The organism is Streptomyces sp. JL2001 (genome assembly GCF_050917515.1).
In the GTDB taxonomy this organism is placed as follows: domain Bacteria; phylum Actinomycetota; class Actinomycetes; order Streptomycetales; family Streptomycetaceae; genus Streptomyces.
Genome location: NZ_CP169421.1, coordinates 6,997,735 through 7,108,141 on the forward strand (window position 1 = coordinate 6,997,735; position 110,407 = coordinate 7,108,141).

The window sequence follows — 110,407 nt, forward strand, 5'->3', positions numbered from 1 at the left end:
ACCGCCACCGGCCAGCGCTGGGAGAACGCGGCGCTGGCGGGGCGGGTGACCGACGAGACGCTGGCCGCCGCCCACCAGACGAACCCGGCGCTCCGGTACGTCACCCTCTCCTCCCTCGCCGTCGCCCTGGTGGTGCTGACCCTGATCGGCGTCCTGCGCCGGCGCTACGCGCTCACCGCCGTCGCGCTCGCCACGGTCACCGGCTCCCTCCTGCTCGCCGAGCTGCTTCAGGAGTTCGTCCTGGGGCGCCCGGACCTCGTCGGGGCGCCGCCGCACCTCGTGGACAACACGTTCCCCAGCGGGCACACCACGATCGCCATGAGCGTGATGTTCGGCCTGCTCGTCGTCGTCCCCTTCCGCATGCGCGGCCTCGCCGCCGGACTCTGCGCGCTCTGGGCCACCGCGGTCGGCGCCTACACCCTGGCGGCCGGCTGGCACCGGCCCGGGGACGCGATCGGCGCCGACCTGCTGGTCCTGGCCGTCGGCTGCGGGCTGGTCGGGATGCTCGCCCGCCGCGGGCGCGTCGCCCCCGCGCCCCGTCGCCGCTTCCCGCTACGCGCCCTCTTCGTCACCGGCCCGCTGGCCGGGGTCGCCGTCCTCGGCCTCGGGGGCGGCCTCGTCCTTCTTCTCGACTACCTGTTCACGGCCACCGGCGACCCCTCCCTGCCCCGGCTCGCCTACCAGGCCGGACAGGCCCTCGCCGCCGGCACCGGCGCGGCCGCGACCCTGCTGGTCCTCGCCCTGCTGCGCCACGTCGACCTCGACGGACGCCCCGTCCCGTACCGATGGACGGGGCCCTTTACCGAGGAGCCCGAGGAGGAGATATCTTGATGTCGAGCAATCTCGCAGACGCAGACGTGGAGCGGAGCACACCCGGTGACTGACTCGACCATCATCTACACGCACACCGACGAGGCGCCCGCCCTGGCGACGTACTCGTTCCTGCCCGTGATCCAGGCCTATGCCTCGACCGCCGGGATCAATGTCGAGACCCGTGACATCTCCCTGGCCGGCCGCATCATCGCGAGCTTCCCCGAGCGTCTCGAAGAGGGTCAGCGCATCGACGACGCCCTCGCCGAGCTCGGCGAGCTGGCCAAGACGCCGGCCGCCAACATCATCAAGCTCCCGAACGTCTCGGCGTCCATCCCGCAGCTGAAGGCCGCGATCGCCGAGCTCCAGGAGCAGGGCTACGCCCTCCCGGACTACCCGGACGACCCGCGGACCGACGAGGACAAGGACGTCCGCGCCCGGTACGACAAGATCAAGGGCAGCGCCGTCAACCCGGTCCTCCGCGAGGGCAACTCGGACCGCCGCGCCCCGGGCTCGGTCAAGAACTACGCCAAGACGCACCCGCACCGCATGGGCGCCTGGTCCGCGGACTCGAAGACGAACGTCGCCACGATGGGCGAGAACGACTTCCGGTCCACCGAGAAGTCCACGGTCGTCACCGAGGCCGGCACCCTGCGCATCGAGCACGTGGCCGCCGACGGCACCGTCAGCGTCCTGCGCGAGTCCGTACCGGTCCTGGCCGGCGAGGTCGTCGACGCCTCCGTCATGCGCGTCGCCGCCCTGCGGACCTTCCTGAGCGAGCAGGTCGCCCGGGCGAAGTCCGAGGACGTCCTCTTCTCCGTGCACCTCAAGGCCACGATGATGAAGGTCTCCGACCCGATCGTCTTCGGCCACGTCGTGCGCGCCTTCTTCCCGCAGACCTTCGCGAAGTACGGCGAGGTCCTCGCCGCCGCCGGTCTGTCCCCCAACGACGGTCTCGGCACCGTTCTCAAGGGCCTCGACGCGCTTCCGGCCGGCGAGGAGATCAAGGCCTCCTTCACGGCCGAGCTCGCCGAGGGCCCGGCCCTGGCGATGGTCGACTCCGACAAGGGCATCACGAACCTGCACGTCCCGTCCGACGTCATCGTCGACGCCTCGATGCCGGCCATGATCCGCACCTCCGGCCACATGTGGGGCCCGGACGGCCAGGAGGCCGACACCCTCGCCGTCCTCCCGGACAGCAGCTACTCCGGTGTCTACCAGGCCGTCCTCGACGACTGCCGCGCCCACGGCGCCTTCGACCCGTCGACCATGGGCTCCGTCCCCAACGTCGGCCTGATGGCGCAGAAGGCCGAGGAGTACGGCTCCCACGACAAGACCTTCGAGATCGCCGCGGCCGGCACGGTCCGCCTCGTCGACGCCGCCGGTGACGTCGTCCTGGAGCAGGAGGTCGCCGAGGGCGACATCTTCCGCGCCTGCCAGACCAAGGACCTGCCGATCCAGGACTGGGTCAAGCTGGCCGTCACCCGCGCCCGCGCCACCGGCGACCCGGCCGTCTTCTGGCTGGACGAGACCCGTGCGCACGACGCGCAGCTGATCGCCAAGGTCAACGCGTACCTGCCGGAGCACGACACCGAGGGCCTGGAGATCAAGATCCTCGCCCCGGTCGACGCCACGGCGTTCTCCCTGGAGCGCATCCGCCGCGGCGAGAACACCATCTCGGTCACCGGCAACGTGCTGCGCGACTACCTCACCGACCTCTTCCCGATCCTGGAGCTGGGCACCAGCGCCAAGATGCTCTCGGTCGTCCCGCTGATGGCGGGCGGCGGCCTCTTCGAGACGGGCGCCGGCGGCTCCGCGCCGAAGCACGTCCAGCAGCTCGTCAAGGAGAACTACCTGCGCTGGGACAGCCTGGGCGAGTTCTTCGCCCTGGCCGCCAGCTTCGAGCACCTGGCGACCACCACCGGCAACGCCCGCGCCCAGGTCCTCGCCGACACCCTCGACCGCGCCACCGGCACCTTCCTCAACGAGGACAAGTCGCCGACCCGTCGCCTCGGTGGTATCGACAACCGCGGCAGCCACTTCTACCTGGCCATGTACTGGGCCCAGGAGCTGGCCGCCCAGACCGAGGACGCGCAGCTCGCGACGGCCTTCGCCGGCCTGGCGAAGACCCTCACCGAGCAGGAGGACACCATCGTCTCCGAGCTCGCCGCGGTGCAGGGCTCCCCGGCCGAGATCGGCGGCTACTACCAGCCCGACCCGGCCAAGGCCGCGGCCGTGATGCGCCCGTCCGCCACGTTCAACGAGGCCATCGCGTCCCTCGCCTGATCCGGCGCGACCGCCTCTCCGCCCCGGCCGGACACCTGTCCGACCGGGGCGGTCCCGTCGGTGGCGGATGTGGCATCCGGGTGTGAACCTGGATGGATGAGCTGGGCATCATGGACGACCGCCGGGGTCTATACCGGGCGTGGTGGGGTGCTCACCGACGAGGTCGGTGTGCTCACGGGCGACGTGACCGTGCACACGACCTGGGCGGATGACGAAGCACGTGTGGCCGTGCAGTACAGCGGCGCGTCCGACTGGTTCACCATGTCGGGCAGTCCGGTGCCGTGCGCCTCCGAGGTGGAGAGCCGCGACATCCACGAGGCGGTCATCGAGGCCGTCCGGGCGGGGAACGCGGCCGTCGTGCCGCGCCTGCACCATCCAACGGCATAACTGTTATCGCGCCCGCGCCCACGGGTCTCCTCAGTACGGGGACGGGAAGGCCCAGGGACGAGGGAGCACGACATGGACAGCGACGAGCACGGCGCGGCCGAGCTGGTGGAGGCGGCCGCGGCGGGAGACCCGGCTGCCCGGGAACGCCTGGTGCGAGCCTGCCTTCCCCTCGTCTACAACATCGTCGGCCGGGCGCTCGACGGTCACGCCGACGTCGACGACGTCGTCCAGGAGACGATGTTCCGTGCCCTCGACGGCCTGCCCGGGCTGCGCGACCCCGCGCGTTTCCGCTCCTGGCTGGTCGCGATAGCCATGAACCAGATCCGCCGGCGCTGGCGCGACCGGCAGCACGGCGCGCTCCCCGGCCTCGACCGGGCCGCCGAGCTCGCCGACCCGGGCGGCGACTTCGTCGACCTGACCATCCTGCGCCTCGGCCTGTCCGGACAGCGCCGCGAGGTCGCCGAGGCGACCCGCTGGCTCGACGAGACCGACCGTGAACTGCTCTCCCTGTGGTGGCTGGAGGCCACCGGCGAACTGAGCCGCGCCGAACTGGCCGAGGCGCTCGACCTCACCGCGCAGCACGCCGCCGTCCGCGTCCAGCGGATGAAGGGGCAGCTGGAGACGGGCCGGGCCGTCGTACGGGCGCTGGCCGCGACGCCGCCCTGCCCCGAACTGGCCGGGATCCTGGACGGCTGGGACGGCCACCCCTCCCCGCTGTGGCGCAAGCGGATCGCCCGCCACCTGCGGACCTGCTCCCCGTGCGCCCCCGCCCGCGCCGGACTCGCCCCCGCCGAGGGGCTGCTGGTGGGCCTCGGTCTGGTGGCGCCCCTGGTCGGCCTGCAGCCGGCTCCGGTGGCCCCCGACGACCTGGCCACCGCGGCCTGGCCGGAGTCGGCGGCGCCCTCCACCGCCGGGCCGCCGGCCCCCGATCCGGCGCCGCCCGCTCCCGTCGACCCGGCGGTCGGCGGCGCCGGCCTCCCGCCCGGTTCCGTCCCGGGCCCGCGCGAGGCCGGCGGCACCGTGGGCCGGGCCTGGATCGCCGGCGCCGCCGCGCTCGGTGTCCTCGGCGGCCTCATCCTTCTCGTCCCCTCGGCGCCCGAGGAGCGGGAGTTCGCCCCGGTCGCCCCCGCCGCGGCGCCCCCGGTGCGGGCCAGCGCGCCGGCGTCCCCCGCACCGCCGCCGCCCACCACGCCCCGTCCGAGCCGCACGGCCACTCCCGCGCCGACCCCGACGCCCACGGCGGCGGAACGGCTGACCCGACTGGTCAACCAGCGCCGCGCGAAGGAGGGGTGCGCGCCCCTGCGCACCGATGACCGGCTCACGCAGGCGGCCCGCGCGTACGCCCGGGACATGGTGCGCCGCGGCTACTACGGGCACAGCAGCCCCGAGGGCGAGTTCGCCGGCACTCGGATCTCGGACACCGGATACGCGTGGAGCCGTTGGGCCGAGAACCTCGCGCGCGGGATGCGCGACCCGGTGACCGTGTTCGACAGCTGGATGGACGGCGGGATGCACCAGGAGAACATGCTGGACTGCCGCTACCGCGACACCGGTGTCGCCGCCGTGCCCGGCCCGGACGGCACGGTCTGGGTGCAGAAGCTGGCCCGGCCCGCCGGCTGAGCCGGGACCGGCACCGGCGGGCGGGCAGCGCGCGCCCGGTCAGCGGCGGGCGCCGAAGTTCTGCACCCACCACGGGCCGTTGGCGGTGAGGGCCACGCCGACACCGATCTCCGTGAAGGAGCAGTTGAGGATGTTGTGCCGGTGGGCGTCGCTGTCCATCCAGTCCTCCATCACCCGGACGGCCGACTTCGGGCCCCGGTGGATGTTCTCGCCCCAGGCCGACCAGGCGTAGCCCGTGCGGCTGATCCGGTCGCCCGCGTTCCGGCCCTCGGGGGACTCGTGGTCGTAGTAGTCGCGGGCGGCCATGTCGTCCGCGTGCGCCTGGGCCGAGGACCGGAGCCGCCGCTCGGCCCGCAGTGGGCGGCAACCCGCCTTCTCCCGCTCCTCGTTGGCCAGGGCGACGACCTGCTCGACGTAGTCGGCGGGCCCCCTGCCGACCGGAGCGACGGTCGCCCGGCCGGTCTCCCGGCGGACCGGGGCGGGCGGGAGCGTGCCCGTACGGTCCGCGGTGGAACCCGCGTCGGGCGAGGGTGAGCGTCCCCGGACCGGTCCGGAGACGGTTCCCGCCGGGGAGACCCGGGCCGGCACGGTCGCGGCCGCGGGGCGGGCGGCGCCGTACCCGGCCGGCCGCGGTGCGGCCCCCACGGCGAGCGGTGCCGGGGCGGACCCCGCCGCGGCCCGCGCCCGGGGCTCCGTCCCTGGCGTGCGCTCCGTCGCCGCCACGTAGGCGCCCAGGGCCACGGTCAGGACGGCCGCCGCCACCCCCGTGAGGGTGACCGCCGTCCGGAAGGACGGCCCGCCCGCCACCCGCCGCCGGGCCCCTCCTCCTCTGCGGTGACGGCCGCCGCTCGCCTTCCGGCCGTGCGGGCTGGGTGCGTCGTGGTGGTGCATGGGGCTCCGCTCTCTGTCCGGGGCCGCCCGGGGTTCGGCGGGAGGAGCGCTGCCGGGGCGACGGACGTATCACTTTCCGGCTTCCGCCACCGCGACACACCTCGTCAACCCATGGCGTCAACCCTCGTTGACCACCCTCCCCGACCGGCCGGGAATGAGCGCGTCAGACGTGGGGAACGACTGCCACCGGGCAGGGCGCCAGGTGCAGGGCGGCGTGCGCCACGGACCCGATCCGGGACCCGAGAGCCCCGCGCCGGGCCCGGCGCCCGACGACCAGGAGCCCGGCGGCTCCCGACGAGGACAGCAGCACCTGTCCTGCGCTCCCGACCTCCACGTGCTCGGTCACGGGCACGTCCGGGAACCGTTCCCGCCACGGCGCCACGGCCTCGCGCAGGGCCTTCTCCTCGAACGGGACGAGCCCGCCCGCCTGGTCCGCCAGCGCCATCGACGCCGGGCTGTAGGCGTACAGGGCCGGCAGGCTCCAGGCCCGTACCGCCCGGACCGGCACGCCCCGGGCCGCGGCCGTCTCGAACGCGAAGCCGAGAGCGGGGGCGCTGTCCTCCGGCCCGCCCTGCTGACCGACGAGGATCTCCCCGCCGACGTGGCCCTCGCCGTCGGGGGCCGCGTCGCCGTCCCGTGAGCGCACCGCCACGACCGGACGGCTTGCCTCCGCGATGATCTGCTGTCCGTACGAGCCGAGCAGGAAGCCCGCCAGGGCCCCGTGCCCTCGCGAGCCGATGACGAGCATCTCCGCCTCCTTCTCGGTGCTGAGGAGTGCGGCGACCGGCGTGTCGTGCAGGACCTCGGCGGTCAGCGCGAGGCCGGGGCGGCGCGCCGCGATCCTCGCCTCCGCCTCGCGGATCACCTGCTCGGCGATCCGTTCCTGGGACCCCCGGTCCTGTTCGAGCGGGATGTCCAGCGGCTCCCAGCGCCAGGCGTGCACCAGCCGCAGGGGCAGCCCCCGGCGGTGCGCCTCGCGCGCGGCCCAGTCCGCCGCGGCGAGGCTCTCCGGGGATCCGTCCACACCCGCGACGATCTCACGACTCATCAGGTTGCCTCCGTGACTTCGATGGCCCGGCCGTCCGGCCCGGCCCGCTGCCTCCAGCTTGGGCCCGACGGCCGGTCGAGGGGAGGGCCGGACGTCCCGACATGCCGGTCCGCCCGTCCCGAACGGCCGCCGGGCGGCGTCTCGTCGAGGGTGCGCCCCCTCGGTCAGGCCAGCAGGGTGAGCCGCGCGTGGGTTCCGTTGAGGTAGTGGTCGCCGATGGCCCGCAGCCGGCCTGCCGAGGACGTGGGGGCCGTCAGGGCGCGCGCGTTCCGCCAGAAGCGGTCGAAGCCCGGTCCCGTGGGCGCCGTGTCGGCGGCCTCCGCGCCGGCGACCAGTTCCAGGATCCGGGTGGTGATCCGTACGGCGGACCTGCTGGTCACCGCCTCCGCCGCGGCGATCAGCACGGCGATGTCGGCGCGCTCGTCCACGCCGAGCGCGTGCTCCGCGGGGAGCCCGCGCGCCAGCGCGTCCGTGGCCCGCTCGACGACCGCGGCGGCCGCGTGGGCCTCCGTGGCCAACTCCCCGTAGGCCAGCAGGAGGTAGGGATCGTCGCCGCCGGTGACCGGGTAGTCGACTCCGTCGGGGGCGGGGTCGGCGTGCGGCGCGGCGGCCTGGGCGGCCCGGCTGACGTCCCGCGCCTCGGCCAGCGCCCCCTCGGCGATGCCGAGACCGACGTGGACCAGGACCAGCCGCAGGGCGAGCGGGGCCAGGGTGGCGAAGGGGGAGGCGGAGTGTTCGTCGCGGGGGAGCGAGCCGAGGAGGTCGTGGGGCGCGACCGGGACGCGGTCGAACGTGACGGTGCCGGCTCCCGCGAGACGCTGCCCGACGCGATCGGTGCCGGCGTCGGTGAAGACGGCGGGGTGGGCCGGGTCGACGAGGGCGACCAGTAAGTCTCCGGTCTCGGTACACCGCGCCCCGACCACCAGCCGGTCCGCGACGGCGATCCCGGAGGCGAAGGCGCGCCGGCCTTCGAGCACGTGGCCGCCGTCGACCGGTGTGAGGGTGAGGCCGGGCCCGCCGGCGCCGACGGGCTGGTCGACGCCTCCGGCGAGCAGCCACCGTTCCCGGGCCGCGCGGTCCTCCAGGGCCCGCGGTCCGGCGGCGGCGCCGAAGAAGCGGGCGCTCCAGGACAGGGCGTAGTGATGGGCGAGGAGCTCACCGACGGAGCTGTCCGCGGCCGAGATCTCCCGGATCACCGCGCACGCGGCACGCCAGTCGGCGCCCCGCCCGCCCGGGCCGGGCGGGGTGAGCAGGGCGGGCAGTCCGGCCTCCTGCAGCCGGGCGAGCTCGTCGAACGGAGCCTTGCCGGCCCGGTCTCTGGACAGCGCGTCCGCCGCGAGGTCGTCGGCGAGTTCCCGGGTGATGCGGCGCCAGATCTCGTCGTCCGCAGGCCGGTCGGCCCGTCCGGAGGTGGGGCGCATCGCTGGCTTCTTCGGCGTTCTCACGTCACCTCGCATGATCCCTAGTATTCCCACTGGAATAGTAGGGATAGTTGCAGAGGAGGGCGGAGCGCCCAAGAGGCGTTCACATCATGGACAATGACGTCTCGACGGCCGAGATGTCCTCATGGGGAGTGGCGCCGGGTCACCGGCGTCAGGGATTGGTCCAGGCCTCCGGGTCCTCCGCCAGGGCGGAGATCTCGGGCGGCAGCTTCGCGGCGGCCACGTCCGCCAGGGACACCCCGTCGAGCACCTGGCGCACGCCGGCGCGCAGGGCGATCCACAGCGGCAGCAGCGACTCGGCCGCTCCGGTGTACGAAAGCTCCGGCGGGCGGACCCCGCGCACGGAGACGAGCGGGCCGTCCACGCAGCGGATCACGTCCGCGACGGAGATCGACTCGGCCGGTTTGGCCAGCCAGTATCCGCCGTTGCCCCCGCGCTGGCTCAGCACCAGACCGCCGCGGCGCATGTCGCCGAGGATCCCTTCGAGGAACTTGTGCGAGATGCCCTGGCCCTCGGCGATCGCCTCGGCCTTCAACGGCGCCGTGTCCTGGGCGGCGGCGAGCTGAAGGGCGGCACGCACCGCGTAGTCGGCCCTGGCTGAGATGCGCATGCCCGCATTATCCCGCACCGCCGTGACCGGATTCGTACGCTCACGGGTGGAAACGCGGGTCGGCGGCGACCGGGCCCACCGGTCCGGGCCGCGCGAGCCCACCCGAGGCCGTCCTTCGGCGCGTCCGCCCTCTTGACGCCGGACCCGGGCGATCCCACACTCAGGACGGGAAACCGAGCGAACAGGTAGGGAATGGGAACCATGGTGCGCACGGACATGGTGGACAGGGCTCGTACCGTCCCGCTGCCGCGCTCGCTGCCCCTGACCTCCCGCCGCCACATCGATCTGCTGCGGGTGTGCAGCGCGGCGAGTCGCGCGCACCGCGCCGGCGCCGCCCGGTAGGTCCCGGTCCGGGACCCGGACGTCCCGCCTGACCGCCCCGCTCCGTCGGGCCCCCGCTCTCCTCCGTCCCGCAACTCCGCTGCCTCCGGGCGCGCGCCGAGCCGCCGCACGCCGTCGCGCCCCGGCACCGAGCACCTCCAGGGAGAAGCATGTCCGTCACCCCTTCCATCGTGGCGCCCCCCTTCCGGGGCCGGATCGGCTGCGACGTCCGCAGCGGCCACTACGCCGTCCCGCACCGCTATCGCCTCCATCTGACGCCGTCCTCGCCCGGCTGTCTGGGCATCGCCGTCACCCACAGCCTCCTCGGACTCGACGAGACCGTCCCCCTGACCCTCCTGCCCGCCACCCCCGACGCCGCCGACGGCGGCTACACCGCCCTGCGGCCGCTCTACGAGGCCAGCGCGCACCAGTACGCGGGACCCGCCGCCGCCCCCGTCCTGGGTGACGACTGGACCGGCCGGATCGTCAGCACCCACGTCCCCGACATCCTGCGCGACCTCGCCCTGCGGTTCCGCGGCGACGGCCCCGACCTGGTGCCCGAGGGGCGCGAGGCCGAGATCGAGGCGATCGGCGACCTCTGCGCCCGCCGCGTCAACCGGGCGGCCCAGCACGCCGGCGAACTGGGCCTCGACGAGCGGTCCGCCCACCGCGACCCGCTCACCGTGCTCTTCGCGGCGCTCGGCTCGCTGGAGCGCAGACTCGCCCGCCACCCCTACGTGCTCGGATCCGCGCCCACCGCCGCCGACGTCCAGGTGTGGGTGACGCTGGTCCAGCTCGACACGGTCCACCGCTGGCACCTCGACGCCGCGGCGATGGACCGGGTGGCGGACCATCCGGCCCTCTGGTCCTATGCCCAACGCCTCGCCGGCCAGGACGAGTTCGGCCGTCATCTCGACATCGACGCGCTGGCCGCCGGGCATCGCGCCCACTGCCGCGGCCGGGAGGCGGCGGGCGGCGCGATCCGCATCGTCGACTGGCCCTCCCACCGCCTGGACTGAACACCAGCGGCCCGCGGGCACGTCGAGGACCCCCTGGTCCGGACCAGGCGGCGCCTTGTCGGTCTTGCCGGTCTTGCCGGTCCTCGAAGAGCGCCCGGACAACAGTCAGCCGATGCGGCGCCCCGCGAGCGGCGCGGTGGCGTCGCCGGCGCCGGTGCGGACGCCCCGCAGGAAGGCGTCGAGCGCCTCCAACGAGCTGGTGGACGGCTCCCATTCGAGTTCCCGGCGCGCCCGCTCGGTGGACATCAGGGGGAGGTGGAGCAGCGCGTCGAAGAGGCCGGGGGAGGCGGGGGCCATGCGCAGCCGCCAGGCCGCGGCGAGTGCCCCGCGCACGGCACGGCTGGGGACCTTCACCGCCCGGGAGTCGAAGAGCCCGGCCAGCACCTGGCCGTCGATCACCGGGTCGGCGGCCAGGTTGAAGGCGCCCCGTACGTCGCGCAGCAGCGCCTGCCGATAAGCGTCGGCGGCGTCGTCGGTGTGCAGCACCTGGAAGCGCAGGCCAGCGAACTCCGGTACCAGGGGCAGCAGTTCCGGTCGCAGCAGCGCGCCGGGGAAGAACCGGCCCGCGAAGATCCGGCGCTGCTCGCTCGCCGACTCCGCCTTGAAGAGGAACCCGGGTCGCATGCGCACCACCCGGGTCTGCGGATGGTCGCGTTCGAAGGTGTCCAGGACCCGTTCCAGGTACGCCTTCTCGCGGGTGTACGCGGCGCCCGGCCAGCCGTGGGTCGGCCAGGACTCCGACACGCCCGCCCCGGTCTTCGGGCCGGGGGAGTACGCCCCCACGGACGAGGCGTGCACGAGCACCGGCACCCGCGCGTGCGCGACCGCTTCGAACAGCCGCAGTGATCCGAGGACGTTGGTCCGCCAGGTCGCCACGGGGTCGTGGGTGGGCCCGAAGGCCCACGCCAGGTGGACGACGGCGTCGGCATCCTCGACGTACTGCGTGAGCCGGGGCCCGTCGCGCTCCATCGACAGGTCCACCTCCGCCCACTCGGTCTTCGGGAGGATGAGCCCCGGCCGGCGTCGGGCGAGACCCAGCACGGAGGCGATCCGCGGCTCCCGCTCCAGTGCCCGGACCAGGCTCGTGCCGAGGTTTCCCGTCGCGCCGGTGACGGCCACCCTCAGTCGCTCGCTGGGGTTCATGTCTCGACCTTCCGCCATCCGGTACGGGCGCGCACCTCGGCCCCGCCGGCCCGTCACGGAACGTGTCCGTGCGACTCGCGAAGGTGCGCGAGTGCCCCGAACATGTAGCGAAAGAGGGGAGGGGGGCGTGCCAGGAGGACATGATGTTGCTGCCCGACAGAAACGCGATCGACCGGCTGCTGCGGCACTACCGGAACCAGGAGAAGGTGGTCCTGGCCCGGCCGTGCGACCTGTCGATCCGCCGGCGCCTCGAGGACACCGCCTACACGCTGTGCGTCCTCATGGGCGAGCGCGACGCCCGGGACGCGGTCCACGCGGCCGAGCGCTACGTCGGGCAGGGCGGCCCCGTGGCCCGGCCCGCGCTGGAGAGCCTGCCGGGCACCTGACCCGCGAGCGGGCCCGGTTCCGCGACCCCGCGGGCGGGCGCCGTCGGCGGCTCCCGCCCCCGGCGGCGGGAGCCCGTTGTCAGTGGTCACCGGCAGGATGGACCCCATGACAACGACTTCGGTTCTTGCCGATGCCGCCGCGTACGCGCAGGCGGTCGAGGACGCCAAGCAGGCTGCCGCCGCCTACTACGCGGGCGGCACGTCCCCGCTCGACGACGACGCCTACGACCGCCTCGGGCGGGCGATCGCGGCGTGGGAGGCCGACCACCCCGACCAGGTGCGGGCCGACTCCCCGACCGGCAAGGTGGCCGGCGGCGCCGCCACCGGCGACGTGCCGCACACCCGGCCGATGCTCTCCCTGGACAACGTCTTCTCCGCCGAGCAGTTCACGAGCTGGACCGCCTCCCTGGAGCGACGGATAGGCCGGGGCGTCGAGCGCTGGAGCGTGGAACCGAAGCTCGACGGACTGGCCGTCGCCGCCCGCTACGAGCACGGGCGGCTCGCCCGGCTCGTCACCCGGGGCGACGGCACCGCTGGCGAGGACGTGTCGCACGCCATCGGCACCATCGTCGGCCTGCCCGAACGACTCGCCGAAGAGGTCACGCTGGAGGTCCGCGGCGAAGTCCTCATGACCACCGAGCAGTTCGAGGCCGCCAACCCGGTCCGGGTCGCGCACGGGGCCGAGCCCTTCGCCAACCCGCGCAACGCCGCGGCCGGCACGCTGCGGGCCAAGGACCGCGCGTACCGCGTCGAGATGACGTTCTTCGCCTACGACATGCTGCCGCTGGTCCAGCCCGCGGACACCGGCACCCCGGGCGACCCGGGTACCGAGGACGCCGCGGGCGCGCCGGACGTGGGCGGCGACCCGGTGACGGGGCTCGACGACCGGGCGCACAGCGAACTCCTCGCGTACGCGGCGGCCCTCGGACTCCACACGTCCGCCGCCACCGCCGTCCCCGGCCGCATGGTCACCAGCGCCGAGGACGTGCTGGCCCGGGTGGCGGAGATCGCCGCGCTCCGCGCGGAACTCCCCTTCGGCATCGACGGCATCGTGATCAAGGCGGACCTCGCCGCCGACCGCCGGGAGGCCGGCTCCGGCTCCCGCGCACCGCGCTGGGCCATCGCCTACAAGCTGCCCGCCGTGGAGAAGGTCACCCGGCTGCTCGGCGTCGAGTGGAACGTCGGACGCACCGGCATCATCGCGCCCCGCGCGGTCCTGGGGCCGGTCGAGATCGACGGCAGCACCGTCACCTACGCCACACTCCACAACCCGTCGGACATCACCCGGCGCGACCTGCGGCTGGGCGACCACGTCATGGTCTACAAGGCCGGCGACATCATCCCGCGCGTCGAGGCGCCCGTCGCCCACCTGCGGACCGGCGAGGAGCAGCCGATCGGCTTCCCCGAGGCGTGCCCGCAGTGCGGCTCCGAGATCGACCGCAGCGAGCAGCGTTGGCGGTGCGCACGGGGCCGTGACTGCCATCTCGTCGCCTCCCTCTCGTACGCGGTCGGGCGCGACCAGCTCGACATCGAGGGGCTCGGTGCGAGCCGGATCGTCCAGCTCGTGGACGCCGGCCTCGTCGGCGACGTGGCCGACCTCTTCACGCTCACCCGGGAGCAGCTGCTCGGCCTCGACCGGATGGGCGAGACGAGCACCGACAACCTCCTGGCCGCGCTCACCGTCGCCCGGAGCCGGCCGCTCAGCCGGGTCCTGTGCGCCCTCGGCGTCCGCGGCACCGGCCGCTCGATGTCCCGCCGCATCGCCCGCCACTTCGCCACGATGGACCACGTCCGGGCGGCCGACGCGGCGGCGATGCAGCAGGTCGAGGGGATCGGGGCGGAGAAGGCGCCCGTCATCGTGGCCGAGCTCGCCGAACTGGCCCCGGTCGTGGACAAGCTGGTCGCCGCCGGGGTGAACATGACCGAACCGGGGGCGACCCCGCCGCCCCCGCCCGGCACCGAGGCCGAGACCCCGGCCGAGGACACCGCGGCGGGCCCACTGGCCGGCCTCTCGGTCGTCGTCACCGGCGCCATGACCGGCCCCCTCGAAACCCTGAGCCGCAACCAGATGAACGAGCTCATCGAACGCGCCGGTGGCAAGTCCTCCTCCAGCGTCTCCAAGCGGACCGGCCTGGTCGTCGCGAGCGAGAAGGCCGGCTCGAAACGGACCAAGGCCGAGGAGCTGGGCATACGTCTGGTGGATCCGGAGGAGTTCGCCGTGCTCCTCGGCGACTTCCTGCCGGCCTGACCGGAGGCGCGGCGACCGGCTGCTCCCGGCCGGCCGTCCCGCTGGTGCCGTCCCCCCGCCGCGGGGACGGCACCACCGGGCCGTCGCCGCTCACCCTCCGGCGTCCACCCGGTTCACAGCTCGGCGCCGCCGTCCTCACGCCGGGTCGTCCGCCTGCGCCAGATCCAGAGCGTCAGCGCCGCACCGAGCGCCGAACCCACCAGGGCGAGCGGCAGCCCCGACCACAGTCCCGCCGGAGCGGTCCCGGAACGCGCGACCTCGTGCGCCGCGCCCTGTCCCGGGCCGGAGAGGGCGGCCGCCCGGGCCGGGGGCGCGGACGCCTGCCCCGACGGCGACGCTCCGGCCGCCGCGGCGGGCGTCGCCTTGCGCGCGCCGCGCTCCGGACCGGCCTGCGGAGCGGTGCTGCCCCGCGTCTTGCTCTTCACCGCCTCCTGCGCCCCCTTGGCCTGTACCTTCGCCGGTGACTCGGCCCGTGCCTGCGGGGGCTGGAGCGAGCCCACGGGCCGTACGTGGCCCGCCGCCTCGAAGCCCCAGTCGAGCAGCGTCCGCGCCTCCTCGTAGACGGCGCGACCGCCGCCCCACTGCGGATTCATGACCGAGACGACCAGGGTCCGCCCGTCACGGCGGGCGGCGGCGATCAGGGTGTTCCCGGCACCGCTCGTGTAGCCGTTCTTGACCCCGATGAGGCCGGGGTACCGGTCCACGCCGTCCTCGCCGGTCAGCAGCCGGTTCGTGTTGCGGATCCCGTAGGACCACGAGCCGGCGGGGAAGTCGGCGTACCGCGTCGAGCAGTACCGGACGAACGCGGGGTCCCGCAGCCCGGCCCGGCCGAACACCGCGAGGTCGAACGCCGACGAGACCTGGCCCGGCGCGTCGTACCCGTCCGGGGACACCACCCGGGTGTCGTACGCGCCCAGCGCCTGTGCCTTCTCCTGCATCTGACGGGACATGGACTCCCAGCCGCCGTTCATCGCGGCCAGCACGTGGACGGCGTCGTTGCCCGAGCTGAGGAACACACCGTTCCACAGGTCGGAGACCTTGTACGTGTATCCGGACTGGACGCCGACGAGGCTGCTGCCCGCACCGATGCCCTCCAGCTCCCAGTCCTCGACGGTGTGCCGCTGCTCGTGATCGGAGTGAGGGAGCGCGGTGACGGCGAAGAGCGTCTTCAGGGTGCTCGCCGGCGGGAGCCGCCGATGCGCGTTGCGCGCCGCCAGCACCTCGCCCGAATCGGCGTCGGCCACCACCCAGGACAGGGCGGAGAGGCTCGGCACGTCGGGCGCCCCGGCCAGCGGTTGCGCCTGGGTGCCGGTGCGGTAGAGGCGGGCGGGATCGACCTGGCGTTCCGCGGGAGGCGCGGGTTCGGTGACGGACGAGGCCGAGGCCGCCGGTACGGGCAGGGCGAGCAGCAGCGCCACGGTGCCGACGACGGCGTGACGGACAGCAGACTTGACGATCATTCAGCCACCGTAGGAAGCGCTCGGGCAGCCCGCAGATCGAAGTGCGCCGACCGGCGTACAGGCGTCGGCCCACTTGGGGGACGGTGCCTCCGGACGGCCGACGCGGTGCGGGGGGACAGCCGCGCACGGACCTCCCCGACCGGGCGGCGGAGCTGTCGGCGCGGCAAGGCATGCTGGTGACGTGTCCTCACTCCCGAACCAGAGCAGGTCCGTTCAGCCCCGGTCCGGCGCGCGACCGGCCGGCGTGGCTCCGCAGGGCGCGCCGTCCGGCGCGCCGGTGGCCCGTCCCGACCGGCAGTCCCACGACGTCCCGGCAGGCCACATGATCGTCTGCGGCGACGACGTGCTCGCGCACCGGCTGGCCCGCGAGCTCCAGGATGTGTACGGGGAGCCCGTCACCCTGCTCGTCCCGGCGCCGCGGGAGCCCGCGCCGCGACCGTCCGTCCGGCCCGGCCCGGGCGCGGGGCTCGCCCAGGCGCTGTTCGGCCGGGTCACCGCCGCCGTGACCCGCACCGCGGCCGCGGATCCGCGGGGCACGACCGCGGACCGCGCCCTCCGGGTGGTCGAGACGGCCGAGGTGGACGACACCGCGCTGCTGGACGCGGGGGTGCAACAGGCGGCGGCACTCGCCCTGGTCCACGAGGACGACGAGACCAACATCCGTGACGCGCTCGCCGCACGCCGGCTCAACCCCCGCCTGCGGCTTGTCATCCGGCTCTACAACCGCCGGCTCGGTCAGCATCTGGAGACCCTGCTCGACCAGGCCGCGGCCGTCGCCGAGCCCGGCCTCGACCCCGGGCTGCTCGATGCCTCGACCACCGTCCTGTCCGACGCCGACACCGCGGCCCCCGCCCTCGCGGCCACCGCGATCGCCGGCACCAGCAAGGTCGTCCAGGCGGGCGGCCTGCTCCTGCACGCCGTGGAGCGGACCCCGGCCGCGGGCGGGGAGCGTGCCGACCCCGGGTTGTGCACGCTCGCCCTGCTCTCGGCGACCGCCAACGATCCGGCCGGCCTCGAAGGCTCGGAGCACAGCGGCGACCAGGGCCCGCAGCTGCTGCCCGACGAAGGGGCGGTGGCCGCGGCACCCGGCCGGGGCACCGTCGCCCTGGAGGCGATCAGCTACGCCGGGCCGACGCTGCCGTCCAAGCGGTTCGGTACCTCGGCGCTGCCCGTCGCTTCCCTCTTCTCCCGCCGGTTGCGCTGGTCCCTCGCCGGCGTGGCCGCCGCCGTCGCCGCGATCGCCCTCGCCTCCTCGATCGCCACCGGCGACCACCCGCTCCACGCCGCCTATCTGACGCTCCTGGACATCTTCGCCATCGGTGATCCGGCCGTCGGCGAGGCGACAAGCCGGCAGGTGCTGCAGATCCTGGCCGGCTTCGTCGGCCTGCTCCTGCTGCCCGTCCTGATCGCGGCCCTGCTCGAAGGGCTCGGCACCTTCCGCTCGGCGACCTCGTTGCGCCGTCCCCCGCGCACCCTGTCCGGACATGTGGTGCTGCTGGGGCTCGGCAAGGTCGGCACGCGCGTCCTGGCGCGACTGCGCCGGCTGAACATCCCCGTCGTCTGCGTGGAGTCGGACCCGGAAGCGCGCGGAGTGGCGCTGGCCCGCCGGCTGCGGGTACCCACGGTCATCGGGGACGTCACGGAGGAGGGCGTCCTGGAAGCGGCCCGCATCCACCGCGCCCACGCCCTCCTCGCCCTGACCAGCATCGACATCACCAACCTTGAGGCGGCGCTGTCCGCCCGGTCCCTCAAGGCCGACCTGCGGGTCGCGCTGCGGCTCTACGACGACGACTTCGCCACCGCCGTCTACCGCACGCTCCGCACGGCCCACCCCGACGCCCTGACCCGCAGCCGCAGCGTCTCGCACCTGGCGGCGCCCGCCTTCGCCGGGGCCATGATGGGCCGCCGGATCCTGGGCGCCATCCCGGTGGAGCGCCGGGTGCTGCTCTTCGCGGCCGTCGAGGTAGCCGGCAATCCGCTCCTGGACGAGCGCAAGGTGTCCGAGGCGTTCCACCCGGGATCCTGGCGGGTCATCGCGCTCACGACGGGCTCCGTCCCGCCGGACCGGCCCCGCGCCGGCTTCGTCTGGCAGCTGGACCCGGACCGGGTGCTGCGCCCGGGGGAGCACGTCGTGGTCGCCGCCACCCGCCGCGGCCTGGCCGAACTCCTGGGCCGGGGCCCGCGGCCCTAGGGCCTGTCCGACGGATCTTGCTGGCCGGGAGGTTCGGGTGCCGGGCATGATGCGTCGATGGATTGCTGGGTGGAGTTCTTCGTGGCACCGGACGACGAGGCAGCTGCGCAGGTGAAAGGCTTCGGAACGCGTGGTGCCTTCGAGTCAGTGCCGGGCGGTATCTACGATCCCTCGGAGGCGGTCGTCGAGTGGGAAGGCCTCTTCACCGGAGCCAGCCCTCGGGCGTTGATGCAAGCTGGTGAGCCACGGATCATCACGGAGATCACCAATGACGGTTGCCATGTCTTCGTGGCCTCCGACCGTCTGCTGACCACGTTGGCAACCGCCGACCAGACCGGACTGGCTGAGGTGGCTCACAGTTGGGCCCGACTGCGTCAGGGCGATGGCGAGGTCCTCGACGAGGACCAGGCTGTCGCGCATCTGGGTGCATTGGCCGTGCTGGCTCGCTCGGCCATGAGCCGAGGAGCCCGGCTCTACTGCTCGGTGACATAGCCGCCAGGCCGCAGCCATAGCCGGATTGCTGCGACGGTGACGGTGCCGTGGAAGACGTAGACGCGCTTGTCGAACCTGGTGGCCACGGCGCGGGAGTTCTTGAGTGCCAAGATGGTTCGTTCCACTTCGTTCCGGCGCTTGTAGATCGTCGTGTCGAAGCCGGCGGGCCGTCCGCCCTTGCTGCCGCGGCGTTGTCGGTTGGCCCGTTGGTTCTTCGGCTCGGGGATGGTGTGCTCGATCTGCCGTCTGCGCAGGTAGCGGCGGTTGCGGCGGGAGGAGTACGCCTTGTCGCCGCCGAGGTGGTCCGGGCGGTTGCGGGGGTGTCCGCCGCCGAGGCGGCGGACGCGGATGCGTTCCATGACGGGGATGAGCTGCGGGGCGTCGCCCCACTGGCCCGGAGTGATCAGCAGGGCCAGAAGACGGCGGCCGACCTCCCCGGCAAGGTGGATCTTGCTGGTAAAGCCGCCCCGGGAGCGCCCGAGCCCTTCGTCGGGGCGGTGCTGCCGGGGCGTGCGTCCTTTCCCGGTACCCGCGGGGGCCTCTTGCATGGGCCGGCTGCGTGCTGATGGGCCCGGCAGGTAGTGGAGTCCACGGACACCATCGACCAGTCAATGCGGCCCTCTGCGTCCGCGTCGGCCAGGACGGCCGCGAAGATCCAGTCCCACGTGCCGTCCGCCGACCAGCGTCTGTGCCTCTCATACACGGTCTTCCACTTCCCGAATCGCGCAGGCAGATCCCGCCACGGCACTCCAGTCCGGTTCCGGTACAGAATCCCGTTGATGATCCTGCGATGACTGGCCCACCGCCCTCCGCGCTGCCCCGACATGGGCAGATGCGGCTTCAGCCGCCCCCACTCCTCATCCGTGAGATCCCCTCGCTCCATGGACATGCCAACGGCTCGAAGTGCGAGAAGTCACTTGATCCGTTGGACAGGCCTTAGGCGGCCTCGACCGCGGGGCGGCCGCTGCGCGCCCCGTCCGGGGTGGCCTGGCCTCTCGAAAATAGTAGCCATGTACATAGTAGCCATGTACGGTATCTCAGGTGAGTTCAGTGAATGAGCACGCCACCGCGGGGTTCCTCGTCTGGCGGCTGTCGATGAAGTGGCGTGTGGCCGTCGACCGGGCGGTCGGCCCGTCGGGTCTGACCCATGCCCAGTACGTGGTGTTGGCGTCGCTGTACGGCATGGCTCGCTCCGGGCTGCGGCCGAGCCAGCGGCGGCTCGCCGACCACACGGGGCTCGAACCCCTCTACGTCTCCAAGCTCGCCCGCGCCCTGGAGACCGCCGGCCTCGTCGCCCGTACCCGGGATCCGGACGACCCGCGCGCCATGCAGCTGTCGCTCACGGAACAGGGGCGCGAGGTCACCGGCCGCGCGATCACGGTGGTCCAGGGGCTCCTGGACCAGTTGCTGGAACCGCTCGGAGGACAGGACGGCCCGCGCGCACGGCAGTTCACGCGTGAGATCGCGACCCTGCTCGACGCACCACTCGATCCGTACACGGAACACGAAGAGGAGCAGTCATGACCACCACGGCACCCGCCGTCAACGCCCGCGTCGTCGCCCTGGCGCACCACGCCGCGCGTGCCCTCCTGGAGGACGTGCTGGCACGGCACGGCGCCACCTTCCATCAGAACGTCACCCTCCGCGCCGTCGTGGTCGCGGGCGAATCCGTCGGCCGCGACGAGCTCGTCGGCGAGGTCACCGGCTCGCTGAAGATCGACGAGTCGGTCGTCCTCGGTGTGATCGAGGAGCTGACCGCCGCGGAACTCCTGGAAGCGGACCCTGCGGACGCGTCCGGGCTGCGGCTCACGGACGCCGGGCGGGAGCGGTACGAGAGCGCCGCCGCCGCGAGCGCCGAGATCTCCGCTCGGCTGTACGCCGGCATCCCGGTCGAGGATCTCCAGGCGGCGGGCCGCGTGCTGACGCTGGTCACGGAGCGCGCGAACGCCGCCCTGGCCGGGGTCTGAGGCCCTCCCGCCGGGCCGGGGCGGCCGACCCTCGCGACCCGACGGGGCCGGTCCGGCGCGTTCCGCCGGTGCCACGGTGCGGCACGGGCCCGGCAGGGCCTGCCGGGCCCGCCGCCCGGGCGGACCGAGGTGCCCAACCGGGTTCGCCTGACGGCCGGTTGACCGTAGGATCTGACCGCTCACGCGCCCAGTCCGGCCCGCTTCAGCAGTCAGGAGTGCCCGTTGAACGCCACGCCCCACCGCCTCGACCCGGCCGGCGGCTGCCCGCACGCGGCCAACGCCCGGCTGCTCGCGCAGGGAGCCGTGACCCCGGTGGTGCTGCCCGGCGAGGTCGAGGGCATGGCCGTCCTTGGCCACGACGCGCTGCGGGACTTCCTCTCCCATCCCGAAGTCGCCAAGGGGGCCCACCACTTCACCGCGCTCACCGAGGGGCGCATCCCGGACGGCTGGCCGCTGCGCACCTTCGCCACCGTCCAGGGCATGACCACCGCCGACGACGCCGACCACCGCCGGCTGCGTTCCCTGGTCAGCCGGGCCTTCACGGCCCGCCGGGTGGAGGAGCTCCGTCCGCGCATCGAGTCCGTCACCGCCTCCCTCCTCGACGGCCTCGCCGAGGCCGCCCGGGACGGAGGGGGCGTCGCCGACCTGCGCCGGCACTACGCCCTGCCGCTGCCGCTCGGCGTCATCTGCGAACTCCTCGGCGTCGACGCCGCCCACCAGGACCGCCTGCACCACTTGAGCAGCCAGGTCGTCGCCACCGACATCGGGCCCGAGCAGGCCATGGCCGCCAACCGCGAACTGGCCGAGGTCCTCGCCGCCATCGCCGCCGACCGGGCCCGGAACCCCGGCGACGACCTGACCAGCGCGCTCATCGCCGCCCGGGACGACGGCGGCGACCGGCTCAGCCAGGCCGAGCTGATCGGCACGCTCGTCCTGATGATCATCGCCGGGCACGAGACGACGCTCAACCTCATCACGAACGCCGTCCGCGCGCTGTGCGCCCACCGCGAGCAGCTCGCCCATCTCGCGGAAGGGCGCGCCGACTGGGCGGCGGTGGTGGAGGAGACCCTGCGCTGGGACAGCCCGGTCAGCTACTTCCCGTTCCGCTACCCCACCCGCGACCTCACCGTCGACGGCACCCTCATCCCCCGGGGCACCCCGGTCCTGGCCGGGTACTCGGCGGCGGGCCGGGACACGAAGGCGCACGGCCCGGACGCCGACCGCTTCGACATCACGCGGGTGCCCGCGGCCAAGCACCTGTCCCTCGGCCACGGGCCGCACTACTGCCTGGGTGCGCCGCTGGCCCGCATGGAGGCCACCATCGCCCTGGAGGCGCTCTTCACCCGCTTCCCGGACCTCGACCTCGCCGTCCCCGAGGAGGAGCTGACCCGCCACGCGAGCTTCGTGGGCAACAGCGTCCGCGCGCTCCCGGTGACGTGCGGCTGATGCCCGCCGCCCCCTCCCGGTGACGCCGGGCCGGCGCCCGGCCTCGCCCCTTCCCCGGAGGCGGCCCGTCCCTCACCCCGCCCTGCCGCGCTCCTCGGCGGGGGACGCGCGCAGGGCCGAGACGAGGTGCAGGAGATGGGCCTCGTTGCCGTCGAGGCCGGCGGCCCGCAGGGCCGCGTCCGCCTCGGCCATGGGGTTCGTCAACATCGCCCCGGCGTACGGGGCGAGGCGCGGGTCGGTCAGGACCGCCTGCGTGGACTCCAGCAGACGAAGGTACGCCTGGGCAGCGGCGCGCTCACGGGCGGTGATCGTGGTCATGTCGGGCTCCCTCTCGACAGATTGGCGCCTTCCACCCTCTCCTACGGGTCTGACAATGGAGGCTCGCCCCGCCCGGTCAGGTGCGCGACCAGGCGTTCGAGGAAGACCTGCTGACCGGCCACCAGAAGCGGAGCTGCCCGATCCGGGGTGAACCAGCCGACCCGGTCGATCTCGGGGAACTCCCGGCGGACGCCGGAGCCGCGGGGCCACTCCATGGTGAAGGTCCCCGGCACGATCCGGGCCGGGTCGAGATCGGCCTCGACGGCCCAGACCGTGACGGTCTTTCCGTTCGCCTGCCGCGTCTCGCCGAGCGCGATCCGCTCGCCCGGGGGCGCCGGCAGTCCGAGCTCCTCCTCGAACTCGCGGCGGGCGGCGGCCTCGGGGGTCTCCTCGGGGCCGTACTCGCCCTTCGGGACGGACCAGGCGGCGGTGTCCCTCGACGCCCAGAACGGTCCGCCCATGTGGCCGATGAGCACCTCGATGCCGCCGCCCGCCGCCTCGCGGAAGAGAAGGAGCCCGGCGCTGCGCTTGTCCTGCATGCGGTCAGTCTGGCCGACCGGGTCAGATCCCGCAGCTGCTCGCCGACCAGAAGCGGGAGGACCGGGTGTCGACGTGGGCGTGGTCGCCGTGGCCCGGGTAGCCGGGGCCCAGGATCCCGTTGAAGCCGTGGTTGCGGGCCTGCTTGGCCAGCGTGCACAGGGAGGGCGAGCCGGTCAGGTCGATGCCGTCGCCGTACAGGTGACGGCTGTCCGAGGCGCCGCCGACCGCCGAGTTGCAGGCGTACGAGCGGAAGCCGCTGCTCACCGAGATCGGCACGTCCCCGAGCGCGTGGCGCAGCGCCTCCAGCTTCCACATCGCACGCAGGGCGTTGGACTTCGCGGTGGCCGCGCCGACGGCGCCGCCGGAGAAGTCGCCGTTGCACTTGTTGAGCTCGGCATAGGTGAAGTGCAGGGGTGTGCAGTCGGCGTCCTGCAGCGCGTACAGCTTGGCGAAGGTCGCGGGTCCCGCGACACCGTCGGCGGCGAGGCCGTACGCCTGCTGGAAGCGGGTCACCGCGGCCTTGGTGGCCGGGCCGTACGCGCCGTCGACGCCCAGGACGGCGCCGTAGCCGGGGTAGCCCGCCACCCTGATCTGCAGCTGCGTGACGTCCGCCCCCGACATGCCGGAGGAGAGCGTGCGGCCCCAGGTGTAGCACTCGTCCGCGTGGGCGGTACCCGATGTGGCGACCGTGCCCGCGAGGGCGGTGACCACCAGCAGGACCAAGCCGAGCAGGGATCTGACCGTGCGTCGGACCATGACGCCTCCGTGGGGAAGAAGGGATGGGAGAGGTTTCTGTCATGAGCATGAGGCGTCGGATGAGGGGTGGTCAACGGGTCCGGACACATGCCACAGGACCAGGCCACTGAAGGGCCTGCGCCGATCCCGACCCGGCCGGGTCGGGGACTCCGGACGGCTCAGTCCTCGGCCCGGATCACCAGCGGCCCGCCCGCCGGATCGACCGCACGCGACCACGCGGTCCCCAGTCGCAGCGACCGCGACGGCCCTGCCGTGCCCTGGACGGGACGGCGGTCCAGTACACGGCCGTCCTGGGTCACCGTCACCACCGGCCGGAGCAGCGGCCGCGCCGCCCGGACGAGAAGCGGGCGGCCGGGGCCCGCGCCCGTGATCCGGTTCGGCGACGCCCAGCGCAGCGGCCGCTCGACCACCACCGGCACCCCCGGGGCCTCGGCGGCCCGCCCGGCGAGCAGGTCCAGCACGGCGTCGGCGGCGGCCCGCCCCTCGGCCGCGGCCCAGACCGCGGGTTCCACGCCCCGCAGCACGTTGCCGGTGGCGAAGACGCCCGCGGACGCCGTGCGGAACGCGCCGTCCACGGCGGGCCCCCGGGTCCCCGGGTCCAGCGGCACCCCGCCGGAGCGGGCCAGTTCATGCTCCGGGATCCAGTCGGCGGTGAAGACGACGGTGTCGCAGCGGATCACGCCCCGCCGCCCGTCACGGTGCAGCACCCCCACACCCGTGAGCCGCCCGCGGCCCAGCAGTTCGGTCACGGTCGCCCCGGTGACCAGCGGCGGCGGTGTGACGGCGCCGAACCGGCCGGGCCCCCACGGCAGGTCGGTCACGAGCGCGACCACGTCGAGCCCGGCCCGGCGCAGGGCACCGACCGCGTGACGGGCCACCGGCTCCCCGCCGACCACGACCGCACGGCGGCCGAGCCGTTCGCCGCGCAGCCCGAACAGGGCGACGGACTGCTGGAGTTCGCCGGTCGTCAGCACACCTGCCGGCCGCGACCCCGGCACCAGCCGTGCGCTGCGCGGCCGCTCCCGGGCGCCGGTCGCCAGGACCACCGCCCGCGCCGTGATCCGCTCCAGGCCGGTGGGAGCGGTGACGTCCAGCGTCAGCGGCCCGGACCAGCCGGTGGCCGTGACACCGGTACGGATCGTGGCGCCTGCCCGCAGTGCCGCACGGACCGCGCGCCGTGCGTAGCCCGGCCCGTCGAGCGGGCCGAAGCCGCCGTGCGCGCAGTGCCGCGGTGCGCCGCCGGCCCGCCGCTCGCGCTCCAGCACCTCCACCCGCCCGGCCCCCGCGGCGGCGAGCCGGGCGGCGGCGGCGAGCCCGGCGGGACCCGCCCCCACGACGAGGACGTCCACGGCCCGGTCCAGGTCCCCGATCACGCCCGCCCCGCCTCCTCCAGCATCGAGCGGAGCGTCGCACCGCAGTGGAATCCCTGGCATCGCCCGCCCCGCGCCCGGGTGCGACGGCGCAGGCCGTCCAGGGAGGCGGGAGGGATCGTCGAGGCGAACGCGTCCCGGACCTCGCCGCGGGTGACCCGCTCGCAGTGACACACGACGCTCCCGTACGCGCCGTCCCCGGCGATCAGTTCGGCGTCCCGGTAGGGCCGGGGGAACGCCTCGCCCAGGTTCGGCATGCGGATCGGGGTGCGCGGGCGCGGCGCGCCGGTCCTCAGCCCGGCGTCGCGGAGCAGCCCCACCACGTGCGCCGCGATCGCGAGCGAGGCCGTGAGCCCCGTGGACCGGATGCCGCCCACGGTGACGTAGCGCAGGCCGGGACGGGCCGACACCCGGTAGTCGTCCACCTCGGTCGCGGCCCGCAGCCCGGCGTAGACGGCCGTGACCTCCTCGTCCAGGAGGGCGGGCAGGATCCGACGGCCCTGCGCGCGCAGCGCCGCGAGCCCTTCGGCGGTCGACCCGGTGGCCGTCCTGTCGTCCAGGTCCTCCGCGGTCGGACCGAGCAGCACGTTCCCGTACACCGTCGGGGCGACCAGCACCCCCTTGCCGAGCGCGCCGGGGACGGGCAGCAGGATGTGCCGGACCAGGCCGCGCGCGAACTTGTCGAAGACGATCAGCTGTCCGCGGCGCGGGGTCACCCGGAAGTCGTGCCGGCCGAACAGCGCGTCGAACGTGTCGGCGTGCAGCCCGCAGGCGTTGACCACGAACCGGGCGCCCAGCGTGCCGCGAGGAGTGTGCAGCCGGTGCGGCCGGCCCGGGTCGGCCTTCCGCACGGGGCAGTTCAGGTGGAGGTCGACTCCGGAGCGGACCGCCTGGGTGGCGTACGCGAGCGTCGTGGTCCACGGGCAGACGATCGACTCGCCGGGGACCTCCAGCGCGCCCAGGGCGCCGGGCCCCAGGTGGGGTTCCCGCGCACGCAGCTCGTCGGGTCCCAGGAGCCGGGTGGCGCGGTACGCGTTGGCCGCGGCCTTGTCCGCGAGGCGGGGGAGCGCGGCCAGCTGCTCCTGGTCCCAGGCGACGAGGAGCGCGCCGACCGGCTCGACCGGGATCCCGGTCTCCGCCGCGTACGCGGCGAGCCGGCGCCGCCCCTCGCGGACGAGCCCGGACTCCAGTGAGCCGGGGACGGCGTCGAAACCGGTGTGCAGGATCGCGGTGTTGGCCTTCGACGTGCCGTCGCCGACGTCCCCGGACGCCTCGACGAGGGCGACACGCAGGGAGTGACCGGCGAGCTCCCGGGCCACGGCGCAGCCGACGACGCCGGCGCCGACGACCACGACGTCGTACTCCGCGCCGGGCGATCCGGAGTCGGGCAGCGCACCCCCGCGGGTGACGAGCCCGTCCCCGGTGGCCCGGTCCGTGCTCCCGCGCCCCGCTGCCGCGCGCCTCACGCGCCCATCCCCGGGGCGCCCTGCGACGCCGGCCCGCGCCCGTCCGGCCGTGTCCCGGCGCCCCTGTGTCCGTCCACGCCCACGCACCGTTCGCCGTCCGGGCGCCGGCCGCTGTCCCGGGACCGCTCCGCCGTCACTCCGCCGGACCCGTGTCGAGGAGTGCCGTGACGGAGTCGCGGAACCTCGCCCGGCGTTCGCCCGCCTCCGCCGCCGTGACCCGCGGCTCGTAGACGGCCGACGGCTTCCAGTCCGGTACGGCCTCGTGGACCGCGAGGCCGGGATCGAGACCGAGCCGGGCGACCGCGGCGGCGCCCAGCGCCGTCGCGTCGGGCAGGGCCGAGACCTCGACCGGCAGCTGGAGGAGGTCCGCCTGTGTCTGCATCAGCAGCGCGGACCTGGTCAGGCCGCCGTCCACCCGTAGCGCGGTGAGGGGCCCGCCGAGTTCGGACGCCGCCGCGTCGGCCAGTTCGGCCACCTGAGCGGCGATGCCCTCGCACAGGGCGCGGACCAGATGGGCTCCGGTGGTGTCCAGGCCGAGGCCGGTGAGCGACCCGCGGACGTCGCCGCGCCACCACGGCGCGGCGAGCCCCGCCAGGGCCGGCACGAAGGTGACGCCGCCCGTGTCCGGCACCGAGCCGCCGACGCCGTCGAGCTCCTCGGCCCCGGAGATCACCCCGAGGTCGGTGAGCCAGCGCACGGCGGAGGCCGCGGTGTACACCTGGCCGTCGAGGCAGTAGCTGGTGCGGCCCGCGAGCCGCCAGGCGACGCAGCTGACCAGGCCGGTGTCACCGCGACGGGGGCTCGGGCCGGTCTGGGCCAGCAGGAACGCGCCGGTGCCGTAAGTGCACTTGGCGGCGCCCGGTTCGGTGACGCTCTGCGCGAGCAGCGCGGCCTGCTGGTCCACGAGCAGCCCGGTGAGGGGCAGGGGCGGGCCGAACGCCGTCGTGGTGCCCACGCGGGTGTCCGCGTCGACGACCCCGGGCAGCCGTTCGCCGCCGAGACCGTAGACGTCGAGGGCGTCGGGGGACCACGACACGGTGTCCAGGTCGAGCAGTCCGGTACGGCCCGCGGTCGCGGCGTCCGTGACGAAACACCCCGTGAGCCGGTGGACGAGCCAGGCGTCGCTGGTGGTGACCACGCCCGCGCCGGTGCGGTGGCGGCGGATCCAGGCCATCTTCGGGGCGGCGAAGTACGGGTCCAGCGGAAGCCCGGTCCACTGCCTCAACGAATCGCCGTGTACGGCGAGTTCCGCGCACAGCTCGGCGGCGCGGCGGTCCTGCCAGACGAGGGCGTCGGTGAGGGGTTCGCCGGTCGCCGGATCCCAGGCCAGCACGGTCTCACCCTGGTTGGCCAGGCCCACGGCCACGACCGGGGTGGCCGCCTCGGCGAGCGCGGCGCGACCGGCGGCGATCACGGAGTCGAGCAGTTCGCGCGGATCGACCTCGACGAGGCCGCCGGGCAGGTAGCGGGGCCGTACCGGGGCCGAGCCGCTTCCGATGACACCCCGCTCGGGGCAGACGACGAGCGCCTTGGTCCCCGAAGTGCCCTGGTCCACGGCGAGTACCGGGCCCGTCATCCTCGTGCTCCCGTCCTCGGAGGCGGGCCGCCGTGATCGTGGGACGCCGCCTGCCGTGATCATCGAAGCGGAAATCCTGGTGCAGCCGGCCCCGCCCGTCAAGCCGACGACGGCGTTCATGTCAGCTGCGTTTCGCAGCTGACTGGAAGTCAAATTCGGTCCGTGGCTGGATAGTTACGATCAGATATGAAACTGGACCTCGATCGTCCAGAGCCCTCTATAGTGATCGCCGATCAACGGCCGGGACGCCCCACCGGGGGGACTGACCACCCCCTCCACCCCACCGAGGACACCCCATGTCGCCCACCGCACGACCCGCGCCCTGATGGCCGGGCACGGCTTCCGGCCGGTCTACCACCCGGCGGGCCACGACCATGCCCTGCGCAACGCCGTCCAGGACCTGCGGACCGGCCGCTGGGTGGCCATGGCCCGATTACTCGAGGAGACGGACGGCTGGGCCGGCTGGACCCAGCGCACCCAGGTGCTCGCCGCGGTCGCCGCAGGCACCGACGTCGTCCAGGCCTGGCGCGCCGAGGAGCCGGACAGCGTGGCCGCCACCGTCATGCACACCCGGGTCGTGGTGGAGCGGGCCGTGCGCGCGCACCGGGCCGGTCACGCCAGGACCCGCGAGCTGTGGCAGGAGGCGTGGACGGCCTGCCGCCACGCCACGGCGGCGGCCCCCGACGACCCGGTGCCCTGGATCTGCCTGCTCGCCCTGGCGGCCCTCGACGACCAGCAGCGGATGGAGGAGCACCGGCTGCGCCCGCCGGCGCCGATGCTCCCGCCGGGCCCCTGGGGACTCCTCGCCGAGGCCGAGAAGCGCGACCCGTACAACCGCGAGGCGTACCACCGGATGCTCCAGTTCCTCTACGCCCGGCGCTCCGGACCGCTCGCCGAGGCCGTGAACTACGTCCAGTGGGCCGCCGCTTCGGCCCCGCCGGGCTCCGCCCTGCACGCCCTCCCGCTCTATGTCCGGGTCGAGCGCTACCGGCGCGAGCGCGGCCACGAGCGCGCACTCGACCTGCACTGGGTGGCCGAGGACGCCGTACGCGACGCGCAGCGCGCGCTCGACACCTGGTTCCTCTTCTGCGCCACCGACGAGGCCTCGCTCCTCGACCTCAACCACCTGGCCCACGCCCTCTTCGGCGCCCTGCGCTTCGCCGACGCGGCCCGCGTCTTCGAGGCGCTCGGCCCGTACTACACGGTGCTGCCGTGGGCCTATCGGACGGCCCGCCCCGACGACCGGGTGCTGGCCGAGGAGGTCTTCCTGCGGGCCCGCGCCCGCTGCCTCGACGGCTGACCCGGCCCCGTCGCGCCGCTCCCCGGTTCCGTACAGCCCGCCCGCCCCTTCCCCCGGAGGTAATTGGCATGTCCCGCACAGTCCCCGTCGACACGGCACCCGGGCCCCCCACGGCCCAGGACGAGGAGGCCAGACTCAGGGAGCTCGGCTACCAGCCCGTCCTCGCCCGCCGCATGGGCGGCTTCGGCAACTTCGCCATCAGCTTCTCCGTCATCTCCATCCTCTCCGGCTGCATGACGCTCTACGGCTTCGGCCTGGGCACCGGCGGTCCCGCCGTCATGCTGTGGGGCTGGGCGGGCGTCGGCCTCTTCGTGCTCTGCGTCGGCATGGCGCTGGCGGAGGTCACCAGCGCGTACCCCACCTCCGGCGCGCTCTACTACATGGCCGACCGGCTGGGCGGTCGCCGCTGGGGCTGGTACACCGGCTGGCTCAACCTGCTCGGCCTGCTCGGCGCGATCGCGGGCATCGACTACGGCGCCGCCCTGTTCACCGGAGCCTTCCTCAACCTCCAGTGGGGCATCGTGCCCACGCCCGGCGGCACCTTCGTGATCTTCCTCGTGATCCTGCTGCTGCACGCCGTGCTCAACCTCTTCGGCGTCCGTCTGGTGAGCCTCCTCAACTCGGTCAGCGTCTGGTGGCACCTCGGCGGCGTGGCGCTCATCGTCGGCGCCCTCGCCATCGTCCCGGACCACCACCAGTCGACGGAGTTCGTCTTCACCGAGTTCGTGAACGACACGGGCTGGGCCAACCCGCTCTACGTCGCCGCGATCGGGCTCCTGCTCGCGCAGTACACCTTCTCCGGCTACGACGCCTCCGCCCACCTGTCCGAGGAGACCTCCAACGCCTCGGTCAGCGCGGCCAAGGGCATCGTCCGGGCCATCTGGGTCTCCTGGATAGCCGGCTTCGCACTGCTCGCCGGGCTGACCTTCGCGATCCAGGACTACGTGGGCACCCAGAACAGCGCCACCGGCGTCCCGCCCGCGCAGATCCTGCTCGACGCGCTCGGCAGCGGAGGCGCCACCGCCCTGCTGCTCGTGGTGATCGTGGCCCAGCTGTTCTGCGGCAACGCCGAGGTGGCCGCCGCCAGCCGGATGGTCTTCGCCTTCAGCCGCGACAACGCCCTTCCCGGGTCGGCCCTCTGGCGCAAGGTCAGCAGCCGTACGCAGACCCCGGTGCCGGCCGTGTGGCTCTCGGTCGCCGTCGCCGCCCTGCTGGCGGTGCCTTCGCTCTACTCCGCCACCGCCTACGGAGCCGTGACGGCCATCAACGTCATCGGCATCACCCCCGCCTACGCCATTCCGATCTACCTGCGGCTGCGGGCGGGCAAGCGGTTCACGCCGGGCCCGTGGAGCCTGGGCCGGTGGAGCCGGCCGATCGGCTGGACCGCCGTCATCTGGGTGGCTCTCGTCACCGTCCTCTTCTGCCTGCCGCAGAAGTCCCCGGTGACCATCGACTCGATGAACTACGCGGCCATCGCGCTCGCCGTGGTGCTCGTCCTCGCCACCCTGTGGTGGTACGTCGCCCGCCGCTCGTACGGCACGCCGTCGGCGTACGGCAGCGCGCGCGAGGAGGCCGAGATCGCCGAGGGGATCGTCTGACACCCCGCGAACGGGCCCGTCCGGGACCGGAGTCCACGGCTCAGGCCGAGAACTCGTAGGTCCAGGGCGCGGCATGGGCGGCGAAGTCGATGTCCGTGATCTCCAGCGCGTGCCCGTGCTGGTCGCTCACCACCCGGTGGACGACCAGCCGGGCGTCGTCCGCGCCGACGCCGGTGGCGGGCCCGTGCGGTACGGCGATCGACTCGCGCCGGGTCAGCCGCAGTCCCGCCTGGTGCATCCAGTGGTAGAGCAGCCGCAGGTCGGGCTGCTGCGCGGAGCCGGTGACCCGCCGGTACCGGCCGAGCTGCGGGATCTCCGCCAGGGCCGGCCGGGAGAACCACGAGACGGAGCGCTGCAACGGTGTTCCGCCCGGACTGAGCACCACATGCCGGTGGACGAGGGTGGGTTCGCCCGGCACCAGCGTCAGCCGGCCCGCCAGCGCGGTGGGCGGCACCTCCCACCCGAGAGCCGCGCGGACCAGCGCCCCGGCCGCCTCCGTGCCGCCGGGGAAGTGCTGCCGACGGACCGTCAGGGCCGGCGCGGGAACCGTGTGTCCGGCACCGGCCGCGAAGGTGCCCCGCCGGTCCGTGACCACGAGGCCCTCCTCGCGCAGCAGCTGGAGCGCGCTGCGCACCGTCTGCCGGTTCACGTGGTAGCGGTGGGCCAGGGACCGTTCGGACGGCAGCCGGCTTCCGGGGGAGATGTGCCGGTCGGCGAGGTCGTCCCGCAGGGCGCCGGCTACCCGGAGGTAGAGCGGAACCGCCGCCATCTGTTCGGGATCGGGCTCGGCCATGATCAGACCCTCTCTACTTGCTCAGCGTGACCGCGTGAGTCGCTTCGGTGATCAATTCCTATCATTGGTCTAAACCACTTTGGAAGAGGGGTCGGCGAGAGTGGCCGAAACGAGCGACTGAGCTTCTAATGAAGCCACTGGTGATGGCGGCGAACGAGGCGGTGATGCCGGATGACCACACCGTCGGAGCGGGCCGAGAGCGGCCGGGCGGCCCGCAAGCGGGTGCCGCGCTCCTCGCACGGCCGCTGGATACCCTCCTCGCAGCGGCCCGACCCGCTGACCGTCCTGGAGCGGCAGTCCGTCGACCGGCTGGCCGAACTCGTGCCGATCCGGTACGGCAGGATGGCCGTCTCGCCCTTCGCCTTCCTCCGCGGCGCCGCCGCCGTGATGGCGGCGGACCTCGCCGCCCAGCCCCACACCGGCCTCACCGTGCAGCTGTGCGGGGACGCCCACCTGCTCAACTTCGGCGTCTACGCCTCACCCGAACGGGCGCTCCTCTTCGACGTCAACGACTTCGACGAGACCCTGCCCGGGCCCTTCGAATGGGACGTGAAGCGGCTCGCCGCCAGCGTCGTCGCCGCCGCCCTCCAGAACGGCAACACCAAGGCCAAGGCCCACCTCGCCGCCCTGGCCGCCGCCACCTCGTACCGCACCGCCATGAGACGGCTGGCCGGACTGGGCGAGCTCGCCGTCTGGTACGAGCGGATCGACGCCGACGAGCTGGCCCCCCTCGTGCGGGGCGGACGGGCCCGCGTCAAGGGCCGCCTCGCCCGCGCCCGCCGCCGCACGAGCCTCCAGGCCCTCGCCAAGCTCACCGAGACGGACGAGTCCGGCGCCCGCCGGATCGTCGACGACCCCCCGCTCCTCGAACGGGCCGGGGACCTCGACCGGGTCGGCCTCGGCAAGATCTTCAGCGACTACCGCAGCTCGCTGTCCGAGGAGCGCCGTCTGCTGCTCGACCGGTTCCACTTCGTCGACGCCGCCCGCAAGGTCGTCGGAGTCGGCAGCGTCGGCACCCGCTGCTTCATCCTGCTCCTCCAGGGCCGGGACGACGGCGACCCGCTGATGCTCCAGGTCAAGGAGGCCGGCCGCTCGGTCCTGGAGCCGTACCTGCCGCCGAGCGTCCACGCCCACCAGGGCCATCGCGTCGTCGCGGGACAGCGGCTCACCCAGGCCGCCAGCGACATCTTCCTGGGCTGGATGACCGGACCCGAACAACGCCACTTCTACTGGCGCCAGTTGCGCGACATGAAGGGCTCGGCCGAGGTCGAGACGATGTCCCCGTCCATGCTGCGAGCCTACGCCCGCCTCTGCGGCGTCGCACTGGCCCGCGCCCACGCCCGCTCGGGCGACCGCATCGCCATCGCGGGCTACCTCGGCTCCTCGGACGTCTTCGACCGGGCGATCGCCGACTTCGCGATCCGCTACGCCGGCCAGAACGCCGACGACTACGCGCAGTTGAGCGCCGCTATCGCGGCCGGGGTGATCGCCGCCGCGCCGGGAGTGTGACGCCGCAGGCGGGTCAACGCCCCGGGCGCGGGTGGGTGCGACGAGGGGCCGGCCCGCCGGGCCCGGAGGGCCGCCGGAGTCGCCCCGAAGCGCGCTCCCGCGGCCCCTCCGTCCGCCTCACCGCCCCGCGGGCGCCTCGCGCCGCAGCGGCGGCTCCGCGGGCGTCCGCACGACCGGCCCGAAGAGCACCGCCCGGGCCACCGCCGGGGCGAACAGCGCCGACATCGGCGCCGTCAGGGTGAGCACCGACCGGAACGCGGCGCCGACCAGCGGGTCCCCGGCGTACCGCTCCTGGATGCGCCGCAGGTACCAGCCCGCCGGCCGGTCCACCGCGCGCGAGCCCGTCGCGTTGCCCGTGGCCCCCGGCAGCTTCCTGTCGGCGCCCGCCGAGATGTCCCACGCCTGCCGGGAGGCGTCCAGCAGCGCCTTCTGCACCGCCCGGGTGGTCGGCGTACGGCGCGTGTCGCCCAGCGCCCGGCGCAGCGCCACGGCGCCCAGTGCGGCCACCGCCATGCCCTGCCCGTAGATCGGGTTGAAGGCGCACAGCGCGTCGCCGGTCGCGAGGAAGCCGGCCGGCCGACGGCCGGGCAGGTCGTAGCGGCGCCGGATGTTCGCGGTCCTGCGGAAGCCGAAGACGGCGGACTCCGGCTCGGCCTTCGCCAGCCACTCGCTGACCAGCGGATGAGGGAGCCGCTTCGCGAACTCCTCGAAGCCCGCCTCGTCGGAAGGAGGCACGTCGTCGCGCAGCCCGGAGAGCGTCACCAGGTGACGGCCCTCCCCGACCGGCACGATCACGGCCCCGTACACCTGCCGGGGGTTGGGCACGATGTTGACGCCGAGCGCGTCCGAGGACGCGTCGTCCGCGCCCCGGTAGACCCGGGTCGCGTAGCCGAGGCCGGTGTCGATGGTCTCCTCGTGCGGCGGCTCGGCGCCGATCGCGGCGAGCCAGTCGGCGGCGTCCGAGCCCCGGCCCGACGCGTCCACCACCAGATCGGCCGCCAGGGACCGGGTCTCCCGGTCCGCGCCCGCGCCCCGCTCGCGCAGCAGCACCCCGCGCACGCGCGAGGAGTCGCCGACCAGCCCCACGGCCTCGGTGCCCTGCACGGTCTCGATGCGGGGATCGGCCAGCACCCGGCGCCGCACCAGCCATTCGAGCTGTGCCCGGGGCCCCGTGAAGAGCGAGGTCGAGGCGGCCGTGCGACGGAACCACCGGCCGTTCTGCAGCTGCAGCATGTCCGCCGGCATCCCGACCACGGGGCTGCCGAGCTCGCCCAGCTCCTTCGTGAATCCCGGAAGCAGTTCGTCCAGGGCCCGCTGCCCGCCTTCCACCAGCACGTGGATGTGCCGGCTCTGCGGGACGCCGGGCCGGGCGTCCGGGCCCTCGGGGAAGCGGTCGCGCTCGACGACCGTGACCTTCTCCGCGTGCTCGCTCAGCACCCGCGCGGCCAGCAGGCCCGCGAGACTTCCCCCGATGACCACCGCGTGACGTGTCGCGCGGTGCCCCAAGTCGTCGGCCATGCCCGCCCTTTCGTGTCGTGGATCTCCTCCCGCCCAGTATCCACATCCGGCCGGGCGGACCCGCCCGATCAGGCCGCGGGTCACCGACTCCCGCCGTGTCGCCGGGAGCGTCCGACCGTACGGACGGATCCCGGGACGGCCGTCAGCGCTCCGCGGGCTCCTCCGGCAGCTCGCCCAGCGCGTGCGTCAGCCACTCGACCCAGAAGCGCTCCAGATCGATCCCGCCCCGCAGGACGAGGTGCCGGAGGCGGTCCGGCTCGCTCTCCCGGCGGGCGGGCGGGAAGTCCCGCTCCTCGATGGCCCGGTACTCCTCCAACTGCGCACGGTGCAGGTCGAGATGGCGCTCCAGCTCGTCCCTCATGCCGGACGCCCCGACCACGGCCGCGGCCCGCATCCGCAGCAACAGCGCCGACCGGAGCGGCTTCGGGTCCTCCGTACGCGCCACCCACGCCGTCAGCTCCCCGACGCCGGCCGGCAGGACCTCGTACTCCTTCTTCTGTCCGCGCGCCGGCACGGGTGCCGGCAGGGCGCGGATGTGACCGGCCTGCTCCAGTCTGCCCAGTTCGCGGTAGATCTGCTGGTGCGTGGCCGACCAGAAGTAGCCGATCGACCGGTCGAAGCGGCGCGTCAGTTCGAGACCCGAGGACGGCTTCTCGAGCAGCGCGGTCAGGATCGCGTGCGGGAGGGACATGGACGCATCCTAGGAGGGTGTCTCGCCGGTCCCTCCGGGCTCCCGGCGGGATCCGGCCCGATCGGCGGCATGCCCGGGATCGCATCCCGGTGGCCGCGGGGCGGCCCGGCCGGCCGGTGGGCGGTCAGGCGGCGCGGACCGGGCCGCCCGGGGGCGTGCCGGGCCCGCGCCCGCGGTCAGACGGTCGCCGCCAGGCGGGTGCCCTGGTCGATGGCCCGCTTCGCGTCGAGCTCCGCGGCGACGTCGGCGCCGCCGATCAGGTGCACGGTGCGGCCCGCGGCGACCAGCTCCTCGTACAGGCCGCGGCGCGGCTCCTGGCCGGTGCAGAGCACCACGGTGTCGACCGGGACGACCTGCCGCTCGCCGTCCAGGGTGATGTGCAGGCCCTCGTCGTCGATCCGCTCGTACGTCACGCCCGCCACCATGGTGACGCCGCGGTGCTTCATCTCGGCGCGGTGGATCCAGCCGGTGGTCTTGCCGAGGCCGGCGCCGACCTTGGAGGTCTTGCGCTGGAGCAGGTGGACCTGGCGCGGGGGACGGGGCCGCTCCGGGGTCCGCAGACCGCCGCGGGTCTCGTACGAGGTGTCGACACCCCACTGCCGGAAGTACGTCTCCGGGTCCTGGCTCGCCCCCTCGCCGCCGTCCGTGAGGAACTCGGCGACGTCGAAGCCGATACCGCCGGCGCCCATGACGGCCACCCGCTCGCCGACCGGGGCGCCGTCGCGCAGCACGTCGAGGTAGCTGACGACGCTGGGGTGGTCGATCCCCTCGATCTCGGGGACGCGCGGGGTGACGCCGGTGGCGACGACCACCTCGTCGAAGTCGCCGAGATCGGCGGCCGCCACGGTGGTGTCCAGCCGGACGTCGACACCGAGGGCGTCGAGCTGCGTGCGGAAGTAGCGCAGGGTCTCGTTGAACTCCTCCTTGCCCGGCACGCGCTTGGCGACGTTCAGCTGTCCGCCGATCTCGCCGGCGGCGTCGAACAGCGTGACCCGGTGGCCGCGTTCGGCGGCGGACACGGAGAAGGCGAGGCCGGCCGGCCCCGCGCCGACCACGGCGATCCGCTTCGCGAGGCGGGTGGGGGAGAGGACGAGCTCGGTCTCGTGGCAGGCGCGCGGGTTGACCAGGCAGGAGGTGATCTTGAGGCTGAAGGTGTGGTCCAGGCACGCCTGGTTGCAGCCGATGCAGGTGTTGATGGTGTCGGCGCGGTCGGCGGCGGCCTTGCGGACGAAGTCCGGGTCGGCGAGGAACGGCCGGGCCATCGAGACGATGTCGGCGCGCCCCTCGGCGAGGATCTGCTCCGCCACCTCGGGGGTGTTGATGCGGTTGCTCGTCACCAGCGGGACGGAGACCGCGCCCATGAGCCGCTTCGTCACCCAGGTGTAGGCGCCGCGCGGGACCGAGGTGGCGATGGTGGGGATGCGGGCCTCGTGCCAGCCGATGCCGGTGTTGATGATGGTGGCGCCGGCGGCCTCGATCTCCTTGGCGAGCGCGACCACCTCGTCCAGCGTGGAGCCGCCCGGGACCAGGTCCAGCATGGAGAGCCGGTAGACGAGGATGAAGTCCTCGCCGACCCGCTCGCGGATGCGGCGGACGATCTCCAGCGGGAAGCGGACCCGGTTCTCGTAGCTGCCGCCCCAGCGGTCGGTGCGCCGGTTGGTGGCGGCCGCGATGAACTCGTTGATCAGGTAGCCCTCGGACCCCATCACCTCGACGCCGTCGTAGCCCGAGGCCCTGGCCAGCTCGGCGCAGCGCACGTAGTCCTCGACGGTCTGCTCGACCTCGGCGTCGGTCAGCTCGTTCGGGACGAAGGGGCTGATCGGCGCCTGGATCGCGCTGGGCGCGACGAGGCCGGGGTGGTAGGCGTACCGGCCGAAGTGCAGGATCTGCATCGCGATCCGGCCGCCGGCCTCGTGCACGGCGTCGGTGATCAGCCGGTGCTCGGCGACCTCCTCGTCGGTGGTGAGCTTGGCGCCGCCGTCCCAGGGCCGGCCGGCCTCGTTCGGTGCGATGCCGCCGGTCACGATGAGGCCGACTCCGCCCCGGGCGCGCTCGGCGTAGAAGGCGGCCATCCGCTCGAATCCGTGCTCGGCCTCCTCGAGGCCGACGTGCATGGAACCCATGAGCACCCGGTTGGGCAGGGTGGTGAACCCGAGGTCGAGCGGGCTCAGCAGGTGCGGGTACGGGGTGGTCGGGGCCATCGGGCGCCTCCTCGCGCAGGGTCGTCACCGTCTGTTGTAGACGACCCGAGGGCGCTTGTGCAACTAGTTGCATAACGACGGTCGCGTGATGTGCGCAACGCGCGCCCCGCCGTTCGCGCAACCTTTGGGTTGCGCCTCGATCCGCGACGTGCAACCCTGGAGTTGCATCTGATGGTGTCGAGGAACGGAGTCCGTCATGAGCGAGGACCGGATCGAACGCGAGACCCTGATCGAGGCGCCCCTGGAGCGCGTCTGGACCCTGGTGGCACAGCCCGGCTTCTGGGTCGCCGACAAGGCGAGCCTGCCGGGCACGGTGGCCGAGGAGGGCGTGACGATGGTGGCGAGGAACCCCGAGCACGGCGACTTCCCCGTGCGCGTGGAGAAGGTGCGGCCCCCGAGCTACCTGGCGTACCGCTGGACCAGCGCCTTCCCCGGGGAGGAGCTGCGCGAGGAGAACAGCACCCTGGTCGAGTTCACACTGACCGCGGAGGGCGGCAAGACCCGCCTGCGTGTCGTCGAGAGCGGGTTCACCGCGCTGGCCGGGTCGGAGGACCTGCGCAGCCGGAACCACAAGGACCACACCGAGGGCTGGCCGCTGGAGCTCGACGCGCTCCGCAAGCGCGCGGAGGAGCCCTCCCCGTGACCGAGGAGGTGCCCGGTGCCGCCGAGGTCGTCGACGTCGTCCTCGGCGCGCTGGCCGACCCGATGAGACGGCGGCTGCTCGACCTGCTGGCCGCGCGGGGGGAGGCGACCGCGACCACGCTCGCCGCGGAGCTGCCCGTCTCGCGGCAGGCCGTCGTCAAGCACCTCGCCGTGCTCGACGCCGCCGGACTGGTGTCCGGCGGCCGGGTCGGCCGGGAGGTGCGGTACGCGGTCAGGCCCGCGGCCCTGGACACGACGGCCCGCTGGATGGCCGGCCTCGCGGCCGACTGGGACCGGCGCCTGGCCCGCATCAAGCGCGTCGCCGAGGCGGCGGAGCGGGACGAGGGCGGGTCGCACGGAGTCTGAGCAGCGCGCCGGCTGACGGGAGCCCGCCGGCCGGGCGGGGGGCGCGCGCCGGGCCCGGCATCGGGACGGTGGCGCCGGCGATGCCGAACGCGGCCGCGCACCCGGCCGGGGCGGACACCGTCCGCCGCCGGACGGCGACGGTGCCCCTGAAGTCGACCGGCTCGCAGCTTCAGCCGGTGCGGCGGAACAGCCTCGGTCGCGGCAGCGGCGCCGGCACACCGAAGCCGACCCGTGCGGCTTTCCCGCTCTCCGAGCAGCAGGCGGTCGACGCACTCACCGGTCCCGTCCGGGTGCTGATCCCCGGCGCGCTCCCGGTCACGAGGAAGGGGAGAGCTGTTCGCGCACCCAGGCAGGATCGGGGTTGGTGTGCGGCCGGCCCGCCACGACGACGGTCGGCACGGTCTCGTCGCCGTCGTTGGCCGCCCTCACCACCGCCGCTCCGGCCGGGTCGCGCCAGATGTCGACCCAGTGCAACCGGCGGGCGCGACGGCCCAGCCGGATGCGCAGCCGCAGGCAGTACGCGCAGCCCGGCCGCCAGTAGACGACCGGCCGGCCGTCGACGGCGCTGCGGCGTTGCGCCTCCGTCGCACCGATCGACCTCGGGAAGACCAGCGGCGAGTTCACGCCTGCCAGCAGCACGAACGCCGCCAGGAGCGCCGCGGCTTCGCCGGGGCGCCCCCGGAGGAACAGCCCGGTCGCGACGGTTGAGCCGATGGACACGAGCAGCACCGGCAGGATCCACATGCGCGTCATGATGATCCAGGCTATCGGTGAGCCGAGTCTCCCGCCGGAGCGGGCCGCCGACCCGCGGGTACCCGCCGGCCTCCCGGGCGTCACGCACCACGTCGAGCGAGGCCTCGGCCACCAGGGGCAACTCCTCCTCGGGGAAGGTCATCGCGCCGTCGCCGAACGAGATCAGGTACCGCGTCCTCCACGGCTCCCTCGGCCGTCGGCCCCTTCGAACCCTCCTCGCCCTACGAGGAACGCCTCCCTTCGGAACCGAAGCTCCTCCCCGCTTCCGAGGCACCGTCAGGCCCGCCCCCGCACCTCCGCCCACGCGTCCAGCTCCTCCGCCGTCCGCGGACCCGGCGCGTCCGGTGCCAGCAGGCCGTGGCCGCGCAGCAGCCGGGTCACGGCCATGCCCCACGGGCGGCGCAGCCGGGCCGCGGCGAGCAGCGCGTCGTCGCCGAGCAGTTCGGCGATCGGCCCGGTCCGGAGCCCTTCGGGCGACAGCACCGCGGCGTCGTCCGCCCAGCGCAGCGCCAGATCCACGTCGTGTGTGGCCATCACCACGGTCGTACCGGTGTCCCGCAGCCGGCCCAGCACCTCCAGCAGTCGCTCCTGCCCGTGCGGATCGAGCCCGGCCGTCGGCTCGTCCAGGACCAGGACCCGCGGGCGCATCGCCACCGCCCCCGCGATCGCCGCCCGCTTGCGCTGCCCGTACGAGAGGAGGTGCGTCGGCCGGTCCTCCAGGGCCACGATGTCCAGCGCCTCCAGCGCCTCGCGGACCCGCAGCCGCACCTCCTCCTCCGGCAGGCCCAGGTTCATCGGCCCGAAGGACACGTCCTGGCCGACCGAGGCCGCGAAGAGCTGGTCGTCCGGGTCCTGCACCACGAGCTGCACCGTCGTCCGCAGCCGGGTCAGACCCTTGCGGTCGTGCGACACCTTCTCGCCGTCCAGCCGGAGCGTGCCGCGGCCGAGCCGGAGCCCGCCGCTGAGCAGTCGCATCAGGGTCGTCTTGCCACTGCCGTTGCGGCCGAGCAGAGCCGTCGCCCGCCCCTCGGGCACGGCGAAGTCGATCCCGTCCAGGACGGCGGGACCGTCCTCGTAGGCGAATCCCGCCTTGACCAGCTCCACGACCGCGGACCGAGAACTCAACGCAGGGACCTTTCGAGTACGAGAGTGAGCGCGACGAGCCCGGCGAGCAGGCCGGCCGACGCGGTGAGGAACCGGCGCGAGACCGCGGCCTCGGGCACCAGGACCCGCAGCGTGCCGTCGTACCCGCGCCCCGCGAGTCCGGTCTGCAGCCGCTGGGCGCGGTCGAAGGCACGGACGAACGCGGTCGCGCCGAGCCCGGCCAGGGAACGCCAGGTCGCCGCCCGTGTGGTGAGCCCGAGCCGGGCCGCCTGCGCCTGCCGGATCCTGGCCATGGCGTCCAGGAGCAGGAAGCCGATCCGGTACATCACCAGGGCGACGTCCACGACCGGGGCCGGCACGCCCGCGCGGACGAGCCGGGGCAGTACGTCCGAGACCGGCGTGGTGAAGGCGAACAGCAGGACCCCCAGTGAGGCGGCCGACGTCCGCAGCAGCAACTCGCCCGCGTGCACAGGTCCGTCCGGAGCGAGGGCGACGAGCCCGTGGGCCCCGCCGACCTCGAACAGCAGCGGGACCGCACCCGTCACGCAGAAGCCCAGGGGGATCCGGAACGCCCGCCACAGCTGACGTCGCGGCACGCCGGCGGGTCCGAGCAGCACGGTCAGCGTGGCCGCGGCGACCAGCACGGCGCCGGGCCACGGCGGCAGGCACACCGCGCACAGGGTGAGACCGAAGCCGAGAACGGCCTTCTCGGCAGGATGACGGCGACGCCAGCGACTGCTGTGCGCCGCCGCGTCGATCGGCAGCATCCGTGACTACTCGTCGCCGGGCGGCGCGGCCGCGGGCTTCACGGACATCGCCGCCGTCGCCGCCGACTTCGCGGACGATGCCGACGGAGTGACGGCGGGCGTCGTCGTGCCGTCCGGTGTCGCCCGGGCCGCCGCGCGGGCCTCGCCCTGCCTGCGCCCCTTGCGCAGGCCGAAGTAGTACGCGAGGACACCGGCGCCGAGCGCGGCCTGGAGCGCGAACAGCGCCGACTCGATCTCGCCGGACGGCGGCTCGTAGAGCGGGCTGAACCACGGCTCGTAGTCCGGACTGAGCTCGGTGATGGCGGTCTCCGCCTCGGCGTCGGCGCCGGTGAACGGCTCCTCCTTGTGGTCGCCCAGCCCCAGCAGCAGGGGCAGTACCGCCAGCGCGGCCACCACGAGCAGCAGCAGTGAGTTGATCTTCGCGTTCCTGCTCATCGGCCGACCGCCTCCGTGGTCCCGCTCTTCCGGCCCGCGGGAAGCAGCACGCCGAGCCGGGTCAGTTCCCCCTTGCTCGACTGCGCGAGCAGACGCATCACGAGCACCGTCAGCAGACCCTCGCTGACCGCGAGCGGGATCTGCGTGACGGCGAAGATGCCGCCGAACTTCGCCAGCGCCCCGACGAAGCCGCTGCCCGGGTCGGGGAACGCCAGCGCCAGCTGCACGCTGGTGACGCAGTAGGTGGAGAGGTCGGCGACGAAGGCGCCGAAGAAGACGCTCACCATCAGCGGGACGTCGAACCGCCGCAGCAGCCGGTACGTCCCGTACCCGGCCCACGGGCCGACGATCGCCATCGAGAAGGCGTTGGCGCCCAGGGTGGTCAGCCCGCCGTGCGCCAGGAGCAGTGCCTGGAACAGCAGGGTGATGGTGCCCAGTACCGCCATCACGGGCGGCCGGAAGAGGATCGCGCCCAGCCCCGTACCGGTCGGGTGCGAGCAACTGCCCGTCACCGAGGGAATCTTGAGGGCGGACAGGACGAACGTGAAGGCACCGGAGGCGCCGATCAGCAGCGTCGACTCGGGATTGGCCTTCACCTCACGGGTCAGCGCACGGACACCGTGGACGACGAAGGGGGCGGCTGCGACGCCCCAGGCGGCCGCGTGCACAGGGGGCAGGTACCCCTCGGCTATATGCATGGTTGGGAGACCCTCTCCAGCACCTCGTGGATGGACAACGCACCTTGGCCGGTCTCCTGGCTGACGGTCATGACGCCCGGACTCCGCCTTCCCACACCGCCCGCGGTCGCCCGCGGTGGTGCAGTGGCTTCCCTGGGGACCTCCCAGGGCGTGGAGCCGGACCTCCCGATCACAGTGGCGAGGGCCGCACCGGTACTGCACCGGTTTCCCGTACACCAAGGCCCTGCGACATTAGTGCGTTGACCAGGTACATCACAACACGGTGGTGTGCCGGCACGGCCCGTGACGGGCGGCCGGGCCGCCCGCCGGGCCTCATGCCTTCCGGTAGGTGTACGCCTCCGAGGCCGCCGCCTCCACGGCGTCCAGGTCCCCGCCGGCGCTCGCCGTCACCAGGGCGGCGACGGCTCCCTCGACGAACGGCGCGTCGATCAGCCGGGCCCCCGCGGGCAGTTCGCCGTCCTCGGCGAGGAGCGCCTTGACGGTGAGGACGGCGCTGCCCAGATCGACGAGCAGGGCCACACCCGCGCCGCGGTCCGCGGCCTCGGCCGCCTCGGCGATCAGCTCCGCGCTGGTGCCGAGACCGCCGTCCGGAGTGCCGCCCGCGGGCAGGATCGGCGCGCACGGGCCGCCTCCGGCCAGACCCCGGGCGAGTGCGGCGACGGCCGCCGCCACCGGGCCGCTGTGGGAGACGAGGACGATGCCGACCTGCCCGGTCATCCCGCCGCCTCGGCGAGCGCGGCCATCAGCAGCGCGGACGAGGTGGCTCCGGGGTCCTGGTGCCCGACGGAACGCTCGCCGAGATAGCTGGCCCTGCCCTTGCGGGCCCGGAGGGGCACGGTCGCGAGGGCGCCCCGCTCGGCCGCCTCCCGCGCGGCACCGAAGGACCGGCCCAGTGCCTCGGCCGCCGGCAGGAGGGCGTCGAGCATGGTCTTGTCGCCGGCCTGCGCCCCTCCGAGTCGCGACACCGCCGAGACCCCGGCATCCAGCGCCTCGGCCAACCGGGCCCGGCTCACGGCCGGTTCGTCGCCCAGTTCCTTGCCGGTCCGGCGCAGCAGCGTCCCGTACAGAGGCCCGGACGCGCCCCCCACCGTGGAGATGAGCCGGCGTCCCGCGGTCACGAGGACGGCCCCCGGCGTCGGGGGCGGCTCCTTCTCCAGTACGGCCGTGACGGCGGCGAAGCCCCGCTTCAGGTTGGCGCCGTGGTCGGCGTCGCCGATGGCGGAGTCCAGCTCGGTCAGACGGTCCGCCTCCCGGTCGACGGCGGCCGCGGCGATCGTCAGCCAACGGATGAAGAAGGCGGCGTCGAACGCCCCGGACGCGGCGTCGGAGAATGCGCCCGGCGTGCCGGGGGAGCCGGGTGGGTCGGAGGATGCGCCGGGTGTGTCGGGGGAGTCGGGGGCGGTCGGCTCGGGCACTGCGGTCACCTCGCTGGAGTCGGCTGCGGTGGGGGAGTTCGGGAGCGCGGGAGTTCAGCGCGTCGGGGGCCGCCCGAGGCGTCACCGGCCCCAGCGCAGCGCCGCCGTCTGCACGGGCGCGTCCCACAGCCGCAGCAGTTCCTCGTCCACCTCGCAGAGCGTCACCGAGCAGCCGGCCATGTCGAGCGAGGTCACGTAGTTCCCCACCAGCGTGCGGGCGACCGGGATGCGGCGTTCGGCCAGCACGCGCTGGACCTCTGCGTTGAATCCGTACAGTTCGAGCAGAGGGGTGGCGCCCATGCCGTTGACCAGGACCAGGACCGGACCCGACGGTCGCAGGTCCTCCACGACGGCGCTCACGGCGAAGTCGGCGATCTCCCGCGAGGTCATCATCGCGCGCCGCTCGCGTCCCGGCTCGCCATGGATCCCGATTCCCAACTCCAGCTCGCCATCGGGGAGTTCAAATGTGGGACTGCCCTTCGCCGGGGTACTGCAGGCGCTCAGGGCCACCCCGAAGGACCGCGACCGCTCGTTGACCCGGCGGGCGACGGCCTCGACCCGCTCCAGCGGCGCGCCCTCCTCGGCGGCTGCTCCGGCGATCTTCTCCACGAAGAGGGTGCCCCCCGTGCCGCGCCGCCCGGCCGTGTAGAGGCTGTCCGTCACGGCCACGTCGTCGTCGACCAGGACCCTGGCGACCTGGACGCCCTCGTCCTCGGCGAGCTCGGCGGCCATCTCGAAGTTGAGGACGTCGCCGGTGTAGTTCTTGACGACGAACAGCACCCCCGCCCCGCTGTCCACCGCGGCGGCGGCCCGCACCATCTGGTCGGGCACCGGGGAGGTGAAGACCTCGCCGGCGCACGCGGCCGCCAGCATCCCCGGCCCGACGAACCCCGCGTGCAGGGGCTCGTGCCCGGATCCGCCGCCGGAGACCAGCCCCACCTTGCCCGCCATGGGGGCGTCGCGCCGCAGGACCACGCGGTTCTCGACGTCGACGGTCAGTTCGGGGTGGGCCGCGGCCATGCCGCGCAGCGCGTCGGCGACGACGCTCTCGGGCACGTTGATCAGCATTCGCACGAGTACCTCCGGGGGAGTGGAGCGGGTGAGTCGTCCAGCGGGTCGGGGCAGGGCGTGACGCGGGGGCGGTACGGCAGGTGGCGCGGCGCGGGAGGGTGCCGGTCGCCGGGCCGGGGGACGGCCGTACGGCGCCGGCACGGCAGCGCGCGGGCGCCGACCACCTGAGCGGCAGTCAGCGCGGAGGGGGCGGGCCGTCCTTCGCGGGTGCGCGTCACGCACCGATTATCGACGGCGCCGGGCCTGCCCGCACGGGTACCGCGGGTTCGGGTGCGGACAGGCGATCGGGGGTGCGGCGACGAACGGCTCCACGCTCCGTCGCGGGCAGGAGGACCGGTGGCGCCCGGACGGCGGGTGCGGGGGGTTCGGCCGCGTGTGCGTGGCCCAGAGCGTGTCAGTGACCCAGAGCCCGCTTGAGCTCCGCCTTGTCCATCTTGGAGCGGCCCTCGATGTTGCGCTGCCGGGCCTCGTTGTAGAGCTGCTCCTTCGTCGGGCCCTGCGCGCCCCGGTGGGACCGCTGCCCGCCCCGACGCGACGATGACATGTCCTCGAGGGAGGTCCGGCTGGCGGTCTTCGACTCGCCTGCGCGGGCACGTTCCTTGTTCACCGTGCGCGCGGCGATCTCCTTGGCCCGCTCGGTGCTCTCGCCGCGATCCTCGGCGCTCTCCTTGATGTGCTCGTACTGCCGCTCGCGTTTGGGGCTCGAACCACGAGGCATGACGTCTCCTTGGTCGGGTCGGGTCGGGTCGGGTCGGGTTCCGGCCGGTTCCGCGATACCCGCCGGGGGCGAGCGCATGCGCGCCGTCGGCGTCACTTCCTGCCGGCGTCCTCGTACTCGTCCTCGTCTTCCTCCTCGTCCTCCTCTTCCTCCTCCGGCTCGTCCTCGTCGTACTCGTCCTCGTACGCCCCGTCCTCCTCCTCGTCTTCCTCGTCCTCCTCGTCCTGGTCGGCTTCGCCGTCCTCGTCGTCCGCGCCTTCCTCTCCTTCGTCCTCGTCCCGGTAGCCCTCCTGACCTTCCTCGTCCTCTTCGCCCTCTTCGCCCTCTTCGCCTTCCTCTGCTTCCTCCTCCTCCATGGCCTCCTCGTGCGTCTTGACGACCTCGCCGTCGCGTATCTCGCCCCGCCAGCCCTCGGGTTCCTCGCTGCCCAGGGTCACGTGGCGGTCGAAGTGCTTCAGGTCGAGGCGCAGACGGCGGCCGCCGGCGCGCCACACGTTTCCGGTCTTCTCGAAGAAACCGGAGGGGTAGTACTCCACGACGACCAGGATGCGCGTGAGGGACGGGCCGAGTTCGTGGAAGCTCACGCAGCCGCGGACGGTGCCCTTGGCGCCATCCGAGCTCCAGACGATCCGGTCGTCCGGCACCTGCTCCTGGATGGTTGCCTTCCAGCCGCGCGTGGAGGGGCCGACCTTCACCTTCCAGTCGCTGGTGGTGTCGTCGCCCTTGGAGACGCTGCGGACGCCCTTGGCGAAGTCGCTGAAGTCCTCGAACTCCGTCCACTGGTCGTACGCGGCCCGCAGGGGCACGCCCACGTCGATGAACTCGACGATGTTGGTCGCCTTGGTGCTGCCCTTCCTGCCCTTGCCCTTCCCCTTGCCGAACAGCCCGGACGCCGCGTCCGTGACCTTGTCCTTCAGGCCGGAGAGCTTGCTGCCGGCAAAGGCCTTCAGGGGGGAGTCCCCCTGGAGCATGCGCCCGCCGATGTCCCCCAGGCTCCCGCCGTTCTGCGCGACGTCGCCCAGTTTGTCCGTGACCTCGCCGATCTTGCCGGAGGCCTTGTCGGCCAGTCCCTCGGCCTGGGCCGTGAGGAACTTGCCGAGTTCGTCCTTGAGCATGTCGAATCCGGATCTGTCCTTCGTGTTGTTCTCTGTCTTGTTCTCTGTCGTTGTCATGACCTACTCCGCGAGGACCGGGAAGACGTCTTCTTGGCCGCCGTCTTGCGCGTCGAGCCCGTCGACTTCTTGGGTGCCGTCTTCTTCGCAGGGCTTCTGGAGGCGGTCTTCTTGGGGGCGGACTTCTTGGCGGCGGTCTTCTTCGCCGGACTCCTGGACGTGGTTTTCTTCGCCGCGGTCTTCTTGGCCCCGGAACCGGAGGCGGTCTTCTTGGCCGCCGTCCCGGACGTGGTCTTCTTCGCGGCCGTCTTCTTCGCCGGAGTCTTCGCGGCGGACTTCTTGGCCGGTGCCTTCTTCGCCCGGCTCGTGCCCTTGTCGGCCGTTCCGCCGCCGCGGGACGACGACGTGGTGGAGCGCGAGCGGCTGCGTGTGCCGCTGCTCGCGGCGCGCGACGTCGACGGGGCGGCCCGCTTCCGGCGTGGCTTCTCAGCCGGCTCCGGTTCCTCGTCAGCCTCCGGCTCCTCGTCGGCCTCTGCCTCCGGTTCCTCGTCGGCCTCTGCTTCCGGTTCCGGTTCCTCCTCCTCTTCTTCCTCTTCCTCTTCCTCTTCTTCCTCCTCCTCCGGCTCCTCCGCCTCGGCGGAGGCCTCGGGGCCCTCGTCGTACTCCTCGTCCTCGTCCTGTTCCTCGTCTCCCTCTTCGCCCTGCTCCTCGTCCTCGTAGGGCTCCTCCTCGTACTCGTCCTCGTACCCTTCTTCCTCCTCCTCCCCGTCCTCCTCGCCTGCGCCGCCGTCGCTGCTGGTGAGGCTGAGCGTCCGTTCGCGGAGAGATCCGGCGAGGTCTTCGAGCTTGCGGTTGGCGGCGGCGCCGAGCGCCTGGCGTCCGGCATCGAGGGCTTCGCCGCGCAGCTGCTCACCGAGCTCCGCCACCTGGGGCAGCTCACGCACCTTCGAGAGTCCCTGGGTGAGCAGTTGCCCGGGTTCCAGGCCGAAGCGCCGACCCGCGACGTAGGTGGCGATCGTGAACGCCAGGCGACCCTTCTTGGTCCGGCCGAGCACGTAGCCTCCGGCGAGCGCGGCTGCCAGCGCCATTTTCGTGGTGTCCTGCATCAGTTTCTCCGTCCCTCCACCGGGCTGCGCCCGCTCGGCGGCCAGGGGGGCGCGTGCGGTTGCCCGCGCTGTCTGTCCGGTGCCCGGTCGCCTCGTCATTCCAGGAGCGTTGCTCGGGATATACATGCCACCTGCTCAGTTGGGCAGGTGTTATGCGTGGATACTCACGAAATCTCCCGAGATGGGGTCCATGTGCCTTTTGGAGGGATCTATGGCCGCAGCGGAACCGGCTCGCGCCCGGCGCTCGACGTCGCGCGGCGCCGACGAGGAGAAGCCCAAGGAGCGACGCCGTCCCCCGCGCCGACGGACGGGCGTGCCGAACGCGGCCTCGGCCATGAAATCGGCCTCCGAGCAGCTTTCGCAGCTGCTCGGGCGGCCTCCCGAGAGCGTGTCCTCGCTCCGCCCGACCGACGACGGATGGGAGGCGCAGGTCGAGGTCGTCGAGCTGGAGCGCATCCCGGACACCACCAGTGTGCTGGCGAGTTACCGGGTGAGCCTGGACGAGAACGGCGAGCTCGTCTCGTACGAGCGGACGCGCCGCTACACGCGAGGAATGATCGATCGGCAGACCTGACACGGTCCTGCCGGAAGGAGGAGGCGTCATGACGGTGGTGCCGCAGAGCGGCGGCAGTGTCAGCAGAGGCGGAGGATCCTCGAGCAGCCTGTACGACGTTCTGGAACTGATTCTCGACCGAGGTCTGGTCATCGACATCTTCGTGCGGGTGTCGCTCGTGGGCATCGAGATCATCAAGATCGACGCACGCATCGTCGTGGCGAGTGTGGACACCTATCTGCGCTTCGCCGAGGCGTGCAACCGGCTGGATCTGGAATCGGGCCGCAAGGCCCCCGCCCAGTTGCCCGAGGTCATGGGCAAGATGGCCGAGGGCGGTGCGCACGGCAAGTCGAAGGGCGCGCTGAGCGGCGCCGTCGAAGCCGTCACCGAGTCCATCGGCGGCGGGTCGAAGCAGAGCGACGAGGACGACTCCGAGGAGGAGCCGGAAGAGCAGGAAGAGCCCGCACCGCGCCGTCGGCGCCCGGCCAAGCGCACGGCACGCCGCCGAGAGGAGTAGACCATGGCTCTGTACGTGTACTCGATCGTCGGCGCGGACCACCCCCGCGACCTCGACGGACTGTCCGGGGTCGGTTCTTCCGCCGAGTCCCTGCGCGGCGTGGCCGCCGGTGAACTCCACGCGATCGTCAGCGAGATCTCGGAGGAGATCCGCCCCAAGCAGCGCGATCTGGCCCGTCACCACGAGGTCCAGGAGCGTCTGATGGACGAAGGGACGGTCCTGCCGCTCCAGTTCGGCTACATCGCACCCGACGAATCCGCCGTCCGGCAGGTGCTCGAGGAGAACTCCGACCGCTACCTGGCGGCGCTCGACCGGCTGGCCGGCTGCTCGGAGTACCACCTGAAGGCGTCGCAGGCGGAGGACGTGCTGCTGCGCCGCATCCTCCAGGAGGTGCCCGAGGCATGGGATCTCGACCAGCGGATGCGGGCGGGATCGCCCGATCCGGGTCTGCCCCTGGCGCTGGGGGAGCTGGTGGCCCGGGAAGTGGACGCACGACAGGAAGCGCTGGCCGACTCCGTCGTCCGGGAGCTGGCGGGCTTCGCCCGCGAGCAGAACGTCCACCCACCGGCGGGTGAGGACTTCCTCAACCTCTCGCTCCTCGTCCCGCGGGAAGAGGAGGAGAATTTCCTCAAGCGGCAGGACGCGCTCTCGCAGCAGCATCTCGACGGCGGTGTCAGGTTCCGCGTCAGCGGGCCCCTGCCTCCCTACAGCTTCGTCCGGTAGACGCCGGTTCTCGGCGCCGCCGGACCCGCCGCCCGTTAAGGAGGGCGAACCGACATGGGCCTTTTCAGCACACTGGCCACGCTCCCGCTGGCCCCGGTGCGCATGGTCGCCTGGGCCGCCGAGCGGGTGGTGGAGCAGGCGGAGGACCAGTACTACGACCCGGCTCCGATCTGGCAGGAGCTGGCCGCGCTGGCCGAGGAGCGGGACCGCGGCGAGATCGACGAGGAGAGCTTCGATCGCCGCGAGGACGAGCTCCTGGACCGCCTGGCGGAGATCGAGGCGTTCCGGCGCGGCACCTGACCGAGAAGCGAGGCGAACACCGTGACTGACCCGCTCGCCCACCGATTCGAGGGCTATCCCTCGCGGGCGGCCCCACCCGAGTACGGCTCCTCGGCGAACCTCGCCGACATCCTGGAACGGGTCCTCGACAAGGGCATCGTCATCGCCGGCGACATCCGGATCGACCTGCTGGACATCGAGCTGCTGACGATCAAGCTCCGCCTGCTGGTGGCCTCGGTCGACAAGGCCAAGGAGATGGGCATCGACTGGTGGGAGCACGACCCGTCGCTCTCGTCCCGCCACAGCGGCGACCGTCTGGTGGAGGAGAACCGGCGCCTGCGCTCCGAGCTCGACTCGCTGCGGCGCGAGGTGCGCGGGCTGAGCGGGGCACGGCCGACCAGGCGCCGCCGCCTCCTGGACGAGGAGACCGCCGAGGAGGACGAGGAGCCGGTCGAGGTGGACGAGGAAGGGCCGTCGTCATGACGGGCGACCGGGCCGGCGCGCCGACGCTGACGTACGTGTACGCGGTCGTCCCCGCGGACGACGAGGTGACCGTGGTGGTCGAGCCGCTCCGGGGCGTCGCCGAGGCCCCGGTCCTGCTGGTGGCCGAGGACGCGGCGGCGGGACCGGCGCTCGCGTTCGCGGCCAGCCGGGTGCCTGCCGAGGACTTCGGGGAAAGCGCTCTCAAGCAGCATTTCGAGGACGTGGGATGGCTGGAGGACACCGCCCGCGCGCATCACGGCGTCGTGGAGGCGCTCGCCGCCCGCACGGCGGTCCTGCCGCTCCGGATGGCCACGGTGTACCAGGACGCCGAGCGCGCCCGGCAGGCGCTGTCCCGGCGCAGGGAGTACTTCGCCGAGCGGCTGGCGCTGCTGCGGGGCCACACGGAGTACGGGGTCAAGATCTATCTGTCGCCGTCCTCGCCCGAGGGGGAGCCGGAGGACGGGCCGCGGGGACCGGGCCCCGGTGCGTCGCCGGACACCGTCACGCCCGGACGCTCGTACCTGCGGCAGCGCCGTGCCCAGCACGCTGCCCGGGAGGCGCGGGACGTCCAGGCCGGCGAGGCCGCCGCGCACGTCGAGGCCGCCGGCGCGCGCCACGCCACGGGCGTGGTCCGGCATCCGGTCCAGCGCAGCGCGCTCAGCGGTCCGCTGGAGAACATCCTCAACAACGCCTACCTGGTGCCGGACCGGGAGACCGAACGGTTCCGCGCCGCCGTCCTGGAGGCCGCCGCGCCGTACACCGCCCTCCGGATCGAGCTGACGGGGCCCTGGGCGCCCTACTCGTTCGCCATGCCTCCGGAACCCGAGCAGGGCAGGGAGCAGACAGATGACCGTCCCACCCCGTGACGAACCGCCGGCCGTTCCGCTCCACGGCGCGCCCCCGGCCGTCCCGCTCCACGGCGAGCCGCTGGCCGGACGCCAGGTCGCGCTCGTCGATCTCCTGGACCGGCTGCTGGCCGGCGGCGTCGTCATCGCGGGCGACATCGTCCTGTCCATCGCCGACATCGACCTGGTGCGCATCTCGCTGCGCGCCCTGATCGTGTCGGTCGACGCCGACACGCCGGCGATGCCGCTGTACGGCGGGCGGCCGTCATGAGCGCCTTCGACGGAGCCGACGCGCGCGACGGAACCGGCCGCGCGGACGGCCCCGACGGCGACCTCACGGGCCTCGGTGAGTCGATGTCGCGCGCGTACCGGCTCCTCCGGTCACCGCCCGCGCCCGAGGACCACGGCCGGTACCCGGCGCACCGGGTGCGCACGGGTTCGGACACGGTGGAGGAGGACCTCCTGAAGCTCGTGCTCACCCTCGTCGAGCTCCTGCGGCAGCTCATCGAGCGCCAGGCCCTGCGCAGGGTGGACGCCGGTGACCTCACCGATGACCAGGAGGAAGAGCTCGGAGCCACGCTCCTCGCCCTGCACGACAGGCTGGAGGACCTCTGCCGGCAGCACGGCTACGAGCTGGAGGACCTGAACCTGGACCTCGGACCGCTGGGGCGGCTCCTCCCCTGAGTCGCCGGGGCGGCTCCTTCCCTGACAGGGCCCGGGCTTCCGCCACCCGGCCGGGCTCCTCGGACGGCCGGGTCCGGACGCCCGCCACGGACGCCTGACCCCGGCGGCCCGCCGATCGCTCGATCGGCGGGCCGCCGGGGTCAGGAGCCGGGCGGGGTCAGCGGCGGGAGTCGCCCAGGCTCGGGTCGTCGTCCGGGGTCGTCCACGAATCGCCGCCCGGCTGCGGCTTCGCCTGGGTCGGGTCACCGACCGGCCGCCGCCGACGGGCGACCCGGCGGCTGCCCCACCAGAAGCTCGCGAGGAGCACGCCCACCACGACGATTCCGATCGCGACGGCGAGAAAGATGGCGTTGGTGCCCGCCGCGGCCAGCTCGGAGGCGAGTCCGACGGCAGGGTGATCGGCGATCATGATCGTCTCCTTCGGATGGCCCGGCACACGGCCGGGAGGGGATACGACGGTCCCGCGGGGGACCGTGGCCGGCGGTTCGCGACCGTGCCGCCGTGGCCCGGTGACGTCGTCCGCCTGGCGAGCGCGTACCCCGTTGTGATCGGCGCACACGGCGTTCACCTCGGTCGTGCGCCGCGCGAGCCGATCCCCGAGTTCCTCCGGACCGGGCCTGTCCCCGCCGGGGCCGCGGAATCGTGCCCGCTACCGGGTCATCCGTACGGAGAACTCGTTGCCGTCGGGGTCACGCATCGATACCCGGCCGCTGTCGCCGTCGGAGGGGCCCTCGCCCGCGTCCGTGCGCGTCGCGCCGAGTGCGATCAGGCGGTCGACCTCCGCCTGCCAGTCGGCGTCCGCGGGGGCCGCCAGCTCCAGGAACAGCCTGTTCGTGCCCGTGTGCGGCGCCACCGGAGGGCCGCCCCAGGTGATCTTCGTGCCGCCGCTCGGCGACTGGATCGCGGTCTCCTCGTCCTGGTCCCAGACCAGCGGCCACCGCAGCGCACTGCTCCAGAAGTAGCCGACCTCCCGCGTACCGTCGCAGGCCAGCGCGCCGATGGGGCCGGTGTCGGCGAGGAACGTGTTGCCCGCCTCGATGACGCAGAACTCGTTGCCCTCCGGATCGGCGAGCACCACATGTCCTTCTTCGGGGAGCTGGCCCACGTCGAGGTGCTTCCCGCCGAGTCCCAGCGCCCTCTCCACCGTCCGCCGCTGCTCCTCGGGGGAGGCGCTGGTCAGGTCGAAGTGCCCGCGGTTCCGGCCGGCCCTCGGCTCCGGGCCCGGCAGGAAGCGGATGCGGAACCCGCCCGGGTCAGGGGGCAGCAACGCGACGTCGCCGTCCGGACCGTCGGCCGACTCCCAGCCCAGGATCCCCGACCAGAACCGCCCCAGGTCCGCGGGCCGGGTCGCGTGGAAGCAGATCGCGAACAGCTGACTGGTCATACCCGTACGTCTCCGATCCGCCGACCACCGATCGGCGCCTCGCCCCGACCCTCGTCCCTTGCGCGAGCGCAGCCTAGGGGCCGCCGTGCGCCACCCGCATCCGGGTTTCCGCCGCGGGGGAGCCGCGTGACACGCGGGGCGGTGTGGCGGCCGGGTGGTCTCCGGCGCGCTGGAACGTGCCGCGCCGCCCGCCGTCGCCTCCAAGGCCGAGGATGGGCCCGATCACCCACTCACAAGCCGGGAGCCCCGATGCTGGAACGCAAGACGCGTAAGAACCGTGCCGAGGTCACCTTCGTCCTGCCGGCCGACACCCCGCCCGGACCGGTCAGCGTCGTCGGCGACTTCAACGGCTGGCGGCCCGGTGTCCACACCCTCCAGCCGCGCAAGGACGGCCTGCGCGCCGTGACCGTGGGCCTGCCCCTCAAGAGCGCCCACGCCTTCCGCTACCTCGCCGCCGGGGACTACTGGTTCGACGACGAGGCGGCGGACGCCCACGACGGGGTCAACGGCCGCGTCCACACCTGAGACGCCGTACGCGAGCCCCGGGCCGCGATGACCGCACCCGCCCGCCGAGCCCACCGGCGGGCGGGGGGTCGGCCCCGCACCGCCCGCGGGGGAGGCGTCACCCGGTCTCCGGCAGCGATCGCCGGACATGGCACCCGGTCTTCCGGGCTCAGCGCGACGGGCTGCGCAGCTCGCTGCCGACCGACTTCGCCGACCGGGCCGGCCGGTCCGCCGGCGCCGTGGCGACGCGGGGCAGGGCGTACGGGTGCTGACGGGACAACCAGGCGACCAGCTGCTCCCGCACGGTGCACCTGGTCGTCCACAGGTCGTCGGGGTCCTTCGCCGTGACGATGGCGCGGACCGTGATGCCCGTGGGCGTGGTGTCGGTGACGGACAGGTCCCAGCCCCGCCCGTCCCAGGTCGGGCAGGTGTCGAGTATCTCGCGCAGCTGCGCCCGCATCAGCTGCACGGGCGTGGCGTGGTCGCAGTGCACCATGACGGTGCCGGTCATCTCGATGCCGCCGCGGGACCAGTTCTCGAACGGACGGGCCGTGAAGTACGACACGGGCATGGTGACGCGCCGCTCGTCCCAGGTGCGGACCGTGAGGAAGGTCAGCGTGATCTCCTCGACGGTTCCCCATTCGCCGTCGACCACCACGGTGTCCCCGATGCGGACCATGTCGCCGAACGCGATCTGGAAGCCGGCGAACAGGTTGCCCAGCGTCGACTGGGCGGCCACGCCCGCCACGACCCCGATGATGCCGGCCGAGGCCAGCAGCGAGGTGCCCAGGGTGCGGAAGCTCGGGAAGGTCACGAGCATGACGGCGGCCGCCACAACGCCCACCGCGACCGTCACGACGCGCATGATCAACGTGACCTGGGTGCGCACTCGGCGCACCTTGGCCGCCTCGCGGCTGCCGGACGCGTAGCGCGCGTAACTGGACTCGACCACGGCGGCCACGATGCGGATCGAGAGCCAGGCGCCCGCGGCGATCAGCACGAGCAGCAGCGCGTGCCCGATCAGTGACTGACGCTCACGGAGCGGGGGCCAGTCGATCGCCCGGTGGGAGCCGCGGAGCAGCCCCGCGAGCAACACGATCTGGAACGCGGCACGACAGCGGCGCAGCAGCCCCCACAACGGGGTCTCTGGATGGCGGAGGTCCGCTCGGCGCAGCAGGAAGTCGGCGAGCAGGCCGCTGGCGACCGTGAGCAGCACGGAGCCGCCCACGACGATCGTCAGACGAAGAACGCTGTCCATATCTCCTCAGCAAGGGTGTCGGTCTGCGTACACCCGTCTCGCCTGCCCCACTTCCGTACCGGGAACCGGACGGCGCTCACGGCGGGCGGCGGCCGGCCGGGGGCGGGGCGGATACCGCGGCGTTCCTCGGGTACTCGCGCGGGCGAGTGTGAGAAAACCGAAGGAGGCAGGTCATGCGTGGGCGCGACGGCGGGAGGCCCGTGCCGCGGACGACGGGCGCGGCGGGCCGGCTCACCGACGAGGAGTTCCGGGCACTCCTGAGCGAGGCCAGAGCGGAGGCACGACGCCGGTCGCTCGGCTCGCCGCCCGGGGGAGAGACGGACTACTCGTTGCGCACGCAGCACGCGGAGTTCGGGGCGGCGGCCCACTGACCCGCGGAAGGGGACCCGGCGTGAGGCGCCGGGTCCGCCGCATCAGCGGCGTGACGGCATGTGACCTGCCGGCACCTGCTCCCCCGCGGCGACCTGACCGGGCGGTGTGCCGTCGCCGAACGGGCGCCCCCCGAGCGCGTGACGCCCGTGCGGGGTGAGCCAGCCGGAGAGGTCCGGGCCGACCGGGATGACCCCGGTGGGATTGATGTCGTCGTGCACCGTGTAGTAGTGGCGCTTGATGTGGGCGAAGTCGGTCGTGTCGCCGAAGCCCGGCGTCTGGAAGAGGTCCCGGGCGTACGCCCAGAGCACCGGCATCTCGCTGAGCTTCTGCCGGTTGCACTTGAAGTGCCCGTGGTAGACGGCGTCGAAGCGGACGAGCGTCGTGAACAGGCGCACGTCCGCCTCGGTGATCGTGTCGCCCACCAGGTACCGGCTGCCCCGGAGACGTTCGGAGAGCCGGTCGAGCCGGTCGAAGAGGCGCTCGTACGCCTGCGCGTACGCCCGTTGCGATCCGGCGAACCCGGCCCGGTAGACACCGTTGTTGACGTCGGCGTAGACCTGCCCGTTCACGGCGTCGATCTCCTCGCGCAGTGCGGGCGGGTAGAGCTCCGGGGCCCCGGGGCGGTGGTGCGCCGTCCACTCCAGCGACAGGTCGAGCGTGATCTGCGCGAAGTCGTTCGTCACCACTTCACCCGTCGGCACGTCGACGATCGCCGGAACGGTGATCCCCCGGTCGTACTCCGGATCGCGGGCGAGGTACGCCTCCCGGAGCCGCTCGATACCGAGGACCGGGTCGCGGCCCCCGGGGTCGAGGTCGAACGTCCAGCTCCGTTCGTCGTGGACGGGACCCGCGATCGCCATCGGCAGGGCCGCCTCCAGCCCGAGCAGCCGCCGCACGATCACCGCGCGGCTCGCCCAGGGGCAGGCCCGGCTGACCACGAGCCGGTAGCGGCCGGGTTCCACGGGGAAACCCTCGCGGCCGTCCGCGGTGATGCGGGTGGTGAGGTACCGGCTGTCGCGCGCGTACTCCTTGCCGTGCTGCACGTAGCTCATCCCCGCGCAGTACCCGCCCGCGCCGGCGGCAAAAGTCGCGCAGCGTCCGGAGGGCCGTGCGGCCGATCAGGCCGTGCGGGCCGACGACCCCCGGGTGGGTGTCCACCGAGCCGCCGGGACCACACCCGGTGACCACGCCGCCCTCGCCCTCGGCGCCGCGCGGGCCCGCGCCCGCAGAGATCGCGAGCCGGACGCCGGCGGGCGATACTGGGCTCGGCCCGGGCACCCGCCGTCGAACGGGTGATCGAGGGCCGGGGTGTCCTCAGGCGGATCCGGCGCCCCGGCGCGGCCCCGGCCGCCGCCGGGATCGGTACCGGCCCCGCAGGAGTGACGCATCACGGCACCGTGAACCCCCGGGCGCGCGCCCGGTCCCGAGAAACCGGCGCCCCTCGGCGCGCGAACGAGGACGGTCACATGGCAGAGACGGCGGCACAGGCTCCCACGACTCCCGAGCCGGACGCGGCGCCCGAGCCGGACGCGGCTCCCACGGCGTCCGCGCCCCCGGGCGGTTCCCGCTCCCCGGGCGTGAGGCGGATCATCCTCGACGCCGCCGGGCTGCCCCTCTCCGCCCTCCTGAGCGAGCCCGCGGACGGCCGCCCGCCCCGCGCCACGGTCGTGGCCCTGCACGGGGGAGGGATGAGCGCCGGGTACTTCGACGGCCAGGCCCACCCCGACGTCTCCCTGATGACGCTCGGCGCCCGCCTGGGCGTCGCCGTGCTCGCGCTCGACCGGCCCGGCTACGGCGCCTCCGCCCCCTATCTGCCCGAGGGGCAGACGCTGCCCGAACAGGCGCGGGCCGTCCGGGCCGCGCTCGCCGAGGTCACGGCCCGTCACGACACCGGCCCGCTCTTCCTGCTCGCTCACTCCTTCGGCGGCAAGCTCGCCCTCGCGCTCGCCGCGGACGCGCCGCCCGGGCTCTTCCTGGGCGTCGACGTCTCCGGGTGCGGGCACCGGCCGGCGGTCGACGTCGCGCGCCTCCTGCGCCGGCCCGACGGCGCCGCCCTGCGCCGCCTGAACTGGGGTCCGCTGCACCTGTACCCGTCGGGCACCTTCCACGTCGGACAGCGGATCGTGACCCCGATGCCGCCGCGCGAGCGGGACACGGTAGGCGCCTGGGACGCCCTCGCACCCCGGCTGCTGCCCCGCGTGCGCGTCCCCGTACGGCTCACCTTCGCCGAGCACGAGGCCTGGTGGCGGCACACCGACGCCGATCTCGGCGCCCTCATCGGCCTGCTGTCCGGCGCGCCCCGTGTCGTCGTCGACCGGCTTCCCGGCGCCGGCCACAACATCAGCCTCGGGACCGCCGCCCGCGCCTACCACCTGCGGGCGCTCGCGTTCCTCGACGAATGCCTCCGTGCACAGGGCGGCCGAGCACCCGGCCACCGCGACGCCGCCGCTTCCGAGGCCGGCCCTCCCTGCGTGGCGGAGCACACCGCCCCCCACCCCACCGTCGCCGCTCGCCCCCACGCCGGCCCTCCCGCCGTCGCACCGTGATCCCGGCTGCCGCCGCCCACCCGTTCCGTGCCCTGGGCGTCCGCAACTTCCGGCTCTTCGCCCTGGGGCAGGTCGTCTCCGTCGCCGGCACCTGGATGTCGGTCGTGGCCCAGGACTGGCTCGTCCTGGAGCTGACGGGGAACTCCGCGACCGCCCTCGGCACCGTCACCGCCCTGCAGTTCACCCCGGTGCTGCTGTGCACCCTGTACGGCGGGAGGCTGGCCGACCGCCACGACAAGCGCACGCTGCTGACGGCGGCCAACCTCGCCTCGGGCCTCCTCGCCCTGCTGCTCGCCGTCCTCGTCCTGAGCGGCGGCGTCAGCCTGGCGCACATCAACCTCTTCGCGCTCGGCCTCGGGCTGGTCAACTCGGTCGAGGTACCCACCCGGATGGCCTTCGTCGGTGAGCTGGTGGGACCCGGATTACTGCCCAACGCCTCGGCGTTGAGTGCCGCGTACTTCAGTGTCGCCCGCGTGGCGGGCCCCGCCGTCGCCGGCCTGCTCATCACCGTCGCCGGCACGGGCTGGGTCCTCCTGCTCAACGGGCTCAGCTACGCGGCGACGGTGCTCGCCCTGCGGCGCATGCGCCCGGACGAACTGCACCGCGGCGCCGAGCCGGCCGGGCGCGCTCGGGTCGCCGACGGGCTGCGGTACGTGCGGAGCCGCCCCGACCTGACGGTGCCGCTCGCCCTGGTCGCCGGCGTGGGCCTGTTCGGGCTGAACTTCCAGCTCACCCTGCCGCTGCTGGCCAAGACCGTGTTCCACGCCGACGCCGCCTCCTTCGGTCTGCTGACCACGGCCTTCGCCGCCGGGTCGCTCGCCGCCGCCTTCCTCACCACCGCCCGCCGGACGCGGCCCTCGGCACGACTGGTCACCGGCGCGGCCCTCGTCTTCGCCTGCCTGGAGACGGCGACCGGGTGGGCGCCCGGGTACGCCGCCGCCGTCTTCCTGCTCTTCCTCACCGGCGGGGCCTCCATCTTCTTCGCCCAGGCCGCCAACCACCGTGTCCAGCTCGGCAGCGACGCGCGCTTCCGCGGCCGGGTCCTCGCCCTCTACACCCTCATCCTCCAGGGCTCGACCCCGCTGGGCGCGCTGCTCGTGGCGCGGATCGGTGCGGAGTGGGGAGCCCGCGCCTGCTTCGTGGCCGGCGGCCTCGCCTCCCTCCTGGTCGGTCTGGCCGCGCTCTGCCTGCCGGCGGGACGCTCGGGTCCCGAGCCGGCGGAGCACGACGCCGGGGCGGGCCCGCCCGTACCCGGGACGCAACGCGCGGCCGACGACCAGCGGACCTGAGCGGGAGGGCGTGCGGAGACGAGCAGGAGGCCGCGAGCCGGCGGACCTGAGCACGCCGCCGTGCGCGCGAGGCCGTCCAGCGGCGGCCCCCGGCCGGACGCGGTGCGTGCCGGGCGCGGCGGTGCAGTCCCCGACCGGCGCGGAGGAACCGGCTCGGCGACGCCGGAGTCGAAGCCCCGGACGTCGTCGGGACCCGGTCGACGGCGGCCCGTGGACAGGTAGTTGAACACGGGGCAGAAATCCGTTCATGGCGGGGGTCTTGCGCAGACCCCGGCCCTCTCTCTACCCTCCGGCGCAATGGTTAGGAATATTTCCTAACTATTAGCCATGGCTCAGAGCCCGGTCCCTGGAAGTCCGTCACGAAAGGAACCACCACTGTCATGAGCCGAAGAGGCACCACTCTTCTCGTGCTGTCGGGACTACTGGCGCTGCCGCTCCTCGGCCTGCCCCAGGCAGCCGCGGCCGACTCCCTCGTCTCCGCCGGGAAGCCGGCGACAGCGTCGTCCGTCGAGGGAAGCGGCTTCGCGGCGGGCCTCGCGGTCGACGCCGACACCACCACCCGGTGGGCCAGCGCCGAAGGGGTCGACCCGCAGTGGGTGCGGATCGACCTCGGATCCCCCCACACCCTCTCGCGCGTGAAACTCAACTGGGAGGCCGCGTACGGCAAGGCGTACCGCATCCAGTCCTCGTCGGACGGCGCCACCTGGACCGACCTCTACTCCACCGGCTCGGGCGACGGGGCGGTCGACGACCTCGCCGTCTCCGGCACCGGGCGCTACGTCCGCATGTACGGGACAGGCCGCGGCACCCCGTACGGGTACTCCCTCTGGGAGTTCGAGGTCTACGGCGCGCCCGCCTCGGGCGGCGGCGACACCGCCGCGCCGAGCGCGCCGGGGAACCTGCGCACCACGGCGACGACGTCGACCAGCGCCTCGCTGGCCTGGAACGCCGCCACCGACAACGTGGGCGTGACCGGCTACGACGTCTACCGCGGCGCCGCCCTCGTCGGCTCCACCACCGGGACGGCGTACACCGACACCGGACTCACCGCCTCGACCGCGTACAGCTACACCGTCAAGGCACGCGACGCGGCCGGGAACGCCTCGGCCGCGAGCGCCGCGCTCAACGTCACCACGCCCGGCGGCGGTTCGGGGCCGGCGGTGCCCTTCGGCAGTCACCTCAGGCCCTACGCCGCCGGCACGCTCAAGCCGTCCGGCACGCAGGCGACCCTCGACCAGAAGGTCGTCGCCTACTACAACAACTGGAAGTCCGCCTTCGTCCGCCAGAACTGCGGCAACGGCTGGTACCAGATCATCTCGCCCGACGCCGACCACCCGTACGTCGCCGAGGCGCAGGGCTACGGCATGGTCATCGCCGCGACGATGGCCGGCGCCGACCCGGACGCCAAGAAGATCTTCGACGGACTGGTCAAGTGGAAGCTCGACCACCCGTCCTCGGTCAACCCGAACCTGCTGGCGGCCGAACAGGACGTCAACTGCCGCAGCGTCAACGGCGGGGACGGCGCCACCGACGGCGACATGGACGTGGCGTACGGGCTGCTGCTCGCCGACAAGCAGTGGGGCAGCGCGGGCACGTACAACTACAAGGACCTCGCGATCAAGCACATCAACGCGATCAAGAAGGACGAGGTCAACCCCACGACGCAGTTGCTGAAGCTCGGCGACTGGAGCAGCCCCGGCGACCAGTACTACTACATCACCCGGACCTCCGACTGGATGGTGGACCACTTCCGCGCCTTCCGCTCGGCCACGGGCGACAGCGCCTGGGACGGCATCCGCAACGCCCACCAGAGCCAGATCGCCAACCTCCAGTCCACGTACGCGCCGAGCACCGGACTGCTGCCCGACTTCGTGGTCACCACGAACACCACGCCCAAGCCCGCGCCCGGGCAGGTCCTGGAGGACCCGAACGACGGCTCCTACTGGTGGAACGCCTGCCGCACCCCGTGGCGCATCGGCGACGACGCCGTGACCAGCGGGGACACCAAGTCGCTCGCGGCGGCCCGCAAGCTCAACAGCTGGATCAAGACGAAGACGGGCGGTGACCCGAACAAGATCGCCATCGGCTACAAGCTCAACGGCACGCAGATCTCGGCGGGCAGCGAGGCCGCCTACTTCGCCCCCTTCGCCGTGGCGGCGATGACGGACCCGGGCAGCCAGGCGTGGCTGGACGCCCTGTGGAACAAGATGCTGGGCACCCCGATCGACACGAGCAGCTACTTCTCGGCGAGCATCCAGCTCCAGGTCATGATCACGGCATCCGGCAACCACTGGGTCCCGTGACGTGACCCCCTGAACGCCGCCGGCCCGGCGGCACCACGGGCACCGCGCCGCTCCGGCGTCCAGGGAGCGGCGCGGTGCCCGTGCCGGGACCCGCGGCGGAACCTGAGGCCCGAGTGGACTCCGAACGGCTGATCCGTGCCCGTTTCGGACGCTCAATGCTCCCCGCCGCTCCCTCGGTGTGATGGGCTCGCGGCTCCGTCCTGCGCGCGAGAAGAGGGGCCCGCGGTGGTCGACTATCCCGGTGCGCGGCGGTCGCACGGCCTGTTCCACCCGCCGCGCCGCGCGATGCGCAGAGACCTCTCGCAGTTGGTGTGCGCCCTGGTCGGCTTCGGTCTGGGGCTCCTCGTGGCCCAGGTGGAGGCCGGGCCGCAGGTGGCGGCGGACGGCGTGGGGAGCATGCTGTTCACCTTCGGCTTCGGCGTCATCAGTCTGGTCAGCATCATCTACTCGGTGCTCTTCCTCGTCGTGCAGTTCTCGGCCAGCACCTTCACCCCGCGCCTCGGTCTCTTCCGGGACGATCCGATCGTCTGGCGGACGTTCGCCTTCGCGGTCGGGGTCTTCGTCTTCTGCGTCACCACGGGGCTCGCCGCCATCGGCCAGGAGGACGTCTCGGTCGTCCTCCCCGCCGCCGCGGTGCTCCTTTCCCTGCTGGCGCTCTGGTTCATGCGCACGCTCCAGGCGCGGGCCTTCACCTCGATCCAGCTCGCGCCGTCGCTCGCGGCGATCGCGGAGCACGCCCATCACGTGATGGACGTGCTGTACACGAGGCCGTACGCGACCGGAGGGGCCGAAACGACCGGAACCGCCGTGGAGACCGGCGAGCGGCAGGGGGAAGCCGCGCCCCTGTGGTGGACCGGACCGGGCGCGGTGCTCCAGCAGATCGACGTGCCGCGGCTGGTCGAGGCCGCGCGCCGGGCGGACGCCGTCGTCGTCCTGTACGCCGGGATCGGCGACACCCTGGGCCGCGGGCGGCCCGTGGGCGAGATCCGGGGCCGTGACCTCCCCGAGGCGGCGGTGCGCCGCGCGCTCCTCACCGGCGTGGAGCGCACCCTCGGCCAGGACCCGGAGCTGCCGTTCCGGCTGCTCGCCGACATCGCGCTTCGGGCGCTCTCGGCGGCCGTCAACGACCCCGCGACGGCCGTGCAGACCCTCGACCACGTGGAGGAGCTGCTGATCCGGCTCGCCGACCGCGACCTGGCGATCGGGCACGTCACGGATCCGCAGGGCGGCGTCCGCCTGATCGTGCCCGTCCCGGACTGGGAGCGGTACGTGCGGACCGCCGTGGACGACGTGATCGTCGCGGCGTCCACGGGCGCCCCGATGACCCTGCTGAGGATGCGCGGCCTGCTGACCCGGCTGCTCGACGCCTGCCCCGAGGCTCGCCGCCCCCTGGTCGCCGACCGGCTGGAATGGGTCGAGGAGCTGGGAGCGGAACGCCATCCGCGGCTGTGGACGCCCGGACCCCGGAGCCAGGCCTCCTGAGCGGTGCGGGCGGGGGCCGCGAGGCGTTTCGCGAGCGTTCCGCTGGGCGGGGGAGGCCCGTCAGGCCGTCGGACGGGCCGCCGGTTCCCGCTCGGAGGGCCGGACCTCGTCCGCGTCGTCGAGGAACTCGACGACCGCGAGGAGCCCGAGCGCGCCGAGGGCCAGCCAGAAGGTGACCATCCCCGTCGGGTGGTCCCAGAGGACGAACACGACGGCGGCGAGCACCACGACGCCCCAGTTCAGCCAGTTCTTGTGGCGGTGGACCCAGCCGCCCACGGGGCCGGTCGACAGGCCGGCCGCACCGCGTACCGCCCCGATGCCCGACCGCCACATCTCCCGCGCCCGGACGGCCCGCCGTCCCGGCCCGCTCAGCCAGGCACCGAGGGCGACGATCACGCCCAGCGTGACGACGGTGCGGACACCGGCCCGGAGGAAGCGGATCAGCGCGTCGTAGACGGAGCCGGCGGCCGCGGGGTTGACCGAGGCGGGCAGCGCGTCCAGGTAGAACGTGCGGAACACCGTCAGCCCGATGCCGAGGATGCCCACCGCCACCGCCATGGCGAGCGCGGTGACGACGAGCGCGCGCCTGCGCCGGACGGCGAGCCAGACGCCGCCGGCCGCGAGCAGGACGGCGATGACGGGCAGCCAGACACCCATGACGTCCAGCAGCCGGGCACCGGTCTTCACCTTGCCGACCTGATCGGACGTCATGACCGTGAAGTCGGTGTGCACCTCGGGGATCTTCGAAGCCACCGTCAGGCCGCTGTCGACGAGCCGCTGCTTGACCTGCTCCACGACGGGGGCGAGGTCGATGGTGACCTTGTCCCCCTCCAGCTTCACCGCGCCGTCACCGCTGCCGGTCAGGGCCTTGTCGACCGCCGCGTGGGCGCGCCGGTTCACGTCGGTCCACACCGTGGCGAAGGCGTCGCTCGTCACGAACTTCGACGTGATGGTCTCGACCAGCCCGCGCAGCGCGTCCGTCAGCGGCCCTTCGAGCTTCTTCAGCGCCGCTTCGAGCCGTGGCCGGTCCTCCGGGGCCACCTGGTCGAGGAGGAGGGGGACGTCCACGTGCTCCATGACCACGTTGGTGACACGGTTCGTGATGCCCGCCTGTACGTCGGGGTCGGAGGCGAGGGGCGCCACCGTGGCGACGTAGCGGTCCGTGTCGCCCACGATGTCGTTGGTCCACACGGCGACGACGCTCAGCGGGGCCAGGATGACCGCCAGCACGATGAGGACGGCCGAGAGGGCCGAACGCAGGTGGTGTTTGCGGGCGGGCGCCGCACGCGTCTGCTCCAGAGCCGCGAGGCGGTCGCGCAACTCGGTCAGTTCCGTGCGCTCGGAGGGAGGAAGCGGACCGTTCCCCGTCCCGTCGGCTTGGCTCATACGCGTGTCCCAACGTGTCCCGGGAGTGCCCGGATGCAGTGGAACCAGCTAAAGCCCGCCGCCCCGGCCCCGCCATTCGGCGTGCTGCGGACCGGGGACGCGCGCACGGCCGCCGGTGGAGGGGCCGCGGCCTCAGCGGACGCCGAGGAACAGGCCCCCCGGGGTGTCGAGGTCGTCGTTGTTGATGTGGAACGCGCGCAGTGAGCGGGCTATCTCCCGCTGGGAGATGAACGTGTCGCGGTCCAGGTCCAGTCGGCGGAAGGCGACCGGACCGGCGTCGCAGGAGACGCCCCAGACGGTGAGGTACGCCGCGAACTCGTCGGCGCCGACCCGCTGGTCGCCGTCGGTGTCCAGGATGCGGAAGATCGCCCGGGCGAGCCGCTCCAGGACGTTCGGCCCGTCCGTCTCGTAGTCGGCCGAGCGGTGCGCCGCGACGAACTCGTCCTCCGACAGCCGGTCGCGCCCGGGCTCCGCCCGGGCCAGCAGCCCGAGCCACAGCTCCCAGTACGCCCGCTCCAGGGCCCGGATCCGGGCGTCGTCCGACGCCAGGCCGTACCCGGCCGCGTACCGGTCCACGATGCCGCGGTGGTCGGCCCACGTGACACTGCCGTCCCCGTCGCCGTCCAGTACGGCGAAGAGCCGCCGGAGCCGACGCGAGATCGGATCGGGTCCTGCCATGCTTCCCCTGTCCTTCCGAGAGAGCGCACCGCCTGGCGCGCCGGCGCCCCGTGACGGCCATGTCCCGGGGCGTGTCCGAGCCGTCTTCCCGGCGCGGCTCCGCCAGGCCTCGAAGCCGCCGGCCGAAGGCCCGTCGGCGAGCCTCCGGGGCGAGTCCCCGATGTGCCCGTCGACCTCTGAGACGCACGATCCCTCGTCAAGGTTCATCCGTCTGCCTAGGATCAGGGCGCCGTCAGCGCAGGCACCCCGTTCGGGGCTCCTGCCGGGGCGTGTGACCGGGTGAAGGGGGGAGGCCATGGAGACGGAGCCGACCGCGCAGGGGCAGGGCGTGCTGCCCGCCGGGCTGGGCGAGGCGATACGCGGCACTGCCGAGGACATCGCCGCCGTGCTGCGCGCCGCCGTGGACACGGGGGTGCCCGTGCCGCGGTCCGAGTGGACCGTCGGCGAGGCCGCCGCACACCTCGCCCAGGCCAACGAACTGATGGCCGACATCGCCGCGGGCCGTCCCCGGCCCTACGGCGACGGCACCCCGCCGGGCCTGGCCGCGGCGAACGCGCGGGCCCTCGACGCCTTCCCCGAGCGGGGTGCCGGCCCGCTCGCGGAGATGATCACGGACCAGGCGGCCGCCTTCCTCCGGGCGATCGACGAGCGCGCGCCGGACGACGTCCTGGACACGCCCCTCGGCCCCATGGGCCCGGCGGTCTTCGGCTCGTACCTGCTCACCCACATGCTCGGCCACGGCTACGACCTCGCGCAGGCGCTGCGCCGACCGCACATGATCGACCGCGCCCGGGTCGAACTGACGCTGCCGTTCATGATCACGGCCATGCCCCGGGTCGTCGACCCCGCCGCCGTCGAGGGACTCAGCGCCCGCTTCACCGTCCGCCTGTGGGGCGGTGCCCGCTTCGGTGTCACCGTCGCCGACGACGTCGTGCAGACCACGGCCGGGCCCGCGGAACGCCCGGACTGCACCATCCTCACCGAGCCGGTCGCCTTCCTGCTGCTCGCCCTCGGCCGTTGCGACCCCTGGCGCGCCATCACCGGCGGCCGGGCGCTCAGCTGGGGACGCAAGCCCTGGCTCGGCCCGCGCTTCCCCCTCCTCTTCACCGCGCCATAGGTCCTGTCCTCGGAGCGGCACCGGCCGTCGCCGAGCGCCGGAGCCCGCATGGAGGGATTCTTGAAGGAGAAGGGCTGTGCGGCGGTTCCGCGTGGCCCGAGCGCGAGGAGGCAGACCATGACACGGCACCTCGAGTGGACGGTCGGCCTGGAACTGACCGAGGAGGACGGCAGGACGAAGGCCGAGGCCCGTCTGGACACCGGGACGGCCCGCCTCACCGGCCGCGGCAGTGCCCGCTGCAACCCCTCGGACGTGGACGTCCCGGCGATCGGCGACGAGCTCGCCGCCGGCCGGGCCATGAAGGATCTGGCCGGAAAGCTGATCCGGGAGGCCGACCGCGACATGGAGGCGGTCGGCGCCGGAACGGTGCCCCAGCACACCGGGCCCGGATACGGCTGGCCCGAGGCGGTCTCCTAAGGGCTGTCCGGGCGGCCCGTTCCTGCGGTGGTACGGGCGGGCCCTGAGCCGGGCGCCGGGCCCGCTCCGGTCAGGCGCGCGCCGGGCCGGACCCCGCGAGCGGCCCGTGCCCGGCGCCGTCCTCCGCCGCTTCGGGGGCGGGTCCGGGCGGGTCCACGGCCGTGTCGTCGCCGGCGGCCAGGCCCTGGTCGCGTCCGGGGCCGCGGTCCTCGTCCTCGTAGGTCAGGCGGTCCACGACCTCCACGACCCCGTCCACGCTCTCGCAGAGCCGCACGAAGACCGGGGCCACGCTCCGGCGTTCCAGCGTGCCGCTCAGCGTGACCCGGCCCTCGTCGACGTCGATGTGGATCGACGCGGGTGAGAGGCCGAGGATGCGGGTGACCACGTCCTCCAGGATCTCCTCCTGGATCGCCCGGTCGCGCCGCAGGAACAGCTGGAGCAGGTCACTGCGGCTCAGCACCCCGATGAGCCGGCCGCCGGCGTCCACCACCGGCAGCCGCTTGACCCGGTGCCGCTCCATGAGCCGGGCCGCCTCGATCGCCGTCCACGACGGCCGGGCCACCACGACCGGGCTGGTCATCATCGCCTCGGCCGTGCTGGGACCGTCCTTGGTCGTGTGCCGGCGCAGCAGGTCCGCCTCAGAGACCACACCGACGGGCCGGTCGTCCGCGTCGATGACCGGGACGGCGGTGATCCCGTACTCGTCGAGCAACCGCGCGATCTCCTTGAACGACGTGCCCGGCTGCACGGCCACCGCGGTGGGGGTCATCAGATCGGCCACACTGCGGTTCCTCATGCCCGGTCACGTCCCTTCTCGTCTCCTTTGTCCATGATCCCCCACACGGAGCCCGGACACGCCCCAGGGGGGTGTCCGGGCGCCACGCCGGATCAGGGCGACGAGGCCCGGACAGGACCTAGGGGGCGTCTCGCCGATCTTGCCGGGCTCGCGGTGTCCTGCGACTCCGTCTCCGGCGTTGTCGTCGGTCGGCATGGCTCCGCCATGCCTCTCTCCTCCGCCTTGGATCCGAAGCCCGAGGACACCGCTCACTGATCCGGCCTGATCGGCAGGACACCCCCCTAGGTCCTGTCCGGGCGATCTTCTCGGGCCCGCGACGACGGCTGCGGCACCTCGCGGCGTTGTCGGAGTCGCCCGAGTACGCCCAGTACGAGGGCGATCCTCCGCCTTGCGATGCACCACATCCGACGCCGCGGGCCGGTCCTCGAAGATCGCCCGGACAGGACCTAGTCGAGCGGGTCGAGCGTGACGTACGCCTGCTGGGGGCTGCCGTCGTGCACCAGGGACTCGTGCGCGCCCACGTCGTCGAAGGCGAAGCCGTACGCCTTGCCGTCCGCCATCTGGGCGTGGATCTTGCGGGAGTAGTGGTTCGTCACGGCGTCCTGGTAGAAGCCGGCCGACGAGGTGTCCGGCTGCTGGGGGTTGGTGAGCAGGGTCGAGCGGTTGAAGCCCGCGCACAGCGTGCGCGAGATGGGGCCGCGGACCTGGTCGTTCGGCGCGTCGAGCAGCTTGTAACAACCGAAGACGCTGTCCGAGTCGGGCTTCTGGAAGGAGGTCACGACCGCGCCCGAGCTGTTGGTGAAGTTCATGACGTTGCCCGACACCCGGCCGTAGTACTTCACCGCCGGCTGGTTGGCGAACGGGGTCACGGTCAGCGTCGAGCCGGCGTACTTGCTCCACACCCGGTTGATGTAGTCGTTCATCACGCCCGAGGGCAGCGCTCCGGCCTCGATGCCGTGGCCGGGTGCGAGGGCGCGCAGCACCGTGCCGTCGGACCGGGTCTGGACGAGGCCGGCCCAGCCGCCCGGCTGGCCGCGCAGGGCGTCGAAGAAGCCCCGGTAGCCGCCGGGCTTGAGCCGTCCGGTGCTGGCCACGCTGCCGTCGGGGCGCTTGACGCCGACGGCGTAGGGCACCGAGAACATGTCGACCTGGGTGCTGTTGAGCCACAGACCGGCGTCGTTGAGCGTGTACTCGGACCAGTTGAAGAGGATGTTGCGGTTCGGGTCGCTCGGGTTCTGGACCGCGGGCTGCACGAGGCCGCCGGTCGCGACCTTGAAGACGAGCTTCTGTCCGTAGCTGAAGTAGATCCGGCCGGAGAACTTCGGCAGCCGGATCGTCATGGACTGGCCCCGGGCCGGTCCGGCGATGGAGGCGTCAGGCGCCGGGGACGGGACGGAGCCGCCGGCGGGCCAGGGGTGGAAGGCGCCGTTCGCGTCGGCCCAGCCCTGGCGGCCGGTCGAGAGCTCGGTGCCGAGGTTGTAGACGTAGACCTGGTCGGTGCGCCCGGAGTTGTTGGTGAAGGTGAGCGGGATGGTCGCGGGAACGGCGGCCGCCGCCGCGGCGTCGGCGCGGACGGTGCCGGCCTGGACGTCCGCGGACGGGCCGGCGACGGTGAGCGTGATGCCGGTGACCGCGGCGAGCGACAGCGGGACGAACACCTTGAGCCTGCGCCGGTGGGGGGAGGGCATGGGGGCTCCTCGGGGGTGGGGGATCCGTGCGGGGATGAATGCGGCTCGCCGGAGCACCCCCGTCCGGGAGCGCTCTGAGAGCGCTCTCAGAATGGGGAGGGGGCGATGAACCTGTCAATGGCTGTGACGGTTTCCTCCGCATACGCCGCGGCCGGCGCCCGTCGCGGGCGCGGAGCGCCGGCCCTGCCTCGATGCCGCACGCCGTCAACCGACGCTGTGCACAAGGCTGCTGACGTACCATCAACCAGCTCGCAGAGGCCGCTTCCGTCGCCGACGGCGGGCCGCCACCCGACCCCCGCAGCGCACCGGACGAGCGCTCCGTGAGGCGCCGTCGGCGGCGCGCCGCCAGAGGGTGTCTCGTCGAGCCGGCCGGATCGGGGGACGCCGGGAGCCCGGCAAGGCAACCGCTACGGGGTCACGGCCGGCCAGGCGCCGCGTTCGTGGATCCGCAGGACCAGGGCCGCGATGTTCCAGGCGTCGTCCTCGCCGCTGTGGTGCCTGCCCTCCAGCGGCAGACCGGCGATCCGCAGGGCCTGGGCCATCCCGGGGCGCCGGCCGAGCCCGTACGCCTCGGTGAACACGGCCTTGGCGTTGGTGTGGTGACGCCCGAAGGGGTACTCGGTGCCGGTCGCCCGGCACTGGCGGGTGAACTGGTTCCGGTCGTAGTCGCCCCAACTGGCCCAGGGGAGCGACCCGGTGGCGTGTTCGGCGGCCAGCAGCCGGCAGGCGGCCGCGAAGTCCAGGCCGGTGTCCACCTCGGCCTGCGTGAGCCCGGTCAGTTCCGTGCAGAACGGACTGACCGTCGACCGGGCCGGCCTGACCAGGACGCGGTGGCGCGCGACCCGCACGCCCGCGTCGAGGTCGACGACACTGAGCCCGATCTCGATGATCTCGTTCACCGCGCCGGGCGGTTGCGGGCCGTCCCAGCAGGTCGCCTCGACGTCGACGACGTTCCACAGCCCCAGGGCCGGTCTCTCGTGATCCATGGCCATGAGGCTATGCAGCAGGTGCCCGGCCCGGCATCCGGATTTACGCCGGCGCGGGGCGGCCGCCTCGGTCGCCGGCCGGCCGGGGGCCGGCTCACCTCAGGTCCAGTACCTCCCGCAGCGCCGCCACCGCGTGGGTCCGGTGCTCGTCGAGCCGGCGGACGGCGGTGTCCGCGTCGCCGTCCCGCAAGGCGGCGATGACCGCCCGGTGTTCGCGCACCGCCAGGTCGCGGTGACCGGCCTCGGCGTAGTACAGCGACCGGTAGGCGTCGGTCGAGTCCCAGAGCGTCGCCACGAGCCGGATCAGCCGGGGCATGCCGGACGCCTCGATCAGCGCGAAGTGGAACCGGCGGTTGGCCGCCGCCATCTCCGTGACGTCCCCGGACTCCGCGGCCTCCTCCACCGCGCGCTGGATCTCCTCCACGGCGTCGAGCAGCCCCTCGTCCGCGCGGGCCACGGCACTCCGGACGGCCTCGCCCTCCAGGAGCTCCCGGATGCGGTAGATCTCCTCCAGGTCGGCCAGCGACAACTCGGCCACGAAATAGCCGCGGTGGACGTGGTGCACCACCAGGCCCTCGGCCTCCAGGGACTTCAGGGCCTCACGCAGCGGCACCCTGCTGACGTCGAGCCGGGCCGCGAGCGCGTCCTGGCGGATCTGGTCGCCAGGACGCAGTTCCCCGCTGGTGATGGCGCGCCGCAGCTCCTCCAGGACGAACTGCTGGGCGGTGGGTGGCCGCCGCTTCCCTGCCGCGCTGTTCATCCCCTGTGGCCTCTCACTCGGTCGCCTGCCGCGCGCCCGCGCCGCCGGTCGCGTCCATCTTCCTACGGGGCCTCCCTACGGAGCGCGAGCGGGCAGCCCCAGCTCCCCGAGCAGCGCGGCGGTGTGCTGGCCCAGGCGCGGGGGAGCGGCGGCGTAGACGGGGGGCGTGGCGCTCAGCGCGATCGGATGGGCGACCTGCCCGGGACCCGCGGCCTCGGCCGGGACCGCGGGTTCCAGTCCGAGCCGCTCGGCGAACGCGAAGGCGGCGGCCAGGTCGTTGATCGGCCCGCACGGCACTCCCGCCGGTGTCAGCTCCTCGAACCAGCTGTCGGCGGTGCGCCCGGCGAGCTGGCCCGCCAGCGCCGCGGCGAGCTCCTCGCGATGGGCGACCCGGGCCGTGTTGGTGGCGAAGCGGGCGTCCTCGGCGAGTCCGGCGAGCCCGAGGTGTGCGCACAGCGTCCGGAACTGCCGGTCGTTGCCCACGGCGAGCGCGAGCGGCCGGTCCGCGGCCTCGAACACCTCGTACGGAGCGATGCTCGGGTGCCGGTTGCCCAGGGCGCGGGGGACCACGCCGGTGGCGAGATAGGCCGCGGACTGGTTGCTGAGAGCGGACAGGAGCGAGGTGAGCAGGGAGACCTCCACCCGCTGGCCCTCGCCGGTGCGTTCCCGGTGGCGCAGCGCGGCCAGGATGCCGAGGCCGGCGTGCAGCCCGGTGATGACGTCGACGAGCGCGACGCCCGTCTTGGTGCCGGGACCGCCCGGCTCGCCGGTCACGCTCATGAGGCCGCCCATCGCCTGGACCAGGAGGTCGTAGCCGGGCAGCCGGGCCCCCTCGCCGGCGCCGAAGCCGGTCACCGAGCAGTAGATCAGCCCGGGGTGGGCGGCGCGCAGGTCCTCGTGGCCCAGCCCGAACTTCTCCATGGTCCCCGGACGGAAGTTCTCCACCAATACGTCGGCCCGGGCGACGACGGCCCGGGCCGCCTCCAGGCCGGCCGGGTCGGTGAGGTCGAGGGCGAGAGAGCGCTTGTTGCGGTTCACCCCGAGGAAGTACGTGGCCTCGCCGTCGGCGAAGGGCGGGCCCCAGGCGCGGGTGTCGTCCCCGCTGCCGGGCCGCTCGATCTTGATCACCTCGGCGCCGAGGTCGGCCAGGAGCATCGTCATGTAGGGCCCGGCGAGGACCCGGCCGAAGTCGGCGACGACGATTCCGTCCAGGGCTCCGGGCCGTGGCGCCGCCCCGGCCGCGCCGGTCACCCCCGGATCCGGGTCCGCTCCTGAGCCGGCGGCCGCTCCGTGCTCGTCGGGGACCTCCGCCCGGTCCGGAGCGCGGTCCGTCTCCCGCTCTCCCGGCCTCGCGGTGTCCGGACCTCCGGAGGTCTCGCGCGTCCTCGATTGGTCTGCGTGCATCCCGCTCTCCTCCGCCGGCGATCCGATCCGGGGCGAACGTACGCACCGGTGGGCGGATATTCAATACTGGATCCAAAATACGATCTGCCGCTAGGCTCGGCCCGCCGAGTAGTCGCAACCGCCGGGAGTCCCGCGATGAAGTCCACGAGCGTGCCGAAGTCCTCGCCCGTCCACCCCTTCGACCTGCTGGCCATCGACGGCCTGCTGACCGACGAGGAGCGGGAGATCCGCCGCACCGTGCGGGCCATGGCGGACCGCGAACTGCGCCCGCACGTGGCCGGATGGTTCGAGGAGGGCGCCGTACCGGCCCGCGAACTGGCCCGGAAGCTCGGCGGTGTCGGCGTGCTCGGCATGCACCTGGAGGGCTACGGCTGCGCGGGCACGAACGCCGTCGCGTACGGCCTCGCCTGCCTGGAACTGGAAGCGGTCGACTCCGGACTGCGCAGTCTGGTCTCGGTCCAGGGATCGCTCGCCATGTACGCGATCTGGAAGTACGGCTCCGAGGACCAGAAGCGGCACTGGCTGCCGGGCATGGCGGCGGGTGAGTACATCGGCTGCTTCGGGCTGACCGAACCGGACGCCGGTTCCGACCCGGGCGCCATGCGCACCCACGCCCGGCGCGACGGCGCCGACTGGGTCCTCGACGGCACGAAGATGTGGATCACCAACGGTTCGGTCGCCGACGTCGCCGTCGTGTGGGCCCGTACGGACGAAGGAGTCCGCGGCTTCCTCGTCCCGGCCGGCACTCCCGGCTTCAGCGCCCCCGAGATCAAGCGGAAGCTGTCCCTGCGGGCGAGCGTGACCAGCGAACTCGTCCTGGAGGGCGTGCGCCTCCCGGCCGATGCGATGCTGCCCGAGGCGCGCGGCCTGTCCGGACCGCTCGGCTGTCTCAACGAGGCCCGCTTCGGCATCGTCTTCGGCGCCCTCGGCGCGGCGCGCGACTGTCTGGAGACCGCGATCGCCTACGCCGGCGACCGCGTCGTCTTCGAGCGGTCCCTCGCCTCCTACCAGCTCACGCAGCAGAAGCTCGCCGACATGTCGCTGGAACTGGGCAAGGGCATGCTGCTCGCGCTCCACCTGGGCCGGCTCAAGGACGCGGGCCGCCTCACGCCCGAACAGGTCAGCGTCGGCAAGCTCAACAACGTCCGCGAGGCGATCGCCGTCGCCCGGGAGTGCCGCACGATCCTCGGCGCCAACGGCATCACGCTGGAGTACCCGGTGATGCGGCACGCCAACAACCTGGAGTCGGTCCTCACCTACGAGGGCACGAGCGAAGTGCACTCCCTCGTCGTCGGCAAGGCCCTGACGGGCGAGTCGGCCTTCCGCTGACCCGCGATCCGGTCCGGGCCGACCGACGATCCCCGCCGGGGGCCCGGCCCGCCCGACCCCGGAGGCCGCCAAGGTCCGGGCGGGTCCACGGGCGGACTTCTAGCCCGTCGCCACCTTGTCGACGAAGGCGTTCAGATGGGTCATCGTCCGCTCGATCCGCTCCTCGACGGTGAGGGACTCCTCCTGGCGCCCCGCGCGCAGCCTGGGCTGCCGCTTGCCGCGGATGTAGAGGGAGCAGGCCAGGTCGGCGCAGATGTACGTGCCGACCGTGTTCCCCTCGCGGCCCCGGGAGCCGGCCAGCGGCGCCGCGAGCAGCGTCACGCCGGACGAGGCGTGCCCGGTCAGGCAGATCTGGCAGAGGCTGGACTTCACCGCGCTGGTGCGCCCGGTGGCCGGTACCCGCAGGCTGATCCCGAGCGGGCCGTCCTCGCGCGGGAGCACCAGATGGGCCCGCAGGGGCGCGCCGGGGTCGACCCAGCCGAGGAAGTCCAGGTCCTCCCAGGGGAGTGCGGCGAAGTCGAGCGGAAGCCGGAGCCTGCTCGCCTCGCCCTTCGTGCAGTTGACGAACGACGAGCGGATCTGGCGGTCGGTAAGAGGTTCCACTCGATGCACCGTACACACGGTGCCCGGCGGGGGCACCCGGTTTTCCGGCGACCTCGCCGACGGCGGGCCACCCCGGCTGGGGACCGTGCCCCGGCGGCCCGCCGCACCCGGCCGCGAATCCCCCCGGCCGCGAATCCCCCCCGGCCGAGGATCGTGCCGCGAGCTCGGCCCCGCTCAGGCCACCCAGTCGGGCAGGCCGGGGTCCGGCATCCGGGCCCGGGCGCCCTCCAGGGCCGCTGCCAGGCGCTCGGCCGCCGTGTCGTACACCTCGGACGGCAGGGTGAAGGGAAGCCGCAACCGGTGCTCGTGGGTGCCCGGGTCCACGCCGAACCGGCCTCCGCCCTCCACCCGTACACCGTGCCGCAGGGCGCGCTCCGCGAGGCCGGAGGCGACCGGCCGGCCGAGGTCGACCCAGAGGCACAGGCCGCCCGCCGGCCGCGTCCACTCCCAGTCCGGCAGGTGGCGGGCCAGCGCCGTCTCCAGGGCTGCCCGCCGCTCCCGCAGCTGCGCCGCCCGCCGCGGCAGGAGGGTGTCCAGACGGTCCATGAGCGCGACCGCTACCAGCTGGTCGAGGACCGAACCCGACAGGTCCGCCGTGATCCGGATCCGGGCCAGCTCCGTGATCACCGGGAGGCGGCGCGCAGCCAGCCGACCCGCAGGCCGCCCCAGCAGCTCTTGCTCAGCGAGCCGACCCCGATGACCTGCTCGCCGGCCGCCGCCCCCGCCGTCGCGCCGAACGGCCGCGGCGCCGGCACGTCCAGGGCGATGTCGGTCAGCGTCTCGTCGACCACCAGCCAGGTGCCGGTCGCCCTCGCCGAGCGCGCCACCTCCCGGCGCTGCTCGTCGGGCATCAGCAGCCCGGTCGGGTTGTGGAAGTCCGGGATCAGGTAGGCCAGCCGGGGCGCCGTCTGCCGCAACGCCGCGTCGAGGAGCCCGCTGTCCCAGCCCGACCCGGTGACCGGGACGGGAGTGAGGCGCAGCCGCCGCCCGCGCATGGCGTCCAGGGCGTTGGGGTACGAGGGGTTCTCGGCCAGGGCCCGGTCGCCGGGCGCACCGAGCAGGGCCAGCGCCAGCGAGACGCCCTGCTGGGCGCCGGTCGTCACCAGGATCTGCTCCGGCCGGGTCGGCAGACCCCGGCGTGTGTAGCGGTCGGCGATCGCCGACCGCAGCTCCGGCAGACCGTACGGGTGGTAGCCCTGGGCGCGGGCGAGGCGCGGCAGTTCGGCCGAGGCCGTGGCGAGTGCCGCGGCCAGCTCGTCGGCCGGCGCCTCGGGCGCGGCGAGGGCGAGGTCCACGACGGACTCGGCGTCCGAGGCGAACGCGGCCGGTCCGAGCGGTGCCTGACCGTCCGGCAGCGCCGTCCAGGTGCCCGCGCCCCGGCGGCTGTGCGCGTACCCGCTCTCCCGCAGCAGGTCGTAGGCGCCGGTGACGGTCGTGCGGCTCACCGCGAGCGCCCCGGCCAGTTCCCGCTCGGCGGGCAGTCGCATGCGCGGGGAGACCCGGCCGTCGAGCAGTGCCCTGCGGACGGCCCGGGCGAGCTCCCGATAGCCGAACCGGCCGTCGGGCGGGGGAGTGAGCAGCGCGGCCAGCTGGCGGCCCGTCAACGTCCGGTCGGCCGTGGAGACCACAGTGCGGACCACTCGACTCTCTGCCATGCCAATCGCTCCTTATTGGCCCTGCTCCTCAGTCCAATAAGGCTACAGACTGCTGTCCAGTGGCCTGGTGGCCGTGGGGCGCGGGGCCGGGAAGGGGACAGGCGATGACGGGACACTTCACCGATCGGGACGAGAGGCTGTGGCAGCGGCGGGCCGAACTCCGGGTGGCGCGGCCGCTGCCGGTCGGGACCTGGATCCGTCGGCTGGCCACGGCCACGCGCCGCCACCGGGACGGCGGCGCCGCCCGGCGGCCGGGCGGCGCCGTCGTCCCGCGTGGGCGCGAGCCGGCTCAGAGCACCGGCTGAGGGTCCGGCGCGACCGCTCCGGATTCCGGGGCCCCGGCGTCCGGGGCTCCGGGGGAACCCGGCTGGGCCGGGTCCCCGGACAACGGGCTGCCGCCCGGGGCCGACTGGTCGGCCGTCGTGCCGTCCGTGGTCGAGCCCTCCGTCTGCGGCAGGGACTGCGGCGCGGGCGGGGAGCCGGAGTCGGGAGGCGGCGGGGAGTCCGGTGAGTCGGGCGACGCCGGCGAGACGGGCGCGAGGGGGGACTCGGGCGAAACGGGGGACAGCGGCGTCGACGGGGTCGAGGCGGAGTCCGACGGGCACGGGGTCGGGGTGATCCTGCCCTGGGGCTTCGGGGGCTCCGCGCCCGTGAAGCACGGTACCGGGGAGGTCGAGCCGGAATCCGACACCGAGGGCGACGGGGGTGCCGTCGGCGCGGTCGTGTGCTTGTCCTTGTTCCCCGTGTCGCCCGGCTCGCGGGCGAACCAGTCGCCCTCGGAGGGGTCGTAGACGACGAAGACGTTCACGACCGTGACGGACGGCGCCACGACGACGACCTGGGAGGCGTCGTAGCCGGGCCAGGCGGCGCCGGTGGTCTTCGGGGACTTCTGGGCGACGGGCGGCGTCAGCGGGTTGCCGCAGGCGCAGCGCACCCGGGGCACGCCGCGGTCGTCGACGAGGACCGCCGTGCCGGCCTGGAGCACCGACTGGTACGTGGTGGCCGCGCCGCTCCGGTAGCCGTGGTTGGTCACGCGGGTGTCGACGCGGAGCTGAAGCGGCGTCAGGGACCGTAGATAGCCGGGGACCTCGTTGGCGGAGATGCCGAGGACCGACGCGAAGGCGGCGTTCTTGGCGGGCTCGGCGGCCAGGAAGCGCACCTGTTGTTCGACGTCGCAGCTCGCCACGTTCTGCGTGCCGCCGTACAGGCCGGGCGCGGCGCCGGAGACGCTGCGGGTGGCGTTGGCGTCGGCCGACTTGGTGGGGCTGGGCAGCGGCACGGCGGACGGGGAGGCGTCGGGCGCGCGGGCGGTCGACGGGGTGAACGGATCGGGGCCGGTGGCGGCGGCGTTCTGCAGGAACACCTCAGCGCCGCCCCCCGAGGCGCTGCCGCCGCCGTTGCCGTCCGGCCGGGTCAGCACCACGATCAGGGCGATCGCCGCGACCAGTACGGCCGTGATCGAGGCGACCTTGGGAACGGAGCGCCACCAGGGGCCGCCACCGCCGGAGCCCGCGCCGCCGCCGGCCGGACCGCCACCGGTGCCGCTCGGCCCGCCGCCGGATCCGCCTCCGCCCGGGCCTCCGCCCGAGCCGCCGCCGGATCCGCCCGCGCCGCCGCCCGAGCCGCCGCGTGGCGGCCCGGAGGGAGGCGGTGGTCCGGCCGAACCCGGAGTGGTGCTCGGCCCCGAGAGGGGGCCGGAGGGCGGGCCTGAGGGGGGTACCGACGGGCGGCCGGACGGCGGGTGGGAAGTCACGTTTTTCCCTTTCTTCCGTTCCGTGCTCATTGTGTGCGCGGAACGGGTGCCGCCCGCAAGCGGACGGCACCCGCCGGCATTAGCGTGGGCAGCGTGAGCCGTCAGGTCCCCACCACGTCCCGCCCCCCGACCAGCGCGGGGCACGTCGCCCGTCAATGGGGCGAAGCCCTGGCCGCCGTACTGGCCGGCTTCGTCGCCATGGCCGTCGTCGCGGCCCTCGGCCTCTGGGCCGCCGGCGCCGCCGACCTCCCCAGCGGCTTCATCAACGTCGTCGCCGCGGTGGTCGTCATGGCCGCCGGCGGGCACGTCGAACTCTCCGGAGACGCGGGCGCACTCGCCGGGACGAACGCCGAGATCACCGCGATGCCCCTCACCGTCACCCTGGTGGGCGCACTCGTCGCCGGTTTCTGCTTCCTGCGCCCCCTGCGCCACCACGCCGTCGCCCACACCGGCGAACTCCTCGGCCGGGTCGTCGCCGTCGTCGTGCTCTGGCTGGCCGGGCTCGCCGCACTGTCGGCGCTGGCCGCCCACGACTTCCCCCTCACCCTCGGCGGCGGCGACGCGACGGGGGACCTGCCCGACATCTTCGGCGAGCTCCTCGACGCGGTGAACCCGACCGTCGGCTTCCGCACCGACCTCGGCCCCACCCTCCTCTTCGGCCTCCTGTGGATCCTCGGCGTCCTGCTCATCGCACTGCTCGTGTCCCGCCGGACCCCGCTCCCGCCGCGCCTCCTGCGCTACCAGGAGCCGGTCCGCCCCGTGGCCTCCGCGATGCTGCTGCTCGTCCTGACGTACGTGGTCATCGGACTCGGCACCGGCGTCGTCGTCGCGGCCACCCAGGGCCACGCGTCGGAGACCCTCGCCGTCCTGCTGCTCGGCCTGCCCAACGTCAGCTGGATCGCCCTCGGCGTCGGCATCGGCGGCTCCTGGGAGGGCCGGGTCGACGGCCCGTTCGGGCTGCCCATGCCACCCATCCTCGACGCGGTGCTGCGCGGCCCGGACACCTCACAGCTGTCCACGGTGGACCTCTCCTCGCTCGCCTCGTACGACTCGCGGGCCTGGTGGCTCCTCCCGGTCGCCGCCGTCCTGGTGCTCGTCGCGGCCTTCGTCGCCGCCGTCCGCGCCCCGGCCCGCTTCCGGCTCTGGCAGCACGCCGTGCACTTCGCGATCGCGTTCGCCCTGACCATGCTGGTCGTCATGCCGGTCACCCTCGTCGAGGCACGCTTCGGCCTCTCCATCCTCGGCATCGGCGACCTCGACTCCCTCGGCGGCGAGGTCGTCCTGCGCCCGCACGTCTGGAGGACGGCCGGTCTGGCCCTGCTGTGGGGTGCCGTCGCCGGCTTCCTCGGTGCCCTGCTCGCCACCGGCGCCCACCGCGGCGAAGTGGACGCCGATGCGGACCGCCCCGCGGACCGCACGTCCTGACGTCCCTCGGCGGCCGGCGGGGCCCGGGCCGATGGCCGGGACGGCCCGCGCAGACGCCACCAATGGCGGTGACCCCCTACGGCTCCTCCCGGAACACCGGCAGCGCCCACTTCGGCGGCGCGGGCGGGGGGCTCGGGGGGCGGGGCCCCGAGGTGTCCGAGGGGGCCGGGCCGGGGGCGCCGTGCTCCAGCGCCGCGCGCAGCTCCATGACGAACTCCACGCACGTGTCGTACCGCTCCTCCGGGACCTTCGCCAGCGCCTTCCCCAGCACCGTGTCGACCGCCTCCGGCAGGCCCGGGCGCTCCGCCGACACGGGTGGCGGCGGGTCGTACTGGTGCGCCCAGAGCAGCGCCATGTCGTCGTCCCGGCGGAACGGGGGCGACCCCGTCAGCGTCTCGAAGACCACGCAGCCCAGGCTGTACACGTCGCACCGGCCGTCCACCGGCTTGCCGGAGATCTGCTCCGGGGCCACGTAGTCCAGCGTGCCGACGAACTGGCCCACCGTCGTCAGACCGGTCAGCGACAGGGACTTCTTCGTCAGACCGAAGTCCGTGAGGTACACGTGTTCCGGATGATCCCGGTCCGTTCCCTCCGCGACCAGGATGTTGCCCGGCTTCACGTCCCGGTGGACCAGGTCGTGGGCGTGCGCCGCGTCCAGCGCGGACGCCACCTGGGCGGCGATCCGGCCCGCCGTCGCCGGCGGCAGCGGGCCCTCGCGGTCCAGCAGCGCCCGCAGGTCCTGCCCGGCGACGTACCGCATCGCGATGTACAGCACGCCCTCCGTCTCGCCGGCCTCGAAGACGGGGACGATGTGCGGATGGTCGATCGCCGCGGCCACCCGCGACTCGTGCGCGAAACGCTTGCGGAAGGTGTCGTTGCGGGCGAGTTCGGGCGCCAGCAGCTTCAGCGCGACCGTGCGGTCCAGCCGCAGGTCCCGCGCCCGGTACACGACCGCCATTCCGCCCCGTCCGATCTCGCCCTGGACGAGGTAGCCCGCGATCTGCTTGCCCACCAGCCCCGACTCCCGGCCGGCCGGCAGATCCGCGCCCCGGGTGGCCCCGGCCATCAGCGCTCACCCGGCAGGTTCCCGGGGTCCACGATCCGGGTGGGCGGCGGGCCCGCCGGATCGCTCCGCGGCTGGTCGCCCTCCTCGTCGAACCGCTCCACCACCTGCGTGGGCTCGTGCCCGGCCGCGGCCGCACCCGCGGCCGCCTCGGCCGGTACGGCGGCCGCCGCCGACGGGGCGACCGACGCCGCGTACGTGGTCAGCCCCGTCCCGTCGCAGAACACCCAGCGTTCGTGCTCGGCGTCGTACAGCCACACCGCCTCGCCGTCCACGACCATCCCGATCCGCAGCCCACGGGTGCGCCGCCGGAAGGCGTCGCCGTCCGTGCGCCCCGCCGCCAGCTCCTCCGCCGCGCGCCGGTAGCGGCCCAGGGACTCCTCGGCCCGGGCGATCAGCTGCCGGGGGTCCGCGGTCCGGGCGAGCGGCTTGCGGGCCTCGGGCGGATCGACGGGCACCGCGACCAGCAGCCGCGCGTCGACCCACGCCGACCAGCCGTTGGAGCACAGGATCCGTCCCCAGTCGCCGACCCGTTCCATGAGCTGCACCGGCAGGAAGGCGTCGAGGGGTTCGGTGGGCAGACCGGGATCCGGGGCCTCCCACGCGGGCAGCCCGTCGCGCGGCACGACGTGCGTCGGCCGGAAGTCGGGGACGTATTCGGGGACGGGGGGTGTGACGGGGAAAGCCATGGACCGCCTGCCTTCGCTGTGCGGGACGTACGACGGCCTCGGACGGGCCGCGGGATCCGGGCTACTTCCGCATGATCACCGGCTCGTGTCGGCGCAGCAGCCGCGCGACCACGAATCCGAGCACCAGACAGAGGACGACCAGCATCCCCATGTCGAACAACCAGGCCTCCAGGGTGTGGTGCATCAGTGGATCGGTCGTCTTCTCGCTCGGCGCGATCTCGCCGATGTCGATGGTCGCCCCCATCGCCGCGAACGCCCATCGCGACGGCACCAGCCAGGCGAGCTGCTCCAGGACGGGCGCCCCGCGCACGGTGAGCAGCGCGCCGCAGAAGACCACCTGGACGATGGCGAGGAGGACCAGCAGGGGCATGGTCACCTCCTCCTTGCGCACCAGCGCCGAGACGAACAGCCCCAGCATCATCGCCGTGAAGGCGAGCAGGGCGACCGCGAGGGTGAGCTCCACCAGCGGTGGGAAGAGCACGCCCTTGCCGTCCGGCACGTTCAGCGGCACACCGATCAGGGCGACCAGGGTCAGCACCACCGCCTGCACGACGGTGATCGTCCCCAGGACGACGATCTTGGACATCAGATACGCGGAACGCGACAGGCCGACGGCTCTCTCGCGCCGGTAGATCGTGCGCTCCTTGACCAGCTCGCGTACCGCGTTTGCCGCACCCGTCAGCACACCGCCGACGCACAGGATGAGCAGCACGTTCAGCGTCGACTCGGGATTGAGGCTGCCCTCCGACAACGCGCGGGCCATCGCACCCATGACGAACGGCAGGGCGACCATGATGATCAGGAAGGTCCGGTCGGCGGCCAGCGCGGCCGCGTACCGCCTGACGAGCGTACGGAGCTGGGAACCCCAGCTCTGCGCCTTCGGCGGCGGCCCCGGTTCCGGCACCGCGGCCGGACCCGACGGGGGCAGACCCGGCCGGTCCATGGCGTCCGCGACGTACTGCCGGTGGAAGCGGGAGGCACGGTACTGTCCCGCCCAGTCCCGGTCGCGCTCGTTCTCGAAGGCCTCGAAGGCCTCCGGCCACTCGTCGAAGCCGAAGAACCCCAGCGCCTCGTCCGGCGGTCCGTAGTAGGCGATCCGGCCACCGGGCGCGAGCACCAGCAGGCGGTCGCAGACGTCCAGGCTCAGCACGCTGTGCGTGACGACGATGACGGTACGACCGTCGTCGGCCAGCCCCCGGAGCATGTGCATCACCGAGCGGTCCATGCCCGGGTCGAGGCCGGACGTCGGCTCGTCGAGGAAGAGGAGCGAGGGCTTGGTGAGCAGTTCCAGGGCCACGCTGACCCGCTTGCGCTGCCCGCCCGAGAGGCTGTGGATGGGCTGGTCGACCCGTTCGCCCAGGCCGAGCTCACGGATCACCTCGTCGACCCGGGCCCGGCGTTCGGTCGCCGCGGTGTCCTCCGGGAAGCGCAGTTCGGCCGCGTACCCGAGCGCCCTCCGTACGGTGAGCTGGAGGTGCAGGATGTCGTCCTGCGGTACGAGCCCGATGCGCTGTCGCAGTTCGGCGTAGTCCTGGTAGAGGTCACGGCCGTCGTACAGGACCGTGCCGCGGTCGGCGGGCCGCTGCCCGGTGAGCGCGCCGAGCAGGGTGGACTTGCCGGCGCCGGAGGGCCCGACGACGGCGAGCAGGCACTTCTGCCCGACCGGGAAGGAGACGTCCTCCATCAGCGTCTTCTTCCCGTGGTCCACGGTGACGGCGAGATCCTGCACGTCGAGGGAGACCTCGCCGGTGTCCGTGAACTCGACGAGCTTGTCCCCGAGCAGGCAGAACGCCGAGTGCCCGATGCCGACGATGTCGTCCGGGGTCACCCGGGAGCGTTCGACGCGCCGGCCGTTGAGGTAGGTGCCGTTGTGGCTGCCGAGGTCGTGGATCCAGTACGTCCCGTCGGCCTGTGCCAGCAGCTCGGCGTGCCGCCGCGAGACCACGAGGTCGTCCACGACCAGGTCGTTGTCCGGCGCGCGCCCGATGCGCACGGTCCGGGTGGGCAGCGGCCGTACGGAGGTGGGCTGCCGGAAGGTCCCCGTGGCACCCGGGTGCGACACCGACGACGGCCGGGGCGGTGTACGCGGCGGCGCGGGCGCCGGCGGCGCCGGGACCGGCATCGGCGGGGGCGCGGGCGCGGGCTTGGGGGGATCGGGCTCCCGCGGCGGCGCCGTACGTGAGAGGACGGCGCACGGGCCGTCCCAGGGGTGCCCGAACCGGATGATCGAACCCGGACCCACCGCGTAGTCCTCCCGGACCCGCTGGCTGTCCGCGTACGTGCCGTTCGTACTGTGTTCGTCCTCCAGCGCCCAATGGTCGCCCTCGACGTGCAGCACCGCGTGGTGCCAGGACGTCCGGGCGTCGGCGAGCACGATGTCACTGGTGGGGTCGCGCCCGATGCGATAGACGTGACCCGGGCTCATGAGGGTCGCGTCCCCGTCGATCTCGAGGACCAATTCGGGCGCGGCAGGCGCGAAAGGCCGCTCTCCCATGCGTGAATTTTATCTTCCGGCACCGATCCGTGCCTGCGAGAGCCGCCGGTATCGTGGGGCGCCCGACCCCGGACGAAGGAGGGAGACCCCGTGCCGAGAGGTGTCACCAGGCGCCGGCCCCGCACCCGCGCGGCCCTGCTCAAGGCCGCGCTGGAGATCTTCGCCGAGCACGGATTCCACGCGTCCTCGATCGAGCAGATCTGCGAACGGGCGGGTTACACCCGGGGTGCCTACTACTCGAACTTCGCCAGCAAGGAAGAACTCTTCCTCGCCCTCTTCGACGAGCACAGCGAGCGGACCGTGCGCCGGCTCGCCGAGGCGGTCGACTCGCTGACCGCGGAGGAGTACACCCTGGACCGGCTCGCGGAGCTGGCTTCGCGCGTCGAGCCCGACGAGCGGGACTGGTACCTCGTGACCACCGAGTTCACCCTGCACGCGATCCGGGACCCGCAGGCGGCCTGGGTGCTGGCCCGCCACGACGCGCGACTGCGAGCCGAGATCGCCCGCGGGCTGACGACCGTGCTGCGCAGGGCGGGGCGCGAACTGACCGTGGACGCGGACCGGTTCGCCCGGCTGATGATCGCCCTGCGGGAGGGCGGCCTCGCCCAGAGCTACGTCGAACCGGAGGAGCTGCCCCCGGGAGCGCTCGAACGGGACTTCCTCGCGGGGCTCCTGGAGGCGTCGACCCGCCCGGTCGGCGCGGAGCGGGGCGCGCGGAGCGGCGCCGAGGGGGAACCTGCCCGCGACCGGCCGGACCGGACCGGCCGGCCCGTGAACGGCCGAGCCGGGCGGGGAGCAGCCGGACGAGCCCGGGATCAGTCGAACAGATCCGGGTCGGACGCCGTGATCTGATCCCACAGGGGCCGCGCCTGGAACCAGCCGGCCAGGTGGGTGCCGACCTGCCCGCGGGTGATCAGCGCCGTCTCGCGGTCGATGAGCTGCGGCGTGCCGGCGGCCATGGCCAGGAGCTGGGCCTGGCAGGACCGCTCCATCGTGATGAACCACCACACGGCCTCGGCGACCGAGTGCCCGACGGTGAGCAGCCCGTGGTTCTTGAGGATGACCGCCTTGTGGCCGCCGAGCGCCTTCGCCACCCGCTCGCCCTCCTCCAGCTCGTTGACCACACCCCGGTAGTCGTCGTAGATCCCGTGGTCCTCGAAGAACGCGCAGGCGTCCTGGGTGATCGGGTCGAGCGGAACGCCGAGGCTGGAGAAGGCCTTGCCGTGGAGCGAGTGGGAGTGCGCGGCGGCGACCGCGTCGGGGCGGGCCGCGTGGACCTGCGAGTGGATGACGAACGCGGCACGGTTCACGGGGCGGTCGCCGGAGAGCAGCGTGCCCTCGTGGTCGACCAGGATCAGGTCGGACGCCTTGATCTGACCGAAGCTCATCCCGAACGGGTTGACCCAGAAGGCGTCCGGGTTCTCCGGGTCGCGGACCGTGATGTGCCCGGCGACCCCCTCCGAGAACCCGAGGCGGCCGAACAGCCGGAAGCCGGCGGCCAGTTGTTCCTTGCGGTACTGCCGCTCCTCCTCGACGGTGTCGAAGACCGGCGGCAGCGGAAGCGTGACCCCCTCGGGCATCGGGCCCACGGCGGCGGCGAGTGCGGACGGCAGGGTGCTCATGCGGGCTCCTCGGAGGGTGGGATGCGTGCGTGGGGGCACGGGAGTGTCGCGGCGCGCCAAAAGATACAGAGATGTATCCGATACGACAATGGATCCTCACGCATTCCGGGAGGCGTCCCGACCGGGGGCGCGGTGGGCGGTCGGGGTCGCCCGGCCGCTGCGGCGCGGGCCGCGGGAGGACGGCGCTTGCGGCGCGGGGATCCCGGCGGCTACGGTCCCCGGAGAAAGCGCTTACTGACTGGAGTGCGACCCGTGCCCACCGTGCCCGCCGGACCCGCCTGGGACGTCCTGGTCTACACCCGCACCACCGGCTACCGCCACGACTCGATCCCGGCCGGCGCGACCGCCCTCACCGAGTTGGCGAAGTCCGCGGGATTCGCGGCCCGGGTCTCGGAGGATCCGGCGGACTTCACGCCCGAACGGCTCCGCCGGTGCGCGGCCGTCGTCCTCCTGTCCACCACCGGCACGGTGCTGACTGACGAAGGCCGTACGGCCTTCGAGGCGTACGTGCGACGGGGCGGCGGACTCCTCGCGGTCCACGCGGCGGCCAACGCGGAGCCGGACTGGCCCTTCTACGGCCGGCTCCTCGGCACCCGCTTCGACGGCCATCCGGAGATCCAGCCGGGCGTGGTGTGCGTGGCGGACGGCGACCACCCGGCGACGGCCGGCCTGCCGGACCGCTGGGCGTGGACCGACGAGTGGTACAACTTCACCGCCAACCCCCGGGGGAGCGGCGTGCGGGTGCTGGCGACGGCCGACGAGTCGAGCTACCGCGGCGGCACCCTCGGAGCGGACCACCCCCTGGTCTGGTGCCGGGAGGAGGGACGGGGCCGCGTCCTGTTCACGGCGCTCGGGCACGCCCCTGAGGCGTACGGGGACCCCGTCTTCCGCGCACACCTCGCCGGCGCGCTGCTCTGGGTCACCGACGGCGGACCCGCGCGACGGCCCTGACCGGAACGCCGCCGCCCGGTCCCTCCCGCTCCGGTCGCCTGCGCGACGGCCCTGCCCGGAAGCGGCTGGAGAAGCCCGGACCGCCGACACGTTTCGGACCGCGCGACCTCTGGAAGACGCACCCCCGGGGTGCACGGGCCGGCCGCGGCCGCGTCACCCCCGTGCACCGCCTCCGATTGCGGCGGGGGCCGGGGCGCGGGAGGGTTCCGTTGGAGTGGACGTCAGGAGGAGACGAGACATGGGCATCGCCACCGTGAATCCCGCGACGGGCGAGACACTGCGCACCTACGACGCCCACGGGCCCGAGGAGGTCGAGCGGCGCATCGCCGCCGCCCACGAGACCTTCCGCGTCTACCGCACGACGACCTTCGCCGAACGCGCCCGTCTCATGCGCCGCGCCGCCGACCTCCTCGACGAGGACACCGACGACATCGCCCGCACGATGACCATCGAGATGGGCAAGCCGATCACCGCGGCCCGCGCCGAGGCCGCCAAGTGCGCCAAGGCGATGCGCTGGTACGCGGAGAACGCCGCGTGGCTGCTGGCCGACGAGCACCCCGCGGAGTCCGACGTACGGGACACCGGAGCCGACGCGGCCCGGGTCCACTACCGGCCCCTCGGCACCGTCCTCGCCGTCATGCCCTGGAACTTCCCGCTCTGGCAGGTCGTCCGCTTCGCGGCGCCCGCGCTGATGGCGGGCAACACCGGGCTGCTCAAGCACGCCTCCAACGTCCCCCGGACCGCCCTCTACCTCGGGGACCTCTTCCGCCGCGCCGGCTTCCCCGAGGGCTGCTTCCAGACCCTCCTGATCGGCTCGGGCGCCGTCGAGGCCGTGCTGCGCGACCGGCGGATCGCCGCCGCGACGCTGACCGGCAGCGAACCGGCGGGGCGCTCGGTCGCGGCCATCGCGGGCGACGAGGTCAAGAAGACCGTCCTGGAACTCGGTGGCAGCGACCCGTACATCGTGATGCCCTCCGCCGACCTGACGCGCGCCGTCAAGACCGCCGTCACCGCGCGCGTGCAGAACAACGGCCAGTCCTGCATCGCCGCGAAGCGCTTCATCGTGCACCGGGACGTGTTCGAGCACTTCGCCGAACGGTTCACCGCCGCCATGAGCGCGCTCACCGTCGGCGACCCGCTGGAGGAGTCGACCGACGTCGGCCCGCTCGCCACCGAGCAGGGCCGCACCGATCTGGAGGAACTCGTCGACGACGCCGTGGCCAAGGGCGCCACGGTCCTGTGCGGCGGGGCCCGCCCCGAGGACCGCAAGCGCGGCTGGTTCTACGAGCCCACGGTGCTCACCGGCATCACGCCCGAGATGCGCATCCACCAGGAGGAGACCTTCGGTCCGGTCGCCACGCTCTACCCCGTGACCGACATCGAGGAGGCCGTCGCCGTCGCCAACGACTCGCCCTTCGGCCTCAGTTCGAACGTCTGGACGCGGGACGACGAGGACGTCGCCTTCTTCGTCCGCGACCTGGAGGCCGGCGGGGTCTTCGTCAACGGCATGACCGCCTCGCACCCCGCCCTCCCGTTCGGTGGAGTGAAGCGCTCTGGCTACGGCCGCGAGCTGTCCGGTCACGGCATCCGCGAGTTCTGCAACGCGACGACCGTCTGGCAGCGCGCCTGAGGGGTGTCCGGCCGGAGGTCCCCGACGACGGGGGATGTCCGGCCGGAAGCCCTCGACGACCGACAGGGTGTCCGGCACCGGATGCCCGGGTCGGGCCCCGGGCATCCGGCACCGGCCGCCCCCGGTGACTCCCCGGGCGTCCGCGCGCCGGTCACTCTCCCCGCGTCCAGGCCAGCAGCCGCTCCGCCGGCCAGGTGTTGATCACCCGCTCGGGCGGCACCCCGCACTCCTCCGCCCGCGCGCACCCGAAGATCTGCCACTCCAGCTGCCCCGGCGCGTGCGCGTCCGTGTCGACGGCGAACCAGACGCCCGCCTCCACCGCCTGGCGCAGCAGCCGCCGCGGCGGATCCAGCCGCTCAGGACGGCTGTTGATCTCGACCGCCGTCCCCGACTCCGCGCACGCGGCGAAGACCCGCGCCGCGTCGAACTCCGACTCGGGCCGCAGCCGCCCGCCGCTGACCAGGCGTCCGGTGCAGTGCCCCAGGACGTCCAGCAGCGGATTGCGCACGGCCTCCACCATGCGCCGGGTCATCGCGGGAGCGTCCATCCGCAGCTTGGAGTGGACCGAACCCACGACCAGGTCCAGGCGTTCCAGCAGCTCCGGTTCCTGGTCCAGCGACCCGTCGTCCAGGATGTCGCACTCGATGCCCGTGAGCAGCCGGAACGGCGCCCACTCCTCGTTCAGCCGCTCCACCACGTCCAATTGCTCGCGCAGCCGCTCCGGGGACAGCCCGCGGGCCACCGTCAGACGCGGCGAGTGGTCGGTGAGGACGGCCCACTCGTGCCCGATGCGGGCCGCGGTGCGGCCCATGTCCTCGATGGTGCTGCCGCCGTCCGACCAGTCGGAGTGCAGATGGCAGTCGCCGCGCAGCAGCGCCCGCAGCGTCTCGCCGCCGTCGGCCTCCGGGACCGGGATCTCCTCCTCCAGCCGCGCGAGGTAGGCGGGCACCTCCCCGGCCAGGGCCTCCCGCACCACCGCCGCCGTCTTCGGTCCGAGGCCCTTGACCGACTCCAGCGTCCCCGCGGCGGCGCGCCGGGCCGCCTCGCCGTCCTCCATCGCCGCGACGACCGCGGACGCCGTACGGAAGGCCCGTACCCGGTACGTGGGGGCCTGGGAGCGTTCCAGCAGGAAGGCGATCCGGTCCAACGCGGCCACGGGATCCATCGCACGACACCTCTCGTCTCCCGCCGCCGGCCCGCCCCGTCCGGACCCGCGTCCGGGGCGGGGCCCGCGGCCCGTGATCAGCCCCCGGACTTCCCCGGCACCGCCGACGCCGGCGTCTGGACCGGGCCGATCTCGCACCACACCGCCTTGCCCTCGCCCCGGGGCTCCACACCCCACCGCGAGGCCAGCGCGTCGAGCAGCAGCAGGCCACGCCCCGAGGTCGCCGCCTCGCCCGGTGTCCGCCTGCGGGGCCACGCGCTGGAACGGTCCTGCACGGAGAGTCGCACCCGCCGCACCGGCTCCGGCAGCACCTCCAGGGTCAGTACCGCGCCGCCCTCCGTGTGCAGCAGCACGTTCACCAGCAGCTCACCCGTCAACAGCTCGGCGTCGTCCGCCAGTTCGTCCATGCTCCAGTCGCGCAGCGCCTGTCCCACCGCCGCCCGCGCGTCCGAGAGCCCCTGCGGGTCGGCCTGGTGGATGTACTGGTGGATGCGCGGCGCCCGCGGAGTGCCCGGGTCCGGGCTGCGGCGCAGGACGAGCAGGGCCACGTCGTCCCCGGCCCCCCAGCGTTCCCAGAGCTGTTCCGAGAGGTGGTCGGCCAGCGCCTCCGCCTGCGGCGGTCCGCTGCTCATCGCGCCGGCCAGCACCGCCAGACCCGACTCGATGTCCGTACCGGGCTGCTCGACCAGGCCGTCCGTGTAGAGCACCAGCGTCTCCCCGGGCACCAGGTCGAGCCGGGTCTCCGGGAACTCCTCGTCCCCGAACACCGTCGCCAGGCCGAGCGGCAGTCCGCCCCGCAGCTTGGGCCGCCCGACGCGGCCGTCCGTGTGCCGGATCAGCGGCCCCAGATGCCCGGCCCGCACCGCGCGCACCGTGCCCCCGCCCAGGTCGACCTGGGCGTAGGTGCAGGTGGCGAAGCGGTTCGTGTCGAGTTCGGCGAGGAAGCGGGACGCCCGGGCGAGCACCGTGGACGGGGCGTGGCCCTCGCCCGCGTAGGCCCGCAGCGCGATCCGCAGCTGCCCCATGATGGCCGCGGCGTGGGTGTCGTGGCCCTGGACGTCGCCCACCACGATCCCCACCCGGCCGCGGGGCAGCGGGATCACGTCGTACCAGTCGCCGCCGACCTGACGACCGCTCCAGGCCGCGTGGTACCGGACCGCGATCTCGCCCCCGGTGATCTCCGGGATCCGGCGGGGCAGCATGGTCTCCTGCAGTCCGGTGGCCAGCTCCCGCTCCTCGTCGAAGAGAATGGCGCGCTGCAGCGACTGGGCGACGATCGCGGCCAGCCCGAGGGCGAGGTTGCGCTCGTCGGCGCTGAAGGCCGTACGGCCCCGGTAGAACAGCGCCATCCCGCCGAGCGAGCGGGCCTGGGCGACCAGCGGCAGGTAGCAGGCGGCCTTGAACTTCAGCCGGGGGAGGTACGGGGCGAGTTCGGGGAAGTCCCGGCCCAGCGACGGGAACGAGGAGACGAAGCGGGGCCGCCCGCTCAGCACCGCCTCGGCCAGCGGCAGGCCGCCGTCGAGCCGCCGGGTGCGGAAGTCGTTCAGGGCGTCCAGCGACTCGCCGCTGAGCGCGATGACGTTGAGCGACCCGTTCTCGACCAGCCCGAGCGCGAGGCCGTCCGCGCCCAGCCGCGCGAGCCCCCCGGGTCCGGTCAGGGCGGCCGTCACGTCGTCGACGGTCACCGCACGCGACAGCGCGTGCGTGGTCCGTTCGACGATGCTCGTCTGGACCTCGCGGCGCTTCTCCAGGTCGAGCACGAACTCCGAGTGGGCGACCTCGGCGGAGGCGTCCCGGACGATCCCGACGATCCGCTGGGCCATGCCGTCCGGCGCCCGCAGAATACGTGCCTGCACATGCGTCCACTGGGGTGTTCCGTCGTCCTGCCCGATGCGGAACTGCGCCGTGTACGAGGTCTGACCGCTGATGATGGCATGCCGGATCACGGCCTCGAGCCGCAATCGCTCCTCCGGGTCGAGGCCGCGGACGAGCGTGGCGGGCCGGCCGTCGAACCCGTCCGGGTCCACCCCGAACACCAGCAGCCCGGCCTCGTCGACATCGATGGTGCGCGTGTCGAGGTCCCAGTCGAAGCTGCCGGTGCGATTCATGGCGAGCCGCTCTGTGGGGCCGATCTCGCCACTGTGCGTGCGCCGGTCGTCGTCGGTCATCTCGTCCATTGTCGAACCCGTACCCCTCCGACGCCATGGCGGCGACACGGCGCGCCGGAGATTTCACCGGCCGGGCAGAATGGGCCGGTGAATCCGCGCTACCGAGTCCTCGGTCCCGGCCGGGCGGTCCGGGACGACGGCCGCGAGGCCGTGCTCAGCGGTGCCCGGCTGCGGGCCCTGCTGGCGGCGCTGGCCGCCGCCGGCGGTCGGGACGTCGGCGCCCCGACGCTCGTCGCCCACATCTGGGAGGGCGCGCCGCCGGGGGACGCGGAGGGCACGGCGGCGCTGCAGGCGCTGGTCGGGCGGCTGCGCAGGGCCCTCGGCCGGGACGCCGTCCTGTCGACCCCCGGCGGGTACCGCCTCGCCGCGACCGCGCAGGACATCGACCTGTACGTGTTCGAGCGCCTGGCCGCGGACGGGTCCCGGGCCTTGGCCGACGGGGACGCGACCCGGGCGGCCCGGATCCTGGACGAGGCCCTCGGGCTGTGGCACGGGCCCGCGCTCGCCGACCTCCCGGGCCGTGACGGCGACCCCGCGGTCGTCCGCGCGGAGCAGCGGCACACGCAGGCGCGCCGGGACCGGCTCGCCGCCGACGTGGCCCTCGGCCGCGCCCGGACCGCGCTCGGGCCCCTGACGGCCCTCGCGGCCGAGCACCCGCTGGACGAGCCGCTGCAGGCCCTGCGGATCCGCGCGCTGCGGGCGGCCGGCCGCGGCGCGGAGGCGCTCCAGGCGTACGAGGAGGTCCGCGGCCTCCTCGCGGACCGCCTCGGCGCGGATCCCGGCCTCGATCTGCGCGCCCTCCACGCCGAGTTGCTGGTCGGCGAGGAGACGGTGGAGCGCTCGGTCCTCCCCGCGCGGCTGACCTCCTTCGTCGGCCGGGCGGCGGAACTGGACGCGCTGGGGGCGGCGCTGCGCGCCGGGCGGCTCGTCACCCTGACCGGACCCGGCGGAGTCGGCAAGACCCGCCTCGCCCTGGAGGGCGCGGAACGCGCCGAAGGGCCGGTCCGCGTCGCCGAACTCGCCTCCGTCCGGCGGGAGTCCGACGTTCCCGCGGCCGTCCTCACCGCACTCGGTGCCCGCGAGACGCAGCTCTGGAGCGCCGCCGCTGCCGTCGACCAGCCGAGCCACGACCCGGTGGGGCGTCTGGTGGAGCATTGCGGGTCGCGGCGGTTGCTGTTGTTGCTGGACAACTGTGAGCACGTGGTGGGTGCGGTGGCGGGGTTGGTGGAGGTGTTGTTGGCGCGGTGTCCGGGGGTGTCGGTGTTGGCGACGAGTCGGGAGCCGTTGGAGGTGCCGGGGGAGTTCGTGCGTGCGGTGGGGCCGTTGTCGCGGGGTGAGGCGTTGCGGTTGTTGGGGGAGCGGGGTGCTGCGGCGCGTGCGGGTTTCACGGTGTCGGAGGATGCGGAGGCGTGTGCGGAGATCGGTCGGCGGTTGGACGGGTTGCCGTTGGCGATCGAGTTGGCGGCGGCGCGGTTGCGGTTGTTGAGTCCGCGGCAGATCGCGGATCGGTTGGACGATCGGTTCGCGTTGTTGACGTCGGGGGCGCGGACGGTGTTGCCGCGTCAGCAGACGTTGCGTGCGGTGGTGGACTGGTCGTGGGATCTGCTGGACGAGGGTGAGCGGGGGGTGTTGCGGCGGCTTTCGGTGTTTTCGGGCGGGTGTGCTCTGGAGGCGGCGGAGGCGGTGTGCGGGGGGTCCGGTGGGGCCGGGGTGTTGGGCGTGTTGGGTGCGTTGGTGGACAAGTCGTTGGTGGTGGCGGCTCCTTCGGAGGAGGGGGTGATGCGTTACCGGTTGCTGGAGACGGTGGGGGAGTACGCGGGAGAGCGGTTGGACGAGGCGGGTGATCGTGCGGTGGCCGAGCGGCGGCATCTGACGTACTACCGCGAACTCGTCCGCACCGGCGATGCCCGGCTGAGGGGGCCCGGGCAGGAGGTCTGGCTCCGGCGCTTCGAGGCCGAGCACGACAACGTGAGCGCCGCGCTGCGGACGGCCGTCGAACGTCTGGAGGAGCAGGAGGCGCTCTCCCTGGTGCTCTCCATGAGCTGGTTCTGGCAGCTCCGCGCGCATCACGGCGAGGCCCGGACCTGGTCCGCGGCCGTCGCCGCCCTCGGCCCCGACCCCTTCGCCCCGCCCGTGCGCCCGGCCACGCCCCTGGACGGACGCTGCACCGACACGCCGCCGCCCTGGGACGACGAGCGGCTGTGGGAGGCCCGGCGCGGCTGCCGGCTCCTCGTCCTCGCGGGAGAGGGCGGCGAGGGGGCCACCGCCCTGGAGCGGCCCGACACCCGGGCCCGGCTCGCCGCCGTCGTCGCCGCCTACCGACCCGGGCTGCCCCAGAACTGCCGCCAGCCCGGCTCGATGTGGTTCTTCGCCCGGCTGATGACGGGCGGGTTCCGCACCCTCGGCGAGACCCTGGACGCCGCGCTCGACGCCTGCCACGCCCACGGCGACGACTGGGAGGCCGGCTTCACCCACCTCATGCGGGCCAAGCTGCTCGGGGAGCGTCCCGAGGACGCCGAGAAGGCGCTCGCGGCCTTCGAGGCCGCCCGGGACTCCTGGGGAATCGCCGAAGCCCTCTGCGCACGCGGCGAGTCGTACGAGCGGGCGGGCCGGCTCGACGAGGCCGCGGCGGACTTCGAGCGGGCCGCGCACGCGGCGGCGAACCTCGGCGCCCGCTCGCAGGTCCCGGTCTTCAAGGCGCGTCTCGCCTCCGTCCGCGTCCGCACCGCCGCCGACGACGAGGCGCGGGCCGGAGCACGGGAGCTGTTCGCCGAAGCGGCCCGCGAAGCCGGGGAGTTGGGTAACGAGGCTGTCGGCACGGCCCGACTGCTCCTCGTCCAGCACCACGGACACGACGGGGACACGGCCCTCGCGCGCGATCAACTGGATCTGCTGGAGTCCGAGTTCAGTGCCTCCACCCCCGACCTCTTCGCCGGCGTCGCCGGCGGACTGCGCGGCTGGCTCGCCTGCCTCGACGGCGCGTACGACGAGGCGCTCGGTCATCTCGCCCGCGCGGTGGCACAGTTGGAGACCCTCGCCTACCTGGTCTCGCCGTACCTCGTGGTCAGCCAGTTCGCCACGGCGGCCTGGGCCAAGGGGAGCCTCGGCCGGCCGGGCCCCGCCGAGGACGGGGCCCGGCTGCTCGGCGCGTACGACGCCCACTCCGGCACGGCCGACGGGGTCGGCTTCCGGCCCTTCACCACGCAGACCGAGACCTCGGTGCGGGCGCACGCGGAGCGCGCCCTGCGCGCCGCGCTCACCCCGGAGACGTACGCGCGGTGCCACGCGGAGGGCGCCGCCCTCCAGGTGAAGGAGGCCGCTGGCCTCGTCTGAGCCCGGGGCGGGCCGAGCACCGGAGGAGCGTCCCGTCGGAGCCCCGGGGAGGGTGCGCGCCGAAGCCGGGAGGGGCCGGCCCCGGGGGTGCCCCGACCCTCATCAGGAGCGCGACGCCCCCCGTGGCCAGCGCCCGCCGGCGACATCCCCGGGGCGTCCCCGGGCCGAGCCCGGCGCGCCCAGCGCGTCGCCGGCCCGGTCCCCCTCGCCCCCGGCGTGGAGCAGGAAGTCGACGTCGAGGGTCGCGGCGGACGGGTCGTGCGTCCGGAACGTGTAGCTCCGTATCCAGGGACGATCGGCCCCCGGCAGCCCGGCGCAGGCCGCGCACCAGCGCATCACGTCGCCGTCCGGGCCGGGCCGGGCGCGGGCAGGACCGGTTCGGTGCCGGGCCGCCGGGGGAAGAACGGCTTCACCCGCTGGTCCGGCCCGGCGAGCGAGAGGCCGCCCAGGTCAGGGCCGCCGAAGGTGACCCGGACCATGCGCGGGGTGACCGGGCGGACCCCGGTCACCCGGGGCGGCGGATTCGTCCTGAGGACTCCCGCGTGTCGTGGCTCGCCCGCCGGCCTCCCCGCCCCCGCCGACGCGGCTCCGACACCGGCCCGACGCGGATCCTGGGCGGCACCGGGCGGTGATCGGACCGCCGCGTCCCGGCCCGGATGCGGGAGCGGGAGCCGCCCCTGAGAATGGAGTGCCGGAAGAACTAGTAGGAGGCGGCATGAACGCTGAGTCCGACAAGACATCTCCGGGGGAGAGCCCGACGCCCGACCGCCTCTTGCATGCCGGGTCGGAGGGCGAATACACGGCGGAGGACCTGGTCCTCGCCTCCGGACGCGATGTGAATCCGAAGAGCCTCGCGTGGGCGGAGCGGCGGATGGCTGAGAAGGGCCGCGCCTCCCTCGACGAACTCCTGCCCTGAGGCCCCGGCCCCGGCTCCGCGGTCGGCTGCGGCCCCGCTCCCTCGGCCCGGTCCTCACCGGGCCGAGGGAGCGAGCCGCGCCGCCGTGACCCGGCCCGGCGCTTCCATCGTCCGGGCCTCGACCCCGTCTGTCCCGCCCGCCCCGGCCGCGCCGCCCGTGCGCACGGGGCTTCCGCATTTGTGGAACACGTTCTACCGTGGCCGCCGTCGCGCGCACGCTCCAAGGACGCTGCCACGGGAGGCCCCCATGCACCTCGAGTACACGCACGCCCAGCACCGCCTGCGCGCCGAGCTGCGGGCGTACTTCGCCGAGCTGGTCCCGGACAACGTGTACGCCCGCTATGCCGACCCGGCCACCCAGAAGCGCTTCTACCGCGAGACGATCCGCAGGCTCGGAGCCGACGGCTGGCTCGGCGTCGGCTGGCCCGCCGAGTACGGCGGACGCGGACTGAGCCCCATGGAGCAGTTCATCTTCTTCGACGAGGCCGCCCAGGCCGGCGTCCCCCTGCCGCTGATGGCGCTGAACACCGTCGGCCCCACGATCATGCAGTTCGGCACCGACGAGCAGAAGGCACGCTTCCTGCCGAAGATCCTCTCCGGCGAGATCGACTTCGCCATCGGCTACAGCGAACCCGACGCGGGCACCGACCTCGCCGCCCTGAAGACCCGCGCGGTCAGGGACGGCGACACGTACGTCGTCAACGGGCAGAAGATCTGGACCACCAACGGCGACACGGCCGACTGGGTCTGGCTCGCCGTCCGCACCGACCCGGACGCCCCGCCGCACAAGGGCATCACCATGCTGCTCGTCCCGACGACGGACCCGGGCTACTCCTGCACCCTGATCAACACCCTTGCCTCGCACGACACCACCGCCAGCTACTACGACGACGTCCGCGTCCCGGTCTCGCACCGCGTGGGGGAGGAGAACAAGGGCTGGCGCCTGATCACCAACCAGCTCAACCACGAGCGGGTCACCCTCGCCGCCCACGGCACCATGGCGATCCGTGCCCTCCACGACGTCCAGCGCTGGGCCGCCGACACCGAACTCGCCGACGGCCGACGGGTGATCGACCTCCCCTGGGTCCGCCGCCTGCTGGCGCGGACGCACACCCGCCTGGACGCGATGAAGCTCCTCAACTGGCAGATGGTGAACGCCGTCCAGCAGGGCACCCTCACCCCGCAGGACGCCTCCGCCGTCAAGGTCTACGGCTCCGAGGCCCGCCGCGACGCCTACGCCTGGCTGATGGAGGTCGTCGGCTCGGCCGGCGCGCTGAAGGAGGGCTCGGCCGGAGCCGTCCTCCACGGCGAGCTGGAACGCGGCTACCGCTCGGCCGTCATCTTCACCTTCGGCGGCGGGAACAACGAGATCCAGCGCGAGATCATCTCCTGGCTCGGCCTCGGCATGCCCCGGGTCCGCCGCTGAGGGGTCGTGACGAAGAACCTCAGTTGGCGCAGATCGGTGAAGCCGGTCCCCGGACGCGTCACCGCCCCGGTGACCTGGTTCGCGGAGGTGCGCAGGCGGCATGGAGAACGCGCAAGGCTGCCGGAACCACGCAGTGAGCACCGGTGCAGTCCCGTGGAACCGTCCTTCCTCGTGTCCGGAGTCACAGCGGTACGTCTGTGTCCCGCGACGCCCGGGAAGTGAGCGGCGGCGATCAGTCGTGGGGAACGAGGGCGACGGGCACCGGGCTGTGATGCAGGACGGCGTGGGCCACGCTGCCGATGTGTGCGCCGAGCGTCGAACGGCGAGCACGCCGGCCCACCACCACGAGGGAGGACTCCCGGGCGACCGCCACCAGTTCGAGTCCGGCCGATCCGACCGCCACGCGGGCGACCGCCTCGACGTCGGGATACTTCGCCCGCCAGGGTTCCAGCATGACCTCCACCGAACGCTTGATCTCCGGCACCATGGAAAGCCTGAAGTCCGGGACCATCGCGGGCCCCATTCCCGCGTGCAGCGGGAGCTGCTGTACGTACACGACGAGGACCCGGGTGTGCCGTCGCGCGGCTTCCTCGAAGGCGAAGCCCAGCACGGAGTCCACGGGCTGCCGCGCGTCCGCCCCGACCACGACGGGGCCCCGTGGATCGCTCGCCGTGCCTACGGCCCGTACCAGTACGACGGGAGTTTCGACCGCACCGGCGACCGTCAAGCCGACTGAGCCGAGGAGGTAACCGGCCACGCTGCCGAGCGCACGCGAGCCGAGGACCAGCAGCCCGCCCTCCTCGGCCGCACCGACGAGACCCGGCACGGGACCGGAGGGCAACACCCGGGAGGTCACCGACAGGCCGGGATGGCGCTCGCGCAGCTGACCGGCGGTGCGTGCCATCATCTCCCTGGCCAACGACTCCTCGGACTCGGGCTCCACGAGCGACAGAGCGGCCTCGGGTACTGGTTCCTTCGCGTACACCAGATGTACGTCTGTGCCGCGCAGCAGAGCCTCCCCGGCCGCCCACTCCGCAGCCGCCTGGGCCTGCTCTGTGCCGTCCAGGCCGACCACGACGCTCCGCGTCATGACCGTCCACCTCCTCGCTCGGTGTCATCGACGTCGTACGTGAGACGGGTGCAGGAGACCGAGACCACGCCGTCCACCGTCGTGCACATGCGCTCGATCGCCGGGATCATGCCCCGGAAGGGCAGCCTGCCGGTGATCTCCACCCGCCCGTCGTGCACCGCGACGGCGAGGGCGGTCGGTTCGAGACGCAGTGTGTCGCCGAGAACGTCCTCGACGATCTCCCGGCGAATGGCGTCGTCCCTACGGAGGAAGACGCCCAACAGGTCGCGGCGGCTCACGATGCCAACCGGCCGGTCCTGGTCGTCGACGACGACGAGCCGTTTGACCCCCTGGACCTCCATCAGCCGTGCCGCCTCCGCCACGGTCCAGTCGGAACGGGCGCACACGGCGGGTGCGGACATCAGCTCCTCGGCCCGCGTCCCCTCGGCCTTCGCTCGTTCCCACGCCTTCAGTTCCGGAACGGCAGGCGGATCACCCGGTGTGGCGGCCTGGTCGGCGGTCTTGCGCAGCAGATCCCCCTCCGACACCACCCCGACCACACGGCCCCCGCCGTCCACCACGGGAACAGCGGACACTTGGTGTTGTGAGAGTGCGCGGGCGATCTCCTTGAACGGGGCGTCGCCGCGTACGCTCACCACCTCACGGGTCATCAGCTGCTCGATCCTGCGGTGACGCATCATCCGCTCCTTCCCTGTGCGGATGCACCGGCCTCGCCCACCAGGCGAGCGGCGCAGCCGTCCCAGCTGTCGAGGGCCGGATAGTCGTCCTCGGTGAGTTCCGTCCCGCTGAGTTCGGCGAGCGCCTCGACGAATTCGAGGAAGTCCAGCGAATCCATCTCGAACGTGTCCCGCAGGGACACGCCGGGATCGAGCCCGGTGAACTCGGCGCCGGGTACGACACGGTGCACGGCTTGCCGAACGAACGCCTTCGCCTGATCGTGGTTCGGGGGCCCCGGTGGATCTCACCCTGCTGTGCGAAGCCCACCCGCGGGCAGTGCCGAATGGTCCCCTTCCGGGACTGTTCGCCCCTATGGCCGTCGGCCGACCGGGACGCACGGTGGAAGGCGAGCCACCGCATGGGTCATTCACGTCGTCGACGGTACGCGAGTGCGTCATGACCGCCCTCCGGTACGTCTGGGCGCCCCGAGTCCTGTTGCTGCGAGGGTGTCGCCGCCGGGCGGCGGACGACAAGGGCCGAAAGGGGCACGTCGGGACCCGGGCAGTCCCTGGCACGGACGGTCGGCCGGTGCTTTCCTTGAAGTGAGGAGGGGCCCCGCCCCAGGGACGCGGGGAAGCGGCTTCGAGCCGCGCACCGCGCGATCAGGATCCGCGAGAAGCGGATGGGCCCCTCCTCCCGTCGTGTCTCGGTGCCGCCTCCACGTGGGGTCTGCACGGGCCGCGACCGGGACCGACCGGCCCTACCCAGCCCGTGCATCCGGTGGGAGCGTGGCAGCAGGCCACCACTTGTCCCGGAAGGCGGTGGGCACGATGGAATCGCCCCTGGTGGTAGGAGTCGACGGGTCGGACGTGAGTCTCACAGCGTTGGACTGGGCCGTCGACGAAGCGGTACGGCACGGGGTTTCCCTGCGGATCGTCCATGCCTCGATGTGGCAACGGTACGAAGGAGTCGTGCCGACGTGGGCGACGGACCGGCCCTCGGGCCAGGTCCTCGCAGAGAACATCGTCGGCACTGCGGCCGATCGCGCCCGACGCCGCGCACCCGACCTCCTCCTCACCACGGACGTCCTCGCCGAGGACGCCTCCACCGGGCTTCTCAGGGAGGGTCGGGAGGGCTCGGTCCTCGTCGTCGGGTCCCGGGGGCGGGGCGAGTTCGCCGACCTTCTGCTGGGATCCGTCAGCCTCACCGTGGCCGCCCGGGCCCACTGCCCGGTCGTCGTCGTCCGTGGCGACCGGCATGCCCTGGAGGCACGCCACGGACGCATCCTGCTCGGCGTCGGAGAACAAGACGTCGACTCGCCGGCTGTGCGGTTCGCCTTCCAGGAGGCGGAGGTGCGGGATGCCGAACTCGCCATCGTCCGCACCTGGCGACGGCCGGCTCATGAACCGGTCGACCGCTCGACGCCGAGCGGCGACGGGGGAGTCTACTTCGCGGAACGGTCCTCCGGACTGCTCGACAAGGCCGTGGAGACGGCCGAGTCCGAGCATCCCGGTGTGCGGCTGCGCAGGACCACGGCCGAGGGTTCGGCCCACAGAGTCCTGACCGATCGCTCTGCCGCCGCCGACCTGCTGGTCGTCGGGGCACGACGCAGGGACGGGCTCGTCGGTCTGGAGCTCGGCAGGGTCGCCCACCGCGCCCTGCACCATGCCTCGTGCCCGGTCGCCGTCGTGCCCCAGCGAGGTCCGGAGCCCAGGAAGGGAGACCAGTGATGAACACGGCCGACGAACGGCACACCTCGCACGTCACGAGCGACCTGGGCCGGCGCGTCGCGGCACGGCGCACGCAGCTCGGCCTGTCCCGGGAGGAAGTGGCCGAACGCGCCGGCTCCGCACCCGGCTTCATCACCTACGTCGAGGAGCGGGTGCCGACCCCGGGAGTCGAGTTCCTGGTCCGGCTCGCGAACGCCCTGGAGACCACCGTCCAGGATCTCACCGGGTACAGGGCGGACCTCGCGCCCGTCGGAGCCGCCGGGCACCAGGCACGGATGGAGGACGTCGGCGAGGCCGAGTGCTGGGAGCTGCTGGACGGGCACGGTGTCGGCCGCGTCGCCGTCGAGGGGCGGGACGGGCTGGCGGTGTTCCCCGTGAACTACCAGATCGTCGACGGGGAGATCGTCTTCGCGACCGCTGAGGACTCGTCCCTCGCGCGCGCCTCGGCGTCCGGCGCGGAAGTCGCCTTCGAGGAGGACCGCTTGGACGAAGCGTTCAGCCAGGGCTGGAGCGTGCTTGTCGTCGGTTCGGTACGCACGGTGTCGGACGAGAACTCGGTACGGAGGATCAAGGACGCCGGCCCCCCGGAGCCGTGGGCCGGGGGTGGGCGCGACACGTTGGTGACGCTCACGCCGCGCCGGGTGACCGGTCGCCGTATCCGGGTGCCGGGCGCGCCCGGCACCCGGGCCGGATCTGCTGACCAAGGGCCCTCGCGTACATGATCCCTGTGCGCCGGGCGGGCCCGTGTCCGCTGTGCCCGGCGTGCCCGGGTGCCCGCACGCGTGGCACCTGGTGCACACTGCCGACATGGCCGAGGACGAGACGCGGCTCAGCCCCCCTGAGTCGCTGTTGCAGTTGATCGACAATCTCGCGCGGTTCCACCGCGAGCATGAGAAGTACTACTCACAGGCGCCGTTGCGGCAGGCCGGCGAGCTGCAGGCGCGGTCTCGGGCGCTGAAGGCGCTGGCAGACCGGTGGAGCGTGATCGGCGTGGGTGAGCAGGCGCCGGCGATCGCGTTCGCCGGCACGGAGGACCTGAATGTCCCTGGGCTCGTCGCGGAGTCGGGGATTCTCTTCATGGAAGGGGAGGGTGAGCCGGCCGAACTGCAGAGGCTGAAGCGTGAGGTCGGGCTGCTCGCGGATGACCTTGAGCAGACAGGTGTCTGGCTGGCCGGGGCGATGGAGCAAGCGTGGGCGATGGCCGGGAGCTTGGCCGCGTATCCGGCGCTGGCCGACCTGCTCGGTGAGCGGCACCGGATCATCGCTGACGACTGGCAGTCGGCGGGCCTGCAAGCCCTGGTCGCGCGGCTGCTGCGACGCTCCCTCGACCTGCTGGCCCGTGTCGACTTCGCCCCGGCGGCGCTGCGGGCCGATCTGGGCGGGGAGCGGGTGGCCCCTTCCTACCTGTATTCGGCTTCCGAACTGCTGGACCGGGCGGCGGATCTGATGGTGGGGTCGGCCACGCTGGTGCACGAGAACGAGCGACGCTGGCGCGTCTTCCGCGCCCGGGTTCGCGAGCTGCAGTCCCGGTAGGCGGGTTCCGGAGGGACGCGCCAAGCGAGATGATCAGAGGTGGTCGAGCCCGTGATGTTCTGGTGAGTTGCGCCTTCCCGTAGCACCGCTTGCGTCGTGGCGACGGGCGGCGGCGAGGCTTTCATCAGAACCTTCCAGACCGACGGTGACCTGGGCTGTCAGGGCATTCCTCCCTCTTCGAGTCCTTCCCGTCCCGTCCCCGTCCCCGTCCTCGTCCCGGGTCCGGACCGGTCAGCGGATTTCGCATTTCGGGTGGTGCCGCATCGCATCCGGCGGCAGGGCCGGGCAGGACTCGATCGGGGCCGAACGGCCCATCCCGAGGAGGCCCGCCACGAGCCAGTGTGGGAGATGTCGCCTCGGGACGCGTTCCCGAGCCTGGTGTGTACCTCGGAGGAGGAGCCATGAAGAGCGAGACCCCCACCCGACCGGAGCTCGGCAACATCATTGTGGGAGTCGACGGATCCCCCTCCGGGCGCACGGCCGCACTCTGGGCCGCCGCCGAAGCGGACCGCCGTGGGCGGCCCCTGCATCTCGTCCACGCGGCCGACACCGACCGCCGGGCGCTCTTCGCCAATGCCGAGACGATCCAGGCGGTACGTGAAGCGGGCCGCGACCTGCTGACCGAGACCGCGAGCGCGGTCCGTGCCCTCTTTCCGGACCTCGCCGTCACGAAGGAGCTGAGCCGCCAGGAGCCGGTCGCCGGTCTCCGGGCGGCCGCTGGCCATCGGGGCACGATCGTGGTGGGCAGCCGGGGCCTCGGCGGTTTCTCCGCGCTCATGCTCGGCTCCGTCGGTCTGGGTGTGGCGGGCCGCGCCGAGGTGCCCGTGATCGTGGTCCGTGGTGACGGCGACCGTCCCGCGTCGGGCTCGGTGACAGCCGCCGTGCATGGTGCTTCGGATCTGGGCTGGCTGCTGGTCGCTGCTGCCGAGGCGGACGCTCGCGAGGCGGCGTTGCGGCTGGTGAGCGTCTGGAACGTGCTCACCCACGTCGGCAGTGTCGCGACCATGCTGGACGACCTCGACGGGCTCGCGCGACAACGCGTGCACGAGATCAAGTCGCTCGCCGACCTCGCGCACGAGTTCTATCCTCGGCTGATCGTCAGCCATCATGTCGAGACGGGTACGAGCACGCCCGGGATCCTGGTGGAGGCGAGTAGCCACACCGATCTGCTGGTGATGGGCAGGGAACACCGCGCCCTGGGCGCAGGCTCGTCCCTGGGGCGAGTCGCCCACGTCCTGCTCCACCACGCCCACTGCCCGGTGGAGATCGTCCCACCCGCCTTCGCGACCTGGGTCCAGGAGACATGAACGAGATACTGCTCGGTGTCGACCCCCGGGAACAGTCCGTCCCCGCTCTCGTCTGGGCCGCCGACGAGGCCGTGCGACGAGGACTGGTGCTCCGACTGGTCGTCGCCGTACTGCCGGCCCACGACGGGCTGCGGTACGACGCGCTTGCCCGGCAGAGCGCCCTGCGTCTCCGTGCGGAATCGGCAATGGCCAACGCGGAGGACGTCGTCCGCGAACTGCACCACGGTCTGCGGATCGCGACGGAACGCGTGAACGGTGTGCCGGCGACCGTGCTGCGCGACATGGCGCAGCACGCCGCATGCGTCGTCGTGGGTTCCCGTCGTCTCGGCAGGCCGGCCGAGATGTTCAGCGAGAGCTCCGTGGTCGTCCCCCTCACGGCACAGGCCGACTGCCCCGTCGTCGTGGTCCGCTCACCTGAGCACACCACCGTGCACCCACCGACCGTCGTCGTCGGCGTGGACGGAAGCGAAGCCTCACAGGCCGCGGTCGCCTTCGCCGTCGAGGAGGCGAGCCTGCGGGAGGCACGGCTGCGGGCCGTGTGGGTCTGGCCCCGTTCCGTCCTCGCCCACGACGACGGTGAAGAGGGTCTGGCCGAGCGGCGTCGGCTGCTCGCCGAGTCGGTGGCGGGCTGGGCGGAGAGGTATCCGGACGTCGCCATCTCCCAACAGGTCGTGCGGGGACATCCGGTCGAACAACTTGCCCTGCAGTCCCAGGAATCCCTCTCCCTCGTGGTCGGTCGCAGGGGCCGTGGCGGCTACTCCGGCATGCGGTTGGGTTCGACGGCTCACGGCCTGCTGCACCGCGCCCCGTGTCCGGTGATCACCGTCCCCCTCCCCCATCGCGAGGGGCCCGACGACCCGGCATGGGCCGACCGGTCCCGGTCCGGCACGACCGACCGGCCCATGCCCGCTGCCCCCCTCGGCACTGGGGCGCGCCAACCTCAACGCGGGATGGTGGGGCGAGAGGCCGCCCCCGGTCCGTCGGCCGGTCGTGCGGAGAGGCGAGCATCATGAAGCGCATCCTGATCAGTCCCCGGCACCGGCGTCCCCGCAGGCCGGCCCCACTCGACCTGCGTACGCCAGCCGGCCGTCCCCTGCCGTACTGAGGAGGCCCGAGAGCTGTGGAGGAGACCATGGGACCGATACGACGCGTCGTACCCTTCACGGAACTGGGGCGGCACGACGCCGGCCGAGCGGGTGGCAAGAACGCCTCACTGGGCGAGATGACCACCCGCCTCGGGGAGGAGGGCATCCGCGTCCCTCCAGGATTCGCCACCACCGCCGAGGCGTACGAGGAACTGCTCGACTCCCGAGACCTCCGCCGTCGCATGGAGGCGCAGATCGACCGATTGCATGAGGGTGCCCCACTCGATGAGGTCGGGGCGGCCATCCGGTCCCTCTTTCTCGTGGAACCGTTGCCCGTGCCTCTGCGGGATGCCGTGCTCGCGGCGTACGAGCGGCTGGCCGAGGAGATCGGCCGGGAGTCGCCCGAGGTGGCGGTGCGAAGCAGTGCAACGGCGGAGGACCTGCCCGAAGCGAGTTTCGCCGGGCAGCAGGAGACGTACCTGAATGTCAGCGGCGCCGACGCGCTCCTTGAGGCGTGCACGCGCTGCTACGCCTCCCTCTTCACCGACCGGGCGATCGACTACCGCGAACGGATGGGCTTCGACCACCTCGCCGTCGCCCTGTCCATCGGCGTCCAGGTCATGGTCCGCTCCGACCTCGCCGGCGCCGGGGTCGTCTTCACCCTCGACCCGGAGAGCGGCTTCCCGGACGTGATCGTGGTGAGTGCCGCCTGGGGGCTGGGGGAGACCGTCGTCAGCGGCCAGGTCGACCCGGACGAGTACACGGTGTTCAAGCCGAGCATGAAGGATCCGGCGCTCGATCCCGTCATCGACGTGAGGATCGGAGCCAAACGGCTGAAGGCCGTGTACGCGGACACCGGGCTGACCCGCACGGTCGATACACCCGACAGTGAGCGGAACCAGCGGGTCCTCGACGACGCGGAGATCCGCACGCTCGCCGGCTGGGCGGCGGCCGTCGAGGAGCACTACGGCTGCCCCATGGACATTGAATGGGCAAAGGACGGCCTCACCGGTGAGCTCTGGATCGTCCAGGCCCGCCCCGAGACGGTCCAGTCGCGTCGGCGCACCACCACCCTGACCCGCCGCCGGCTCACCGCCACACCTGGGGAACCGCTCGTCGATGGCCTCGCCGTCGGCGAGGCCATCGGCCAGGGCCGTGTCGTGGCGCTCGATGCGCCAGTCGACCTCGACCGCTTCCCGCCCGGCGGCGTCCTCGTCACCGGCGTCACCGACCCGGACTGGGAACCCGTCATGAAGAGGGCCTCCGCCATCGTCACCGACCACGGTGGGCGCACCTCGCACGCCGCCATCGTCAGCCGCGAACTCGGCGTCCCCGCCGTCGTCGGAACCGGAAACGGGACACGGATCCTGCGTGACGGGCATTCCGTCACGGTGTCGTGCGCCGAGGGAGGGAGCGGACGTGTCTACCAAGGGCTGCTCCCGTACGAGGAGACCGACACCGACCTTGCGGAACTCCCCGCCACCCGAACCCGGGTGATGCTGAACCTGGCCGATCCATCAGCAGCATTCCGTTGGTGGCGGCTCCCCGCGGACGGAGTGGGACTTGCCCGCCTGGAGTTCATCGTCGCCCACCAGGTGAAGGTCCACCCCATGGCCCTGCTGCATCCGGAGCGGCTCGACGCCCACGACCGGCAAGTCATCGAGCGGCTCACCGAGGGCTACTCGGACCGAGGTGACTACTTCGTCGACCGGCTGGCCCGTGGCATCGCCCGGATCGCCGCCTCGCGTTGGCCGGCGCCCGTCGTCGTGCGCACCAGCGACTTCAAGACCAACGAGTACGCCAAGCTCCTCGGCGGCCGACCCTTCGAACCGGACGAGGCCAACCCCATGATCGGCTGGCGCGGTGCGAGCCGGTACTACAGCGACGGCTACCGCGAGGGCTTCGCCCTCGAATGCCGCGCGCTGCGCCGCGTGCGCGAGCGGATGGGGCTGACGAACGTGGTCGTCATGATCCCCTTCTGCCGCACCCTCGGCGAGGCCGACCGGGTGCTCGCGGTGATGGCGGACGAAGGGCTGGTCAGGGGCGAGAGCGGGCTGCATGTCTACGTCATGGCAGAGATACCCGCCAACATCATCCTGGCCAGGGAGTTCGCGGAACGCTTCGACGGATTCTCGATCGGCAGCAACGACCTCACCCAGCTGACCCTCGGCGTCGACCGCGACTCCGAGGCGCTTGCCCACGTCTTCGACGAGCGTGACCCCGCCGTCGTCCGCAGCATCCGGACCCTCGCGGCCCACGCCCACGCGGCCGGCCGGCCGGTCGGACTGTGCGGGCAGCGACCCAGCGACGATCCGGCGTTCACCGCGATCCTGGTCGAGGCCGGCCTCGACACCATCTCCGTGGCGCCGGACAGCTTCGCAGCGGTCAAAGGGCACGTGGCCCGCGCGGAGACGACTCCCGGGAGCGCCACCGGACGAAGGAAGGAGTGACTGCCGAGGAAGACACGACACCGAGTCGGCCGGGACGCCGGGCTTCGGTCCGGCGCGGTCGGCGGGCGGGGCCACGGGAGATTCGCTGCCCGGTCGGCCCAGGAACCACCAGCTGCCCGTGGAGGGGGCGGATGGGACGCCCATGCGTCCGGCACACCCCATCGCGCGTCGACACTCTTCCTGGCAACCGACGGCGATCATCCGGAACGCGAACAGGGGGACGGAAAGGAGGACGCGGCCATGACGACCGCAAGGGAAATCATGCACTCGGGTGCGAGCTGCGTGCAGGAGAACGAGAACCTCATGGACGCCGCACGACGCATGAGCGAACTGGGTGTCGGCGCGCTGCCCATCTGCGGGCCGGACAACCGGCTGCACGGCATCATCACCGACCGCGACATCGTGGTGAAGTGCCTTGCCAAGGGCAAAGACCCCCACCAGATGACGGCCGGGTACCTCGCCCAGGGCAAACCGGTCACCGTGGACGTGGGCGCCGACAGCGAAGAGGTGCTCCGCACGATGCAGGACCACCGCATCCGCCGCGTACCCGTGATAGACGACCACCGCCTGGTCGGCATGATCAGCGAGGCGGACTTGGCACGGCACCTGCCCGAGGAAAGGGTGGGCCATTTCGTCGAGGAGATCTGCCGCTGACAGCACCGGTGCTGTGGCGCCATGGGGGCCGGTCGGTCCCCTCCTGATGAGGCCCTTTCGGCCCGTCGGACAGCCCCCTTGGGCACTGCGCCACGCGACCTCGTGAGTGGAAGAGTGGGCTACGGAGCCGGACCGGGCTCCGCAGACCCGATCCGCCGATTGTCCGTACCGACTGGGGTCCACGGCGACCGTCCTGGGCCCTGTACAGGAGGAGCAGAACAATGGCCGGAGGCAAGGTGGAACGCAGGCACAGCCTCTTCCCCGATTTCAACGACTGGTTCAACCGGGAGTTCCCAGGGCTGCCCGGGTGGCGCCCCGCGACGGCGGCTCACTCCATTCCTGTGGAGGTGACCAGCGGTGACGGCGTGTACGTGTTGCGGGCCGAGCTGCCGGGGATGGACCCGGACGACGACATCGGCATCACCGTCGACGACAACCTCATCACGGTGAGCGCCGAGCACAGCGAGAGCACGGAGGACAAGGAGCACTCGGAGTTCCGCTACGGATCGTTCCGCAGGACCGTGCGCCTCCCGGGCACGATCTCCGCCGACGACGTCGAGGCGTCGTACGCGGACGGCATTCTCACCATTCGCGTCCCGATGCCCGACGAGGAGACCACGTCCGTTCGGACCGTTCCGGTGAAGCGGGCCGACAAGCCGGCCGAGGGCGCCGAATCATGAACGCCAAACGTGTCCTGGTCGCCTATGGCAGCAAGGCCGGCGCGACTGCCGGTATCGCCGAAGAGATCGGCCGGACGCTTCGGGACGACGGCTTCGACGCTGCCGTCCTGCCGGCCGACACCGTCACCGACGTGAGCGGTTACGACGGCGTCGTCCTCGGCGGAGCCCTCTACGCCGGGCACTGGACCGGCAAGGCACGACGGTGCGCCCGGCGCAACGCGGAACAGCTCAGGCAACGGCCTCTGTGGCTCTTCAGCAGCGGCCCCGTCGACAGTTCCGCGGAACAGCACGACATCCCGCCCGTACGAGGGGTCGCCCGGCGGATGAGGAAGCTCGGCGCTCGCGAGCACATGACCTTCGGCGGCGCCGTGACCGCCGAGACGTCCGACCCGGTCGCCCGACACATGGTGGCCCGGGGCAAGGGCGGCGACTTCCGCAATCCGGAACGGATCCGGGCATGGGCCCACCACATCGGAACGGAACTCGACGCCACCCACTGAAGGGGCCTCCGCCAGGTTGGCGAGACACCCCATCGGGAGGTGCGGCATGCTCCACCACGAGCCGGGGAGCGGGACCGACCTGCCCAGGAGACCCGCAAGGCGCACCGCCCTGGTCTTCGTGCTGTTGATCGTTGTGATCTGCGGTGCCGTGGTCCGGGCGACCGCGCCGCAGCAGCGGGGCTGCGGGGGACGACGATGACGGACCGTGCCGGCAGCCGCGCCGGCCCGGAGCGGATCCCTCCCCCCACCCAGGCGCTGCCCTTCGATCCGAGTGAACCGCTGCCCCGGCTGCGTCGTGAACTCGCCACGGGGCCAGACGGTCTCTCGGCCCGCGAGGCCGCCCGGCGCCTCGCCGTCCACGGACCGAACGAAGTGCGGCGCAAGGTGCGCTCCTCGTTCATTCGGGAGCTGGTCGGGCAGCTGGCCCATCCCCTGGCCCTGTTGCTCTGGGCTGCAGCCGTTCTCGCCTTCGTCGCGGACCTGGCGGTCCTCGGTTGGGCGATCCTCGCGGTCATCGCCGTCAACGCGGCTTTCGCCCTGCTCCAGGAACGTCAGGCAGAGCGGGCGGTTGAGACGCTCGCCCGCTATCTGCCCGAGCACGCCCGCGCCGTACGCGACGGGCAGCCCCGCGTCGTGGAGGCCCGTGACCTCGTACCGGGCGATCTGATCCTCCTGGAGGAGGGCGACAAGGTACCCGCCGACGCTCACGTCACCGAGGGCGGGGTCGAGGTCGATCTGTCGATGCTCACGGGCGAGTCCGTGCCGGCAGAACGGATCGCCTCAGCCGGGATCCTCGGCGCCCCCCTGCTCGAGGAACCGAACCTCGTGTTCAGCGGGACGACCTGTGTCGAGGGGGAAGCCCGTGCCATCGTGTTCGCCACCGGAAACCACACCGAACTCGGCCGGATCGCTGCGCTCAGCCAGCGGACCCGGCGTGAGGCGAGCCCCCTGGAAAGGCAGGTCAAGCGGGTCGCGTGGCTCATCGCCGGCGTCGCAACCGGCATGGGCGTCGTGTTTCTCGTCCTCGGGGTGGCCGTCGGACTGCCGGTGACCGACTCCCTCATGTTCGCCATCGGTCTCCTCGTCGCCAACGTCCCCGAGGGACTCCTTCCGACCATCACGCTGGCCCTGGCCTTCGGGGTTCGCGCCTTGGCCCGCCGGGGTGCCCTGGTGAAACGGCTCAGCGCTGTGGAGACCCTCGGTTCCACGAGCGTGATCTGCACGGACAAGACCGGCACGCTCACCCGCAACAGCATGCGTCTCAGGGCGCTGTGGACGGTCGACCACGGGACGGATCCTGGCCCCTGGGCAGAGGAGTTGGCGAGGGTGGGCGCCCTGTGCACCACCGTCACGCGAGAAGCCGACGGCGAACTGCACGGCGACCCCACCGAGGCCGCCCTCGTCGCCGGGGCCGCCGACCATGGGGCTTCGGTGGACCTGGGTCGGCGCGACGCGGGACGGCGGGCGCTGTTCCGTTTCGATCCGCGGCTGCGCCTGATGTCGGTCGTGCAGGACGACGAGGCGACGGGTCGCCTCCGGATCGTGGTCAAGGGAGCGCCTGAGGCGGTCCTGGCCCGTGTCCGTCCTGGTTCCGCCACGGACGCCGCCCGCTCGGCGGCGGAGGAGCTGGCCCGGGAGGGCATGCGGGTCCTGGCCGTCGCTGTACGCGACGTGGCGAGTGGCGCGGAGCTGCCTTCACACCGCCAGGACGCGGAGTCGGGGTTGACCCTGCTCGGGCTCGTCGGGCTGTACGACCCGCCGCGCCCCGAGGTGGCGGAGGCCGTACGCCGCTGCCACGAGGCCGGGATCCGGGTTCACGTCGTCACGGGGGACAGCGGTGCCACCGCCGCGGCCGTCGCGCGGGAGGTCGGCATCGGACTACCCCGGCTGCACGTGGTCGCGGCTTCGGAGTCGCTGGGCGACGACGAGCTGGACCGGCTCCTCGCGGAAGGCGACGACGAGATCGTCTTCGCCCGGTCCTCGCCCGAGACGAAGCTCAAGGTGGCGGACACCCTGCGGGAGCACGGCCAGATCGTCGCCATGACGGGTGACGGGGTCAACGACGCCCCTGCGCTGCACCGCGCGCACATCGGGGTGGCCATGGGACGCTCCGGCACTGATGTGGCCCGCGAGGCCGCCACCATGGTGCTCACCGACGACGACTTCGCCACCATCGTGACCGCGGTCGAAGCTGGGCGGCGTGTCTATGACAACGTGCGCAAGTTCATCGTCTACATCTTCGCTCACGCGACTCCGGAGATCGTGCCCTTCCTCGTCTTCGCGCTCTCCGCCGGCGCGGTTCCGCTTCCCCTCACCGTGCTCCAGATCCTCGCCATCGACCTCGGCACCGAGACCCTGCCCGCCCTCGCCCTCGGCCGGGAACGCTCCGAGCCCGGCGTCATGCAGCGGCCTCCGCGGCCGCGGCACCAGGGCGTGATCTCCCGCGACATGCTCA

107 protein-coding genes and 1 riboswitch (2 of these 108 running past the window's edge) are annotated in these 110,407 nt (G+C 73.4%); of the genes, 53 read left to right on the top strand and 54 right to left on the bottom strand.

Annotated features, from left to right (window positions below; genetic code table 11):
* From ACE1OA_RS31220 to ACE1OA_RS31235, 4 genes are all read left to right on the top strand, one after another.
* On the top strand, positions 1-831 hold the 3' portion of the coding sequence (locus ACE1OA_RS31220; RefSeq protein ID WP_432753735.1) for a phosphatase PAP2 family protein. 186 nt of this gene lie to the left of the window's left edge; the window shows 831 of its 1,017 coding nt (coding positions 187-1,017); its start codon lies beyond the left edge, outside the window; the stop codon is at positions 829-831.
* A 45-nt stretch (positions 832-876) separates the two neighbouring features.
* Complete coding sequence (locus ACE1OA_RS31225) at positions 877-3,096, top strand: NADP-dependent isocitrate dehydrogenase (protein WP_384870068.1); 2,220 nt, start codon at positions 877-879, stop codon at positions 3,094-3,096.
* 96 nt (positions 3,097-3,192) lie between these two features.
* Positions 3,193-3,483 (top strand): hypothetical protein, encoded by a 291-nt coding sequence (locus tag ACE1OA_RS31230; RefSeq protein ID WP_356605353.1) that lies wholly within the window; start codon positions 3,193-3,195, stop codon positions 3,481-3,483.
* A gap of 72 nt (positions 3,484-3,555) precedes the next feature.
* Positions 3,556-5,103, top strand: a complete 1,548-nt coding sequence (locus tag ACE1OA_RS31235; RefSeq protein ID WP_432753736.1) for a sigma-70 family RNA polymerase sigma factor — start codon at positions 3,556-3,558, stop codon at positions 5,101-5,103.
* A gap of 39 nt (positions 5,104-5,142) precedes the next feature.
* Here the strand turns inward: ACE1OA_RS31235 and ACE1OA_RS31240 are convergent, their stop codons facing one another.
* From ACE1OA_RS31240 to ACE1OA_RS31255, 4 genes are all read right to left on the bottom strand, one after another.
* On the bottom strand, positions 5,143-5,994 hold the full coding sequence (locus tag ACE1OA_RS31240) for a CAP domain-containing protein (RefSeq protein ID WP_432753737.1): 852 nt from the start codon (positions 5,992-5,994) through the stop codon (positions 5,143-5,145).
* Between the two features lie 163 nt (positions 5,995-6,157).
* Positions 6,158-7,042 (bottom strand): universal stress protein, encoded by an 885-nt coding sequence (locus ACE1OA_RS31245; protein ID WP_356605346.1) that lies wholly within the window; start codon positions 7,040-7,042, stop codon positions 6,158-6,160.
* A 164-nt stretch (positions 7,043-7,206) separates the two neighbouring features.
* Entirely contained in the window at positions 7,207-8,463 is a 1,257-nt protein-coding gene (locus ACE1OA_RS31250) for an acyl-CoA dehydrogenase family protein (RefSeq protein WP_432753738.1), read from the bottom strand.
* Positions 8,464-8,635: 172 nt separating this feature from the next.
* Positions 8,636-9,094, bottom strand: coding sequence for an RrF2 family transcriptional regulator (locus tag ACE1OA_RS31255; RefSeq protein ID WP_356605342.1), 459 nt, complete (start codon positions 9,092-9,094; stop codon positions 8,636-8,638).
* A gap of 201 nt (positions 9,095-9,295) precedes the next feature.
* On the opposite strand from ACE1OA_RS31255, the gene ACE1OA_RS31260 reads away from it, so the two are divergent.
* Both ACE1OA_RS31260 and ACE1OA_RS31265 read left to right on the top strand, forming a co-directional pair.
* Positions 9,296-9,436 carry a cell envelope biogenesis protein OmpA gene (locus ACE1OA_RS31260; RefSeq protein ID WP_356605340.1) on the top strand — a complete coding sequence of 47 codons (141 nt, stop codon included), beginning with the start codon at positions 9,296-9,298 and terminating at the stop codon, positions 9,434-9,436.
* Between the two features lie 149 nt (positions 9,437-9,585).
* Positions 9,586-10,434, top strand: a complete 849-nt coding sequence (locus tag ACE1OA_RS31265; RefSeq protein WP_386541409.1) for a glutathione S-transferase C-terminal domain-containing protein — start codon at positions 9,586-9,588, stop codon at positions 10,432-10,434.
* 105 nt (positions 10,435-10,539) lie between these two features.
* On the opposite strand, the gene ACE1OA_RS31270 is transcribed toward ACE1OA_RS31265, so the two are convergent.
* Positions 10,540-11,577, bottom strand: a complete 1,038-nt coding sequence (locus ACE1OA_RS31270) for an NAD-dependent epimerase/dehydratase family protein (RefSeq protein ID WP_432753739.1) — start codon at positions 11,575-11,577, stop codon at positions 10,540-10,542.
* Between the two features lie 143 nt (positions 11,578-11,720).
* Between ACE1OA_RS31270 and ACE1OA_RS31275 the strand changes: the two genes are divergently transcribed.
* Together ACE1OA_RS31275 and ligA are read left to right on the top strand one after the other, a co-directional pair.
* A complete protein-coding gene (locus tag ACE1OA_RS31275) occupies positions 11,721-11,963 on the top strand; it encodes a DUF5133 domain-containing protein (protein ID WP_432753740.1) in 243 nt (80 codons plus the stop codon).
* A gap of 97 nt (positions 11,964-12,060) precedes the next feature.
* The gene (gene ligA, locus ACE1OA_RS31280; protein WP_432753741.1) at positions 12,061-14,211 is read left to right on the top strand and encodes an NAD-dependent DNA ligase LigA; all 2,151 of its coding nucleotides are present in this window, start codon (positions 12,061-12,063) and stop codon (positions 14,209-14,211) included.
* 113 nt (positions 14,212-14,324) lie between these two features.
* Here ligA and ACE1OA_RS31285 read toward each other — a convergent pair whose 3' ends face one another.
* A complete protein-coding gene (locus tag ACE1OA_RS31285; RefSeq protein ID WP_432753742.1) occupies positions 14,325-15,671 on the bottom strand; it encodes a D-alanyl-D-alanine carboxypeptidase family protein in 1,347 nt (448 codons plus the stop codon).
* Positions 15,672-15,993: 322 nt separating this feature from the next.
* On the opposite strand from ACE1OA_RS31285, the gene ACE1OA_RS31290 reads away from it, so the two are divergent.
* Positions 15,994-17,862, top strand: a complete 1,869-nt coding sequence (locus ACE1OA_RS31290; RefSeq protein ID WP_356605473.1) for an NAD-binding protein — start codon at positions 15,994-15,996, stop codon at positions 17,860-17,862.
* 69 nt (positions 17,863-17,931) lie between these two features.
* Entirely contained in the window at positions 17,932-18,354 is a 423-nt protein-coding gene (locus ACE1OA_RS31295; RefSeq protein WP_386541401.1) for a hypothetical protein, read from the top strand.
* Here the strand turns inward: ACE1OA_RS31295 and ACE1OA_RS31300 are convergent.
* Positions 18,336-19,237 (bottom strand): IS5 family transposase gene (locus tag ACE1OA_RS31300; RefSeq protein WP_432754113.1). Its coding sequence is split into 2 segments (ribosomal slippage): positions 18,336-18,871 and positions 18,871-19,237, totalling 903 coding nucleotides; the frame shifts between segments, so codons are not numbered across the junction. The genes ACE1OA_RS31295 and ACE1OA_RS31300 overlap by 19 nt on opposite strands.
* 158 nt (positions 19,238-19,395) lie before the next feature.
* On the opposite strand from ACE1OA_RS31300, the gene ACE1OA_RS31305 reads away from it, so the two are divergent.
* The 3 genes from ACE1OA_RS31305 to ACE1OA_RS31315 all read left to right on the top strand — a co-directional run bounded on the left by ACE1OA_RS31305 (position 19,396) and on the right by ACE1OA_RS31315 (position 21,767).
* A complete protein-coding gene (locus ACE1OA_RS31305; RefSeq protein WP_361317144.1) occupies positions 19,396-19,878 on the top strand; it encodes a MarR family winged helix-turn-helix transcriptional regulator in 483 nt (160 codons plus the stop codon).
* Complete coding sequence (locus tag ACE1OA_RS31310; protein ID WP_432753743.1) at positions 19,875-20,321, top strand: MarR family transcriptional regulator; 447 nt, start codon at positions 19,875-19,877, stop codon at positions 20,319-20,321. Before ACE1OA_RS31305 ends, ACE1OA_RS31310 begins: the two co-directional genes overlap by 4 nt.
* Positions 20,322-20,543: 222 nt before the next feature.
* Positions 20,544-21,767: a cytochrome P450 family protein gene (locus ACE1OA_RS31315; RefSeq protein ID WP_432753744.1), complete on the top strand. Its 1,224-nt coding sequence runs from the start codon at positions 20,544-20,546 to the stop codon at positions 21,765-21,767.
* 72 nt (positions 21,768-21,839) lie between these two features.
* Here ACE1OA_RS31315 and ACE1OA_RS31320 read toward each other — a convergent pair whose 3' ends face one another.
* The 6 genes from ACE1OA_RS31320 to ACE1OA_RS31345 all read right to left on the bottom strand — a co-directional run bounded on the left by ACE1OA_RS31320 (position 21,840) and on the right by ACE1OA_RS31345 (position 27,793).
* Positions 21,840-22,085 (bottom strand): hypothetical protein, encoded by a 246-nt coding sequence (locus ACE1OA_RS31320; RefSeq protein WP_147979452.1) that lies wholly within the window; start codon positions 22,083-22,085, stop codon positions 21,840-21,842.
* Positions 22,086-22,126: 41 nt separating this feature from the next.
* Positions 22,127-22,624, bottom strand: coding sequence for an NUDIX domain-containing protein (locus ACE1OA_RS31325; RefSeq protein ID WP_386541396.1), 498 nt, complete (start codon positions 22,622-22,624; stop codon positions 22,127-22,129).
* A 22-nt stretch (positions 22,625-22,646) separates the two neighbouring features.
* Positions 22,647-23,381, bottom strand: a complete 735-nt coding sequence (locus ACE1OA_RS31330; protein WP_356605322.1) for a D-Ala-D-Ala carboxypeptidase family metallohydrolase — start codon at positions 23,379-23,381, stop codon at positions 22,647-22,649.
* Positions 23,382-23,539: 158 nt separating this feature from the next.
* The gene (locus ACE1OA_RS31335; protein ID WP_384869773.1) at positions 23,540-24,754 is read right to left on the bottom strand and encodes an FAD-dependent oxidoreductase; all 1,215 of its coding nucleotides are present in this window, start codon (positions 24,752-24,754) and stop codon (positions 23,540-23,542) included.
* Positions 24,751-26,142 (bottom strand): FAD-dependent oxidoreductase, encoded by a 1,392-nt coding sequence (locus tag ACE1OA_RS31340; RefSeq protein ID WP_432754114.1) that lies wholly within the window; start codon positions 26,140-26,142, stop codon positions 24,751-24,753. The genes ACE1OA_RS31335 and ACE1OA_RS31340 overlap by 4 nt, the downstream gene beginning before the upstream one ends.
* 208 nt (positions 26,143-26,350) lie before the next feature.
* Entirely contained in the window at positions 26,351-27,793 is a 1,443-nt protein-coding gene (locus ACE1OA_RS31345) for an FGGY family carbohydrate kinase (RefSeq protein ID WP_432753745.1), read from the bottom strand.
* A 325-nt stretch (positions 27,794-28,118) separates the two neighbouring features.
* On the opposite strand from ACE1OA_RS31345, the gene ACE1OA_RS31350 reads away from it, so the two are divergent.
* Positions 28,119-29,093 (top strand): hypothetical protein, encoded by a 975-nt coding sequence (locus ACE1OA_RS31350; protein ID WP_356605318.1) that lies wholly within the window; start codon positions 28,119-28,121, stop codon positions 29,091-29,093.
* 68 nt (positions 29,094-29,161) lie between these two features.
* Positions 29,162-30,691, top strand: a complete 1,530-nt coding sequence (locus ACE1OA_RS31355) for an amino acid permease (protein ID WP_356605316.1) — start codon at positions 29,162-29,164, stop codon at positions 30,689-30,691.
* Positions 30,692-30,731: 40 nt separating this feature from the next.
* On the opposite strand, the gene ACE1OA_RS31360 is transcribed toward ACE1OA_RS31355, so the two are convergent.
* Complete coding sequence (locus tag ACE1OA_RS31360; RefSeq protein ID WP_356605314.1) at positions 30,732-31,484, bottom strand: GntR family transcriptional regulator; 753 nt, start codon at positions 31,482-31,484, stop codon at positions 30,732-30,734.
* Positions 31,485-31,655: 171 nt separating this feature from the next.
* Here ACE1OA_RS31360 and ACE1OA_RS31365 point away from each other — a divergent pair, with 171 nt between their 5' ends.
* Positions 31,656-32,993: a DUF2252 domain-containing protein gene (locus ACE1OA_RS31365; RefSeq protein WP_356605312.1), complete on the top strand. Its 1,338-nt coding sequence runs from the start codon at positions 31,656-31,658 to the stop codon at positions 32,991-32,993.
* A 117-nt stretch (positions 32,994-33,110) separates the two neighbouring features.
* On the opposite strand, the gene ACE1OA_RS31370 is transcribed toward ACE1OA_RS31365, so the two are convergent.
* From ACE1OA_RS31370 to ACE1OA_RS31380, 3 genes are all read right to left on the bottom strand, one after another.
* A complete protein-coding gene (locus ACE1OA_RS31370) occupies positions 33,111-34,511 on the bottom strand; it encodes an FAD-dependent oxidoreductase (RefSeq protein WP_432753746.1) in 1,401 nt (466 codons plus the stop codon).
* A gap of 142 nt (positions 34,512-34,653) precedes the next feature.
* Positions 34,654-35,202: a PadR family transcriptional regulator gene (locus tag ACE1OA_RS31375; RefSeq protein WP_356605308.1), complete on the bottom strand. Its 549-nt coding sequence runs from the start codon at positions 35,200-35,202 to the stop codon at positions 34,654-34,656.
* A 176-nt stretch (positions 35,203-35,378) separates the two neighbouring features.
* Complete coding sequence (locus tag ACE1OA_RS31380) at positions 35,379-37,403, bottom strand: FAD-dependent oxidoreductase (RefSeq protein ID WP_432753747.1); 2,025 nt, start codon at positions 37,401-37,403, stop codon at positions 35,379-35,381.
* A 196-nt stretch (positions 37,404-37,599) separates the two neighbouring features.
* Here ACE1OA_RS31380 and ACE1OA_RS31385 point away from each other — a divergent pair, with 196 nt between their 5' ends.
* Positions 37,600-38,046: an SRPBCC domain-containing protein gene (locus tag ACE1OA_RS31385; protein ID WP_356605304.1), complete on the top strand. Its 447-nt coding sequence runs from the start codon at positions 37,600-37,602 to the stop codon at positions 38,044-38,046.
* A complete protein-coding gene (locus tag ACE1OA_RS31390) occupies positions 38,043-38,411 on the top strand; it encodes an ArsR/SmtB family transcription factor (protein WP_356605302.1) in 369 nt (122 codons plus the stop codon). The genes ACE1OA_RS31385 and ACE1OA_RS31390 overlap by 4 nt, the downstream gene beginning before the upstream one ends.
* A gap of 315 nt (positions 38,412-38,726) precedes the next feature.
* Here the strand turns inward: ACE1OA_RS31390 and ACE1OA_RS31395 are convergent, their stop codons facing one another.
* From ACE1OA_RS31395 to ACE1OA_RS31445, 11 genes are all read right to left on the bottom strand, one after another.
* Positions 38,727-39,164 carry a glutaredoxin domain-containing protein gene (locus ACE1OA_RS31395; RefSeq protein WP_432753748.1) on the bottom strand — a complete coding sequence of 146 codons (438 nt, stop codon included), beginning with the start codon at positions 39,162-39,164 and terminating at the stop codon, positions 38,727-38,729.
* 276 nt (positions 39,165-39,440) lie between these two features.
* Positions 39,441-40,289: an energy-coupling factor ABC transporter ATP-binding protein gene (locus ACE1OA_RS31400; RefSeq protein ID WP_356605298.1), complete on the bottom strand. Its 849-nt coding sequence runs from the start codon at positions 40,287-40,289 to the stop codon at positions 39,441-39,443.
* A complete protein-coding gene (gene cbiQ / locus ACE1OA_RS31405) occupies positions 40,286-41,035 on the bottom strand; it encodes a cobalt ECF transporter T component CbiQ (protein WP_386541381.1) in 750 nt (249 codons plus the stop codon). The genes ACE1OA_RS31400 and cbiQ overlap by 4 nt, the downstream gene beginning before the upstream one ends.
* A gap of 6 nt (positions 41,036-41,041) precedes the next feature.
* On the bottom strand, positions 41,042-41,470 hold the full coding sequence (locus tag ACE1OA_RS31410; RefSeq protein WP_386541379.1) for an energy-coupling factor ABC transporter substrate-binding protein: 429 nt from the start codon (positions 41,468-41,470) through the stop codon (positions 41,042-41,044).
* Positions 41,467-42,168 (bottom strand): energy-coupling factor ABC transporter permease, encoded by a 702-nt coding sequence (locus ACE1OA_RS31415; protein WP_384869788.1) that lies wholly within the window; start codon positions 42,166-42,168, stop codon positions 41,467-41,469. The genes ACE1OA_RS31410 and ACE1OA_RS31415 overlap by 4 nt, the downstream gene beginning before the upstream one ends.
* 29 nt (positions 42,169-42,197) lie before the next feature.
* Positions 42,198-42,403, bottom strand: a riboswitch (cobalamin riboswitch).
* Positions 42,404-42,480: 77 nt separating this feature from the next.
* Positions 42,481-42,885 (bottom strand): PTS-dependent dihydroxyacetone kinase phosphotransferase subunit DhaM, encoded by a 405-nt coding sequence (locus ACE1OA_RS31420; protein ID WP_356605290.1) that lies wholly within the window; start codon positions 42,883-42,885, stop codon positions 42,481-42,483.
* Positions 42,882-43,457, bottom strand: a complete 576-nt coding sequence (dhaL, locus tag ACE1OA_RS31425) for a dihydroxyacetone kinase subunit DhaL (protein ID WP_356605467.1) — start codon at positions 43,455-43,457, stop codon at positions 42,882-42,884. The genes ACE1OA_RS31420 and dhaL overlap by 4 nt, the downstream gene beginning before the upstream one ends.
* A 207-nt stretch (positions 43,458-43,664) precedes the next feature.
* A complete protein-coding gene (gene dhaK, locus ACE1OA_RS31430; RefSeq protein WP_432753749.1) occupies positions 43,665-44,657 on the bottom strand; it encodes a dihydroxyacetone kinase subunit DhaK in 993 nt (330 codons plus the stop codon).
* A gap of 391 nt (positions 44,658-45,048) precedes the next feature.
* Entirely contained in the window at positions 45,049-45,372 is a 324-nt protein-coding gene (locus tag ACE1OA_RS31435; RefSeq protein WP_356605286.1) for a plasmid stabilization protein, read from the bottom strand.
* A gap of 92 nt (positions 45,373-45,464) precedes the next feature.
* Positions 45,465-46,544: an SRPBCC family protein gene (locus ACE1OA_RS31440; protein WP_356605284.1), complete on the bottom strand. Its 1,080-nt coding sequence runs from the start codon at positions 46,542-46,544 to the stop codon at positions 45,465-45,467.
* Positions 46,541-47,590: a histone protein gene (locus ACE1OA_RS31445; RefSeq protein ID WP_356605282.1), complete on the bottom strand. Its 1,050-nt coding sequence runs from the start codon at positions 47,588-47,590 to the stop codon at positions 46,541-46,543. The genes ACE1OA_RS31440 and ACE1OA_RS31445 overlap by 4 nt, the downstream gene beginning before the upstream one ends.
* A 211-nt stretch (positions 47,591-47,801) precedes the next feature.
* Between ACE1OA_RS31445 and ACE1OA_RS31450 the strand changes: the two genes are divergently transcribed.
* The 8 genes from ACE1OA_RS31450 to ACE1OA_RS31485 are packed head-to-tail and all read left to right on the top strand — an operon-like array spanning position 47,802 to position 51,674.
* Positions 47,802-48,164: a gas vesicle protein gene (locus ACE1OA_RS31450; RefSeq protein WP_384874302.1), complete on the top strand. Its 363-nt coding sequence runs from the start codon at positions 47,802-47,804 to the stop codon at positions 48,162-48,164.
* 28 nt (positions 48,165-48,192) lie between these two features.
* Complete coding sequence (locus ACE1OA_RS31455; RefSeq protein WP_386541371.1) at positions 48,193-48,660, top strand: gas vesicle structural protein GvpA; 468 nt, start codon at positions 48,193-48,195, stop codon at positions 48,658-48,660.
* A gap of 3 nt (positions 48,661-48,663) precedes the next feature.
* Entirely contained in the window at positions 48,664-49,383 is a 720-nt protein-coding gene (locus ACE1OA_RS31460; RefSeq protein WP_356605276.1) for a GvpL/GvpF family gas vesicle protein, read from the top strand.
* 54 nt (positions 49,384-49,437) lie between these two features.
* Positions 49,438-49,683 (top strand): gas vesicle protein GvpG, encoded by a 246-nt coding sequence (locus ACE1OA_RS31465; RefSeq protein WP_356605274.1) that lies wholly within the window; start codon positions 49,438-49,440, stop codon positions 49,681-49,683.
* Between the two features lie 21 nt (positions 49,684-49,704).
* Positions 49,705-50,145 (top strand): gas vesicle protein, encoded by a 441-nt coding sequence (locus ACE1OA_RS31470; protein WP_386541366.1) that lies wholly within the window; start codon positions 49,705-49,707, stop codon positions 50,143-50,145.
* Positions 50,142-51,011: a GvpL/GvpF family gas vesicle protein gene (locus ACE1OA_RS31475; RefSeq protein ID WP_384874308.1), complete on the top strand. Its 870-nt coding sequence runs from the start codon at positions 50,142-50,144 to the stop codon at positions 51,009-51,011. Before ACE1OA_RS31470 ends, ACE1OA_RS31475 begins: the two co-directional genes overlap by 4 nt.
* Complete coding sequence (locus ACE1OA_RS31480) at positions 50,992-51,261, top strand: gas vesicle protein (protein ID WP_356605268.1); 270 nt, start codon at positions 50,992-50,994, stop codon at positions 51,259-51,261. The genes ACE1OA_RS31475 and ACE1OA_RS31480 overlap by 20 nt, the downstream gene beginning before the upstream one ends.
* The gene (locus ACE1OA_RS31485; protein WP_384874314.1) at positions 51,258-51,674 is read left to right on the top strand and encodes a gas vesicle protein K; all 417 of its coding nucleotides are present in this window, start codon (positions 51,258-51,260) and stop codon (positions 51,672-51,674) included. Before ACE1OA_RS31480 ends, ACE1OA_RS31485 begins: the two co-directional genes overlap by 4 nt.
* A 157-nt stretch (positions 51,675-51,831) precedes the next feature.
* On the opposite strand, the gene ACE1OA_RS31490 is transcribed toward ACE1OA_RS31485, so the two are convergent.
* Both ACE1OA_RS31490 and ACE1OA_RS31495 read right to left on the bottom strand, forming a co-directional pair.
* Positions 51,832-52,083 carry a DUF6479 family protein gene (locus ACE1OA_RS31490; protein WP_356609258.1) on the bottom strand — a complete coding sequence of 84 codons (252 nt, stop codon included), beginning with the start codon at positions 52,081-52,083 and terminating at the stop codon, positions 51,832-51,834.
* Between the two features lie 240 nt (positions 52,084-52,323).
* Positions 52,324-53,058, bottom strand: a complete 735-nt coding sequence (locus ACE1OA_RS31495) for a VOC family protein (RefSeq protein WP_432753750.1) — start codon at positions 53,056-53,058, stop codon at positions 52,324-52,326.
* Positions 53,059-53,307: 249 nt separating this feature from the next.
* Between ACE1OA_RS31495 and ACE1OA_RS31500 the strand changes: the two genes are divergently transcribed.
* Positions 53,308-53,583: an isoamylase early set domain-containing protein gene (locus ACE1OA_RS31500; RefSeq protein WP_356609262.1), complete on the top strand. Its 276-nt coding sequence runs from the start codon at positions 53,308-53,310 to the stop codon at positions 53,581-53,583.
* Positions 53,584-53,731: 148 nt separating this feature from the next.
* Here ACE1OA_RS31500 and ACE1OA_RS31505 read toward each other — a convergent pair whose 3' ends face one another.
* On the bottom strand, positions 53,732-54,820 hold the full coding sequence (locus tag ACE1OA_RS31505; RefSeq protein WP_384874320.1) for a mechanosensitive ion channel family protein: 1,089 nt from the start codon (positions 54,818-54,820) through the stop codon (positions 53,732-53,734).
* A gap of 173 nt (positions 54,821-54,993) precedes the next feature.
* Here ACE1OA_RS31505 and ACE1OA_RS31510 point away from each other — a divergent pair, with 173 nt between their 5' ends.
* Entirely contained in the window at positions 54,994-55,191 is a 198-nt protein-coding gene (locus tag ACE1OA_RS31510; RefSeq protein WP_356609266.1) for a hypothetical protein, read from the top strand.
* Positions 55,192-55,233: 42 nt separating this feature from the next.
* On the opposite strand, the gene ACE1OA_RS31515 is transcribed toward ACE1OA_RS31510, so the two are convergent.
* Positions 55,234-56,244, bottom strand: coding sequence for a glutathione S-transferase family protein (locus tag ACE1OA_RS31515; RefSeq protein WP_384874323.1), 1,011 nt, complete (start codon positions 56,242-56,244; stop codon positions 55,234-55,236).
* A gap of 414 nt (positions 56,245-56,658) precedes the next feature.
* Here ACE1OA_RS31515 and ACE1OA_RS31520 point away from each other — a divergent pair, with 414 nt between their 5' ends.
* The 4 genes from ACE1OA_RS31520 to ACE1OA_RS31535 all read left to right on the top strand — a co-directional run bounded on the left by ACE1OA_RS31520 (position 56,659) and on the right by ACE1OA_RS31535 (position 62,812).
* Positions 56,659-57,738 (top strand): alpha/beta hydrolase, encoded by a 1,080-nt coding sequence (locus ACE1OA_RS31520; protein WP_432753751.1) that lies wholly within the window; start codon positions 56,659-56,661, stop codon positions 57,736-57,738.
* Entirely contained in the window at positions 57,738-59,027 is a 1,290-nt protein-coding gene (locus ACE1OA_RS31525) for an MFS transporter (protein WP_356609325.1), read from the top strand. Before ACE1OA_RS31520 ends, ACE1OA_RS31525 begins: the two co-directional genes overlap by 1 nt.
* 380 nt (positions 59,028-59,407) lie before the next feature.
* Positions 59,408-61,330: a glycosyl hydrolase family 8 gene (locus ACE1OA_RS31530; protein ID WP_386546341.1), complete on the top strand. Its 1,923-nt coding sequence runs from the start codon at positions 59,408-59,410 to the stop codon at positions 61,328-61,330.
* Between the two features lie 225 nt (positions 61,331-61,555).
* Positions 61,556-62,812, top strand: coding sequence for a DUF2254 family protein (locus ACE1OA_RS31535; protein ID WP_432753752.1), 1,257 nt, complete (start codon positions 61,556-61,558; stop codon positions 62,810-62,812).
* 60 nt (positions 62,813-62,872) lie between these two features.
* Here ACE1OA_RS31535 and ACE1OA_RS31540 read toward each other — a convergent pair whose 3' ends face one another.
* Entirely contained in the window at positions 62,873-64,198 is a 1,326-nt protein-coding gene (locus tag ACE1OA_RS31540) for a hypothetical protein (RefSeq protein WP_432753753.1), read from the bottom strand.
* Positions 64,199-64,330: 132 nt separating this feature from the next.
* Positions 64,331-64,876: an EF-hand domain-containing protein gene (locus ACE1OA_RS31545; protein WP_432753754.1), complete on the bottom strand. Its 546-nt coding sequence runs from the start codon at positions 64,874-64,876 to the stop codon at positions 64,331-64,333.
* A gap of 295 nt (positions 64,877-65,171) precedes the next feature.
* On the opposite strand from ACE1OA_RS31545, the gene ACE1OA_RS31550 reads away from it, so the two are divergent.
* A complete protein-coding gene (locus ACE1OA_RS31550; protein WP_356609280.1) occupies positions 65,172-65,993 on the top strand; it encodes a maleylpyruvate isomerase family mycothiol-dependent enzyme in 822 nt (273 codons plus the stop codon).
* Between the two features lie 117 nt (positions 65,994-66,110).
* Complete coding sequence (locus ACE1OA_RS31555; RefSeq protein WP_432753755.1) at positions 66,111-66,410, top strand: DUF1876 domain-containing protein; 300 nt, start codon at positions 66,111-66,113, stop codon at positions 66,408-66,410.
* Between the two features lie 70 nt (positions 66,411-66,480).
* Here the strand turns inward: ACE1OA_RS31555 and ACE1OA_RS31560 are convergent, their stop codons facing one another.
* The 5 genes from ACE1OA_RS31560 to ACE1OA_RS31580 form a co-directional block, all read right to left on the bottom strand.
* Positions 66,481-67,206, bottom strand: coding sequence for a CBS domain-containing protein (locus tag ACE1OA_RS31560; RefSeq protein ID WP_432753756.1), 726 nt, complete (start codon positions 67,204-67,206; stop codon positions 66,481-66,483).
* 446 nt (positions 67,207-67,652) lie between these two features.
* The gene (locus ACE1OA_RS31565) at positions 67,653-68,894 is read right to left on the bottom strand and encodes a glycoside hydrolase family 64 protein (protein ID WP_356609286.1); all 1,242 of its coding nucleotides are present in this window, start codon (positions 68,892-68,894) and stop codon (positions 67,653-67,655) included.
* A gap of 407 nt (positions 68,895-69,301) precedes the next feature.
* Entirely contained in the window at positions 69,302-69,880 is a 579-nt protein-coding gene (locus tag ACE1OA_RS31570; protein ID WP_356609288.1) for a 3'-5' exonuclease, read from the bottom strand.
* A gap of 94 nt (positions 69,881-69,974) precedes the next feature.
* Positions 69,975-70,640, bottom strand: a complete 666-nt coding sequence (locus ACE1OA_RS31575; RefSeq protein WP_356609290.1) for a GntR family transcriptional regulator — start codon at positions 70,638-70,640, stop codon at positions 69,975-69,977.
* A 75-nt stretch (positions 70,641-70,715) separates the two neighbouring features.
* Positions 70,716-72,044: a CaiB/BaiF CoA transferase family protein gene (locus ACE1OA_RS31580; protein ID WP_432753757.1), complete on the bottom strand. Its 1,329-nt coding sequence runs from the start codon at positions 72,042-72,044 to the stop codon at positions 70,716-70,718.
* A gap of 135 nt (positions 72,045-72,179) precedes the next feature.
* Here ACE1OA_RS31580 and ACE1OA_RS31585 point away from each other — a divergent pair, with 135 nt between their 5' ends.
* Positions 72,180-73,373, top strand: coding sequence for an acyl-CoA dehydrogenase family protein (locus ACE1OA_RS31585; RefSeq protein WP_356609294.1), 1,194 nt, complete (start codon positions 72,180-72,182; stop codon positions 73,371-73,373).
* 99 nt (positions 73,374-73,472) lie between these two features.
* Here the strand turns inward: ACE1OA_RS31585 and ACE1OA_RS31590 are convergent, their stop codons facing one another.
* The 3 genes from ACE1OA_RS31590 to ACE1OA_RS31600 all read right to left on the bottom strand — a co-directional run bounded on the left by ACE1OA_RS31590 (position 73,473) and on the right by ACE1OA_RS31600 (position 75,631).
* Positions 73,473-73,976 carry an FBP domain-containing protein gene (locus ACE1OA_RS31590; protein ID WP_356609296.1) on the bottom strand — a complete coding sequence of 168 codons (504 nt, stop codon included), beginning with the start codon at positions 73,974-73,976 and terminating at the stop codon, positions 73,473-73,475.
* A 174-nt stretch (positions 73,977-74,150) separates the two neighbouring features.
* Positions 74,151-74,603 carry a hypothetical protein gene (locus ACE1OA_RS31595; RefSeq protein ID WP_432753758.1) on the bottom strand — a complete coding sequence of 151 codons (453 nt, stop codon included), beginning with the start codon at positions 74,601-74,603 and terminating at the stop codon, positions 74,151-74,153.
* The gene (locus ACE1OA_RS31600; protein WP_432753759.1) at positions 74,600-75,631 is read right to left on the bottom strand and encodes a PLP-dependent aminotransferase family protein; all 1,032 of its coding nucleotides are present in this window, start codon (positions 75,629-75,631) and stop codon (positions 74,600-74,602) included. The genes ACE1OA_RS31595 and ACE1OA_RS31600 overlap by 4 nt, the downstream gene beginning before the upstream one ends.
* A gap of 104 nt (positions 75,632-75,735) precedes the next feature.
* On the opposite strand from ACE1OA_RS31600, the gene ACE1OA_RS31605 reads away from it, so the two are divergent.
* Complete coding sequence (locus ACE1OA_RS31605) at positions 75,736-75,936, top strand: hypothetical protein (protein WP_432753760.1); 201 nt, start codon at positions 75,736-75,738, stop codon at positions 75,934-75,936.
* Here ACE1OA_RS31605 and ACE1OA_RS31610 read toward each other — a convergent pair.
* Positions 75,921-77,384, bottom strand: coding sequence for a DUF6777 domain-containing protein (locus tag ACE1OA_RS31610; protein WP_432753761.1), 1,464 nt, complete (start codon positions 77,382-77,384; stop codon positions 75,921-75,923). The two genes, ACE1OA_RS31605 and ACE1OA_RS31610, sit on opposite strands and share 16 nt — an antisense overlap.
* A gap of 93 nt (positions 77,385-77,477) precedes the next feature.
* Between ACE1OA_RS31610 and ACE1OA_RS31615 the strand changes: the two genes are divergently transcribed.
* Positions 77,478-78,809: a streptophobe family protein gene (locus ACE1OA_RS31615; protein WP_432753762.1), complete on the top strand. Its 1,332-nt coding sequence runs from the start codon at positions 77,478-77,480 to the stop codon at positions 78,807-78,809.
* A gap of 76 nt (positions 78,810-78,885) precedes the next feature.
* Here ACE1OA_RS31615 and ACE1OA_RS31620 read toward each other — a convergent pair whose 3' ends face one another.
* The 3 genes from ACE1OA_RS31620 to ACE1OA_RS31630 form a co-directional block, all read right to left on the bottom strand.
* The gene (locus tag ACE1OA_RS31620) at positions 78,886-79,875 is read right to left on the bottom strand and encodes a serine/threonine-protein kinase (RefSeq protein WP_356609306.1); all 990 of its coding nucleotides are present in this window, start codon (positions 79,873-79,875) and stop codon (positions 78,886-78,888) included.
* A complete protein-coding gene (locus ACE1OA_RS31625; protein WP_432753763.1) occupies positions 79,875-80,561 on the bottom strand; it encodes a hypothetical protein in 687 nt (228 codons plus the stop codon). Before ACE1OA_RS31625 ends, ACE1OA_RS31620 begins: the two co-directional genes overlap by 1 nt.
* 61 nt (positions 80,562-80,622) lie before the next feature.
* On the bottom strand, positions 80,623-83,055 hold the full coding sequence (locus ACE1OA_RS31630) for an FHA domain-containing protein (protein ID WP_386545725.1): 2,433 nt from the start codon (positions 83,053-83,055) through the stop codon (positions 80,623-80,625).
* Between the two features lie 90 nt (positions 83,056-83,145).
* On the opposite strand from ACE1OA_RS31630, the gene ACE1OA_RS31635 reads away from it, so the two are divergent.
* Positions 83,146-83,907 (top strand): TetR/AcrR family transcriptional regulator, encoded by a 762-nt coding sequence (locus ACE1OA_RS31635; RefSeq protein WP_432753764.1) that lies wholly within the window; start codon positions 83,146-83,148, stop codon positions 83,905-83,907.
* Here ACE1OA_RS31635 and ACE1OA_RS31640 read toward each other — a convergent pair.
* Positions 83,871-84,677 (bottom strand): class II aldolase/adducin family protein, encoded by an 807-nt coding sequence (locus ACE1OA_RS31640; RefSeq protein ID WP_432753765.1) that lies wholly within the window; start codon positions 84,675-84,677, stop codon positions 83,871-83,873. The two genes, ACE1OA_RS31635 and ACE1OA_RS31640, sit on opposite strands and share 37 nt — an antisense overlap.
* A 252-nt stretch (positions 84,678-84,929) precedes the next feature.
* Here ACE1OA_RS31640 and ACE1OA_RS31645 point away from each other — a divergent pair, with 252 nt between their 5' ends.
* Together ACE1OA_RS31645 and ACE1OA_RS31650 are read left to right on the top strand one after the other, a co-directional pair.
* Positions 84,930-85,628, top strand: a complete 699-nt coding sequence (locus tag ACE1OA_RS31645) for a ThuA domain-containing protein (RefSeq protein WP_356609316.1) — start codon at positions 84,930-84,932, stop codon at positions 85,626-85,628.
* A gap of 238 nt (positions 85,629-85,866) precedes the next feature.
* Positions 85,867-87,258, top strand: coding sequence for an NADP-dependent succinic semialdehyde dehydrogenase (locus tag ACE1OA_RS31650; RefSeq protein ID WP_356609318.1), 1,392 nt, complete (start codon positions 85,867-85,869; stop codon positions 87,256-87,258).
* Positions 87,259-87,409: 151 nt separating this feature from the next.
* Here ACE1OA_RS31650 and ACE1OA_RS31655 read toward each other — a convergent pair whose 3' ends face one another.
* Positions 87,410-88,423 carry a PHP domain-containing protein gene (locus ACE1OA_RS31655; RefSeq protein ID WP_356609319.1) on the bottom strand — a complete coding sequence of 338 codons (1,014 nt, stop codon included), beginning with the start codon at positions 88,421-88,423 and terminating at the stop codon, positions 87,410-87,412.
* Between the two features lie 77 nt (positions 88,424-88,500).
* Positions 88,501-90,591, bottom strand: a complete 2,091-nt coding sequence (locus tag ACE1OA_RS31660) for a SpoIIE family protein phosphatase (RefSeq protein WP_356609321.1) — start codon at positions 90,589-90,591, stop codon at positions 88,501-88,503.
* Between the two features lie 87 nt (positions 90,592-90,678).
* Between ACE1OA_RS31660 and ACE1OA_RS31665 the strand changes: the two genes are divergently transcribed.
* Positions 90,679-93,924, top strand: coding sequence for an ATP-binding protein (locus tag ACE1OA_RS31665; RefSeq protein ID WP_432753766.1), 3,246 nt, complete (start codon positions 90,679-90,681; stop codon positions 93,922-93,924).
* 102 nt (positions 93,925-94,026) lie between these two features.
* Here the strand turns inward: ACE1OA_RS31665 and ACE1OA_RS31670 are convergent, their stop codons facing one another.
* Positions 94,027-94,260, bottom strand: coding sequence for a siderophore-interacting protein (locus ACE1OA_RS31670; RefSeq protein ID WP_384870459.1), 234 nt, complete (start codon positions 94,258-94,260; stop codon positions 94,027-94,029).
* Positions 94,260-94,433 (bottom strand): siderophore-interacting protein, encoded by a 174-nt coding sequence (locus ACE1OA_RS31675; RefSeq protein ID WP_361317333.1) that lies wholly within the window; start codon positions 94,431-94,433, stop codon positions 94,260-94,262. The genes ACE1OA_RS31670 and ACE1OA_RS31675 overlap by 1 nt, the downstream gene beginning before the upstream one ends.
* A 206-nt stretch (positions 94,434-94,639) precedes the next feature.
* Between ACE1OA_RS31675 and ACE1OA_RS31680 the strand changes: the two genes are divergently transcribed.
* Positions 94,640-94,840 carry a hypothetical protein gene (locus ACE1OA_RS31680; RefSeq protein ID WP_147981931.1) on the top strand — a complete coding sequence of 67 codons (201 nt, stop codon included), beginning with the start codon at positions 94,640-94,642 and terminating at the stop codon, positions 94,838-94,840.
* A gap of 247 nt (positions 94,841-95,087) precedes the next feature.
* Positions 95,088-96,266, top strand: a complete 1,179-nt coding sequence (locus tag ACE1OA_RS31685) for an acyl-CoA dehydrogenase family protein (protein ID WP_432753767.1) — start codon at positions 95,088-95,090, stop codon at positions 96,264-96,266.
* A gap of 232 nt (positions 96,267-96,498) precedes the next feature.
* Here ACE1OA_RS31685 and ACE1OA_RS31690 read toward each other — a convergent pair whose 3' ends face one another.
* The 3 genes from ACE1OA_RS31690 to ACE1OA_RS31700 are packed head-to-tail and all read right to left on the bottom strand — an operon-like array spanning position 96,499 to position 98,263.
* Positions 96,499-97,356, bottom strand: a complete 858-nt coding sequence (locus tag ACE1OA_RS31690) for a universal stress protein (protein WP_386542896.1) — start codon at positions 97,354-97,356, stop codon at positions 96,499-96,501.
* Positions 97,353-98,033: a CBS domain-containing protein gene (locus ACE1OA_RS31695; RefSeq protein WP_384870453.1), complete on the bottom strand. Its 681-nt coding sequence runs from the start codon at positions 98,031-98,033 to the stop codon at positions 97,353-97,355. Before ACE1OA_RS31695 ends, ACE1OA_RS31690 begins: the two co-directional genes overlap by 4 nt.
* Entirely contained in the window at positions 98,033-98,263 is a 231-nt protein-coding gene (locus ACE1OA_RS31700; protein ID WP_432753768.1) for a phosphopantetheine-binding protein, read from the bottom strand. Before ACE1OA_RS31700 ends, ACE1OA_RS31695 begins: the two co-directional genes overlap by 1 nt.
* A gap of 580 nt (positions 98,264-98,843) precedes the next feature.
* On the opposite strand from ACE1OA_RS31700, the gene ACE1OA_RS31705 reads away from it, so the two are divergent.
* From ACE1OA_RS31705 to ACE1OA_RS31750, 10 genes are all read left to right on the top strand, one after another.
* On the top strand, positions 98,844-99,743 hold the full coding sequence (locus ACE1OA_RS31705; protein ID WP_384870449.1) for a universal stress protein: 900 nt from the start codon (positions 98,844-98,846) through the stop codon (positions 99,741-99,743).
* Positions 99,743-100,465: a helix-turn-helix domain-containing protein gene (locus ACE1OA_RS31710; RefSeq protein ID WP_386542892.1), complete on the top strand. Its 723-nt coding sequence runs from the start codon at positions 99,743-99,745 to the stop codon at positions 100,463-100,465. Before ACE1OA_RS31705 ends, ACE1OA_RS31710 begins: the two co-directional genes overlap by 1 nt.
* 85 nt (positions 100,466-100,550) lie before the next feature.
* Positions 100,551-101,276 carry a hypothetical protein gene (locus ACE1OA_RS31715; RefSeq protein WP_384870445.1) on the top strand — a complete coding sequence of 242 codons (726 nt, stop codon included), beginning with the start codon at positions 100,551-100,553 and terminating at the stop codon, positions 101,274-101,276.
* A gap of 401 nt (positions 101,277-101,677) precedes the next feature.
* Entirely contained in the window at positions 101,678-102,583 is a 906-nt protein-coding gene (locus ACE1OA_RS31720) for a universal stress protein (protein ID WP_384870443.1), read from the top strand.
* The gene (locus ACE1OA_RS31725) at positions 102,580-103,596 is read left to right on the top strand and encodes a universal stress protein (protein ID WP_432753769.1); all 1,017 of its coding nucleotides are present in this window, start codon (positions 102,580-102,582) and stop codon (positions 103,594-103,596) included. The genes ACE1OA_RS31720 and ACE1OA_RS31725 overlap by 4 nt, the downstream gene beginning before the upstream one ends.
* A gap of 119 nt (positions 103,597-103,715) precedes the next feature.
* Positions 103,716-106,118: a phosphoenolpyruvate synthase gene (gene ppsA / locus ACE1OA_RS31730; RefSeq protein WP_386542890.1), complete on the top strand. Its 2,403-nt coding sequence runs from the start codon at positions 103,716-103,718 to the stop codon at positions 106,116-106,118.
* Positions 106,119-106,358: 240 nt separating this feature from the next.
* Positions 106,359-106,772: a CBS domain-containing protein gene (locus ACE1OA_RS31735; protein WP_384870437.1), complete on the top strand. Its 414-nt coding sequence runs from the start codon at positions 106,359-106,361 to the stop codon at positions 106,770-106,772.
* A 221-nt stretch (positions 106,773-106,993) separates the two neighbouring features.
* A complete protein-coding gene (locus ACE1OA_RS31740) occupies positions 106,994-107,452 on the top strand; it encodes an Hsp20/alpha crystallin family protein (protein ID WP_384870435.1) in 459 nt (152 codons plus the stop codon).
* Positions 107,449-107,952 carry a flavodoxin domain-containing protein gene (locus tag ACE1OA_RS31745; RefSeq protein WP_384870433.1) on the top strand — a complete coding sequence of 168 codons (504 nt, stop codon included), beginning with the start codon at positions 107,449-107,451 and terminating at the stop codon, positions 107,950-107,952. The genes ACE1OA_RS31740 and ACE1OA_RS31745 overlap by 4 nt, the downstream gene beginning before the upstream one ends.
* Before the next feature lie 195 nt (positions 107,953-108,147).
* Positions 108,148-110,407 carry the 5' portion of a cation-translocating P-type ATPase gene (locus ACE1OA_RS31750; RefSeq protein ID WP_432753770.1) on the top strand. Its footprint extends 482 nt past the window's final position, so 2,260 of the gene's 2,742 nt are visible here — the first part of the coding sequence; its start codon is at positions 108,148-108,150; its stop codon lies off the right edge, out of view.

What these genes read in the sequence shown, in the direction of transcription:
- ACE1OA_RS31230 (WP_356605353.1), top strand. Translation starts at nt 3,193, where the DNA reads ATGAGCTGGGCATCATGGACGACCGCCGGGGTCTATACCGGGCGTGGT.
- ACE1OA_RS31235 (WP_432753736.1), top strand. Translation starts at nt 3,556, where the DNA reads ATGGACAGCGACGAGCACGGCGCGGCCGAGCTGGTGGAGGCGGCCGCG.
- ACE1OA_RS31240 (WP_432753737.1), bottom strand. Translation starts at nt 5,994, where the DNA reads ATGCACCACCACGACGCACCCAGCCCGCACGGCCGGAAGGCGAGCGGC.
- ACE1OA_RS31245 (WP_356605346.1), bottom strand. Translation starts at nt 7,042, where the DNA reads ATGAGTCGTGAGATCGTCGCGGGTGTGGACGGATCCCCGGAGAGCCTC.
- ACE1OA_RS31250 (WP_432753738.1), bottom strand. Translation starts at nt 8,463, where the DNA reads ATGCGCCCCACCTCCGGACGGGCCGACCGGCCTGCGGACGACGAGATC.
- ACE1OA_RS31255 (WP_356605342.1), bottom strand. Translation starts at nt 9,094, where the DNA reads ATGCGCATCTCAGCCAGGGCCGACTACGCGGTGCGTGCCGCCCTTCAG.
- ACE1OA_RS31260 (WP_356605340.1), top strand. Translation starts at nt 9,296, where the DNA reads ATGGTGCGCACGGACATGGTGGACAGGGCTCGTACCGTCCCGCTGCCG.
- ACE1OA_RS31265 (WP_386541409.1), top strand. Translation starts at nt 9,586, where the DNA reads ATGTCCGTCACCCCTTCCATCGTGGCGCCCCCCTTCCGGGGCCGGATC.
- ACE1OA_RS31270 (WP_432753739.1), bottom strand. Translation starts at nt 11,577, where the DNA reads ATGAACCCCAGCGAGCGACTGAGGGTGGCCGTCACCGGCGCGACGGGA.
- ACE1OA_RS31275 (WP_432753740.1), top strand. Translation starts at nt 11,721, where the DNA reads ATGTTGCTGCCCGACAGAAACGCGATCGACCGGCTGCTGCGGCACTAC.
- ligA (WP_432753741.1), top strand. Translation starts at nt 12,061, where the DNA reads ATGGACCCCATGACAACGACTTCGGTTCTTGCCGATGCCGCCGCGTAC.
- ACE1OA_RS31285 (WP_432753742.1), bottom strand. Translation starts at nt 15,671, where the DNA reads ATGATCGTCAAGTCTGCTGTCCGTCACGCCGTCGTCGGCACCGTGGCG.
- ACE1OA_RS31290 (WP_356605473.1), top strand. Translation starts at nt 15,994, where the DNA reads ATGATCGTCTGCGGCGACGACGTGCTCGCGCACCGGCTGGCCCGCGAG.
- ACE1OA_RS31310 (WP_432753743.1), top strand. Translation starts at nt 19,875, where the DNA reads ATGACCACCACGGCACCCGCCGTCAACGCCCGCGTCGTCGCCCTGGCG.
- ACE1OA_RS31320 (WP_147979452.1), bottom strand. Translation starts at nt 22,085, where the DNA reads ATGACCACGATCACCGCCCGTGAGCGCGCCGCTGCCCAGGCGTACCTT.
- ACE1OA_RS31325 (WP_386541396.1), bottom strand. Translation starts at nt 22,624, where the DNA reads ATGCAGGACAAGCGCAGCGCCGGGCTCCTTCTCTTCCGCGAGGCGGCG.
- ACE1OA_RS31330 (WP_356605322.1), bottom strand. Translation starts at nt 23,381, where the DNA reads ATGGTCCGACGCACGGTCAGATCCCTGCTCGGCTTGGTCCTGCTGGTG.
- ACE1OA_RS31345 (WP_432753745.1), bottom strand. Translation starts at nt 27,793, where the DNA reads ATGACGGGCCCGGTACTCGCCGTGGACCAGGGCACTTCGGGGACCAAG.
- ACE1OA_RS31350 (WP_356605318.1), top strand. Translation starts at nt 28,119, where the DNA reads ATGGCCGGGCACGGCTTCCGGCCGGTCTACCACCCGGCGGGCCACGAC.
- ACE1OA_RS31355 (WP_356605316.1), top strand. Translation starts at nt 29,162, where the DNA reads ATGTCCCGCACAGTCCCCGTCGACACGGCACCCGGGCCCCCCACGGCC.
- ACE1OA_RS31360 (WP_356605314.1), bottom strand. Translation starts at nt 31,484, where the DNA reads ATGGCCGAGCCCGATCCCGAACAGATGGCGGCGGTTCCGCTCTACCTC.
- ACE1OA_RS31365 (WP_356605312.1), top strand. Translation starts at nt 31,656, where the DNA reads ATGACCACACCGTCGGAGCGGGCCGAGAGCGGCCGGGCGGCCCGCAAG.
- ACE1OA_RS31370 (WP_432753746.1), bottom strand. Translation starts at nt 34,511, where the DNA reads ATGGCCGACGACTTGGGGCACCGCGCGACACGTCACGCGGTGGTCATC.
- ACE1OA_RS31375 (WP_356605308.1), bottom strand. Translation starts at nt 35,202, where the DNA reads ATGTCCCTCCCGCACGCGATCCTGACCGCGCTGCTCGAGAAGCCGTCC.
- ACE1OA_RS31380 (WP_432753747.1), bottom strand. Translation starts at nt 37,403, where the DNA reads ATGGCCCCGACCACCCCGTACCCGCACCTGCTGAGCCCGCTCGACCTC.
- ACE1OA_RS31385 (WP_356605304.1), top strand. Translation starts at nt 37,600, where the DNA reads ATGAGCGAGGACCGGATCGAACGCGAGACCCTGATCGAGGCGCCCCTG.
- ACE1OA_RS31395 (WP_432753748.1), bottom strand. Translation starts at nt 39,164, where the DNA reads ATGACGCGCATGTGGATCCTGCCGGTGCTGCTCGTGTCCATCGGCTCA.
- cbiQ (WP_386541381.1), bottom strand. Translation starts at nt 41,035, where the DNA reads ATGCTGCCGATCGACGCGGCGGCGCACAGCAGTCGCTGGCGTCGCCGT.
- ACE1OA_RS31410 (WP_386541379.1), bottom strand. Translation starts at nt 41,470, where the DNA reads ATGAGCAGGAACGCGAAGATCAACTCACTGCTGCTGCTCGTGGTGGCC.
- ACE1OA_RS31415 (WP_384869788.1), bottom strand. Translation starts at nt 42,168, where the DNA reads ATGCATATAGCCGAGGGGTACCTGCCCCCTGTGCACGCGGCCGCCTGG.
- ACE1OA_RS31420 (WP_356605290.1), bottom strand. Translation starts at nt 42,885, where the DNA reads ATGACCGGGCAGGTCGGCATCGTCCTCGTCTCCCACAGCGGCCCGGTG.
- ACE1OA_RS31435 (WP_356605286.1), bottom strand. Translation starts at nt 45,372, where the DNA reads ATGCCTCGTGGTTCGAGCCCCAAACGCGAGCGGCAGTACGAGCACATC.
- ACE1OA_RS31440 (WP_356605284.1), bottom strand. Translation starts at nt 46,544, where the DNA reads ATGACAACGACAGAGAACAAGACAGAGAACAACACGAAGGACAGATCC.
- ACE1OA_RS31445 (WP_356605282.1), bottom strand. Translation starts at nt 47,590, where the DNA reads ATGCAGGACACCACGAAAATGGCGCTGGCAGCCGCGCTCGCCGGAGGC.
- ACE1OA_RS31450 (WP_384874302.1), top strand. Translation starts at nt 47,802, where the DNA reads ATGGCCGCAGCGGAACCGGCTCGCGCCCGGCGCTCGACGTCGCGCGGC.
- ACE1OA_RS31455 (WP_386541371.1), top strand. Translation starts at nt 48,193, where the DNA reads ATGACGGTGGTGCCGCAGAGCGGCGGCAGTGTCAGCAGAGGCGGAGGA.
- ACE1OA_RS31460 (WP_356605276.1), top strand. Translation starts at nt 48,664, where the DNA reads ATGGCTCTGTACGTGTACTCGATCGTCGGCGCGGACCACCCCCGCGAC.
- ACE1OA_RS31465 (WP_356605274.1), top strand. Translation starts at nt 49,438, where the DNA reads ATGGGCCTTTTCAGCACACTGGCCACGCTCCCGCTGGCCCCGGTGCGC.
- ACE1OA_RS31475 (WP_384874308.1), top strand. Translation starts at nt 50,142, where the DNA reads ATGACGGGCGACCGGGCCGGCGCGCCGACGCTGACGTACGTGTACGCG.
- ACE1OA_RS31480 (WP_356605268.1), top strand. Translation starts at nt 50,992, where the DNA reads ATGACCGTCCCACCCCGTGACGAACCGCCGGCCGTTCCGCTCCACGGC.
- ACE1OA_RS31485 (WP_384874314.1), top strand. Translation starts at nt 51,258, where the DNA reads ATGAGCGCCTTCGACGGAGCCGACGCGCGCGACGGAACCGGCCGCGCG.
- ACE1OA_RS31490 (WP_356609258.1), bottom strand. Translation starts at nt 52,083, where the DNA reads ATGATCGCCGATCACCCTGCCGTCGGACTCGCCTCCGAGCTGGCCGCG.
- ACE1OA_RS31495 (WP_432753750.1), bottom strand. Translation starts at nt 53,058, where the DNA reads ATGACCAGTCAGCTGTTCGCGATCTGCTTCCACGCGACCCGGCCCGCG.
- ACE1OA_RS31500 (WP_356609262.1), top strand. Translation starts at nt 53,308, where the DNA reads ATGCTGGAACGCAAGACGCGTAAGAACCGTGCCGAGGTCACCTTCGTC.
- ACE1OA_RS31505 (WP_384874320.1), bottom strand. Translation starts at nt 54,820, where the DNA reads ATGGACAGCGTTCTTCGTCTGACGATCGTCGTGGGCGGCTCCGTGCTG.
- ACE1OA_RS31510 (WP_356609266.1), top strand. Translation starts at nt 54,994, where the DNA reads ATGCGTGGGCGCGACGGCGGGAGGCCCGTGCCGCGGACGACGGGCGCG.
- ACE1OA_RS31515 (WP_384874323.1), bottom strand. Translation starts at nt 56,244, where the DNA reads ATGAGCTACGTGCAGCACGGCAAGGAGTACGCGCGCGACAGCCGGTAC.
- ACE1OA_RS31520 (WP_432753751.1), top strand. Translation starts at nt 56,659, where the DNA reads ATGGCAGAGACGGCGGCACAGGCTCCCACGACTCCCGAGCCGGACGCG.
- ACE1OA_RS31530 (WP_386546341.1), top strand. Translation starts at nt 59,408, where the DNA reads ATGAGCCGAAGAGGCACCACTCTTCTCGTGCTGTCGGGACTACTGGCG.
- ACE1OA_RS31540 (WP_432753753.1), bottom strand. Translation starts at nt 64,198, where the DNA reads ATGAGCCAAGCCGACGGGACGGGGAACGGTCCGCTTCCTCCCTCCGAG.
- ACE1OA_RS31545 (WP_432753754.1), bottom strand. Translation starts at nt 64,876, where the DNA reads ATGGCAGGACCCGATCCGATCTCGCGTCGGCTCCGGCGGCTCTTCGCC.
- ACE1OA_RS31550 (WP_356609280.1), top strand. Translation starts at nt 65,172, where the DNA reads ATGGAGACGGAGCCGACCGCGCAGGGGCAGGGCGTGCTGCCCGCCGGG.
- ACE1OA_RS31555 (WP_432753755.1), top strand. Translation starts at nt 66,111, where the DNA reads ATGACACGGCACCTCGAGTGGACGGTCGGCCTGGAACTGACCGAGGAG.
- ACE1OA_RS31560 (WP_432753756.1), bottom strand. Translation starts at nt 67,206, where the DNA reads ATGAGGAACCGCAGTGTGGCCGATCTGATGACCCCCACCGCGGTGGCC.
- ACE1OA_RS31565 (WP_356609286.1), bottom strand. Translation starts at nt 68,894, where the DNA reads ATGCCCTCCCCCCACCGGCGCAGGCTCAAGGTGTTCGTCCCGCTGTCG.
- ACE1OA_RS31570 (WP_356609288.1), bottom strand. Translation starts at nt 69,880, where the DNA reads ATGGATCACGAGAGACCGGCCCTGGGGCTGTGGAACGTCGTCGACGTC.
- ACE1OA_RS31575 (WP_356609290.1), bottom strand. Translation starts at nt 70,640, where the DNA reads ATGAACAGCGCGGCAGGGAAGCGGCGGCCACCCACCGCCCAGCAGTTC.
- ACE1OA_RS31580 (WP_432753757.1), bottom strand. Translation starts at nt 72,044, where the DNA reads ATGCACGCAGACCAATCGAGGACGCGCGAGACCTCCGGAGGTCCGGAC.
- ACE1OA_RS31585 (WP_356609294.1), top strand. Translation starts at nt 72,180, where the DNA reads ATGAAGTCCACGAGCGTGCCGAAGTCCTCGCCCGTCCACCCCTTCGAC.
- ACE1OA_RS31600 (WP_432753759.1), bottom strand. Translation starts at nt 75,631, where the DNA reads ATGGCAGAGAGTCGAGTGGTCCGCACTGTGGTCTCCACGGCCGACCGG.
- ACE1OA_RS31605 (WP_432753760.1), top strand. Translation starts at nt 75,736, where the DNA reads ATGACGGGACACTTCACCGATCGGGACGAGAGGCTGTGGCAGCGGCGG.
- ACE1OA_RS31620 (WP_356609306.1), bottom strand. Translation starts at nt 79,875, where the DNA reads ATGGCCGGGGCCACCCGGGGCGCGGATCTGCCGGCCGGCCGGGAGTCG.
- ACE1OA_RS31625 (WP_432753763.1), bottom strand. Translation starts at nt 80,561, where the DNA reads ATGGCTTTCCCCGTCACACCCCCCGTCCCCGAATACGTCCCCGACTTC.
- ACE1OA_RS31630 (WP_386545725.1), bottom strand. Translation starts at nt 83,055, where the DNA reads ATGGGAGAGCGGCCTTTCGCGCCTGCCGCGCCCGAATTGGTCCTCGAG.
- ACE1OA_RS31640 (WP_432753765.1), bottom strand. Translation starts at nt 84,677, where the DNA reads ATGAGCACCCTGCCGTCCGCACTCGCCGCCGCCGTGGGCCCGATGCCC.
- ACE1OA_RS31650 (WP_356609318.1), top strand. Translation starts at nt 85,867, where the DNA reads ATGGGCATCGCCACCGTGAATCCCGCGACGGGCGAGACACTGCGCACC.
- ACE1OA_RS31655 (WP_356609319.1), bottom strand. Translation starts at nt 88,423, where the DNA reads ATGGATCCCGTGGCCGCGTTGGACCGGATCGCCTTCCTGCTGGAACGC.
- ACE1OA_RS31660 (WP_356609321.1), bottom strand. Translation starts at nt 90,591, where the DNA reads ATGACCGACGACGACCGGCGCACGCACAGTGGCGAGATCGGCCCCACA.
- ACE1OA_RS31670 (WP_384870459.1), bottom strand. Translation starts at nt 94,260, where the DNA reads ATGCGCTGGTGCGCGGCCTGCGCCGGGCTGCCGGGGGCCGATCGTCCC.
- ACE1OA_RS31680 (WP_147981931.1), top strand. Translation starts at nt 94,640, where the DNA reads ATGAACGCTGAGTCCGACAAGACATCTCCGGGGGAGAGCCCGACGCCC.
- ACE1OA_RS31685 (WP_432753767.1), top strand. Translation starts at nt 95,088, where the DNA reads ATGCACCTCGAGTACACGCACGCCCAGCACCGCCTGCGCGCCGAGCTG.
- ACE1OA_RS31690 (WP_386542896.1), bottom strand. Translation starts at nt 97,356, where the DNA reads ATGACGCGGAGCGTCGTGGTCGGCCTGGACGGCACAGAGCAGGCCCAG.
- ACE1OA_RS31695 (WP_384870453.1), bottom strand. Translation starts at nt 98,033, where the DNA reads ATGCGTCACCGCAGGATCGAGCAGCTGATGACCCGTGAGGTGGTGAGC.
- ACE1OA_RS31705 (WP_384870449.1), top strand. Translation starts at nt 98,844, where the DNA reads ATGGAATCGCCCCTGGTGGTAGGAGTCGACGGGTCGGACGTGAGTCTC.
- ACE1OA_RS31710 (WP_386542892.1), top strand. Translation starts at nt 99,743, where the DNA reads ATGAACACGGCCGACGAACGGCACACCTCGCACGTCACGAGCGACCTG.
- ACE1OA_RS31715 (WP_384870445.1), top strand. Translation starts at nt 100,551, where the DNA reads ATGGCCGAGGACGAGACGCGGCTCAGCCCCCCTGAGTCGCTGTTGCAG.
- ACE1OA_RS31720 (WP_384870443.1), top strand. Translation starts at nt 101,678, where the DNA reads ATGAAGAGCGAGACCCCCACCCGACCGGAGCTCGGCAACATCATTGTG.
- ACE1OA_RS31725 (WP_432753769.1), top strand. Translation starts at nt 102,580, where the DNA reads ATGAACGAGATACTGCTCGGTGTCGACCCCCGGGAACAGTCCGTCCCC.
- ppsA (WP_386542890.1), top strand. Translation starts at nt 103,716, where the DNA reads ATGGGACCGATACGACGCGTCGTACCCTTCACGGAACTGGGGCGGCAC.
- ACE1OA_RS31735 (WP_384870437.1), top strand. Translation starts at nt 106,359, where the DNA reads ATGACGACCGCAAGGGAAATCATGCACTCGGGTGCGAGCTGCGTGCAG.
- ACE1OA_RS31740 (WP_384870435.1), top strand. Translation starts at nt 106,994, where the DNA reads ATGGCCGGAGGCAAGGTGGAACGCAGGCACAGCCTCTTCCCCGATTTC.
- ACE1OA_RS31745 (WP_384870433.1), top strand. Translation starts at nt 107,449, where the DNA reads ATGAACGCCAAACGTGTCCTGGTCGCCTATGGCAGCAAGGCCGGCGCG.